General features: G+C 45.4%; 84 protein-coding genes and 1 pseudogene. 45 read left to right on the top strand and 40 right to left on the bottom strand.

Annotated elements, in window-relative coordinates; genetic code table 11:
- Nucleotides 1-175 precede the first annotated feature (175 nt).
- Together JGK22_RS07170 and JGK22_RS07165 are read left to right on the top strand one after the other, a co-directional pair.
- Nucleotides 176-382 carry a DNA-3-methyladenine glycosylase gene (locus JGK22_RS07170; protein WP_293193780.1) on the top strand — a complete coding sequence of 69 codons (207 nt, stop codon included), beginning with the start codon at nt 176-178 and terminating at the stop codon, nt 380-382.
- A gap of 50 nt (nt 383-432) precedes the next feature.
- Complete coding sequence (locus JGK22_RS07165) at nt 433-732, top strand: hypothetical protein (RefSeq protein ID WP_293148499.1); 300 nt, start codon at nt 433-435, stop codon at nt 730-732.
- 219 nt (nt 733-951) lie between these two features.
- On the opposite strand, the gene JGK22_RS07160 is transcribed toward JGK22_RS07165, so the two are convergent.
- On the bottom strand, nt 952-2,448 hold the full coding sequence (locus tag JGK22_RS07160) for a glycosyl hydrolase family 57 (protein WP_293312615.1): 1,497 nt from the start codon (nt 2,446-2,448) through the stop codon (nt 952-954).
- A gap of 306 nt (nt 2,449-2,754) precedes the next feature.
- Here JGK22_RS07160 and JGK22_RS07155 point away from each other — a divergent pair, with 306 nt between their 5' ends.
- From JGK22_RS07155 to JGK22_RS07140, 4 genes are all read left to right on the top strand, one after another.
- Nucleotides 2,755-3,570: a DUF928 domain-containing protein gene (locus JGK22_RS07155; RefSeq protein WP_293186938.1), complete on the top strand. Its 816-nt coding sequence runs from the start codon at nt 2,755-2,757 to the stop codon at nt 3,568-3,570.
- Nucleotides 3,571-3,872: 302 nt separating this feature from the next.
- Complete coding sequence (locus tag JGK22_RS07150) at nt 3,873-5,009, top strand: tetratricopeptide repeat protein (protein ID WP_293214228.1); 1,137 nt, start codon at nt 3,873-3,875, stop codon at nt 5,007-5,009.
- A 6-nt stretch (nt 5,010-5,015) separates the two neighbouring features.
- Entirely contained in the window at nt 5,016-7,067 is a 2,052-nt protein-coding gene (locus JGK22_RS07145) for a CHAT domain-containing tetratricopeptide repeat protein (protein WP_293312613.1), read from the top strand.
- Between the two features lie 574 nt (nt 7,068-7,641).
- Nucleotides 7,642-8,370: a response regulator transcription factor gene (locus JGK22_RS07140; protein ID WP_293186941.1), complete on the top strand. Its 729-nt coding sequence runs from the start codon at nt 7,642-7,644 to the stop codon at nt 8,368-8,370.
- 357 nt (nt 8,371-8,727) lie between these two features.
- On the opposite strand, the gene JGK22_RS07135 is transcribed toward JGK22_RS07140, so the two are convergent.
- The 3 genes from JGK22_RS07135 to JGK22_RS07125 all read right to left on the bottom strand — a co-directional run bounded on the left by JGK22_RS07135 (nt 8,728) and on the right by JGK22_RS07125 (nt 13,376).
- On the bottom strand, nt 8,728-11,184 hold the full coding sequence (locus tag JGK22_RS07135) for a CHASE2 domain-containing protein (protein WP_293312611.1): 2,457 nt from the start codon (nt 11,182-11,184) through the stop codon (nt 8,728-8,730).
- A gap of 108 nt (nt 11,185-11,292) precedes the next feature.
- Nucleotides 11,293-12,288 carry a DUF1822 family protein gene (locus JGK22_RS07130; RefSeq protein ID WP_293185682.1) on the bottom strand — a complete coding sequence of 332 codons (996 nt, stop codon included), beginning with the start codon at nt 12,286-12,288 and terminating at the stop codon, nt 11,293-11,295.
- Between the two features lie 401 nt (nt 12,289-12,689).
- Entirely contained in the window at nt 12,690-13,376 is a 687-nt protein-coding gene (locus JGK22_RS07125) for a sigma-70 family RNA polymerase sigma factor (protein WP_293185680.1), read from the bottom strand.
- Between the two features lie 405 nt (nt 13,377-13,781).
- On the opposite strand from JGK22_RS07125, the gene glgA reads away from it, so the two are divergent.
- From glgA to JGK22_RS07110, 3 genes are all read left to right on the top strand, one after another.
- Nucleotides 13,782-15,257: a glycogen synthase GlgA gene (glgA, locus tag JGK22_RS07120; RefSeq protein WP_293312609.1), complete on the top strand. Its 1,476-nt coding sequence runs from the start codon at nt 13,782-13,784 to the stop codon at nt 15,255-15,257.
- A gap of 238 nt (nt 15,258-15,495) precedes the next feature.
- Nucleotides 15,496-15,687 carry a hypothetical protein gene (locus tag JGK22_RS07115; protein ID WP_293219850.1) on the top strand — a complete coding sequence of 64 codons (192 nt, stop codon included), beginning with the start codon at nt 15,496-15,498 and terminating at the stop codon, nt 15,685-15,687.
- Nucleotides 15,688-15,731: 44 nt separating this feature from the next.
- A complete protein-coding gene (locus JGK22_RS07110; RefSeq protein ID WP_293185674.1) occupies nt 15,732-16,106 on the top strand; it encodes a DUF4342 domain-containing protein in 375 nt (124 codons plus the stop codon).
- 507 nt (nt 16,107-16,613) lie between these two features.
- Here the strand turns inward: JGK22_RS07110 and JGK22_RS07105 are convergent.
- Complete coding sequence (locus JGK22_RS07105; protein ID WP_293185672.1) at nt 16,614-16,964, bottom strand: hypothetical protein; 351 nt, start codon at nt 16,962-16,964, stop codon at nt 16,614-16,616.
- A gap of 32 nt (nt 16,965-16,996) precedes the next feature.
- The gene (locus JGK22_RS07100; protein WP_293185671.1) at nt 16,997-17,170 is read right to left on the bottom strand and encodes a hypothetical protein; all 174 of its coding nucleotides are present in this window, start codon (nt 17,168-17,170) and stop codon (nt 16,997-16,999) included.
- A 279-nt stretch (nt 17,171-17,449) separates the two neighbouring features.
- Between JGK22_RS07100 and JGK22_RS07095 the strand changes: the two genes are divergently transcribed.
- Nucleotides 17,450-19,318, top strand: a complete 1,869-nt coding sequence (locus tag JGK22_RS07095) for an AAA-like domain-containing protein (RefSeq protein ID WP_293193634.1) — start codon at nt 17,450-17,452, stop codon at nt 19,316-19,318.
- Nucleotides 19,319-19,982: 664 nt separating this feature from the next.
- A complete protein-coding gene (locus JGK22_RS07090) occupies nt 19,983-20,270 on the top strand; it encodes a S1 RNA-binding domain-containing protein (RefSeq protein WP_293312607.1) in 288 nt (95 codons plus the stop codon).
- Nucleotides 20,271-20,299: 29 nt separating this feature from the next.
- Here JGK22_RS07090 and JGK22_RS07085 read toward each other — a convergent pair whose 3' ends face one another.
- Nucleotides 20,300-21,067: a 5-formyltetrahydrofolate cyclo-ligase gene (locus JGK22_RS07085; RefSeq protein ID WP_293312605.1), complete on the bottom strand. Its 768-nt coding sequence runs from the start codon at nt 21,065-21,067 to the stop codon at nt 20,300-20,302.
- 108 nt (nt 21,068-21,175) lie between these two features.
- Here JGK22_RS07085 and JGK22_RS07080 point away from each other — a divergent pair, with 108 nt between their 5' ends.
- On the top strand, nt 21,176-23,863 hold the full coding sequence (locus tag JGK22_RS07080) for an AAA-like domain-containing protein (RefSeq protein WP_293274492.1): 2,688 nt from the start codon (nt 21,176-21,178) through the stop codon (nt 23,861-23,863).
- A 299-nt stretch (nt 23,864-24,162) separates the two neighbouring features.
- On the opposite strand, the gene JGK22_RS07075 is transcribed toward JGK22_RS07080, so the two are convergent.
- On the bottom strand, nt 24,163-24,627 hold the full coding sequence (locus tag JGK22_RS07075; RefSeq protein ID WP_293185661.1) for a COP23 domain-containing protein: 465 nt from the start codon (nt 24,625-24,627) through the stop codon (nt 24,163-24,165).
- Nucleotides 24,628-25,014: 387 nt separating this feature from the next.
- On the opposite strand from JGK22_RS07075, the gene JGK22_RS07070 reads away from it, so the two are divergent.
- The 11 genes from JGK22_RS07070 to JGK22_RS07020 all read left to right on the top strand — a co-directional run bounded on the left by JGK22_RS07070 (nt 25,015) and on the right by JGK22_RS07020 (nt 38,813).
- A complete protein-coding gene (locus tag JGK22_RS07070) occupies nt 25,015-25,512 on the top strand; it encodes an HNH endonuclease (RefSeq protein WP_293148535.1) in 498 nt (165 codons plus the stop codon).
- A gap of 236 nt (nt 25,513-25,748) precedes the next feature.
- Nucleotides 25,749-27,005: a bifunctional oligoribonuclease/PAP phosphatase NrnA gene (locus tag JGK22_RS07065; protein WP_293219844.1), complete on the top strand. Its 1,257-nt coding sequence runs from the start codon at nt 25,749-25,751 to the stop codon at nt 27,003-27,005.
- Between the two features lie 1,764 nt (nt 27,006-28,769).
- Entirely contained in the window at nt 28,770-29,156 is a 387-nt protein-coding gene (locus tag JGK22_RS07060; protein ID WP_293219841.1) for a DUF4347 domain-containing protein, read from the top strand.
- A gap of 28 nt (nt 29,157-29,184) precedes the next feature.
- Nucleotides 29,185-29,613, top strand: a complete 429-nt coding sequence (locus JGK22_RS07055; protein WP_293219838.1) for a DUF4347 domain-containing protein — start codon at nt 29,185-29,187, stop codon at nt 29,611-29,613.
- A complete protein-coding gene (locus JGK22_RS07050) occupies nt 29,516-30,502 on the top strand; it encodes a hypothetical protein (RefSeq protein WP_366025205.1) in 987 nt (328 codons plus the stop codon). The genes JGK22_RS07055 and JGK22_RS07050 overlap by 98 nt, the downstream gene beginning before the upstream one ends.
- Nucleotides 30,503-30,549: 47 nt before the next feature.
- Nucleotides 30,550-31,530 carry a calcium-binding protein gene (locus JGK22_RS07045; RefSeq protein ID WP_293219835.1) on the top strand — a complete coding sequence of 327 codons (981 nt, stop codon included), beginning with the start codon at nt 30,550-30,552 and terminating at the stop codon, nt 31,528-31,530.
- Nucleotides 31,531-31,810: 280 nt separating this feature from the next.
- Nucleotides 31,811-32,305, top strand: coding sequence for a phosphohistidine phosphatase SixA (sixA, locus tag JGK22_RS07040; protein WP_293186333.1), 495 nt, complete (start codon nt 31,811-31,813; stop codon nt 32,303-32,305).
- Nucleotides 32,306-32,529: 224 nt separating this feature from the next.
- Nucleotides 32,530-33,675: a citrate synthase gene (locus JGK22_RS07035; RefSeq protein WP_293190127.1), complete on the top strand. Its 1,146-nt coding sequence runs from the start codon at nt 32,530-32,532 to the stop codon at nt 33,673-33,675.
- Between the two features lie 51 nt (nt 33,676-33,726).
- Nucleotides 33,727-33,870, top strand: a complete 144-nt coding sequence (locus JGK22_RS07030) for a hypothetical protein (RefSeq protein ID WP_293241415.1) — start codon at nt 33,727-33,729, stop codon at nt 33,868-33,870.
- 271 nt (nt 33,871-34,141) lie between these two features.
- The gene (locus tag JGK22_RS07025; RefSeq protein WP_293312603.1) at nt 34,142-37,651 is read left to right on the top strand and encodes a hypothetical protein; all 3,510 of its coding nucleotides are present in this window, start codon (nt 34,142-34,144) and stop codon (nt 37,649-37,651) included.
- Entirely contained in the window at nt 37,641-38,813 is a 1,173-nt protein-coding gene (locus JGK22_RS07020; protein ID WP_293190124.1) for a hypothetical protein, read from the top strand. Before JGK22_RS07025 ends, JGK22_RS07020 begins: the two co-directional genes overlap by 11 nt.
- Before the next feature lie 157 nt (nt 38,814-38,970).
- Here JGK22_RS07020 and JGK22_RS07015 read toward each other — a convergent pair whose 3' ends face one another.
- The 3 genes from JGK22_RS07015 to JGK22_RS07005 all read right to left on the bottom strand — a co-directional run bounded on the left by JGK22_RS07015 (nt 38,971) and on the right by JGK22_RS07005 (nt 46,582).
- Nucleotides 38,971-41,085: a TIGR00300 family protein gene (locus JGK22_RS07015; protein WP_293213184.1), complete on the bottom strand. Its 2,115-nt coding sequence runs from the start codon at nt 41,083-41,085 to the stop codon at nt 38,971-38,973.
- 423 nt (nt 41,086-41,508) lie between these two features.
- Entirely contained in the window at nt 41,509-44,664 is a 3,156-nt protein-coding gene (locus JGK22_RS07010) for a PAS domain-containing protein (protein WP_293186322.1), read from the bottom strand.
- A gap of 979 nt (nt 44,665-45,643) precedes the next feature.
- Nucleotides 45,644-46,582, bottom strand: a complete 939-nt coding sequence (locus JGK22_RS07005; RefSeq protein ID WP_293276966.1) for a glycosyltransferase — start codon at nt 46,580-46,582, stop codon at nt 45,644-45,646.
- Between the two features lie 566 nt (nt 46,583-47,148).
- On the opposite strand from JGK22_RS07005, the gene JGK22_RS07000 reads away from it, so the two are divergent.
- Complete coding sequence (locus tag JGK22_RS07000) at nt 47,149-48,351, top strand: argininosuccinate synthase (RefSeq protein WP_293179989.1); 1,203 nt, start codon at nt 47,149-47,151, stop codon at nt 48,349-48,351.
- Between the two features lie 269 nt (nt 48,352-48,620).
- Nucleotides 48,621-49,247 (top strand): Uma2 family endonuclease, encoded by a 627-nt coding sequence (locus JGK22_RS06995; protein ID WP_293312601.1) that lies wholly within the window; start codon nt 48,621-48,623, stop codon nt 49,245-49,247.
- Between the two features lie 39 nt (nt 49,248-49,286).
- On the opposite strand, the gene JGK22_RS06990 is transcribed toward JGK22_RS06995, so the two are convergent.
- Nucleotides 49,287-50,066 carry a pentapeptide repeat-containing protein gene (locus JGK22_RS06990; RefSeq protein ID WP_293312599.1) on the bottom strand — a complete coding sequence of 260 codons (780 nt, stop codon included), beginning with the start codon at nt 50,064-50,066 and terminating at the stop codon, nt 49,287-49,289.
- A 262-nt stretch (nt 50,067-50,328) separates the two neighbouring features.
- On the opposite strand from JGK22_RS06990, the gene JGK22_RS06985 reads away from it, so the two are divergent.
- Nucleotides 50,329-50,886, top strand: coding sequence for a DUF6232 family protein (locus JGK22_RS06985; protein WP_293179998.1), 558 nt, complete (start codon nt 50,329-50,331; stop codon nt 50,884-50,886).
- A gap of 44 nt (nt 50,887-50,930) precedes the next feature.
- On the top strand, nt 50,931-51,344 hold the full coding sequence (locus JGK22_RS06980; protein WP_293180001.1) for a hypothetical protein: 414 nt from the start codon (nt 50,931-50,933) through the stop codon (nt 51,342-51,344).
- Nucleotides 51,345-51,398: 54 nt separating this feature from the next.
- Here the strand turns inward: JGK22_RS06980 and JGK22_RS06975 are convergent, their stop codons facing one another.
- From JGK22_RS06975 to JGK22_RS06955, 5 genes are all read right to left on the bottom strand, one after another.
- A complete protein-coding gene (locus tag JGK22_RS06975) occupies nt 51,399-51,827 on the bottom strand; it encodes a hypothetical protein (protein ID WP_293180004.1) in 429 nt (142 codons plus the stop codon).
- 80 nt (nt 51,828-51,907) lie between these two features.
- Nucleotides 51,908-52,480 (bottom strand): Uma2 family endonuclease, encoded by a 573-nt coding sequence (locus JGK22_RS06970; protein ID WP_293312597.1) that lies wholly within the window; start codon nt 52,478-52,480, stop codon nt 51,908-51,910.
- A 74-nt stretch (nt 52,481-52,554) separates the two neighbouring features.
- A complete protein-coding gene (locus JGK22_RS06965) occupies nt 52,555-53,175 on the bottom strand; it encodes a Uma2 family endonuclease (RefSeq protein ID WP_293180010.1) in 621 nt (206 codons plus the stop codon).
- Nucleotides 53,176-53,238: 63 nt separating this feature from the next.
- Complete coding sequence (locus JGK22_RS06960) at nt 53,239-53,973, bottom strand: hypothetical protein (protein WP_293190115.1); 735 nt, start codon at nt 53,971-53,973, stop codon at nt 53,239-53,241.
- A gap of 197 nt (nt 53,974-54,170) precedes the next feature.
- Complete coding sequence (locus JGK22_RS06955; protein ID WP_293151269.1) at nt 54,171-54,794, bottom strand: DedA family protein; 624 nt, start codon at nt 54,792-54,794, stop codon at nt 54,171-54,173.
- A gap of 345 nt (nt 54,795-55,139) precedes the next feature.
- Between JGK22_RS06955 and JGK22_RS06950 the strand changes: the two genes are divergently transcribed.
- On the top strand, nt 55,140-55,484 hold the full coding sequence (locus JGK22_RS06950) for an STAS domain-containing protein (protein ID WP_293197027.1): 345 nt from the start codon (nt 55,140-55,142) through the stop codon (nt 55,482-55,484).
- Between the two features lie 97 nt (nt 55,485-55,581).
- On the opposite strand, the gene JGK22_RS06945 is transcribed toward JGK22_RS06950, so the two are convergent.
- From JGK22_RS06945 to JGK22_RS06930, 4 genes are all read right to left on the bottom strand, one after another.
- Nucleotides 55,582-56,235 (bottom strand): hypothetical protein, encoded by a 654-nt coding sequence (locus JGK22_RS06945; protein WP_293197026.1) that lies wholly within the window; start codon nt 56,233-56,235, stop codon nt 55,582-55,584.
- Entirely contained in the window at nt 56,228-56,782 is a 555-nt protein-coding gene (locus tag JGK22_RS06940; protein WP_293151059.1) for an Npun_F5560 family protein, read from the bottom strand. The genes JGK22_RS06945 and JGK22_RS06940 overlap by 8 nt, the downstream gene beginning before the upstream one ends.
- Nucleotides 56,783-57,195: 413 nt before the next feature.
- Nucleotides 57,196-57,789, bottom strand: coding sequence for a class II aldolase/adducin family protein (locus JGK22_RS06935; protein WP_293190114.1), 594 nt, complete (start codon nt 57,787-57,789; stop codon nt 57,196-57,198).
- 996 nt (nt 57,790-58,785) lie between these two features.
- Complete coding sequence (locus JGK22_RS06930; RefSeq protein ID WP_293151072.1) at nt 58,786-59,709, bottom strand: hypothetical protein; 924 nt, start codon at nt 59,707-59,709, stop codon at nt 58,786-58,788.
- 247 nt (nt 59,710-59,956) lie between these two features.
- Between JGK22_RS06930 and JGK22_RS06925 the strand changes: the two genes are divergently transcribed.
- Nucleotides 59,957-60,214, top strand: coding sequence for a hypothetical protein (locus JGK22_RS06925; RefSeq protein ID WP_293180028.1), 258 nt, complete (start codon nt 59,957-59,959; stop codon nt 60,212-60,214).
- 423 nt (nt 60,215-60,637) lie between these two features.
- Here the strand turns inward: JGK22_RS06925 and JGK22_RS06920 are convergent, their stop codons facing one another.
- The 3 genes from JGK22_RS06920 to psbN all read right to left on the bottom strand — a co-directional run bounded on the left by JGK22_RS06920 (nt 60,638) and on the right by psbN (nt 63,037).
- A complete protein-coding gene (locus tag JGK22_RS06920; protein WP_293180031.1) occupies nt 60,638-61,549 on the bottom strand; it encodes an MBL fold metallo-hydrolase in 912 nt (303 codons plus the stop codon).
- Nucleotide 61,550: 1 nt separating this feature from the next.
- Nucleotides 61,551-62,651 carry a chorismate synthase gene (gene aroC / locus JGK22_RS06915; RefSeq protein ID WP_293151084.1) on the bottom strand — a complete coding sequence of 367 codons (1,101 nt, stop codon included), beginning with the start codon at nt 62,649-62,651 and terminating at the stop codon, nt 61,551-61,553.
- A 254-nt stretch (nt 62,652-62,905) separates the two neighbouring features.
- A complete protein-coding gene (psbN, locus tag JGK22_RS06910; RefSeq protein WP_193971847.1) occupies nt 62,906-63,037 on the bottom strand; it encodes a photosystem II reaction center protein PsbN in 132 nt (43 codons plus the stop codon).
- Nucleotides 63,038-63,253: 216 nt separating this feature from the next.
- Here psbN and psbH point away from each other — a divergent pair, with 216 nt between their 5' ends.
- The 6 genes from psbH to JGK22_RS06880 all read left to right on the top strand — a co-directional run bounded on the left by psbH (nt 63,254) and on the right by JGK22_RS06880 (nt 65,719).
- A complete protein-coding gene (gene psbH, locus JGK22_RS06905) occupies nt 63,254-63,457 on the top strand; it encodes a photosystem II reaction center protein PsbH (protein WP_293127124.1) in 204 nt (67 codons plus the stop codon).
- 150 nt (nt 63,458-63,607) lie between these two features.
- Nucleotides 63,608-63,859 carry a TatA/E family twin arginine-targeting protein translocase gene (locus tag JGK22_RS06900; RefSeq protein WP_293180036.1) on the top strand — a complete coding sequence of 84 codons (252 nt, stop codon included), beginning with the start codon at nt 63,608-63,610 and terminating at the stop codon, nt 63,857-63,859.
- A complete protein-coding gene (pth, locus tag JGK22_RS06895; protein ID WP_293190112.1) occupies nt 63,860-64,522 on the top strand; it encodes an aminoacyl-tRNA hydrolase in 663 nt (220 codons plus the stop codon). It abuts the gene before it with no gap.
- The gene (locus JGK22_RS06890; RefSeq protein ID WP_293190111.1) at nt 64,519-64,785 is read left to right on the top strand and encodes a DUF3146 family protein; all 267 of its coding nucleotides are present in this window, start codon (nt 64,519-64,521) and stop codon (nt 64,783-64,785) included. Before pth ends, JGK22_RS06890 begins: the two co-directional genes overlap by 4 nt.
- 130 nt (nt 64,786-64,915) lie before the next feature.
- Complete coding sequence (locus JGK22_RS06885) at nt 64,916-65,284, top strand: type II toxin-antitoxin system RelE/ParE family toxin (RefSeq protein ID WP_293190110.1); 369 nt, start codon at nt 64,916-64,918, stop codon at nt 65,282-65,284.
- Nucleotides 65,285-65,389: 105 nt separating this feature from the next.
- The gene (locus tag JGK22_RS06880; protein WP_293190109.1) at nt 65,390-65,719 is read left to right on the top strand and encodes a helix-turn-helix transcriptional regulator; all 330 of its coding nucleotides are present in this window, start codon (nt 65,390-65,392) and stop codon (nt 65,717-65,719) included.
- Here the strand turns inward: JGK22_RS06880 and JGK22_RS06875 are convergent.
- A complete protein-coding gene (locus JGK22_RS06875; RefSeq protein ID WP_293190108.1) occupies nt 65,681-66,001 on the bottom strand; it encodes an S-layer protein in 321 nt (106 codons plus the stop codon). The two genes, JGK22_RS06880 and JGK22_RS06875, sit on opposite strands and share 39 nt — an antisense overlap.
- 56 nt (nt 66,002-66,057) lie before the next feature.
- On the opposite strand from JGK22_RS06875, the gene JGK22_RS06870 reads away from it, so the two are divergent.
- The 3 genes from JGK22_RS06870 to JGK22_RS06860 all read left to right on the top strand — a co-directional run bounded on the left by JGK22_RS06870 (nt 66,058) and on the right by JGK22_RS06860 (nt 67,259).
- Entirely contained in the window at nt 66,058-66,288 is a 231-nt protein-coding gene (locus tag JGK22_RS06870; RefSeq protein WP_363319191.1) for a hypothetical protein, read from the top strand.
- A gap of 139 nt (nt 66,289-66,427) precedes the next feature.
- The gene (locus JGK22_RS06865) at nt 66,428-66,892 is read left to right on the top strand and encodes a hypothetical protein (RefSeq protein ID WP_293190107.1); all 465 of its coding nucleotides are present in this window, start codon (nt 66,428-66,430) and stop codon (nt 66,890-66,892) included.
- Complete coding sequence (locus JGK22_RS06860) at nt 66,882-67,259, top strand: HEPN domain-containing protein (protein ID WP_293190106.1); 378 nt, start codon at nt 66,882-66,884, stop codon at nt 67,257-67,259. Before JGK22_RS06865 ends, JGK22_RS06860 begins: the two co-directional genes overlap by 11 nt.
- Before the next feature lie 217 nt (nt 67,260-67,476).
- Here the strand turns inward: JGK22_RS06860 and JGK22_RS06855 are convergent, their stop codons facing one another.
- The 6 genes and pseudogenes from JGK22_RS06855 to JGK22_RS06830 all read right to left on the bottom strand — a co-directional run bounded on the left by JGK22_RS06855 (nt 67,477) and on the right by JGK22_RS06830 (nt 70,176).
- Entirely contained in the window at nt 67,477-67,986 is a 510-nt protein-coding gene (locus JGK22_RS06855) for a hypothetical protein (RefSeq protein WP_293207151.1), read from the bottom strand.
- Between the two features lie 72 nt (nt 67,987-68,058).
- Nucleotides 68,059-68,277, bottom strand: coding sequence for a DUF433 domain-containing protein (locus tag JGK22_RS06850; protein WP_293180057.1), 219 nt, complete (start codon nt 68,275-68,277; stop codon nt 68,059-68,061).
- 87 nt (nt 68,278-68,364) lie between these two features.
- Nucleotides 68,365-68,580, bottom strand: a pseudogene (locus JGK22_RS06845) (CPBP family intramembrane glutamate endopeptidase); the annotation flags it as partial.
- Nucleotides 68,573-69,004: a hypothetical protein gene (locus tag JGK22_RS06840; protein WP_293180059.1), complete on the bottom strand. Its 432-nt coding sequence runs from the start codon at nt 69,002-69,004 to the stop codon at nt 68,573-68,575. The gene JGK22_RS06840 and the pseudogene JGK22_RS06845, both read right to left, overlap by 8 nt.
- A complete protein-coding gene (locus JGK22_RS06835) occupies nt 68,997-69,215 on the bottom strand; it encodes a hypothetical protein (protein ID WP_293207149.1) in 219 nt (72 codons plus the stop codon). Before JGK22_RS06835 ends, JGK22_RS06840 begins: the two co-directional genes overlap by 8 nt.
- A gap of 130 nt (nt 69,216-69,345) precedes the next feature.
- Entirely contained in the window at nt 69,346-70,176 is an 831-nt protein-coding gene (locus JGK22_RS06830) for a type II CAAX endopeptidase family protein (RefSeq protein WP_293312595.1), read from the bottom strand.
- A gap of 212 nt (nt 70,177-70,388) precedes the next feature.
- Here JGK22_RS06830 and JGK22_RS06825 point away from each other — a divergent pair, with 212 nt between their 5' ends.
- From JGK22_RS06825 to JGK22_RS06805, 5 genes are all read left to right on the top strand, one after another.
- Nucleotides 70,389-71,837, top strand: a complete 1,449-nt coding sequence (locus tag JGK22_RS06825) for a GTP-binding protein (RefSeq protein WP_293180065.1) — start codon at nt 70,389-70,391, stop codon at nt 71,835-71,837.
- Nucleotides 71,838-71,969: 132 nt separating this feature from the next.
- A complete protein-coding gene (locus JGK22_RS06820; RefSeq protein ID WP_293312593.1) occupies nt 71,970-73,370 on the top strand; it encodes a 3' terminal RNA ribose 2'-O-methyltransferase Hen1 in 1,401 nt (466 codons plus the stop codon).
- A gap of 59 nt (nt 73,371-73,429) precedes the next feature.
- The gene (locus tag JGK22_RS06815; RefSeq protein ID WP_293180071.1) at nt 73,430-73,690 is read left to right on the top strand and encodes an AbrB/MazE/SpoVT family DNA-binding domain-containing protein; all 261 of its coding nucleotides are present in this window, start codon (nt 73,430-73,432) and stop codon (nt 73,688-73,690) included.
- A complete protein-coding gene (locus JGK22_RS06810; protein ID WP_293180074.1) occupies nt 73,684-74,007 on the top strand; it encodes a type II toxin-antitoxin system PemK/MazF family toxin in 324 nt (107 codons plus the stop codon). The genes JGK22_RS06815 and JGK22_RS06810 overlap by 7 nt, the downstream gene beginning before the upstream one ends.
- A gap of 12 nt (nt 74,008-74,019) precedes the next feature.
- Complete coding sequence (locus tag JGK22_RS06805) at nt 74,020-76,629, top strand: polynucleotide kinase-phosphatase (RefSeq protein WP_293180077.1); 2,610 nt, start codon at nt 74,020-74,022, stop codon at nt 76,627-76,629.
- 153 nt (nt 76,630-76,782) lie between these two features.
- Here JGK22_RS06805 and JGK22_RS06800 read toward each other — a convergent pair whose 3' ends face one another.
- Entirely contained in the window at nt 76,783-77,586 is an 804-nt protein-coding gene (locus JGK22_RS06800) for a Uma2 family endonuclease (protein WP_293190095.1), read from the bottom strand.
- A 113-nt stretch (nt 77,587-77,699) separates the two neighbouring features.
- The gene (locus tag JGK22_RS06795) at nt 77,700-79,379 is read right to left on the bottom strand and encodes a mechanosensitive ion channel (protein ID WP_293180083.1); all 1,680 of its coding nucleotides are present in this window, start codon (nt 79,377-79,379) and stop codon (nt 77,700-77,702) included.
- A gap of 77 nt (nt 79,380-79,456) precedes the next feature.
- On the opposite strand from JGK22_RS06795, the gene JGK22_RS06790 reads away from it, so the two are divergent.
- On the top strand, nt 79,457-79,921 hold the full coding sequence (locus JGK22_RS06790) for an SRPBCC family protein (protein ID WP_293180086.1): 465 nt from the start codon (nt 79,457-79,459) through the stop codon (nt 79,919-79,921).
- A 162-nt stretch (nt 79,922-80,083) separates the two neighbouring features.
- Here the strand turns inward: JGK22_RS06790 and JGK22_RS06785 are convergent, their stop codons facing one another.
- Both JGK22_RS06785 and JGK22_RS06780 read right to left on the bottom strand, forming a co-directional pair.
- On the bottom strand, nt 80,084-80,761 hold the full coding sequence (locus JGK22_RS06785; RefSeq protein WP_293180089.1) for an alpha/beta hydrolase: 678 nt from the start codon (nt 80,759-80,761) through the stop codon (nt 80,084-80,086).
- A gap of 318 nt (nt 80,762-81,079) precedes the next feature.
- Nucleotides 81,080-81,901, bottom strand: a complete 822-nt coding sequence (locus tag JGK22_RS06780; RefSeq protein WP_293212211.1) for a transglutaminase-like domain-containing protein — start codon at nt 81,899-81,901, stop codon at nt 81,080-81,082.
- Nucleotides 81,902-82,390: 489 nt separating this feature from the next.
- Between JGK22_RS06780 and JGK22_RS06775 the strand changes: the two genes are divergently transcribed.
- Nucleotides 82,391-83,611 carry a hypothetical protein gene (locus JGK22_RS06775; RefSeq protein WP_293190091.1) on the top strand — a complete coding sequence of 407 codons (1,221 nt, stop codon included), beginning with the start codon at nt 82,391-82,393 and terminating at the stop codon, nt 83,609-83,611.
- Nucleotides 83,612-83,834: 223 nt separating this feature from the next.
- Here the strand turns inward: JGK22_RS06775 and JGK22_RS06770 are convergent, their stop codons facing one another.
- The 5 genes from JGK22_RS06770 to JGK22_RS06750 form a co-directional block, all read right to left on the bottom strand.
- Nucleotides 83,835-85,325, bottom strand: coding sequence for a hypothetical protein (locus JGK22_RS06770; RefSeq protein WP_293207138.1), 1,491 nt, complete (start codon nt 85,323-85,325; stop codon nt 83,835-83,837).
- Nucleotides 85,326-85,468: 143 nt separating this feature from the next.
- A complete protein-coding gene (locus JGK22_RS06765; protein ID WP_293197019.1) occupies nt 85,469-86,170 on the bottom strand; it encodes an FHA domain-containing protein in 702 nt (233 codons plus the stop codon).
- 345 nt (nt 86,171-86,515) lie between these two features.
- A complete protein-coding gene (locus tag JGK22_RS06760) occupies nt 86,516-87,796 on the bottom strand; it encodes a VWA domain-containing protein (RefSeq protein ID WP_293312591.1) in 1,281 nt (426 codons plus the stop codon).
- A gap of 561 nt (nt 87,797-88,357) precedes the next feature.
- Nucleotides 88,358-89,332, bottom strand: a complete 975-nt coding sequence (locus JGK22_RS06755) for a protein phosphatase 2C domain-containing protein (RefSeq protein WP_293312589.1) — start codon at nt 89,330-89,332, stop codon at nt 88,358-88,360.
- 238 nt (nt 89,333-89,570) lie between these two features.
- On the bottom strand, nt 89,571-90,746 hold the full coding sequence (locus tag JGK22_RS06750) for a tetratricopeptide repeat protein (RefSeq protein WP_293225112.1): 1,176 nt from the start codon (nt 90,744-90,746) through the stop codon (nt 89,571-89,573).
- Nucleotides 90,747-90,802 lie beyond the last annotated feature (56 nt).

Here is a 90,802-nt window from a genome sequence, read left to right as displayed (position 1 = left end):
TTATTCCGAACGAATTGAGCAGTTCTGATTGCTTCGTCTATAGCGGAGGACTGATTTGGTTTGCCGATCGCCTTGAATTCTAGAACGAACATCTTACGTGGGAACTCCCTACGCTAAAATTCTAACACAAAGCCGTCCTAGAAGGACGGGGCTTTAAACCCAAGTTTTTGGTAAGGTGCTGGAGATCGATCGAACTTTTAGCGGTTTACCCTTGGACGCAGGCCAAGCGCTGCGGTTGGAACACCGGAGCGAAGACTTTCAGCAAGCCGTGGAGGAGGGTACAATAAATTTTGTGCAAACTACGCGGATCGGGATTACTAAAGGGATTGATTTGCCTTGGCGGTGGTATTTGGGGAACTGTGCGGCCGTGTCGCAACTCTAGTAATGTCAAAGGTGTCAGTGTAAATTTGGTAGCTTAAACTTAGTGAAATTATGGCTTACTCTTCTGAAAACCCGATCGTACAACTCAAAAAATGCCTGACTCTCGCTCAGGATGTTGGGAGTCACGCCGAAGCTAACCGAGCTTTCGAGCAATTGTGCGGGATTATAGATGCTGAAAATCCGATGGCCGCGCAACTTTTGGAGATGTTGTGGGAAGACGCAATTCTGGCCAGACGTTCTGCTGTATTTTGGCAGCAAATGAGCGAAGTTGAGAAAGATATGGCGAATAGAATGATGGAAAATATGACGCAGATGAGACAAAATTATTTGCGTTTGATGCAGGAAATGTAGGATTTGGTAATGGGGAATGGGGAATGGGGCATTGGTAATTGGTAATTGGCAATTGGTAATTGACCCGAATTTGCCAACAAGTATAAGGTGCGTCAGCCGAGATATTTGACACTGGTCAAATAGTTGGTTTCCGGGGCACTCTACCATAAATTTTGTTACTTCAACCCGCGGAGGCGGGTTTTGTCTGTGTAGACGCGGTTTCAACCGCCGTCTCATCTTCTATTTCATCAAAGCAGCGCCGCGGTTGTAAAGTTCGCGGGCGTAATCAGTCCAAGTTCCCTGTCCCCAATAGCGGAAACAGCTTGTTTGTACCAACAAGTTGTAAAGCAAAGCCTGCTGATATTCAAACTGCTTGGTAACAGCAGCATCTTTCTGTACCAGCGTGTCGTATTTTTTGTGAAAGGCTGCACTGAGTTGATTCATTGGTTCCAGGACATTTTCGTAGCCCTTCACCCAACTTAAATCGTTAGTCCAAGATGCACCATCCATGTGAAAATTGTGATCGGTTTGCTTGAGTTGCGCGATCGCACTTTCCACCTTTTCCGGCGTAGCACTATCGGGATCGACTTGCTGCCAAATCTTGTGCTGGTTAATCCCCTGACAAACAGGATAATCATCAGGATTAACACCCGCCGCCTCAATCATCTCCAAATATTCAGTCCCATTTAAACCGACAACACCGGATTTTCCGCCACCTTGTTCGCGGTTTTCGTGCCAAGCTTTGACAAAGGCGCTGGGGAATTCATTCATCATCACGCCACCATTTTCGCCGTCGGCAATTTGAGTAACTAAAGAAGGAATTGTGACATTGCTAATTTGCTGTTTGTTGCGGACTTTTGCTTCGTAATATGGCTGCATTTGACCGACCAATTTTGTATCGGAACCTTGGGTTTTAATCAAAGCCGTGATGCTGATGGTTTCGCCGCGAGAATTGCGGGATTGCAAACGATTGGGAATGTATTTTTGGTCTTGCGACAATCCCGAACCGTCGATATTTTCCACAGAATGTTCCTGCACCATTAGCCAGCGGTAGCCGCATTCTTTCAAAGCTTTGATGTATTCGTAAAGAGTATCGGGGTGATTGGGAAAGTGCATTTCTGGAGGCGAAAAACCTTTAACGCGCTTCAGGGCATCTATGCCAAAAATGGATGCAAAATGATGTTGCCATGCTTGAATTTGGAGTTTGATATCGGGAATTGGAGTTGAGGGAATAACGGCGTGACTCCACATTGTCCCCAGCCATTCTACGTGGGGTTGGTATTCAGGTTCGCAGGTAATTCGCTTGAGGTTGTTGAAGATATCGTCGCGTCCCATTTGGCGCAATCCCCACAATAAATTGCCCGAATAGTCGAGCATAATTCGCGGGTTGCAACCTTCAGCAATCAGTTGGGGAATGAATTCGCCCATGCGGGAATAGCACCAAGCAAAGACTCCGGCATTGTGGTTGTCTCCTTGGTTGGGATTTTCAAACATATTCTGGAGATTGCAGATTAGTTCGCCCTTTGCACCTGCTGGAATTGTAGGTTGGTGCATATGCAGGGCGCAAGCAAATCCGGCTTGAATGTTTTCGAGGCGCAGATTTGTCTTAGGTAAAAAGACTGGTTCGTTGCTGTTGGTGGCGGCAGTGATTTCTGCTTCGGAACCGCAAATGTTGGGCAATCCGGAGCGAAGTTCTTCTAAAACGGGTGGGTTGGGGGATGGTGCGATCGCAGACATAAGTTTTTCTCAAGAATTGTGGAGGAACGCGGTCTGCTATTTGGTAAGATAGCTATATGCTTTTAGGGTAGCAGAAAAGGTAGCAGATTTAAATAAGTATCGAAAAGTAGCGATCAAATGAGTTATGTTTTTCGGAATTTGTCATTTAGTTGCAGATATTTAGACTTTGGCTCACAACGATTGATTAGAAAAACCGCAGATTAAGGCAGATAAACACAGATAAACGCAGATAAAAGTCTGCCAAGATTATTTTCAGGTGCCGTGCGATCGCGCTGAGACTTTGTACCTCTACCTCGCAGATATTTTATGAATGACAAAAAACTGCTCCTACAGCAGGCGGCGATTAATTTGCTGGTGGCTGTAACCATTGTTCAACCTGGATTGGCTGCTACGATCGCCGATTCATCGGGGGAACCGCATTTGCAGCCGCAGATACTCGCATACGAGCCGCCTGCGCGGGGTGCACCGGGCGATCGCGGAGATGCAGGCAGCCGCGACGATCTTCACCACTTTTTAGCTTTAATTCCGGCTCTAAATTTAGGATTGACTGCGATCGCACATCCGACTTTTTGGCTGTACTTGCCGGCTCCATTTCCCGATGACATTTCCTTTGAGTTTGTGCTGCGGGACGAAGAAAATCAAGAAGTAGTTTTCCGAACATTTTTTCAGCTTGCAAAAACAGCGGGACTTGTGAGTTTTTGCTTGCCACCAAATGCACCTCCTCTGGAAATTGGCAAAAAATATCGCTGGGATTTTTTCTGCGGGAATATCTCCCGCTACGGGTGTGTTGAGCGAGTGAAATTGGCACCAGAAATCTTAGTTAAGCTAGAAACTGCATCGCTGAGGCATCGCGTTTTACTGTTGGCTAAATACGGTTTGTGGTACGAAACTATTACTGAATTAGTTGCGCTGCGGGACAAACTTTTGAGTCAATTACAGGTAGCTACTTTAGAGGAAAGGCTGCTGATTTATGCTGAAAATGATTTGCGGTATGAAGCGCTAGCCGAGCTGACTGGATTTGAAAAAATATCTTCTCTGGTAACTTTGGAGGCGGATTGGAATGCTTTATTGCAGCATCCGTTTGTGCGCTTGCACGAGATTGTTTTAGAACCGTTTGTTTGAGTCCGATCGTGCATAATACATGGGCCGGGGCGGGTTTTTGAGATTGTGGGTTTTTGGCTCAGATTGTTGGTGAACCCGCCCCTACAGGAATCAATGTCAATGGATCGAACACGAACGAGACAAATTGTAGGGATCGTACATTTTTATTTATGGTGAGCTTGCTGCAAAAAAAACATCCCAAAATCCTGTAGGGGCGGGTTCGCCAACCATCTACAAAATCCACAAAAAATCTCAAAAACCCGCCCCATCCCCGCCATTATTTACATTGACAATTCCCTAAAAAATAAGACATCAACCTATAGATGAAATATCCAATATTAAGCGCCTACAATACTTTCAATACAGCACCGATCGCCCTTTGGTCATTTGATGCAGCAGGAAACTTGGCGAGCGATCGCCCGGATCTCCCTCCAGCACTGCTAATTGACAGCGTTTGCCGTGCTGTTGAGCGATCGCAAAACGGGCCGCAAGAAAGCCTGCTGCTGACTGGAGGTTACGTTACTTTCCCAGTCACTCCTTTGCTGGATGTCGGCACGGAAGACTTTTCTGTGTGTGCGTGGATTCGCACGGGTGATTTGGGTATTGTCAAGATTATTGATAAACGGATTCAAAATTCTGGCCCTTTACGGGGCTGGGCTTTATTTCTTTATCAGGGCCAAATTAACCTGCAAATAGCCGATGGAAAAAGTTGGGTAAACTGTGGTAGCGAATATTATTATACAAAAATTGATACTTTCCCTGTTATTAGCGACAACCAATGGCATCACGTTGGGGTTGCTGTCGATCGCGATCGATTGGATGGAGGGCGCTGGTATGTCGATGGCAAGGAAGTAGATTGGCGGTTCAACCCAACAGGGCAACAGAGTTCTCTCAGGAATAGTATGCCCTTGACTGTTGGCAGGCGATCGGACGATTTTGGTGGCATTTATCGAGGTAATATTGGGGATATGAGACTCTACAAACAGGCGCTGTCGGCGGCAGATGTGTTGTCGATTTACCGCTCGATTCAGTCTCCTATTAATAATAAATTTTTTGTTAACATTCTGAAGAGACCAGAAATACCGCGCCCCGAGCAAGATTCGTTCTCGGAAAGTGATAGTATTTCCGTGGAAAGATACTCGCAGGCGATGGAATACTATCAGGAGTCGCTCAATATTCATAGAAACAATGGCAACGGCTACGGAGAAGCGAATTCTTTGAACAATCTAGGCAATATTTACAGCGCGCGGGGTGAATACTCCCAAGCAATTGACTATCACCAGCAAGCGCTAAATATTCAGCAAGATATTGGTAACAGCAGTGGAGAAGCTGAGTCTCTAAATGCTTTGGGCAGTATTTACGATGCCCTAGGGGAATACTTGCAAGCAATTGAGTGCCACCAGCAGTGCCTAAATATTTACCGAGAAATCGGTCACTTTGGGGGAATAGCTACTTCCTAGCGCGATTTGGGGAGTGCATATCATTCTCTCGGCGAATACCAGCAGGCGATCGAGTGCCAACTTCAGTCTTTAGATATGGCGCGAAAAATCAACTCTAAGCATAGAGAATTGAACTGCTTAAACGCTTTGGGCCGTACCTACGTTTCCCTGGGGGAAAATCAATTGGCGATCGAATACTGTGAGAAGTCGTTGAATCTTGCACCGAAAATTGACAACCGTTATGGGGAAGCTAATTCTTTGGTGATTCTGGGTAATGCTTACAGTAATTTGGGGCATTACTTGCGGGCGATCGCATTTTACAAACAATCCTTAGATATTCAGCAGGAAATTGGCGATCGCTCTGGGGAAGCAACTTCCTGCCGAAATTTGGGCAATGCTTACCGCTGTTTGGGGCAGTACCAGCGGGCGATCGAATACAGCCGCAAGAGTTTGGAGATCGCGCGGGCGATCGGCGAAACCGCATCAGAAGGGGCAACTCTCAACAATTTAGGACTTGCTTTATTTGACTTTGGCAAGTTTGCAGAAGCTGAAACAGTCCTGGGCGATGCAATTCAAACTTGGGAATCGCTGCGGGGAAAATTGAGCGATCGCGATAACTTTAAAGTATCTATTTTTGAAACCCAAGCCGCAACTTACCGCCACTTGGAAAAAACCCTGATCGTCCAGAAAAAAACCAAACAGGCGCTGGAAATTGCGGAGCGCGGTAGGGCGCGGGCGTTTGTAGAATTACTGGGTGCTCGGTTATCTGCCAATTCAGATGCGATACCCGATATTAAGCCGCCTAACATCGATCGCATTCAAGAAATTGCCAGAGCCCAAAATGCAACTTTTGTAGAATATTCGATTTCTTTTTTAGAAGAACTCTTTATTTGGGTAATTCAGCCCACGGGTGAAATAGCCTTCCGCCAAGTTGACATCAACTACGAACATACTTCGCTCAAAGAGCTAGTTGCCGACTCTCGCGAGGCGATCGGCATCAGGAATCGCGATTTCAATCCCACTCTAAAAATGTACCCAGGCGATTTAGTCAAACTCCACGATGATGCGCCGAATTGGGAACCTTGGCAAGTAATATCTGTTGATAAAACTCACAACATTCTCTCGCTCTGTCAATCCTCTTGGCCCGCAGGGTTGACTATTCCAAGGCCTGCAATTGATGTAGCAGCAAAAGTGGAATCGAGCCTCACCAATAACCCTCGCTTGCAAAAACTCCATCAACTGCTAATCGAACCGATTGCTGACTTGTTGCCGACAGATCCAGCAGCTAAAATTATTTTTATTCCTCAAGGCGAACTGTTTTTTGTTCCGTTTTCAGCGCTGCAAGATGCTGCTGGGAAATACTTAATTGAAAAACATACTATTTTGACTGCTCCTGCAATTCAAATTCTGGAATTAACCAGTCAAAAACGGCAAGAAATTTCTAATTTAGCTGGGGATATTTTAGTAGTAGGAAATCCGACGATGCCTGAAGTTGCTCTGGTACCGGGCCAACCTCCGCAGCAGTTATCTGCTTTGCCGCATTCAGAAACCGAAGCTAAGGCGATCGCCCAATTGTTCCAAACCAAAGCCCTCACCGGCAATTCGGCTACCAAATCTGCCGTGCTTCAGCGGTTGTCAGACGCCCGCATTGTCCATTTTGCCACCCACGGATTGCTCGATCGCACTCGCGGACTCGGCAGTGCGATCGCCTTTGCACCCGATCGCACCGATAGCGGTTTGCTGACGGCTGAGGAAATTTTGCACCTGCACCTCCAGGCGGATTTGGTGGTTTTGAGTGCTTGCAATACCGGCATGGGGCGGATTACCGGTGACGGGGTTATCGGCTTGTCTCGCGCTTTAATTTCGGCTGGTACATCCAGTGCGATCGTCTCTTTGTGGGCGGTGCCAGATGCTCCTACAGCCGATTTGATGGTGAAATTTTATCAAAATCTCGATCGAACGGGCAACAAAGCTCAAGCCCTGTGCAGCGCCATGCTGGAGACAATGCAGCAGCACCCAAACCCCAGAGATTGGGCAGCTTTCACCCTGATCGGCGAAGCTTCAACAGTTGACAGTTGACAGTTGACAGTTGACAGTTTGAGAGCGACCTCTACTTATAAGTCCGAGGATTGGAGTAATGAATAGTCTGATTTCAACCAATTCTTTCTGGTAATGGGGAGTTTCGGTTAAATTTTGTAAAGAATTGCCAAATCCCGCGAAAAAATTAGTTTTTTGGCTGAAATCTCCACAGAAAGGCGATCGCGCCTGGATAAGTCATGTGTCGATTTAATTTATTGACAAAAATACCTCGGCGATCGAAATCGGGGCCACCACAGGGGGATTGGTCTCAACTTAATCCTGGAACTGTTGATAAATCTTGCTTTCAGCCGAGGCCAGATCCCCCTAAATCCCCCTTAAGAAGGGGGACTTTGATCGGATTCTTGTCCCCCCCTTGTTAAGGGGGGCTAGGGGGGATCTGGCCTCAGAGAAAAACGAGATTTTTCAATGCTTCCAGGTTTAAGTTGGCACCAATGCCACAGGGGGATTGCCTACAAAAACTTTAGCCCGCCGGAGGCTGACTAAAGAATAAAGACTGTTTTTTAGACAGCTTCGCTTTCTTAACTTTGCACCATTAACAATTGAGTTAAAAATTATGAAAATCTCTGCCGCTCAAAACACCAAAATTCTAGTTGTAGAAGACGACGCCCCCGTCCGCAATCTAGTCTACCGCTTTCTAAAGCAGAGATATGAAGTACAATTTGCAGCCGACGGCCAAACAGCCTTAGAAATATTTGATGAATTCAACCCAGTTCTCGTGATTTTAGATTGGAATTTGCCCGATACTACAGGCTATAAACTTTGTCAAGAAATGCAAAAGCGGACGAATGTTTTAGTCACGATTCTGAGCAGCCGCACCGCCGAAGAAGATCGAATTAAAATCCTAAAAGCAGGTGCTGACGATTTTATGTGCAAACCGTTCAGTATTGAAGAATTAGCAGTTAGAGTAGAAGTCTTGTTGCGGCGAGGGAGAACCGTCAACCCGCGCAGCCTTGTCTGCGGTCAACTAGAAATTGATTTAATGAGTAGGGAAGTAAGATGGCAGGATAAAACTTTGACTCTAACCAAATTAGAATATGAGATATTGTGTTTTTTGGCAACTCATTCAGATGAAGCTTGGACTCGCCAACAGCTAATCGAAAAAATTTGGGGCTGGAAATGCAATTATGGATCAGAAGAGCGAGTGGTGGACGTACATATCGGCCAGATTCGCAAGAAAATGGCTAAAGTCGATCGGGCTGTGCCAAATTTTATTCAAACAATTCGCGGATACGGTTACACATTTGCTCCGAATGCTCGCAATCACAGGATATTTTCCAATTAGGATGGAATAGGAAAAGTCTTTGCAATCAAATAATTTGGACGCTGCTCAGAGGAACATCCAAATTATTTTGGCCATTCAAGTTTAAGGTATGTAGTTGCGCTTCAGCGCTCCGATCTTATATATATTAAAAGCGCTATTATTGTGGCAATACAAGTCTATTGAATAAATAATGTCACCTTCTAAAACAAAGGTATGTAGTTGCGCTTCAGCGCTCCGATCTTGTGGCAATACAAGTCTATTGAATAAATAATGTCACCTTCTAAAACAAAGGTATGTAGTTGCGCTTCAGCGCTCCGATCTTATATATATTAAGAGCGCTCAAGCGCAACAACGTACCTATTTAACCCTGAGATGGTACTAGATTCGCTTACAAACGATCGCAATACCACACGCCCCCAGCATTGCCACAACCGACGGTACCAAAGGCACCCACCAACCCTGGATTAGCAAAAACCAGCAAATTCCGACCAAAATCCCCGCAAAAGCGATCGCCCGCAACACCGCAAACAGCCTGCGCCGGCTGACAATCGCGATCGCGCTACCAACTGCTGCGCCGCCCAAAATCCACAGCATTTCCTGCCACACAGGCACAATTTGTAGCAGCGGGCGCCCATCCAAAGCAGCACTGATAATTTGACTCGACATTTGCGCTTGAAGTAACACCCCCGGCATTTTCTGGTAAGGTATTTCTCGCGCGCTGTAGGGTGTAAAAAAATCATCGGGATTGGAAATGGGCGCCGTCACACCTATAAAAATAATTCGGTCTTTAATCAAATTGGGACTAACTTTTCCTTCTAACAGTTCTGTCAGGCTAACTCGCTGAATAAAAGTTCGGGGCGATCGATAATTTAGCATAATTTGAAAGCCGCGATTGTCCAGGTTTTGATAAGCGCCTGTACTGCCGTGAATTGGTGCAAAAACTGCCTTTCCCAGCCCTATCTTATCTCCTGACAAAGTTTCTGGTGTGATGCCTTTTGCTGCTAGGTAATGGAGCGCAGCCCTCATGCTCAAAGAGTGTTCTGTAGCACAAAGATCGGTTGTCTGCGGCTGCATAAACAGCAAGTGGCGGCGGAGAATGCCGTCGGCATCAGCCACCACATCGCTGAACCCGAGGCGCTCTTTTGGCAGTGCAGGTGGCGGTTTGATGCCGCATTTGTTCGGTTTGCCGCTTTCTTTGACGCTGCACAAACCAATTAAACTTCGATCGCTCTGAAAGCTAGCAGCCAATGCCGCATAACCGACTCCTACAGGGCGAGGGCGAAAGATATCCAGGGCGATCGTTTGCGGCCGATACTGTGCTAAATTTGCCACTGCTTGGGCGATCGTCCCATCCGGCAGCGGAAAGCCGTATTTTTCGATATCCGTTTCCGTTGCTTCCACCAGCAACAAACGCGAATCCGAGCTTTCGGCGGGACGCAGGCGCATCAATTGGTCAAAAGCTTGCAATTCCCATATTTGCAGCCAGCCCAGCGATCGCATTCCCGTGACAGAAACAGCACTAATTGCGATCGCCAACAACCCGATTTGTAAGCGCCGCCTCCAAGGAAAAGGTGCTGGTTTATTTGCCAACTCTTGCCAAGTCGGCGGATTGGCAGCAGGATTTTGACAAATTACCGGCAGCCAATCCGCAGCGGGAATTTCTGACTCGCATTCTGCCAATCTTTGCCTCGCGAGGCGCACTGACACATACAAAGATTCCCCGCTGCAAAAAGAGGCGAGAAAATACTTTAAAAAATCTTGGGCAACTCGATCGCATACAGGTTCTCGCATTACGATCGTTTGCGGGATGCCCAAATCTTCAAACTGCCGCGCTATGCCCAATCCATCGCAAGAATTCAAAATAGCCAACTGCAAGCCACGGTTAACCGCTAGCTTGAAGCCTTGTTTCAGCTCTTCTACTGTTAAACTCTCGGTTTTATTGATATAAAATTTTCCCGATCGCCCGGATGCGTCGCTGTCACTGTGTCCGGCAAAAAATAAGATATCCCAGTTGTTTTCCCAAAGTTCTTGACAGATTTTTCTGCGATTTGGTTCGACCAAAAAAGTAACTTCTGCTGATGGCAATCCTTCCAGAAGTTTGCAGTCTTGTTCAATATTAATATTTTCACTGTTACCCAATATTGCTAAAATCTTTACGCGATTTGCAGGGTATTTTTCCAAATCCGCAGATCCCCCCCAGCCCCCCTTAAAAAGGGGGGAGAATTCACTCAAAGTCCCCCTTCTTAAGGGGGATTTAGGGGGATCTGAAATCGGAGATCCCCCCCAGCCCCCCTTAAAAAGGGGGGAGAATTCACTCAAAGTCCCCCTTCTTAAGGGGGATTTAGGGGGATCTGAAATCGGTATTTTTTTATAAGCTGTGGCGCTCAAAGCAATTTCGGCTTTCGGATAGCCATTGAAAATATCCCAACAGTACCACGGTAAACGCCGCAAAACGATATCGTCTGTTTTGATTAAAAATCGAACTGTATCCGACGGGTTTAATTGTACGAGTAATGTGTCTTTGAGTTTACGAAACGGTTCAGAGTCAAGCCAGCTATTAATTTGCAGGCTTAATTGTTCCGCCAACTCGCGACACTTGGACAACTGTGCTGTACGAGATTCGCTAATGGTAATTGCGATCGGCTTAATGCGGAAATCTCCCAAACTGCGGTAGACTGACTGCCAGCGATCGTAGTTGTCAGCTATTTCTAGTTTTGGAGGCAGGAAACCTTGGATTTCTACTGTGGCCCGTTCTCCTTCCGGGCCGATTTCCAGAGTAGCTCGCACGCCTTTTGTCAAGTTATCATCTAGCTTTAAGACAACTAATTTTTCCATGGTTGACACTCTCAGGTTTTTGATACACTGAGATTTTTGATTCCCCAAGCCAACTTCCTGGTAAAGGTTCAATTTTAATGCTGAACAGCTTATAACCAGCGGGCCGATTTAAGCGACAAAATTCTCTGCAATACAGACTTCTTTCAGTTTTACCACAACGCTGAAACATTCTCCGCGATCGGCAGCAAATTCCAGTGTCATGCAGCCGTTGTCTTTTTTGACGGCACAAGCTTCCATGACAGTCGTTCCTTCGCCGTCGATGAGTTTCAGAGTCAGGTTGAGCGGCAAGCTGTCTGCCCCGGCGATCGGATGCACTTGTACTTTAATATTAATATCAGTATCAGTCGTTGGTGCGATCGCCACCAGCAAAGCTACAGATTCGGCGGGTACTCCTACACCCCTATCTAAATTAGGTTTTCCCCGAAAATAGTTGAGGGTTGTTGATACTGGTTCCGAGATATCTGGTGTCAGATGGATCGTCTTAGCCCGCACGACTGCGCTACCGTAACGAAAAGCTAAACTAGGTTCTGGCGGCGCTAAAACTTCTGCTACAGACTGCCAACTGGCCTCGAAAATATTGTGCAGCCACTGACTGAGTTGTACAGCTTTTTTGCTGCGTTTCAGACTATCCAAATGTAGCAGCAATTTTTCAAAACTTTGTAATTTGTCGATCGCCAACTCGCCAGCACTTGCAGTTGCCATAAATCCCAGCAAAGTAGCTTCTTGCCGCTGTGTATCGATTTCAACTGCGACTAAACCAATGCGATCGTCCGGTATTTCCAGCGGAATGTCACAAAACTTGCCAGACTTCACAGGGCGGCATTCCAAATAGCCAAATTGAGTTAATTTCAAATCTGCTGCATCGGTGTAAAGGCGCATCGCAGGGTTCCAACTGTCGCTGGCTTTCAAATCTGTAGGAATATCCATCATTTCCATGTAATCTTTCACTGCACATACAGCTAAAGTGTTGAAATAAACTTGGTCTCTTTTTTCTGCTGTGCTCAATCCTTTAATATTTGAAAATTTCTCTGCCAGCCGCAGCGCTGCGGTGGTAATGGGCAGTGGAATAGATGATTGCCTGATATTGTTAAGGTTGCCATTCATCGGGATTCTCCTCTGTGAACTATAGTTTTAGGATGAAAATTCAAAAACATACTTTTCTCTAGCCTTCCTCAGGTAATTCAGTTACAGATATAGCCGAGTCTCAGAAAGATGAGGTACCCGACGTGCATAGGGCATAGGGCATGGGGCATAGGGCATGGGGCATAGGGCATGGTGCATACCTCACTTTTTTGAGAACCGCTATAGCAACTATTAGAAATTACCAATTACCCAATAGTAAGGGTTGTTACTCCCCGTATTTCTAGGCTTTTTGAAGAGCGACATTTTACTTTTAGTCTAACAAACATCGCTATTAACTATCAACTATCAACTGTCAACTGTCAACTATCAACTATCAACCGTCAACTGTCAACCGTCAACTGTCAACTGTCAACTGTCAACTGTTATTCCAGATATCCTTGCTTTTTGGCAAAATTTCGCAAGCGGGGCAAACATTCTCTTTTATAAAAGTTGGGCGCAGTTGACGGTGGCAAGTTAAATTCAAGACCAATCTTTTCCCAGCAAGTCTCCGGAGGAAGACGTTTCAAAATTAAGATTTGGCAAGTGACATCGGGACGTTTTTTGATGTGAACGCTTTTTAACTCTCCCTCGGGATCTGCCAGCACCCATTTTTTAGTCTCTTCTAGGATAACTAGCGGACTGTCAGAATGAGTCGGCGGATTTTCGACATTATAAATAATGTTAATTGCTTCTGAATCTTCGGAAATTGACGGCGAAATAACTCTATTTTGGTGTTCTATTTGTGAGATTGAGAAGTCTTTCAGCCGCATCTTGAGATATTTGTCTAGCCAAGTAATGACGCTGCCCAGATTCGGATCGTAAGGTTTGTTTGTGGTATTGTCTTTGCAAACACAAACATTGCGACAAAAATACACCCAAGTTTGCTGCAAAGCATCGTTATAATGAGGCGTCGCTTCTTGCCAAAGTTTGCCAGATTTCACAATCAGCCTCACTATCTCGCTGAGTTTTTGCCGCCGCATCAAGCTTTTGGGCGGATGCGAACAAGCTTCAGCAACTAGCTGTTGCAGTTGTTGGCTTAAATTGTTTTTTTCATCCTTGGTTTCGGACATCGGCGAGGGCCTCCTGAAGAGTCTCTGGATGAATGCTAGACACGGCATTTGCGGGTTGAGTTTCCACAATAGAATCGCTGAGTTGATGTTTGGTAGCCAAACAAGTGTTGTCTGATAATCAGTTATCAGCATCCTGCGAGAAATTTTCGCGAAAATTCCACAAAAATTTTTGAAATATTTAGTTGACAAATGCCATCGAATAAGGTAAGTGTCGATTTTTGAGGCTGTGCCGCGTATGCGTCCTTTGTCTTCTCTGCGTTTGTGGGCAACAGCCCCGAATTCTGCTAGTCGAAAGCGCGATCGCCCTTTTATGTCTAACGAGCGACTTGCTTATTTGCTGAGAAATCATATACTTTGTCAAGTTAAGAAAATATTTTTTGATTGATCCAGGAGTAAGCAAAAAAAATGTACATCGTACAAATTGCCTCAGAGTGCGCCCCCGTCATCAAAGCAGGGGGTTTGGGCGACGTAGTTTATGGGTTGAGTCGGGAGTTGCAGAATTCCGGTAACGCCGTCGAGATTATTCTGCCCAAGTATGACTGCATGAGGTACGACCACATTTGGGGGCTGCACGATGCCTATCGGGATTTGGCGGTGCCCTGGTACGGCGGCGAAATCCTTTGCGATGTGTACTGCGGCTGGGTGCACGGGGTGTTGTGTTTTTTCATCGAACCTCGATCGCAAGATAACTTTTTTAACCGCGGCTGTTATTACGGTTGCAACGATGACAATATGCGGTTTGCATTTTTTAGCAAAGCTGCTTTAGAATTTTTGCTCAGAAGCAACAAGCGCCCGGATGTGATTCACTGTCACGACTGGCAAACTGGCTTGATTCCAGTCATGCTGTTTGAAATTTACAAATACAATTGGATGGAAAATCAGCGAGTCTGCTATACCATTCACAATTTCAAACATCAAGGTATGGGCGGAAGCGAGGTGTTGCAAGCAACGGGTTTGAATCGAGATGATTATTATTTTCAGTACGATCGCCTGCAAGATAATTTTAACCCCTTTGCCATCAATTTTATGAAAGGTGGCATTGTGTACTCGAACTTTGTGACGACGGTTTCGCCGCACCACGCTTGGGAAGCTCATGTCGGCGAGTTCGGCTACGGTTTGGGCCACACTTTGCATTTATATCAAGACAAATTTCGCGGGGTGCTCAACGGCATCGATTATGACGTGTGGAATCCCGAGAGCGATCGCTATATTCCGCAACACTACACTGCGGATGATTTGGCAGGAAAAGCCGAAACTAAAACAGCTTTGCGCGATCGGCTGTTAATGCGCGATGCTGACAAGCCTCTGATTACCTTTATCGGTCGTTTGGACGACCAAAAAGGCGTTCACCTAGTCCACCATGCAATTTATTACTGTCTGAGCAAAGGCGCGCAATTCGTACTTTTGGGTTCGGCGACGGAAGCGGGAATTAACGCGCATTTTCAGCACGAAAAATGGGTTTTAAATGACAATCCTGACTGCCATTTAGAACTTGGTTTTAATGAGGAACTGTCGCACTTAATTTACGCGGGTGCGGATATGATTGTGGTGCCGAGCAATTACGAACCCTGCGGGCTGACTCAGATGATCGGGTTGCGGTACGGTACGGTGCCTGTGGTGCGGGGCGTGGGCGGTTTGGTGAATACGGTGTTCGATCGCGATTACGACACCAACCACTTACCGGAAGAGCGCAACGGCTACGTATTTCACCAAACGGACTACTGCGCTTTAGAGTCGGCGCTCGATCGGGCGATCGGATTGTGGTATGACTACCATGATGACTTTGAAAAACTCATGATTCAAGGGATGAATTGCGATAATTCGTGGAAATATCCAGCTAAAGACTATGTGGAAATTTACGAACTAATTCGACACAAATAAGTTAGTCAGTAGTCATTAGTCATTAGTCATTGGTCATTGGTAATTAGTCATTGGGAGAGCATCTCACTTTTGCAAAAAAGCAATTTCTTTACAGTGCGAGCGTCCCCGCTCGCGATCTATAATCGCTCGCGGGGACGCTCGCACTATAAAATCAAAACATCAAAACTGAGATGCTCCCGTCATTGGTCATTGGTCATTGGTCATTGGTCAGTAGTCAGTAGTCATTGGTCATGGGTAATTGGTAATTGGTCAACTGCCAACTGCCAACTGCCAACTGCCAACTGCCAACTGCCAACTGTCAACTGTCAACTGTCAACTGTCAACTGTCAACAGAGATAATGTTTTGGGTGAAAAGGCGGGGGCGGAAAGTACGAATGTAGCTTGTAGGGTTTTCTTGCCTGTCGGTGCGAAGTGCGATCGCACAAGATAGAAGTATAGAAATTAAACGGCTGGTGTTCGCCCGCCCTACACAAAATGAACTCACAACAACTAGAACAACAAGTAACAATCCTCCAAGACGAAACAGCCGCCTCCGGAAATTCAGCCAACCCAACAGTTGAAACTCCTTTATTCACCTCAGAGTTCGTAACAGAGGAAAAAGTTAGAGTGGAAGAATTTAAGATTAGCGCCGACAGTTTAATTGGTAAAGTCAAAGAATTAATTGAGCAAGGAAAACTCCGCCGCCTCGTGATCAAAAACTCAGAAGGGCGGATTTTAGCAGACATTCCGCTGATGGCGGGATTGGTAGGTGGCGTTGCAGGGAGTGTAGTCTTTCCAATTGCTGCTGTATTGGCAACAGTTGGGGCAGTTGTCGCTCATTTGACTGTGGTTATCGAGCGAAAAGAGTAATAGGTACGTAGTTGCGCTTCAGCGCTCTTAGGATCGGAAATTAAATAATTTACACAAATTTGTGGGATGGGCTCGGGTGGCCCATCCCACGAACCATCAAACTGTAAGTTATAGCGATTCTCAAAAAGATTTGCGGACGTTGTTGGGCTTGGGCCCTCTTAGTGGAACTGGTTATGTAACCTGTCAATCGTACCTCATCTTTTTGATAAAGGCTATATTTAATTCTCAGTCCTTACATATATAATAAGAAAGAGCGCTGAAGCGCAACTACATACCAGAGTTATAAAAGGTACGTAGTTGCGCTTTAAAAGAGCGCTGAAGCGCAACTACATACGAATGCACCCGTAATTTTTATTATTATTTTTGAGAATATTTGGTTTCCGGGAATTATCTTGCATCCGGTTATATTAAACCTGTTTATTCTCGTCTTGCGTAGATCGGAAAGTTCATTCAGTCGGGAATATAATTCCCAGAATTATTGTTGGCTCGGCACGAGTTGTATTTGTGTTAGAGTACAAATTCTAGTTGTGCGATCGCGCGATTTCTCGCATCTTCGATGCAGTCGATCGCACTTTTGGCAAAAACTTGGCTTTTGGCAACAAATCGGCGATCGTTCAAATGGTCGTAAGCTTCCCAATTACCGCTAACTTCGCGATCGTGCCACAGAAACCAGCCGCGGTAGATTTCCCCGCTATCAATATCATCGCACAGCACCAGCCAATCATCACCCGTGAGAGCGCTGTTATCTAAGGCTACCAATTCAACCCACGCTAATGCAGTGCAGGCATCGATCGCATCAGCATCAACGGAGTTAGATTCTGTAGTGGTAGATTGTGGCGAGCAAAGTGTAGACTTCATAAATTCTCCTGAATGAAATAAATGGATTTATGCTATTTATGCAACTGATGGGGGACAGGAATTGGAAAAATGGTATTCTGATGAATTTGCGGTTGGTCAAATTTACCAGCGGCCGATGCTTCTGTTAAATTATTAAGTGTATTAATTGTCACAATTGAAGCAGTTCCTAAGGCGGCCATTGCCAATCGGTGTAGAATTTTGTTCATGGTGATGCTCCTGGGTTTTCCTTGATGTATCTACTCTAAAAAAAATCAGTGGTTGCTCGCAGGGGAGATTGGGGAGTTAAGATTTTTTTTTCTTTTCAAATATATTCACAGGTTGAAGCCGTTATCAGGACAGAGTTTGAGAAAGTCGATCGCCTAAAAACCCTCTACAAGTAAAATTCCTTAAATTCCGGCGGGCTGACTATCTCCCTTAAAATCGCTTAAAATAGGAACTTAAGGCGTTAAAGTTCCTAGATTCCTTCCCATTTCAGTGCAACAGAAGTGCTCAAGTCAAAACGCGATCGCGGTCGAATTCTCACAGCCCCTGGCTTAAAGAAACTTAATGAGGCGCTCCAAGAATGGTCTGACCGATATAACATTAGAGGTACTCTGACGGAAATCGAGGCCGAGTCGGGCGTTGGCGCGGATACTGTCAGCAAAATTAAGCAGGGTAGAGAAGGTGCGGATCTCAGCAAACTGCGACAGTTGTTCGCGGCGTTTGAGTTGACTCTGACAAATGGCGACCATCGATCGGCTAAACTAGACGATGCCGAAGATGTCGCTGAGTCGGACAATTTGCCCGCGGCAAGGGAAACAGCCCGCAGCAACAGAAGTGTTAAAGTATTTGTGAGTTATCGCAGCGCCGAACCCGATCGCGAATTGGGAAAACAGTTAGAAACGGCCTTAAGTGCGATCGGTCATACAGTCTTCACAGCCGAAAATAACATTAGATTGGGAGATAATTGGTTCGATCGCATAAACTACTTCCTCAAAGAATGCGATTATTTGCTATTGCTATTGCCGCCAACAGTCAGCCAAAGCGAACTGCTAACATATCAAGTCCAGCAAGCCAAAGAACTGCAAGACTCTCGCCCTGACAAGAAACCAATAATTTTACCGATTCGCGTCGGTTTTCCCTTAAACGTGCCTCTAAACCACGATTTGCGGGGCTATCTGTACCGAATCGAACAGAGGGAATGGCAAAAGGACGGCGACACTCCAATTCTGATCGAAGAAGTGTTGAAATTGCTAGCAGAAACTCCCGCACCAGTCAAAGAACAACCGGAAGATTTAACACCAAACCAAGTATTAGAAATTAGCAGCGACGAAATACCTCTACCCAGCGCCGAACCGGAATTACCCGGAGGACAAGTCGATGTCGCTTCTCAATTTTATGTAGAACGCCCGCCCATCGAAGAACGTTGCTATCAAACTATTTTGCAGCCCAGCGCGTTAATTAGAATTAAAGCGCCGAGACAAATGGGCAAAACATCCTTGATGGCAAGAATTTTGCATCACGGAACCCGTCAAGGTTATTGTACAGTGCCACTAACTTTTCAGTTAGTAGATAAAAGTGTATTCGCCAACTTAGATAAATTCTTAAAATGGTTTTGCGCTTACGTCGGACGCGAATTGCACTTAGCCAATCAACTAGACGATTATTGGGACGATATTTTTGGCAGCAAAGTCAACTGCAAAGATTACTTTGAGAAATACATCTTACCCCAAATCGATAGTCCTCTAATTTTAGGATTAGACGAGATCGATCGCGTTTTCCAATATCCCGACATAGCCGAAGACTTTTTAGGACTGCTGCGGGCGTGGCACGAAGAATCGAAGCGGCGGGATATCTGGAAAAAACTGCGATTAATCGTAGTACATTCCACCGAAGTTTACATCCCGATGAACATCAATCAATCGCCCTTCAACGTCGGCTTACCCGTAGACTTGCCCGAATTCAACGCTGGGCAAATCCAAGACTTAGCAGCGCGGCACAATTTAAGTTGGTCAGATGCCGAAGTTGAGCAACTTACGGCAATAGTCGGCGGTCATCCGTATTTAGTACGAGTTGCACTATATCACATTTCGCGAGGTGATTTGACTATTGATGAATTAAAAGAAAGTGCGATCGCCGATGCGGGAATTTACAGCGATCACTTGCGCCGCCAACTGTGGAATTTAGAAGAATATCCAGAGTTAGCTGCGGGGATGAGAGAGATTGCGGCGGCGGATTCTGGGGTGCAATTAAAGGCGATTCAGGCGTTCAAGTTGGACAGTTTGGGGTTGGTAAAGTTGCAGGGAAACGAGTGCGTGCCGAGGTGCGAGTTGTACCGGCAATATTTCCGATCGCACTTGAGCGCGATCGGGTAAAATATTGAGCGATTAGGTATCATATAATTCCAGATATTGTAGGGGCGGGTTCACCAACAATAATTGCCTAAAACTAACAATCTCATAAACCCGCCCCCACCAAACGAAAAATCACAATATTGTAGGGGCGGGTTCACCAACAATAATTGCCTAAAACCGACAATCTCATAAACCCGCCCCCACCCAACGAAAAATCACAATATTGTAGGGGCGGGTTCACCAACAATAATTGCCTAAAACCGACAATCTCATAAACCCGCCCCCACCAAACGACAAATCAAAATCTACCTCTTTTTAGATTAAAACAGCCCATGAACGATATTTTTTTGATAACTTCCGATAATTGGCTAGATTGGATAACCGTGTTTGGTTATCTAGGCCTTACTGCTTTCATTATCTGGCGCATTTTGGCTACAAATTAGATATATTATGAAATAATATCAATTCCGTTTGTATCGGAATGATATCAACGGAGAAGACGGAGGAGACGGCAGTGCCGTGTCCCTACAATTCATCACGTAGGGACACGGCACTGCCGTCTCCTCTATATGATAAGGAGTTTTAACTTGTAGGGTGCGTCAGACAAAGTTTTAGGGCGATTTTTCAAAGTTTAGGATAGTAGAGCACCTTACTAATTAAATGATGCAAGTAGGAGGATTATAAAATGATTGACGAGCAATCGTGGGAAGAAATAAAAGAGTCTCTCAAAGTTGGAACTAAATTGAAAGGAGTAGTCACCAAGCATTGGCCTTTTGGGATATTTATTACCCTGCCAGGAATAAAATTTATGGGTCTTGTTGAACTCGATAATTTCAAAGATGAAGGCTTTATGACACGCGATGAATATCCAGCAGTTGGTTCATCAGTTGATGTAGTCGTGCGGGCATTCAAGGAAACGGGACAACAAATTTGGTTAGGGATGAAGCCCAGCCAGTTGAATAAGTCGAAATAATTGAGAGTTATAAATTGAAATAACTAAATCTATTCTTGCTCTCTCAACTTTCGCAAAATCGGAATTTGTTCCAACTGTTCCGATCGCAAACTATCCCAGTTTAACCCAGTTGGACGCGGATAACTCGTATTAGTCTCAATTACCTCCTGGGCAGTCACAATCCAATTCAGCGCCCAATCGTGAGGCTGCATCGGCAAACGCGAATCTTCTACAATTTGCAAAGGATGCACTGTAGTCACAATCGGCGTATCGATTTCTACTAACCCGAATTCTGTCAACATCGCCAATTCTAAATCAGCAAATCCTGCACCTTTGCCGGTTCTTCCCCCGTTGCGCGCCACCGCTACGCAGCCGACTATTGCTAAATCGATCGGCTCCATTTCTTCAAAGCTTACCAATTTTCCGCAACTGAGGGCTTTACGGGCGATCCTCTTCGAGGGCTTCGCTAACGCACTTTCGGCTAGTGGCATATTGTGCTTGTGCAAATCTTCTGCCGTTAACTCGACAAAACAGCGATCGTCTGTCAAGCGCGGTACTGCCATATACAAGCGTTTTCCGTCTTGCAAAGCCCGCATCCGCACCGGAATTTGTGGCGAATCTGGATTGCACTTAATCGTTTTTGCCTGTTGCCAAATTGGTAAACTCGCCAATTTTTCAGCCGCCAACTCGGCGCCGACAAAATTGGGAATATGACCAAACGGATCGCCAACAGATGCGGCTTGATCTTTCAGCAAAGACCAAATTTCAGTTCTTAACTTGTCTTTGTCGCGGTGATATCCAATCCAATCTGTTTTCATGCTATATTATGGTACAATATATCATCCAAAATTTTACTTGAATTCTTCAGTCTCGCGTTGCGCGGACTTTGTTTGTGTAGTAGCGGTTTTAACCGCCGAATGAATTATATGAATTTTACCGCAAAACCCAGTTACTATCAAGTCGGCGGCAGTCTCACCAATAACGCTCCGAATTATGTGAAGCGCCAAGCAGATGACGACTTTTATAACGGATTGAAGGCGGGGGAATTTTGCTATGTTTTGAATTCGCGCCAAATGGGCAAATCTAGCTTGCAGGTGCGGACAATTCAGCGGCTGAGAAATGAGGGAATTGCTTGTGCTGCGATCGACATTTCGGAAATTGGCAACCGCGGCGTGACTCCCGAACAGTGGTATGCTGGGTTGCTACGCATTCTCGAAAATAACTTTAATCTGTCGGATATTGTCAACGTGCGGACTTGGTGGCGCGATCGCAATTTTTTAACTCCGGTGCAAAGATTGAGCGAATTCATCGAAACCGTGCTGTTAGCCAATATTTCCACCAATATTGTCATTTTTATCGACGAAATCGACAGCATTCTCGCCCTGGATTTTCCCGCCGATGATTTCCTAGCCCTAATTCGATCGTGCTATAACAAGCGCGCCAATAACTCAGAGTTCGATCGCCTAACCTGGGCACTCTTGGGCGTAGCATCGCCGACGGATTTGTGCCGCGACAAGAATCTTGCCAGCAACACGCCTTTTAATATCGGTAGGGCGATCGAATTAACTGGTTTTGATGAAACAGAAGCTCAACCGCTAGCAGCCGGGTTGGCAGAGCTGACAGATCGCTCTGCTGAAGTGTTGAGAGAGGTTTTGTATTGGACGGGCGGGCAACCGTTTTTGAGTCAAAAGCTGTGCAAACTTTTATTTGAAAATTCTGCATTAATCCAAAATCCCAAAGAGTGGGTTGAGGAAGTGGTACGGTTGAAGATTGTGGAGAATTGGGAATCTCAGGATGTTCCCGAACATTTGTCCACAATTCGCGATCGGCTTTTTCGAGAAAACCAGCGGATTGTCAGAAGACTCGGATTGTATCAGCAAATTTTACAGCAAGTTGAAATCGTCCCCGATGGTAGTGCGGAACAAATGGAATTGCGATTAAGCGGATTAATCGTCAAGCGCCGGGAAAAATTAACTATTTCTAATCCTATTTATCAAGCTGTCTTTAACAAAGACTTAATCGCCAAAAACTTAGAAAAACTCTTACCTTACTCGGAAGCTATCAAAGTCTGGCTGAATTCTAACTCTCAAGATGACTCCCAACTGTTGCGCGGCGAAGATTTGCAATCAGCATTAGTTTGGGCGGCAGACAAAAGTTTGAGAAACGAAGACTTTCAATTTTTGACAGCCAGCCAAAAACTGATTTTGAGCGACCAAAATCAACTGCTGCTGGCAGCTAAACTAGAAACCCAAAAAGCGACGCGCGATGCCGAAACAGCTTTGAGTGAAGCTGGCGCAGCCAAGCAAAAAGCCCAACAGTGGATCGGCATCGGTTCAGCGGTACTGGCCGGATCGTTGATTGGGGCGATCGGCTTTTCAACTCTCGCTTACCAGCGGTTTAAACTAGCACAAGCAAGTATTGAAATCGAACAAAATGGCAGCGATGCTTTACTGTTGGCAGTATCTCAAAAAAACGAGAGCAGCGAAGCTTTATCGGAAGCTTTGCTAAGGGCGATCGCCTCTGGTAAAAAATTAAGAACCTTAGTTGAAAACAAACAACATCTCGAACAATATCCGGCAACTAGACCGCTGTTAGCCTTACAAGTTATTCTCGACGAAATTAGCAAAAAACAGCAGATTAAAGCACCATCACTTCCACCAAGAAAGATGAATTGGCAAGCTCATACAGGTGCTGTTACCAGCATCTGTTTCAGCCCTGACGGTAAAATTTTGGCAACCGCAGGAATAGACGATAGAGTAAGAATTTGGAACTTTTACGGGCAGAAAATTGCTGAATGGAAAGCTTTACAGCAGTCAGTGAATATGGTAAGCTTTAGCCCAGATGGTAAATTTTTAGCAACTGCCGGAAGCGATAGCACAGTTAAGTTCTGGAATTTGTCAGGAAAAAATATTTCTCAGTTGAAAGGAATTGAAGGCTCTGTTAACAGTATTAGTTTTAGTCCGAAAGAAAAGTTATTTGCGGCAGCAGGAATCGATAGCAGTTCGGCAATTTGGAACTTGTCAAAACCATCAAAATTAATCTCATCTAGCGTGAAGCTTCCCGGTCACAATGGTTTAGTGAGAAGCGTTAATTTTAGCCCCAGCGGCGATTTTTTGACGACTTTAGACGGCAAATCTACAGTGCGAGTTTGGGATTTGTCGGGACAACTGGAAAAAACGCTGCCGGTGCAGGCAATTGGGATTAGTTTCAGTCCAGATCGACAGCAGTATCGCTTTGCTACAGTAACATTAAATGGCAAAGTCGGACTGTGGAATCTGTCAGCCAAAGAATTAGTTAGTGAATTTGAAACCTTGCATTTAGATGCGAAATTAATTAGTTTTAGTCCCGACGGAGAAAGGCTGGCTACTGTGGGAATTGATAAGACTGTGCGGCTGTGGAATTTAGCGGGGCGCCCGGTTGCTCAATTTACGTTTGAGGAGAATGTTGTTAGTGTCGGTTGGAGTGGAGATGGGAAGCAAATTGCTGTAGCGGGAAGCAATGGTACTGTCTGGTTGAGGCAGGTTGAAGGGTTGGAAGAATTGCTGAAGCAAAGCTGCGATTTTCTCAGCAGCAAACCGGAGTATTTGAGAAGGGTTTCCACTATCTGCAAGTAGTAATAAAACATGGAAATACGCACGCGGTAATGTCGTTTCCCTATCCATGGACTTTTTTGACCTGGGTTTGTAGGGAGCATCTCATTTTTGCAAAAAGCATTTTTTCTTTCAGTGCGAGCGGGGACAGCACTACAAATGCAAAACTGAGATGCTCCTGGTTTGTAGGGTGTGTTTGGTGCGTCGCTATGAGATTGTCACTCTTTTTTGGGGATAAGCAATGGCGACGCACCCTACAAATACTGTCAACTGTCAACTGTCAACTGTCAACTGTCAACTGTCAACTGTCAACTGTCAACTGTTTAATTTACCTTAACAGGCGAAACACTTACATTAGGATTTTTAACTCTTCTTAAAAGTTCTTGTCTGGCTTGTTCGGGATTTTGCCCTTTTGGGACTTGATATAATAATCTACAGGAACCGTCTTGAGGATTAGCTGCACAAATAATTAGTTGACCGCTGGAAGATGCACCTGCTGTGACAATATTGTCCCAGCTTCCTTGGGGTTGCGAGTTGTTGAGAATTCCCGAGACTCGGGTGCAGCGAGTAATGGCGTCTTCTCCTGATTCATTGAAATAGTTATCAGCTACCCATAGAATAACGGGAATATTTTTGCCTTGTTGGACAGCAATTGTGGCCGGGCGGCCACCAGCAGCGCCACAGAAAAATGACGGAGTTTGGGCAAAAGCCTGACTGTTTGCTAAAATCGGAGCTGCAAGGGCAATAATTGACACACTAAAAGCTGACTTTAAAAGCCGAAATTTCATGGGCGGTAATAAGCTTTTTCATTTATGGTTACTAATACTCTAAAAAGTTAGACTTCTGCTTGCCGGGAAGATTAGGCATTTAGGGAAAAAAATAAAATTTATTCTGTAAAGTTTTGCCGTTAGCGAAGCCCGCCCCCTACGGGGGCTACGCCAACGGAGACGATCGCCCATACTGCCATTATTCAGACCAAAACCCACGGAAAATCCCTGGCTGACAAACGCTGTGGCACAAAATAGGTGCAGCCGCAGGGGATCAGGCGCGAAGGTATAGGGTAAAGGTAAGGTTTTTAGCCGTTTTTTGTTGAGCCTTGCCCTTCCTGAGTCCGCCCCCCCCTAAACTGAAACCTGTGTTAGCATCAATAAAAATCTTCTCTTTAATAATCAACAATGGGCAATGTTCTGGTGCTGAATGCCTCCTACGAACCGCTCAACATCACCAATTGGCGAAGAGCGGTAGTTTTGTTGCTGAAAGGAAAAGCAGAACAGGTAGAACATAACGGGAAATTTATTGCGCCAAACTTCCCGCTACCAACTGTGATTCGACTGCGGCATTACGTCCGAGTTCCCTATAAGGATATTCCGCTTACCCGCCGGAACATCTTGCACCGGGACGCCCACTCTTGTCAATACTGTGGCTATACCGGGGACGATTTGACCCTGGATCACGTGATTCCTCGATCGCGCGGGGGAGGCGAAAGTTGGGAAAACCTCGCTACGGCGTGCGTGCGCTGCAATGTCAATAAAGGCAGTCGCACCCCGAAAGAAGCGGGAATGCTGCTGCGCTATCCGCCCAGGAAACCTCACAGCGGTCTTTATTTTGAAGTGACTAGACACGTTAAGAGTGGTATGCACCAAGAATGGCAAAAATATGTAATCGGCCTTTGAAACCCCCTGTCGCAAGAAAGCGCGGGGGTTTTTTGCGGAAGTTTTGAGTTGTAGGCGTGGGGCCATGAGTGCGCCGGGCCAATAGTTTTGAGTTGAAAAGTTAAATAGTTAAAGACTCTTAACTCCGGTTTCTCTTCGGAAATATTCGGTTTGACAGCGCGGTATCTACAAAGAAACCGGGTTTAATTGCTTTTGGCGCGCAAATACTGAAAAAATTAGATTGTGTATTTTTAACAATGAAAGACCACCAGCCTACCAATTCAGATGAAGTATCTGACAACCACGAAGCTGAGGTTGTACCATCCGCGAGTGTACCTGGGAAACGGCGCAGCAAAGCCGAAGTTGCTTCGGAAGACGATCGCGCCAGTCTCCGCGGAGAATTACTCGATCGCAAAGTTGAGCAATTGCGCCAAATGTTCGATCGGCACAGAGGCGATCGCCAGTTAATATTATTGCAAGATTTTCCCGACCCTGACGCACTTTCGAGCGCTTGGGCTTACAAATTAATCGCCGAACAGTACGATATTCAATGCGAGATTATCTACGCCGGCGCCCTCAGCCACCAAGAAAATATTGCCTTAGTTAAATTGACCGGGTTACCGTTGCAGCGGTGGACGCTGGAAACGACAAAAACGAAGGATTTGTCGGCGTATCAGGGTTGCGTTTTCATCGACAACCAAGGCACGACTTGTAACTTAACCGAGTTTATTTTAGGGGCGGGAGTTGCGATCGCAGCAGTAATCGACCACCACAGTTTGCAGGGGGAAATGAACGCAGAATTTACCGATTTGCGTCCGGATATCCGCGCTACAGCCACGATTTTTACCGAGTATTTGCAGGCTGGAATGGTGGCTTTTGACGGTAGTGTCAGCCAGCACGTCAAGTGTGCTACGGCTTTGATGCACGGTTTGCGATCGGATACCAATGCCCTCAGACAAGCACAGGAGGAGGAATTCTTAGCTGCGGCTTATTTGAGCCGATTTTATGACCCGCAGTTGCTGAATGCGGTGTTACAGTCGTCTCGTTCTAAATGGGTGATGGATGCGATCGAGCGATCGCTCAAACACCGCATCGTCCAGAACAATTTCTCGATCGCGGGCATCGGCTACCTCCGCTATGACGATCGGGATTCCATTCCCCAAGCAGCGGACTTTTTAGTAACAGAAGAGAACGTACATACAGCCGTTGTCTACGCAATTGTGCACGACAAAGACGAAGAAATCGAAGTAGTAATCGGATCGCTGCGAACGAATAAACTGACTCTAGACCCCGACGAATTTATTAAAGAAGCCTTCGGTCAAGATGCTCAAGGACGCTTTTTTGGCGGTGGAAGAAGTCAAGCGGGCGGTTTTGAAATTCCGGTAGGATTTCTTTCGGGTGGAAATGAGAATAGCGATTATGCAAGGCACAAATGGGAAGTATTCGATTCTCAAATTAAGCAAAAATTAATGAGTTTAATTAGTCCTACCGATAATCCAGTTTACGATCGTTAAAGTTTGTATAGCCTTTCTCTCCAAGAGTAAGGTACGTTGTTGGGAAGAGAGCCCTCTTGTGGTGATGGTACACTCAACTTGCGGACGCACCAAAAACTCCAATAAAAGTCATACTTCGTCTTTTTGAGAAGGTACGTTGTTGGGAAGAGAGCCCTCTTTTGGTGATTGTATACTCAACTTGCCGACGCACCAAAAACTCCAATAAAAGTCATACTTCGTCTTTTGGAGAAGGTACGTTGTTGGGAAGAGAGCCCTCTTTTGGTGATTGTATACTCAGCTCGCCGATGCACCAAAAACTCCAATAAAAGTCATACTTCGTCTTTTTGAGAAGGTACGTTGTTGGGAAGAGAGCCCTCTTTTGGTGATGATATAGCCTTTCTCAAAAAGATGAGGTATAACTGACAACTTATATAACCACTAAACTCAGAGGGCTGAAGCCCAACAACATACCTCATCTTTGTGATAACCGCTATACACTCAACTTGCGGACGCACCAAAAACTCCAATAACAATCATACTTCGTCTTTTTGAGAAGGTACGTTGTTGGGAAGAGAGCCCTCTTGTGGTGATGGTACACTCAACTTGCGGACGCACCAAAAACTCCAATAACAATCATACTTCGTCTTTTTGAGAAAGATGAAGTATATCTAATCCTGGGTAATTGGTAATTGCTGTTGATAGTTCCTATAAACTTTCTGAGATTTGTGGAAGTAAAGACGATCTCCGGGCGTGTGTGCGATCGCAATCATATCGTCGTACCATAATTTGTGATACGCGATCTTTATGAGAACCGTTATAGGATAAGCCAGAAAAAAAGGGGGTTGCCATAGATTTTTGGCGGCCTCTCATATTTTGCCAGAGAAATTATCTCTTGGTTACTAAATTTAGCGTCAATATCGACTAAATGAATAAATAGTTATATACGATATATAGCCTTTCTCAAAAAGGTGGGGTATGACTGACAACTTATAGAACCGCTTAAACGTATAGGGCTCTCTTCCCAACAACGTCCGCGAATATGAGAGCTAGATCCGCTATAGGTTTTACTAACTTCCGCAGCCACGAAGGCAAAGACAGAATTTGGATCAAAAGTACGATCGCACAGGAGTCGATCGGCTTCTAGATGCAAATAAAGTGGAGTCATCACAGAAATACGTAGGGGAAAACACATAAGTATCCGTAGCAGAAGTAAGAAGAAACAGGCAAGAAGCAATAACCACTAACCAATAAAAACAAACGTTTCAGCAATTAATAAAGTTTTCAGCGTTTTGGCGATCGCTATAAGTATCGAACCATTATTGAAATTTGATGTAAGTAAATCTACTGCCGATAAATGGCTTACGAGTGAAAAAATAGATAAGCATAATGGCCAATGACTTAGCAAGGTAAATCTGACAAAATTGTATCAAAGACAACAATTTGATAATTAAATTAGTAAAAGTTTTAAATCCCATCAGGTTTTAGATAGCTTGCTAACTTAATTTCAAATAGTGCAAAAACCCAAAGGCTTGTAATAAACACATCCTGAAATTCTTGAGTCTTTTGTGGGTACTCTAAAAAATATCTTTGTGTTAAAGGGTAACTAACTTGCGGTAAAACCATTGCAGAATAATGGTTTTACGCAATAGTTGCTCTTTTTGTTTTTTAAATTGCATATATATTATCAATTGATGCAATTCAAAAGTATGTGGAATATACTGAAGGTTCTTACCAAAGAAAGGGGTAGGTTAAATATAAAAAACAATACATCCGCCATCAAAGACAATGAATATTCTTGAGACAAGCGATCAAAATAATGGTTCTAATCTTTCGGAAATTACTGTTGCTAGCTATGTAAATGCCATAAACTTAATTCCACAAGTAAAACCAAAAAAAGAACTACTATTTATAGATGGAAATGTAGATAATTATCAGAGTCTCGCCAGCGGAGCCAGACCGGGAACAGAAGTATTTATCTTAGATTCAGCGCGGGATGGAGTAGAACAAATTAGCGAAATTTTAGCCAGCCGGAGTGATATTAAAAGCGTTCATATTGTTTCTCACGGGGGTTCTGGAAACTTGCAATTGGGTGCAACAAGACTCAACTCTGAGACACTAAATACCTATAGCGAACAGTTGCAACAGTGGGGAAACTCACTTACTTACTACTAATGCCGATATTCTGATTTACGGCTGCGATGTGGCGGCTGGCGAATTAGGCGAAAACTTCGTAAACAAAATAGGTTCTTTAACTGGTGCTGATATTGCAGCTTCAACAGATTTAACTGGCAGCGCACTACTGGGCGGCAACTGGAATTTAGAGAAATTAACAGGAGCGATCGAATCTCCCTTAGCTTTTCAAGCAGATGCGATCGCGGATTATCAGTCCACGCTAGCGGTTGACTGCCAGCCAAACGTTATTTATGCGATCGCCAACGGTAACGTCTTAATTACCAGTGTCAACACCGGAGGCAGTATAACTCCTTCGGTACCCAATACACTGCCTTTCGCTCCCCAAGCAGTGGCCAGAGATCCGCTATCATCAGTCAACCTGCTTTATTACCTGGAACCTACCAATAACGGTCGGATCGGCACCTGGAACCCTACCGACACCAACTCCCGATGCTGACTTAGCAGTCACAAAAACTGACGGGCAGACTACTGCAACACCAGGCACTCTTCTGAGTTATACAGTTACTGTTACAAACAACAGTTCCTGCTACATAAAAGGTATATCCTTTACCGATAACCTTCCTGCTAGCTTGACGGGAGTCACTTGGACTGCTTCGCTTTCAGGTGTAGGTGCTTTCCCGACTGCTGCGGATCGATCGGGTTCGGGCAACAACATCAATACGAAACTGGATCTAGATGCTGGATCGACTGCTACCTATATTGTTACTGGTACTGTTGCTAATAGCGCGATCGACACTACGATTAGCAACACAGCTACGGCAACTCCGCCAGAAGGTATCGTCGATAAGATCGTTAGCAACAACAACAGTGCGACTGACTTAACTGCTGTTGCTGCGAACCAACCTCCTGTTACAGCTAGCCCCAGCACTACAGTCAATCCTGGTAGCACCGTCCCTGTAACCGGATTGGGTGCTACAGATGCTGACGGGACGATCGCATCTTACACCGTCAACACGCTACCGCCAGCAGCCCAAGGCGTCTTATTTCTAGGAGATCCGGCAACAGGTGGAGTGGCAGTCATAGCAGGTCAAACCCTGACTCCGGCTCAAATTAGTCAGTTATTCTTCAAATCGACAGGCACATTCAACGGCGCTAATTTTACTTACAGCGCTACCGATGACAAAGGTGCTACCAGCCCTGCAACCGCGACACTCGGTTTGACAAAAATAACGAAATATGTATTATGTAGGGCGAAGGATGAGGGTGACAGTAGATCGCGATCGCCAACCATTTTTTTGTCCTCATGCGAGAGCCCGGCCAAGGTCTACATCAACATACATACTATGTCGCTTGTGTCAACCTTTAATACTGAACCGACACCCTAGTTGGAGGGGAGGGAAACGACAAAGCTTTCGGAGGAAAAGGCAGCGATTTGGTATATGGCGAGCTCGGTTCCGACACCCTCTACGGTGGCGAAGATGGAGACACCATCGTCGGCGATTACGGCAACCCGATGGCTGATACTTCTAACGAAGGAGACTTAATATTTGGCGATCGAGGTGCGGATTTAATCGCTGGTGGCAATGGCAACGATACCGTATATGGCGGTAAAGGTAACGACAAAGCTTACGGTGGCAAAGACAACGACCTGATCTGGGGCGAAATAGGTTCCGATACTTTGATCGGCGATAGCGGTAACGATATCCTGTACGGCGGTACGACAGATTCGTTGGTGCGAGATACACAAGGACGCGACTTGCTATTTGGTGGTGGTGGCAACGACTTCCTCAACGGAGATGAAGCGAATGACACTATTAGTGGCGGCAAAGACGACGATACCCTACGCGGTGGCAAGGATGATGACATTATTCACGGTGATGCAGGCAATGACTTGATGTTCGGTGATAATGGTAATGATATGCTCTGTGGCAATGATGGCAACGATACGATTCTTGGAGATAACAAAGGTATCTCTGTTGCTGTCGGTGCGATCGGTCAGCAAGATTGTATTGATGGCGGTGCTGGCGATGATTGGATCAACGGTAATGAAGGACAAGATACGCTCGCTGGCGGTGAAGGTAACGATACTTTAATCGGTGGTAAAGATAACGATTTACTCACCGGTGGTATGGGTGATGATTGGTTGATTGGCGATATGGGTGACGATACTCTGATTGGAGGTATTGGCAGCGATCGCTTTGTGTTAAACCCCGGCAGTGGCGCGGATACGATTGTTAATTTTGAGGTTGGTTCGGATAAATTTGTCATCACAGGTGGTTTGAATTTGTCGCAGTTACAAATCAGCCAAAGTGCTAACACTACCTTCCTGAAATTTGCCAGCACTGGGGAAGTCTTGGCGACGGTAATTGGAGCAAATAACTTGATTTCTCAATCAGATTTCCTTCTGGTTTAGATTGCACTCGGGATTTAGGCACGCAGGCTGAATAAGCCGAGTTTTTCAACCGATATCTAAGGTACGTTGTTGCGCTTTAGCGCTCTATTAGTCTAGAATAGAGCGCTAAAGCGCAACTACGTACCTTTAACGTACTTTTGAAGTCAACCTGACGACAGCACAGGATTGTAAGGCAGTTGTACAATGGGGCGAAAATGCGATCGCACCCAATCTCAAAGGAAGTACGTAGGCGTAAGCCGGGGCGTAGCCATCGCACAACTATCAAAAAGGACAGCCAAGCGTGCATCTCTACCTAGTCCGTCACGGCATCGCAGCGGAACCCGAAGAATATGATACAGACGAGGAACGGCCCCTAACTAAAGAGGGCGATCGTAAAACCCGAAAAATCGCTCAGCGGCTGTACGAGCTCGAAATTCAGTTCGATCTGATTCTTTCCAGTCCCCTACTACGCGCCACACAAACCGCCCAAATCCTGCTGTCAGCGGGTCTGAGTTCCAAAATAGAAGAATCCCTCCCCCTCGCACCTTCAGGAGACATCGGGGACTGGCTGAGGTGGTACAAGCAGTGGCAGGAAACAGGGAACCGCAGCTTGGCCCTGGTGGGGCACCAACCAGATTTGGGCAATTGGGCTGAAACTTTGCTTTGGGGGCGATCGCACGACACCCTCATTCTCAAAAAAGCAGGTATCATCGGTTTAATTCTCCCCGAAACAGGTTCCCCAGTCGGCCGCAGCCAAATGTTCTGGCTGACTGGGCCCAAGTTTTTGCTCTGCTAGAAACGGCGAATCGCCCTCTTAAACCCAGATTTTCGGGCGCAGAAAGCGGGTGGGAGGGGCGAAAATATCTAGCGGCGCGATTGATAACTTCGTTGAAAAATCCCGTTTCTGAGCGCCGGAGTGCCTGAGTCGCGATCGAATTATTATTGGTCAAGACGGTGACACGATCTTGCTTTCTGCTAATGTAATTTGATTAGATTCAACTCACACAACACGGTATCGCAATGGTCGTCGGCGAATTCAAACCAGGTTTAGAAGGTGTTCCCGCCACCTTGTCCAGTATTAGTTACGTAGATGGACAAAAAGGGGTGCTGGAATATCGCGGGATTAGCATCGAGGAACTAGCACTCAAAAGTTCCTTTGTCGAAACGTCATATTTATTAATCTGGGGTGTACTTCCAACAAAGGAAGAACTAGAAGCTTTCGAGCATGAAATTCGCTATCACCGCCGGATCAAATATCGCATCCGCGACATGATGAAATGCTTTCCCGAAAGAGGACATCCCATGGATGCCCTGCAAGCTTCAGCAGCGGCTTTAGGTTTATTTTACTCGCGCCGAGCTCTGGCTAACCCAGCATATATTCGAGAAGCTGTAGTGCGGCTGCTAGCTAAGATTCCCACAATGGTAGCAGCGTTCCAGCAAATGCGGCGAGGTAATGACCCCGTGCGGCCGAGGGATGACTTGAACTACTCGGCTAACTTTCTTTATATGCTAAACGAGCGAGAACCAGATCCGCTGTTAGCTAATATTTTTGACGTTTGTCTGACTCTGCACGCCGAACATACTATCAATGCCTCTACATTTTCGGCAATGGTAACAGCTTCGACGCTAACAGATCCTTACGGGGTGATTGCTTCAGCAGTTGGCACTTTGGCGGGGCCGCTGCACGGGGGAGCGAATGAAGAAGTGATTGAGATGTTGGAGCAAATTGGTTCTGTAGCAAACGTGCGGCCTTTTGTCGAGAAGTGCGTTGAAAATAAGGACAAAATCATGGGCTTCGGACACCGAGTTTATAAGGTGAAAGATCCGAGAGCAACTATTCTCCAAGGGTTAGCGGAACAGTTATTTGACAACTTTGGTCGCGATGATTATTACGACATTGCTGTCAAGTTGGAAGAAGTCGTTGAAGAGAAATTGGCTCACAAAGGAATTTATGCTAATGTAGATTTCTATTCTGGTCTGGTTTACCGGAAAATGGGAATTCCGACGGACTTGTTTACACCAGTTTTTGCGATCGCCCGAGTTGCCGGTTGGCTGGCCCACTGGAAGGAACAGCTAGAGACAAACCGCATTTACCGTCCGACTCAAATCTATACGGGTACTCACGGTGAGCCTTATATTGCGATCGAGGACAGGCTCCCATCTTAAAGCATAATTATCAAGTGCGATCGATAAAATGGCGAGAGGACTTGTGAATGTATGCCTAATGTTATGTCCTGTCGGTTGCGATCGCAAAAACAGTTCGTAGTGCGGACTTCAGTCCGCATAATGCTGCGGACTGAAGTCCGCACTACGAACCTTACTTATTGCGGTCAATCGATCGGACATGATATGAAGTATTGAATCAAAAACCGCTTTCGCGTTGCGAGTCAGGAAGAAATCTCAGTCTGCCAACAACTGCCGTGCTGGGTTTCACCCCTCTTGTATTTTATGCTGTTCGTTGACGATAATAGTAAGAAATGACGATTTTCAGGAACTCCGGTCCTCAGGCTTGCGGGTCTGAGGTTTTTTATGGGAATATTACGAATAGCTTTCGGTAGGGTACTCAGTGGGAATCCTGCTTGTATTTACGCTTTGCTTGTATAGTATTTGGTAGAAAGCGAACATAACATCTATGGCTTATAGCAACAGCGAAACTGAGGGCAAATCTTTCTACCAATCCGAACCCTTAATCGCCCGGTTAAGAGGGATTATCCGAGATTATCCCGAAGGCGTTGGCATTATCAAAGAGTTGATCCAAAATGCTGACGATGCTAAAGCAACGCGGGTAGAAATTACTCTGGATTGGCGGCAGCATCAGCCTAAACAATTGCCTGACGATCGCATGATACAGCTCATGGGGCCGGCGATGCTAGTCTACAACGATCGCGTTTTTACAGACAAAGACTTTGACAGCATCCGCAGCCTGGGACAAAGTGAAAAAGCGCGAGACTTGCAGAAAACGGGTAGATTTGGCGTCGGGTTTAATGCCATATATCACGTTACAGATTATCCCAGCTTCGTTTCGCGCGATCGCATTATTTTTTTTGACCCCCACGGCGCAGCTATCCCCGGCACTTCCAGACAAGAACCCGGGCGCGAGTGGAATTTAGCAAACACTAAATGGTACGAAAAATATCCCGATTTTATGCAAGTCTACGCAGCGGGAGGATTGCCATTAGGAGAGACAAATTTTCAAGGCACTTTGTTTCGCTTGCCTTTAAGAACCGCAGAACACGCGAAAAATAGCGAAATTCGCAAACAAGCTTTCACCGAATCCAACATCAAAGAACTGCTAGACGAACTGATTAATTCAGGTGAAGAGTTACTGCTATTTTTGAAATCTGTTCAGGAAATTAGAGTTTACGAAATTCCCGCCAACAGTCAAGAAACTAGGCAAGAAATTCTCGCGATTGTTACCCAAAACCAGCAAGAAGTACGAGAAGCACGCCAACTCCTCCTCGATGCAATTCCCGATACACCAGACAAATTGCTGGAATTGTGCCACCATAATCCAGCAGGTTTAGTATCAGTTTCATACCGCCACGACATAGAAACAATTAGCCGGAATCGAAATACCAAATCAACTTGGAGAACAGTCAGTTTAATTCGGACAGACGAAGGCGGGGAGTTGGCAAAAGTCATACAAGCAATGTACGAAAGCCAAGAAAAAGTATTGCCTTGGGCGGGCGCTGCTGCAAGAATTAATGCTGTGAGTACCGAGGGAAATCCTCAACCTGTCAACGGAAAAGTTTACTGTTTTTTGCCGCTTCCCCTCGAAACCGGGCTACCTATTCACATTAATGGTTTTTTCAACTTAAATAGTTCGCGCGACAACCTCAGCAGCGACAGCGGACAAACTGGAAAAGATAGACCGAGATCTATTTGGAACCATCTACTCGCACAGCACGTTTTGTCCCACGCTTATGCTAATTTAATTGTTGATTTAGTGCAAGATATCGGCAGGTATCAGCCAGAGGGATTTTACAAGTTTTGGCCTGTTGGCAAAATTACTGTCAGCAAAGCTCTCGAAGAACTGCACCGCTGTGTCATACAGTTATTGTATCAGAGATTAGTTGTGCGATCGGCTGTAGAACACACTGTAACTGAACGTCAATTCAGCGGGGTAGCGATGTCACAAACAAAATGGGTGACACCTCCGACAGTTAAAAATTTACCCTCGAAAAAGTGGTGGGACGAATTATTAGCAGCAATGCGCGCCGACAATATCGACATTCCCGAACCGCCATTACCAGATTCAATTTTAGCAGCTTTTAAAGATGCAGGTTTGCCATTACAAACATTCACTCCGGCTAATCTGCGCCAGCACTTAACTGAAAACAAACAGCTAGGTGTGCCGTTGCAAGATGCACCGAAACCCAGCCTGCAAAATAGACAGTGGATTGCGAATATGCTGCGCTATTGCATCAGCGACAATCATCGAGATTTGCGCGGTTTGCCGCTAGCTATTCTCGCGAATAATACTTTACAAGTATTTGGTTACAACCCGATAGGCACTATTTACTTTTCCGAGGATACATCAAGGCAGATATTTGCCAATCATCTAGAATGGTTTTTGCACCGAGATTTAACTAATGTAGTGCCTCGACATAACATGATTGGTGTGTCAGAAATGAATGCTACAGAAGTAGCTAAAAAATTGATTCATGTCATTAGTTCAACGCAGTCAGAATGCGATTGGCAAGCTGATGCACTACATCCACCAAATACAGACTGGTTGACTCTCGTATACAATTATTTTTCTAATATCTCGCCTAGATATCTGTCGTCAGAAACAGTCGAGGAATTAAAGAAGGTTCCGCTGGTTCCGGGAAATGATGGTAAGCTCCACAAAGGAGGAACTGCGGGAACTCCTTTGTTGTGCGGTGATAATATTGCAGCGGAAATCATCGAGGCTGTACAGTATTTTGGGGTGACGCTTGTCCGAGCACCGGCAAAACTTGAAAGTGCGATCGCCCAATTTGCCCAAAGACACAAAAATCTGTTAGTCTATTTTCTGACAGGCCCAGATGTCCTAGACACGGTATCTTCGCGGTGCGATCGAGGTTTGCCGCCCTACCACCAACAGCATTATACATCTCTCCTCAACTTCCTAGCAGCTTCAGAACCAACAAATTACGACAAAGATAGCCTCAACAAGCTGCGTCAACTTCCAATTTACCCCACAACTTCCCACGAAATCGTTTCCCTCAACGATGAAAATGTCTACCTTCCGGGCGGCGGATACGAACCGCCGGAAATTGCAGGTACGTTGAGGCTTTTACGGACAGAAAAAAACCAAGAATGGCTGCGACTGTTCCAACTTTTGCAAGTTCCGGTACTCAATCGTGCTAGACTGATTCGCGAGTGTTTGTTACCTGAGTATGCCTCATTAGCGCCGGAAGAACAATTAATCGCGCTGGCGTGGATTCGAGAGCATCTCACTGAAGCTTATAAAGAACTAGAAAAGGCAGGAGAGGATGCTTTTTCATTCAAAGAAGAGCTGAAAAAGGCGCGTTTGGTACGCTGTAGCGATCGCAGATTGCGCTCTGTCGAACTAATTTACAATCCCGAAAGTCAAGTAATCCGCAACATTCTCGGAAATTTAGCAGCTATTCCAGATATGGAATTTTACTCGCAGGATTATCCACTGTGGCTCGAATTCTTTGAGAATTTGGGAATGCGAAAAACCTTGAGTGCAGATGACATTGTAGTTTGTGTTGACAATCTAATTCAAACTGCGAATCGTTCAGGTGCAGGCGCAGTAACCGATGCTTCGATTGCGGTTTTTAACTATATCATTGATAATTGGGATGCACTAAAATATACCTCAATTGGAAACACCAACAAAACACTGGCTGAAACACTCGCAGATAAACCTTGGCTTCCTGTTGAGCAAAATCCTCAAAAGTTAAGCCAATATCCCGCCGCTGCTATACCTGAACCGAGGCTGTATCGCGCTAAAGATGTCTGTTTCATTCAAGATGTTCGGTTAGTTGCAAGCCAAAGATTCGTATTTGCACGCCCTCAGCGGGATTTGCTGAAACCCGAAATCAAAACAGCACTTGGTTTTATGCCTGTAGATACAAGTACAGTTATTGACCACTTTGATACATTAATAAAAACTTGGGAAAATGACAGTTGAAATCACAATATCCGACGATTTAAACGCACAAATACAATCAGTCAAGGCAATTTACAAATATCTTGATGAGACTTTCATCAAAGGCAGTATTTCCAGCGAACAACGCCAGCAAATTCAACAGCGATTTGCTGGGCGTCAATGTCTGTGGGATGATTCTAGGGGCAAGTTTTGGCGGCCGAAACACGCTTTTTTGGATGACGTGCCTTTTTTCGGGAACCGCCGCACAACGATAGATGTTTCTCATCCATTTTCCGAAGTCTATCAGCTTTTAGGACAAGGGCGATCGCCCGTTGTGCAAGATTACCTAGATTTTCTCGAAGAATTAGCAGCCGAATACAGCAATACGCCGTTAAACGCAGCAGACAAAAACTATGCAATCGAGGTAATCAGTCGCCTAGAATCTCAACAGTCATTAGAAGGCCGTCCAGTTAAAAATCCACCGATTCTTACTGCAAACAACACACTTGCTCCCGCCTGTCAAGTTCTCATCCCGGACGCACCTTGGCGCAAAGATTATATTGACTCCAATCAGATACTGCACCAGCAAATCTCCCCAAAGTTTGCCAAATTAGCCGGAAGTCTTTCTTTATTAAAAGATGTGATTGAACGTCCGGCGGCAGTCAAAAATGCCTTAAATGCTCAAAGTAATGATTGGTGTCGGGAATGGCAAAAAACTCTCAATTCTCCGGAATTAATCTCTGGTTTAAAGCGGCTGATTTTTCACGAGTATGACTCTGAACCAATCCTCGATATCGTCTGGATTGCTAAAGCTCAAGTTTTGCCAGCCAGTCAAATAGATGTAGATTTATTCTGGAAGGGTGAAACAAAAATCGCTTCAGCTATACCGGGAACTCAATACTTTGACGAGTTCAAGAAAATATTTCATATTATCAGCAGCGGTAGCAGATACATTATGCTATGCTATTTAGCAGAAAGTATTAACGCTCAACTCGGCGAATATGCAGTGCAAAATCTGCTCCCGTTAGCAAGTATTCTGGATGCTGAGCCGCATCATATTAATGGTTTGCTCAACGAGTTGCGAATTCGGTCTTTACCGGGCGATTTGTCTCCCGTCACCGCAGCTAATTCGGAAATTAAATCCCCTCCAAGTTCCAGCGGCGATAAAAAGGGCGATAGTTCAATTTATTGGGGCGCTTTTTGAGCGAAAATAATCAGCATTATCGGCTAAGGAAGGTGCTTGTGGCGCACCCTACCAGCCTCTATTATTCAGTCCCTCTGAGCTCGGACATTGTTTGTGTAGACGCGGTTTCAACCGCCGAGTCTACACGGTTTAAATCGCCGATTCTAAATCGATTCAGTTACACCGATTGAGTTACATGATGGCGGCTAGTCAACTTATCCAATTGATTCACCAACAAACTCAGGAACAATCCCACATCGGTGACAACTCCAGTAGATTCGATCGACCCCCGATCGCTCAATTTCGTCACCACAGCCGGATTAATGTCCACACAGACCATCTTTACACCCGCCGGCGTCATATTTCCCACACCGATCGAATGCAGCATAGACGACAGCATTAACACCATATCCGCGCCCCGTAACAGCTCAGTATACTCTTCTTGAGCCTTCACCAAATCCATTTGCGTGTCGGGAAGCGGCCCGTCATCGCGGATCGAACCAGCCAGCGAAAACGGTATATTATGCTTCACGCACTCGTACATTACACCGCTAGTAATCACGCCTGCTTCCACGGTTTTAGCAATACTGCCATAACGGCGCACAGTGTTAATCATTTTCAAGTGGTGGCGGTGTCCGCCGCGCACAGCTACGCCGCGTTTCATGTCAACTCCCAAAGAAGTTCCCATGCTAGATTGTTCCATGTCGTGAACTGCGATCGCATTTCCACCTAACAATGCTTGTACGTAACCTTCGCGGATCAAATGCGCTAAATGTTCGCCGCCGCCGGTGTGAATCACCACAGGCCCCGCCGTCACCACAACTTTACCGCCCCGATCGCGAATTTGGCGCAATTCCCACGCTACTTGTTCCACTACCAATTCTACCCGGCGCTCGCTAGAAACGCTACCGGACATAAAGCTAAATTCTTGAGAATTGCGCTGTTCCCGCGATTCTGTTTTGCGGATAGTACGGATACCAACCACATCAACAACGACTTTTTCACCTATTTTTAAATCGCGCAACAATTTGCACGTAGCCACCGGGCCTTCTGCGGTTTCAGTAATTGCAACTGCACCATCCATCCGCTGATTTCGCGCTTTCACCCACTGACCGTTTACCCGCACTTCTGTAGGATAAATGGTACTAACGTAAAAGTCGTCTGGGCCGACACCATCTTGCACGACATCTTCTAAAATAGCGTCGCAAATCTCTTGCGGCGGTGGCACTGCACCCAAGTCAATCAGCAATCCCATGATTTCTTCCATCACATCGTGGGAAGGTGCCGAAACTTTCACATCCGCGGATGATGTGCTTTGGCGCTGTTCTCCTAAATTGAAATTGAGCACTTGGAAACTGCCACCGTTTTCGATAATTAAGTCTAAAGCGCGGCTGATTAAACCGGCATCAAGCAGGTGACCTTCCATGCGAATGGCACGGCTTTCTACCATCACGTTTGCCGATCGATCTTCTTGCACAGGTTCATTCACCCGCAGCGTCAAACACTTACAGGCGCCGCCCGCTTTCAAAAATTCGCTCATCGGCGTTTCAATGACTTTGAAGCCCGCTTGAGTGATGCGCGTTTTCAAGCCTTCGCTCACCTTGTTCATTACCACAACTTTGTCAATATTGACAGCATTGCAAGCAAAATTAGCGGCATCTGCTTCTTCGATCGCAATCCGTTTTTCCGGCGCTACTCGCATTTCAATTAAGCGGTTTGAGTAAGAGTCAAATGCTGCTGGATAGTAGAGCAAATATCCGCCTGTGAGCGGACAAAAACAGGTGTCTAGGTGATAGAAACGTTCGTCTACTAAACGCAGCGACAGCACTTCAATGTTCAGCCAGTTTGCTAGCAACGGATGCGAGTCGAGTTCGGAACGGAAGCCGTATCCTGCCCACAACCAGCGTCCTTCGCGATCGAGCAAAGCGTCACCAGCACCCTCAAACGGCAAGTCTTTCGGGAGTTCGTGCACGGTGAAACCTTGGTTTTCAAACCATGCTTTGAAATAGGGTTCTTCGCCTTGGCGTTCCTTGTGATAGAAGCGGCTGAGGACAAAAGTATTGCCTAAAAGTAAGCCAGCGTTGGCGGTGAACACCATATCCGGCCAGCCTTTTTCGGGCGGTACCAGGTCTACAACGGCGTTGTCTTTCAACACGTGGTAAAGTTTCTCCCACTGTTCGACGGCGCGATCGCGCGATGATTTGTGTACGTTACCCTCCATCCAAGGGTTAATCACGTAATCTACATCGTAGTGGTCGGGAGCGCACATCAGGAAGCGAATTGAGTCGGTCATAATTCAGTTAAAATGTGGTAGATGCTACAGACTTAAGTTGAGATAGTATGTATGAAATCAACTGTAAAATTCACTCCCAAGAGAAAGAGTGCAACGTCTAGCAGCGAAAAAAGTAGCTCTCAATTATATCACAGTTAGGTTAAAATCAAACTCAGCCACAGACGGTTTGCATGAAATATCGGATAAAATTTCAGGTTTTGACATTATTTTCGGTAAATTACTCTTCATAAAAGGTTCGTAGTGAGGACTTTAGTCCTTCTTTCTGAGGGGATCATCTCATTTTTGCAAAAAGCATTTTTTCTTTCATTTCTTTCAGTGCGAGCGTCCCGCTCGCGTGCTTTATAAAGCACGCGAGCGGGGACAGCACTACAAATGCAAAACTGAGATGCTCCCGAAAGAAGGACTTTAGTCCTCACTACAAACCTATTTTACTTTCAACTTTTTTTGCGAAATCGGCAGTTCGATCGCAAATTCTGTACCTCGGTCAACTTCTGAATGACACCACAAATTACCGCCATGGCGGTCTTTCACAATTTGGTAACTAATCGACAATCCCAAACCAGTGCCACTGCCGATCGGCTTTGTACTAAAAAATGGGTCAAACATCCTTGACTGAACCTCAGGACAGATACCGGGCCCGCTGTCAGCAATCCGCACGCACACTTGATTTTCGCTGCTGACTTCCGTAATAATGCGAATCTGATTAACTTTGTCATTACAGGCTGCTGATGACTCTTCCACAGCATCGATCGCATTTGACAGCAAATTCATAAATACCTGATTTAATTGCGCCGGATAACACTCAACATTGGGCAGTTCGCCGTAATTTTTAACAACTTGAATTTCCCGACGTTTTGGCTGTGACAGCAATCGATGCTGCAAAATCACCAAAGTGCTCTCTATCCCTTCATGAATATCGATTACTTTGCGCTCTTTTTCATCGAGTCTCGAAAAGTTTCGCAAGGACAACACGATCTGCTTAATTCTGTTAGCACCTGCTTGCATTGAAGCCAGCACTCTGGGGAAATCCTCAGCGATAAAATCCACTTCTATTTCTGCCAATCTTTCGGCAATTTCTGGCACTGGTTCGGGATAATTTTGCTGGTAAAGCTGGATCAATTTTACCAAATCGTTAGCGTACTGTGCGGCGGGAATAATATTGCCGTAGATGAAGCTGACGGGGTTATTAATTTCATGGGCAACTCCCGCCACCATTTGCCCAATACTTGACATCTTTGCGGCTTGAATCAGTTGTGATTGAGCATTTTTTAAGTATTCCAGAGTTTGTTCTAACTGTTGGGCTTTTTCTCGTTCTCGCTGTTCGCTATTTCGCAAACTTGCTTCGGCTTGTTTGCGATCGCTAATATCGATATGCGTGCCCGTCATCCGCAAAGGATTTCCCGAATCATCACGTTCCATCACCTTAGCTTGAGCCAAAATCCACTTCCATTCACCGATTTTTTTCAGCATCCGAAATTCTGCTTCGTAGGTCGGTTTTTTGCCTACCAGATGAGCATTTATCGCTGCTGTAGCCAGAGGCAAATCATCTGGATGTACAAGTCTTTCCCAGGCTGCATAACTATTTTCTATTTCCTCTACTTCATATCCCAGCATCGTCTTCCACCGTGAATTCAAATAGACTTCTCCCGTGGCAAGATTCCAATCCCACAATCCCGTCGCACTGGCTTCAAATGCCAGGTAAAAACGTTCTTCGCTAATTTGCAGCGCTGCTTCCGCTTCTTTGCGATCGGTGATATCCATTACTGTTCCAAACAGTTTAATTACTTCTAGGGATTTGTTAAAAATAGCTTCTCCCCTTGTTTCGAGGTATCTAATTTGACCGCTGGGATGCAAAATTCGCAACTCTTTTTTGTAGGAAGTTCCCTGTGAGATACCAAGGCTGACAGTTTGTTGAAACAACTCTCTGTCCTCTGGATGATACATCTGTAAAAGTTCGATATATGTCGGTTCAGGTGCGGCTGAGTCCAGACCAAAAATGCGGAATACTTCTTCCGACCAAATATTTTTATTGGTGACGAGATCGAATTCCCAATTGCCGATATGGGCAATTTTCTGGGCTGCTGCTAGACTAGCTTCGCTTTGTTGCAATTTAAGTCGCTGCTCTTTATCTTGTTCCAGAAGATTGGCTTGAGCGATCGCAATTCCCATTTGTGCAGCGACAGCTTTCAATAATCTGATCTCATTTTGCGTCCAGTGGCGGGGCTCATCGTACTGGTGCAAGCACATCATTCCGTTGGGTTTTCCCTGGTAGGAAGTGCGGATGGCTATCATCGACTTCAAACCTATTTGACGGCACAAATCAGTAACATTTTCCAGCAGCGGTTCAGCAAAAACATCGTCAGAAACTACAGGTTTATCTTGAGACAACACCAACTGAGCGTGAGGATTTCCCAGGACGGGAATTTCTACTACATCGCACAGCGTTGCTGATTCAGATTTCCTGTACTGAGTCATACAATAGATGCGGGGCAGTGGGTGTTCTTTGTAGGTGTGAATCAAGCAAGAATCGGCATTAAAAACTCGACCTATTTGAGCAGCCGCTGTTTGATAAACTTGGTCTTGCTTTAAGCTGTAGCGAATTTCGAGAGTAATTGTTTCTAGCAGAAATCTTTGCTTGATTTGCCGCTCCAAAGCAGACAAAGCTGTTTTAAGATCGAATTCTGCTTGTTTGCGATCGCTAATTTCAGTAGCAGTTCCCAGAATTTTCCAAGGTTTGCCCTCCACCGTCCTTGAAAACACCGTATCCCGGCTAAAAAACCAGCGAAATTCACCATTTTTGTGTTCTATTCGGTATTCAAACTCAAAGCTTTCACCATCTTTTGATGTCTGAATCCTCCTCATATGTTCTGAGAATGCTGGCAAATCGTCAGGGTGTATTAAGTTAGGAAGAAATGCTGCTGGCATTTGCTGTATTTCTTCCAGCGAGTAGCCAAGATCGATATATAGTTCGCGATTGAGATACAGAATTCGCTGTTCTATCACATCGTAAACGTACAAAACATTAGGATTCATTTTAATTACTGCCGACAGCCATTGCTGACTTTCTCGCAGTTGTGCTTCGACCCGCTTGCGTTCTTCTATTTCTGCTTCCAGCCGCGCATTTTGTGCTACTACTTGCCGAGAAAGCCTGCTCAGATGCATTTGACTTTCGACGCGAGCGACCAATTCTTCTATTTGAAATGGTTTAGTAATGTAGTCTATAGCTCCCAGCGAAAAAGCTTTAACTTTATCAAAAGTTTCATTTAAAGAGCTGATAAAAATTACAGGAATATCTTTGGTTTCAGGAGCAGCTTTTAGCTGTTTGCAGACTTGATAGCCATCTATACCGGGCATCATAATGTCCAGCAAAATTAAATCCGGTGGAGTCGATCGCGCAAACTTAAGGGCTAATTTTCCATCTAGTGTTGGCCGCACTTGATATCCCCGCTCGGACAACAACTTGGATAAAAGACGCAAGCTTTCTGGGTGGTCGTCAACAATTAAAATGTTTTGTTTTAAGCCAGATATTTCAGATTTTTTTGTTGTTATTTTGGCGTATTTTTGGTCAATTTTATTCACGATAACCCCTCAGAGTCTTAGGAATATCTACGCAGCTTTTCTATCTATAGCGTTTACTATTTTGTTTTCATATGATAATTTTGCTGCGTAATATAGTGTGTATTAATCAAATTGTAAGAATCATTAAAGCGCAAGTGCTTATAGGTAGAACTATGAGCTTGCGGCAACAATAAAATTGGGTAGATGTTGATTTATGGCGCGAATTTGAGCAGTATAAGTTTCTATCAGCTCCGCATCCTGTTTATCAATCGCTGGTCATTCTATTTTAGATTGGAGATTTCGGGATCAGACGTTCGATCAGGGAAATCGTCCAACGATTTTAGATTTACAAGGGTAGATGAATCTGGGAGATTGAACTTTTATCTAAAATTTTGGAATGCTCGTGACAGAAGAATGTGAGACGGTATCCGTTTTTGGACAGGAGTCAATGAGTGGCTGTATGCGATGCTTTTATTAGCTATGGCAGCATAAATCAGACACACAGCTTCCCTTTTGTGCTATGCCAGTGGCACTGTCCGATCGCCTGCCAACATAGCGCACCCCTTAATTTGTATTCAGTCTATCAAAAATGTCTGCATCTTTAATTCTTTGTTTCAGCAAATTATTGCAGGCGATCGAGAAAACAGCCGATATTCCTCAAATCAGGCATAAATCCGGCAAATTTCATTAAATATAAAATTCAAACAGTGATTAGAACGCGGTTTCGCTACTATTGGGCTAGTTGCTCAATGTTTGTTTTTAAGTATATCTACTGGCTCTGCACGGCAAGCAAATCGAGCCTGACAACCTGCTACCGTATCTTAAGTTTTGTTGAGGCGTTGGCGCGATCGCCTGTACAGCATCTAGATTGTCTGCGATCTTAAAGGAGGAGAGGATTTGACGAGTAGGGAATAGGGCCTTGAAATCTACAATTTAAATGCCGTACAGCTTACTCATCAGTCAATATCAATCTAAAATCTAAAATCTAAAATGGCACGATCTATGGCATCTTTGTAGGAGCGTGCAATTCATCGCAAGCAGCATACACGGCTTTGACATTATACCAATTCAGAAAAATTCGAGCAATTTCTAAAGCTAACTGCGACTTACCTCGGTCAATCAACCACTGCAAAAAAGGTTTCATAGTGCGCTCGTTCAGCATCCCGCCCAAAGATAAAACTCCCCACAGTATTTGGTGCAAAACAGTCATTTGAATCATCAGCCGCACTTCCCAAGTCGGGTGTTTTTGATAAAACAAAACTCCCATTCTTCCGCGCTGAATTTCTCGGTCAATCATCCCAGGAATTTGCTCTAAACTAAAAGGTGGATGCCAGTGATAGCCAACAGCAGTCGGACATTTAATCAATTTTAAACCTAATTTTTTCAACCTGACACCCAATTCTAAATCTTCCCATCCGTAAAGTTGAAAGCGAGTGTCAAATAGTCCAGCTTCCAGTAGCCAGTGACGGGCGATGCTGACATTTCCCGTAGCAAAATAAGCAGCCGAAAAATCAGTTATTTTGTAAGGTTCGGCAGTGGGATTGTCGAAATTGCAAGTATTAATCACGCTGCCGTAAGTAAAAACCGCATCAGTATCTTTGTAAGCCTGTAGCAAAGCATCTGCGTGTGCTTGCAAAAAATCCTTTGTAACGACTAAATCGCTATCAATAAAAATAATTGTCTCGCCTTTAGCATCTTCAACGCCCAAATTCCTGGCGGCGGCGGGGCCTTGATGAGATTGACAGATCGATCGCACGTGCGGCAAAAACTCAGCATCTGCGGCCAACCAGTCGATCGTCCCGTCCGTCGAACCGTCATCGACTACAATCACTTCATAATCTGTGACAATGTTATCAAACTGCTGATTTTCTAGAGCCAGTAGACATTTTGCCAAAATCGGTTTACGATTGTACGTCGGAATCACAACACTAAAAAACACGGCTTTACCCCATCGCCACAGTTACCGTATCCCACGGTAGCAGATTTTTCGCAGCAACTGGGCCGGGAAATAGCAAAGTTTAGCAAAAAAAGAATATATAAATCTGTACTATTTATGACAAGAATGGATCTCAATTAGGTGCATAATACAAAGTTGGTTAAATATCACATCTAAATTCAGGATGTAAATAGCAGTCAGTAACCCAGGTCTAAAAGATACTGGGCTTGTAAGAGCAATTCCTGCAAGCCGTACTGACCAGCCTAAGTCTTAACTGACTACGTTTGTTGAGTCACGACACCCGGAAATGCGTAGCTAGTTTCCTGCTCTGTCATTTGCAATTAAACAGTTCTAAGGTCACTGGAACAGTGTTGCAAGTCTAAAAAGCTCTTTAAACATTGGCGAAGCTCACTTTACTGGAATGGCAAGGCGCTCCCGGCAATACAGGGATTAGACAAGTACCATTCCTCTACTTGTCTAGCCCCGAAAGGGGTAGGCGGTTAAAACCGCTCGTATCGTTTCCCTCTCAGGGCTAAAGCCGCTGAGTTTCCCACTTACCGAGTATTTTCATGAGTCGCGCTAAAAAAGTTGTCCTAGCATATTCCGGCGGAGTCGATACTTCTGTCTGCATTCCTTACCTGATGAAGGAGTGGGGAGTCGAAGAGGTAATTACTCTGGCGGCGGATTTGGGACAAGGAGATGAATTAGAACCCATCCGCAAGAAAGCTTTAGCATCTGGTGCTTCGGAATCTTTGGTGATTGATGCTACGGAAGAATTTGTCAAAGATTATGCCTTCCCAGCAATTCAAGCTAACGCGCTTTACGAAAATCGGTATCCGCTATCTACGGCGCTAGCGCGCCCGCTGATTGCTAAATTGTTGGTAGAAGCTGCCGAAAAATACGGTGCGGATGCGATCGCCCACGGTTGTACTGGTAAGGGAAATGACCAAGTACGGTTCGATGTGTCGATCGGCGCACTGAATCCCAAGATTAAGATTTTAGCACCAGCGCGGGAATGGAAAATGAGCCGCGAGGAAACCATCGCCTACGGTGAAAGATGCGGTATTCCGTCGCCGGTGAAGAAGTCTTCACCTTATAGTATCGATCGCAATTTGTTAGGAATGGCGATCGAAGCCGGCATTCTCGAAGATCCTTGGGCGGAACCGCCGGAAGAGGTGTTTTTGATGACAAAGGCGATCGAACAAACTCCCGACACACCCGAATACATCGAAATCGGTTTCGACTGCGGAAAACCAGTCAGTTTAAACGGCAAAGAATTAGCACCAGTCGCCCTAATTACCCAACTCAACGAAATAGCTGGAAATCACGGAGTCGGGCGCATCGACATGATTGAAAACCGTGTAGTCGGGATTAAATCGCGGGAAATTTACGAAACACCAGCGATTTTAGTTTTGATGCACGCGCACCGAGACTTAGAAAGTTTGACTTTGACAGCAGATGTCACGCGATACAAGCGCGGCATCGAAGAAACCTACAGCCAAATGATTTACAACGGCCTTTGGTACAACCCTTTAAAAACAGCTTTAGACGCATTTATTCTAGACACGCAAAAGCGAGTAACTGGAACCGTGCGCCTAAAAATGTTCAAAGGAAACGCCACAATTGTCGGCCGCAAATCAGAGAATTCGCTGTACAGTTTCGACTTAGCAACCTACGGCGCCGAGGATGAATTCGATCACAAAGCAGCCGAAGGATTTGTCTACGTTTGGGGATTGCCAACCCGCATTTGGTCGGAGAAGAATCGGGGTTAGAATGTGTTAACAGGACTTGTGCAAAGAAACCGGGTTTCTATCAAAAATCTTTGCTTTCTAAACTAGAGATTTAGGAAGAAACCCGGTTTCTGGCCTCGGCATCCAGCAAGACTGACAAACAAAGTCCCAGCAGAGTGGGACTAAGAGTAAGGTGGGCAATGCCCACCTTATTTGTTAAAATATGGATCAAATAATTTAAAAATCCTAGTGGGTTTGGTACAATAGAAGTGGTCTGAATCTAGTATCATAAAAAACTCAATATAAAGCCAATGGTTGCAAATCAAAGCCAAAATTACATCTCGCCGGAAGAGTATCTGAAATTAGAAGAAATCAGCCAGGTTAAACATGAGTATATTCAGGGCGAAACCTACGCAATGGCTGGTGCAAGTGATGCTCATGTAACTATCAGTGTCAACTTAGTCACGTTGTTGAGAAATCATGTTCGGGGTAGTGGCTGTCGTGCTTATATGTCAGACATGAAAGCTAGGATTGAATCTAGGAATATTTACTACTATCCCGACGTGATGGTAAGTTGCGATGAACGGGACAAAGCATTTCAATCTTTTAAAAGACATCCTTGTTTAATTATCGAGGTTTTGTCAACTGGTACAGAAGGATTCGATCGCGGAGATAAGTTTGCTGATTACCAAGAGTTAGAAACGCTTCAAGAGTATGTGTTAATTAGTCAAAAGCGGCAGCGGGTTGAGTGTTTTCGCCGCAATGCTGAGGGGTTGTGGGTTTTGTATTCTTACACCCAAGGAAGCGAAATTCACTTGGCTAGTGTTGACTTTCGCACTAGCATGGATTCTATCTATGAGGATGTAATCTTTACCAACGAAAGTCAGTCGGCGATTGAAATCGCGACTACACAAACGAAGTCCGCCTGCGCGGACTGAAGAGTAGAATGGATATTATGGCAGGATTTGGTATCATAGCTATGCCTGACTCAATATTTCCAAAAACTCCTGCACAACTAGAGCCGGTTGTTCGCTGCATCGGGTAGCATCGTAATGTTTGACAAGACTGATGCCAGAATCTATCGAAAGTCCGCACATTTCATCTTCTGCTGTGTTTTGATGCGATGATTCGCGGTCAATTTTCAGCATTCCTAACTTGTTTTGGTGGAATATAAGAAAGTCAGCTTCTTGGTTTTGTCTCCCTTCCGGTGTTGTGAGTCGGAGTTGGGAGTTGGGGATGAAGAGAGTGGAAGTGCGATCGAGGGTTTCGGCAATTTTCACTTGTGCGTCGGAGTGAAAGCAAAAATCGTTCCAGTTAATTTTGTTTTCCGAGTCAGATAATTCTGTTTCACTGTCAGCGTTTATAGTTTTATCTAAATCAGCTTGACCATAATCAGCTTCATTTAAGTTTGCGAATAATCTAGCACCGCTTAAGTTTGCTCCACTGAGATTTGCACCAGTGAGATTAACTTCGATGGTCAGATTTCGCTGTAGATTCACTTTACCTCGTCTTAAATATCGTTTCAATACTGACTTGAGATTATCTTTTTTGACTTTTTCTTCTAGTGCTTTTGAAAGTAGTTTCCATAGTTTAGCACCAGCATCTTTGATATAATCATATTCATATTCAGCACTGGCTGCAATTTCTTTATAAGACCGCCCTTCCCAGGATTGACGAAACACTAGCTCTTGAACTTTGTTGAGGCGATCGTAGTTGAGGGCTGTTTCTGCGATCGCTATGGCTTCGTCAACGGTCATATGTTAAAGTCCCTTACTAGCGGAGCGTTAAGGTAGGCTGAGTATAGATTGTACCGCAACAGGGAACAAATCTTACTTTTTTATTACTTTTTTATTACTTTTTCTCACTGTTGAAGCTCATATTAAGTCGCTATTATACTTCTAACTACACAGGGATGTCAATATCAATAGCACTCATCAGCAGTCCCAAGGACTTCATTTATGTAGGGATAGAATTAATTCTTATTACCTGGTGGGTTCACAGTTTTAAAAAAAGGGGGGAATGATGGCTGCAAATAACATATCATCACAAGATAATGACCGACCTATCTGGGATGACACCAAGATATATATTACCAAAAATACAGTTAAATTTGGTTCTGATGTCTATCAATTTCGCAACATTACAGGTTTTGGTATATCACCAGTTAAGACCCCAAAAATTCCATTTCAATGGATTTTGGGATTGTTTGTCATTGGACTTGTTGTAGCTACTTATTTTAATAATGCTGAGATGAGAGCGGCAGGAATAATTATGGCGATAGTAGCAATTATCTGGTTAATTGTAAATACTTTTTCGCCCGAAAAATACGGTCTTAAGTTATATCTGAATTCCGGTTCTCCTATGCCAATATTTGTGACAACCGATATGAAAGGATTAAAAAAAGTAGTTGATTTCTTATACAACTTCATGGAAAGTAATGCAGAAGGTAGTTATGTAGTCTATTCGACCGATCGATCTATCCGAATAGAAGGAAGTGTGGGAGGTTCTGTCACAGCAGGTGATATAGGAGGCAGTTCATCAAGTAATGTTGGAGGAAATGTTTCGCGAAATGACTAAAAATAACAGTATTATCCAAATATCAATCAACTTAGGAGGGAATAATGGAAGATAAACAAGGTATTCAAATCGGAGGAAGTGTTGGAGGTGCTGTTACAGGAGGTAATATTCAAGGCACTTCATCAAGTCACGTTGGAGGAGATGTTTCATTCGCTATAAACGAGTTACCTTCATCCTCTGAACCTGATAAACCCGGAATCAAAGAGTTACTGATTGAACTCGAAGCAGCAATTTCAGCCGATCCAAATTTAAGTGAAGATGACAAAGAAGATGCTTTAAAACAAGTAAAGGAATTAGCTGAAGCTGCTACAAATCCTAATGATGCAGAAATGAAGACTAAAGCCAAACAGGCAAATAGGATGCTAGAACGAATTATGAAAAGTGTACCAAAAGCGACAGAACTACTAGAATTCTGCAATAATCTACTGCCATTGATTACTAAAGCGTTTGGGTTTTAGTAAGTGTTTGCAACTCTTAGAATCACGTCTGAGAGTTGCGAACACTTACTATCTTTACCACATAAACAGTTCTTTGTCAACATAAACATATTTGCCCAAAACCGTCAGTGGCATCATCTCCCCGCTGCCAAGCAAATCAATTGAAACCCCATCTCGAATCAGTATTTTAAACAATTCCTCGTCATCTTTGATCAAACTAGCATCTAATTCAATAACTTGACCTTCTTCCCTCATTACCTCCAACAAATCAGAAGTAGATACCTGAAATATTTCCTGATTATTGCACCGCGCAGTCAAGCAATTGCCATAACTGCCCGTAGCTTCAATATCAAATATTTCCCATTGCTTTAAGAGATAATTTTTGTCTAAATATTCAAGGATTTTTGCAACTCTCAATTCCAGTTTTTCCTCTGCTTCGCAGCAAAGTGTCACAGCCCATTTTTGACCGATATTGTAGGTAATAGCCGACTTTTCAGATTTCATAATGCTTCCGGGATTCTACTATATCACTTCACTCTTCAGACTCAAAATCCACGCGATCGAACATTTCACCCAACGACATCTTAACTCAATCCAGGAACATCCTCATACAAAGCAGAGATTGGACACTGAAAATTGATACTAGCCAACTCCAGACATTCCCCCTCACCGCAGGAAGAAAAAACCCAACGCCCTTCCACATCGCGACGGTAGCAATCTACATTCATCCGTTGTTGACCGATTAATACATATTCTTGTATAGTTGAGAGCGATCGATAATCCGCAAATTTATCTCCTCTGTCAAACGCCTCAGTTGTTGGAGATAGGACTTCCACAATTAGCGAAGGATAGCAGATAAAATCGGCAACAGAAGTAGTATCTCGTTCATCGCAAGATACAGCTACATCTGGATAATAAAAAGTATTAATTGTCTCAAATCTTACTTTTGTATCGGCCATAAAAACCAGGCAACCAGTCCCGCGCAGATGATTTCTCAGCAGAGTTGCTAAATTTAGACAAATCAAAACATGGGGATTACTTGCGCCGGCCATTGCATAGATTTGTCCGTTCCTGTATTCATGCTTGATGGGACTTACCAGTTCACCTTCTAAATATTCTTTAACTGAAACGTCAGGATGATTTTTGCTGGCAATCATTACGTTTTCCTCGATTTTTATGATTAAATTTACTCGCTTAATTCGATCTTACTTAATCATGTTTTTTATGGCTACTAATCAGACTCCGACTCAAAATCCACGCGATCGTACATTTCGCCCAAAGACATCTCAAACTGCACCGAGCTCAACACCAGAACCGCTTCAGCACCATCATACTCAGACAAAACCCACTTATTGTCATCCGTCTTAGAAAACTGTTCGACGTGCATCTCGTACTGATCGATCAAAATATACTCCCTCAAAGTGGGAATCGATCGCAAAAGTTTAAATTTTTCACCTCGATCGTAATTTGCTGTCGATTTCGATAAAACCTCAGCCACCATCACCACATTAGTAATCGCATCTTTCCTCCCCTCCGCAAACTCCAGCTTACCCGCAACCACCATCACATCAGGATAAGTACAAAATTGCTTTTGTGGTATCCACAAACGCAAGCCCAAAGCAAATAAATGATAATGTTTCTGTCCTTTAAAAGCAAAATTCAAAGGAGTAATAATATCACCTACTATCATATTGTGGTTGGCGGAATTCGCAGGCATTGGTAATATTTGACCGCGACAATATTCACTTTTGTCCTCTGCTGCTTCTTCTAAAGCAAAATACTCGGCTGGAGTGTAATAAGGTTGTGGCTTACTCTCAATTACTTCTTCGCGAATTTCTGTTGATGCCGTCATACTACATCCTCCTGCGATCGTACTCACAATTATAACCGGATTATCCGCAATCAAAACAACCGCTCAAAGCTCACTATCTGTCATTTTAATTACCTTCCCCTCAAACTCAAAACCCCTCTCCCAACCATCCAAATACTTATCCATATTAGGCTTGAACCACAGCGCCGCTTCCCCGTGTCCCAACTCCACCGCCCGATCGACTAATTCATACCAATGTGTCAGAGGCTTCCCCGTCGCTTCCACCGCTTGCAAATAATCCCAAACCACCTTTGGCACTGATACCGGCGACACCGCATACCTCAACAATTCCTGTGCACCCTCCGGCGAAACAATCACATTATTCTCAACCCAAATCATACCCACATCCGCCGCCTCTTCCCCTTGCCAATTCACCTCGCCTCTCAAAACATAACCCCAAGGTTTGATAAAATTGTCAATCAGATACTGCAACCATTCCACATAATCATAAAATTTTTCCATGCCATTCCACTGAATCCCCCCGCCGTCAGCAGTCGGAATCCACTGACACCACAAACCGGGCTGAGTCTTTGGCGGGCGGTTGTAATTTACGATCGACAATTCCGACTCTTCATCCCACTTTTCATTGACAAAATAGCAGCCTTCTTCGCCCACAGGCAAACCCACGGCTGTTCTCGCCGCATCGGGAACATCTTGCAAAATTTCAGGATTTCGCTTCATTCGCCTCGTCCGAGAAAACTCTAATAAATAAAGAGTTTCGCTATCCAATAACCGCTGATTTAAATGAAATGTGCCTTCAAAGATTGTAGTGTATCCCATGATTTCTATCTATTATAAATGTAGAGATATCGAAGTCTACCTCAGAATAAGTTTTATTGTTTGTGGAACGGGCTTCTAGCCTGTTCCTGACATTGGTGTAAAATATAAGTTTAACCTCAGATGTTACACTATTTTAAGAACGGGCAAGATGCCCGTTCCACAAGAAGATTGAGTCTTTTTGAGAAGAGTCTCCAACCCTACTTAGTCTTGTCCAAATTCCGCGACTCCAACCAAATAGGAATTGCAATCCAAGCAACTGTTAATAGCAAAGCAACTACCGCAAATTGAGCAGCCCAACCTACTAACTTCTCTAAAGACACAACCTGTCCTAAGAAGTATGACAAACTTACCATTACGGATGCCCAGCTTGCGGCACCCAAAATATTGAAGAATGAAAATTGCAAAAAGGGCATTTCTGCAATTCCCGCTAGGGGGCTGGCAAAAATTCGCAGCAGTGCGATGAAACGGCCCAAAAATACGGCTTTAGCTGCATTTTCGCTAAACTTTTCTTTTAAGTCAAACAGTTGTTCTTCCCGAAAGCGGAAGATTTTTCCCAGCTTCAGCAGCAGGGGCCAGCCGCCGTATCTGCCGATCGCATAACCGAAATTTCCCCCCACAGTCGCACCGGCGATCGCACTTCCGAGCACGTACCAGTAATTCAGTTCCCCGCTGCCAGCCAAAAATCCGCCAGCAATCGTAATTGTCTCGCCTGGAAGAGGGACTCCCAGATTTTCTAGCAAAATCCCGAAAAATACAGCCCAGTAGCCGTAATCTCGCGCCAATTGCTGAATAGTCTCTAACGATAAAAACTCAAAAGACATTTCGATATTGCCTTCGTAAACTTTTGCAAAGCTCAATACTTTTATATATTGGCTCGATTCGGCCAATAGTGCAATCTTTCGCTGTGATGAAAAACACACTACACTTGCGATCGCCCGCTCAAGCAAAAACTAACCTTTCAGAGATAATCAATTAATCAGGAATTGTTGCGCTTGCATTCCGATCGAAAGCCAGTCATCTTACTTAATCTACCACAAGTGCGATCGCCTCCGATTATTTAGTCAGCCCGATCGCCTCTTGAAACTTTAGCTGAAATTATTCTGTCTTTTGACAGAAGCAGCAAATCAATTTACTTAGTCGCATTTTACAATCTTAGGGTAACAGTTATGCAATTTCCCAACTTCCACCAACACATCGTGCTTCAGCCTCAAAACTGCCTCGACTCCCAAGCCGGTAGTCTCCTGCAACAACAGCTAGCAGAAATTTTGCCCGATCGCCACAATCTGTGGGTAATTGACATGACTAGCGTCGATTTCATCGACAGTTCGGGGCTGTGCGCTTTAGTCGGCGGGCTCAACGCCGCCCGCCACCGGGGATGTCGCCTCGTCATCTGCAACCTCTCAGCCACAGTCAGGCTAATTTTTGAAATTACTCAACTCGACCAACTCTTTGAAATTTTTGACACTTTCGAGCAAATTATCTCAACAGCAACTCCCGCTTTAGTTGCTTAATAAAAATTCTACTATCTCCCGTTAATTACCCATAATTAGGTTCGTAGTAAGGACGAAGAGTCCTAATTGATTCATCAAGAAAGGACTAAAGTCCTCACTACGAACATAAAGAAGTAATTTGCATATCGTAAATAGGCTTATTTGTCAAGCAATACCAATAACAGACAAATAAATCCGGTACTTGAACGCCGACAGAAGCGATCGCAGGTGCAGCCGGAAAAGGCAAAAGTCGATCGAAACAAATCCTGTCCCCAACGAACCCGAACTGCATCAAATAAGTCGCCGGTGGCGCATTTAAAAGATCCACGAGCAAGCGGAAAGCCAACTCGTACAACTGCTGCCGCCAAACATCAGACAAATGCAGCGGTTGAGAGTAACTCAACTCGCTCGACAACTTGTCAGATTCCCCAGCGATCGCCTCAGCATACAGCGGCCCCTTTGCCGTCAACACCACCGGCAGCCAAAAATTGCCATCGCCGACGGACACTTGTAGTTCCCGAGCCACTCGATCGCGCGCCGCCGCAACATTAGCGCCAAATCGAAACACATATTGACCCGGAAAAACCAGATTGGACGGAACATCCAGCGTCAAAGGGCAAACGATCGCCCCCGAAAGAGCGATCGCGCCAGAATTGAGTTCAGAAACCGCACATATCTCGACTTCAGTTAAAGGATCGGATTGAGCGATCGCAGCCTTGAGGCGATCGGCCGAGCCTTGTTCGTAGCCTGTTACAATCACAACTTTAGGCATTGCCAAAGCTCGGCATTTGAATACCGCGATCGTCCTCAGGATCGACGCTGGGCAGATCCAGGCCCTTAGCCTTGCGGTTGCGTACCGCCAGACGGTAAGTCACGCTCTGTAACTCAGTGTGCAACTGGTTGTTTTCCTTTTGCAGTTGCTGCAACTTTTCCTTAATCGGCTCGATCCGCTCGGCAAACTTCTGGCGGTAAACTCCCGGCAATTCCTGAACCACCTGTTCGAGCATTCTAGAGCGATCGGTCAATTCTTGCACCGACTGTCGCAGTTGGTAAACCTCAGCATCGCGCTCGGCGATTTGTTCTTGATAAAAACCAACTTGCTCTTCCACGGCTTGCAATTGTTCTCGCATCGCCTGCATTTGAGCTTGGTGGCGATCGGAAACTTCCGGCGCCGGGACAAAACTCGAATTTCCCTTGACCAGTCTGAAAAGTTCTTGAGATAACTGCTGCACCAATTGGTCGCGCATTTGCAGCTCTTCGGTGAGACGAGATACCTCTGATTGCAGTTCTTTTGAGCTTACAAGTTTCGTCTGATTCACAATGGCCCTCAGTTTTTACATTATATATTTCTTTAAAATATCTTTACCTTACCTCAGAGGCAAGAGGCACTTGAAAAGTTTTGAACCCGCAGTCGCTAGAGCGATCGGTGACAAATCAACGACCAAGCCCAGTTTAACCCCGATCGGCACCAACATCAGCCGATTTTAGATTTTAGATTTTAGATTTTATAAGGGATTGAAGCGCACACCTACAGTTGCATGATTGCGGTTTGAGTCAAATATTTGGTTAAAAAAACCGCTTTTGAGAGACAAGTTCATCTGTGTGGCCTCGCTTACCTCAGAAACCAGGTTTCTGCGTAGATTTCTTATCCCTGTCGCAAAATTGGTAGAAACCTGGTTTCTAACTACATATCACGATGAGCTTTTTCTGGCAAGAGTGCGAGATCTCCAGTTTACCCGATCGCCGCCGAGAGCACTTTGCCAGCTTCATCCAAGGTGCCGCCAAAACAGATAATTCCGTCCTCGTGACCGGCCATGGCCAGAATTTTGCGATCGGCCAAATTCTCCTCGTCAAAAAGTCTAAACATTTCTAGCGCCATTTGAGGAGTGCCATAGGGTATCTCTTTTCTAGTAGTAGGAATTTTAAACAGCAGTTGCTGCCATAGTTGAGGATTGTGAACGTGAATTATCGCACGCACATCATCTCTGCGAAGGTACAGTGCAGCGTGAGTTAGAGACTCCGACGAAGCTGGTACGGGGCCGCGACAGCCGAGGAAATTTTGTTCTAAGTTAAATTCGGTAACAGTACAATAAAATTCAGGCCCCAGATTTGGCAAGTGTGCCGTCTGGGTGCCTGAAATAATGAACTGACAAGAATTGCCAATTCTGATACTGATGTTACCAAAACCAATACTATTTTCGTAGACGCCTATTAGTCCCCAAGAGTGGAGTCGATCGCGCCAGTCCATCAAATCTGCTATGTTCTCGGCAGCTAAAGGATCTGCCTCTTGCCATTCGCAGCGGTACTTAACGACTCCTTCATCCATCTATTTTTATTCCTAGCAAATCCACGACACACAAGTCAGCTTCTGAGACTTCACCGAAGTTGTCAAACTGTTTTTTTGTCTGCTGCCTTCTGTCGAGAGTGCCTGAGTGCCTTCAATAATTTACATTCCTGTGTCACCGTAATTGGCGATCGACATTAGCAAAAAGTATACTACGCAAGAAGAACAAATTATTCCAAACATCATAAGTCTAGCCTCAACAGGTCATTGCAAAAGTGGAAGGTAAAAACACACGCTTTCAGGCTGGGAGTTTGATTCTTGGCTCTTGCTAGATCGAGTCTCTTATGTGAAACTATCTAACTTCCCTCAACAAGTTATTGCTTGAGATTACAGTATTTCTACTGAGCTTGTTAACCCTCTCAACAATATTTAACGATCGAGTAGTCCTTTATCCGGAAACTTAGGTAAAATCAACCGTACATTTACTTATTTTTTATTATATAGATATTTAAGTGAGCTGAACACAAAATCAAAAAAGTTTACCAAATCAACACAAATGCCAGCCGATCTGGAGTTGTTAATTACTGAAACCCTTGCTATTATTGCTTTTCCGTTTTCTCATACAACTCAATCAGGTTCAGCTAAGACCGTCCGATCGCCAAAACAAGCTGAAACCCTTGCTGTGATTGATTTTTCCTTTTCTCGTATCGCTCAATCAGGTTCAATTAAGACCCTCCGATCGCCAAAACGATGTGAAAAATAGACACGGAGATTGCTGTCACGCGCGATCGCAATTAAGTACGTCGGCGCTCTAAAAGGCAACTATGTTAAGGATCGTAAAGTATCCAAATGGGAAGAAACCAGAACTCGTCAGTCTATTTACATACTGTTACATGGTTCTGTTTAATCTCGCCGACCTAACCAAAAAAACCTTAACTGCAACATCTGCTCGCCGTTGTTTACCCCAAAAAAGCAAGCCGATCGAGCAGTGGCTCGATCGGCTAAACTCTTCTGTGGAGGGCTCGCGCCCGCAGCCCTTTAAATGTGGAAATGATACAAAATGCTGCCGTCGTCTTTAATTTCACAGTTGGCATTAAAGACTTCAGCTTGTTGGTTCAAAAAACGCTGGGCGACATCCGGCGACAGCCGCGTCTCCATCGCAAACCGTACCAGAGTGATTTCGCCGCTGCCTTCCTTGATCAGTCGGTACAAAGCACTTTGGAGCCTTTCGCTCTCTTCTCGCTGAAAAGCTGCTTTGTTCCTCCAATCCGCCACTGAAGGAATCAAACCGCGACTTACCAAAATCGCTAACAGCAGGCCAACTCCCACAATCAGAGGCACAGTTGGATCGCTCGTGGGCGTCGCCACAATTTGTGGCGCTGTAGCGGCGGCCAAACTGCTCACCATTTCTTTTTCCGAGGCTTGCGTATCCGCCATCGCAAGCTGAGTTTTGTTGTAAACGTCTTGCTGAAGCTTCATTTGCTGCAACAGGCGAGCGCGCTCTCTTTCGTATTGGTCGAGTTTTTGCTGAGCTTGTTTCAGGTCTTGAGTGACTTGTGCCAAGCGTTGGTTGAGCGTCTGATTGACTGATTGCCAGCGATATCTGTTAATCAGCCGGCTTTTTTCAACCATGCCCTTCATCAACATATCCGCTGTTTTGATTGCTTGCTGCTGATCGAGCGAGCGATACCCAACAGCAATCTCTAGCGGTTGTTCCGGCTTAGAAATCTGGACGCTAGCATTTTGTCGAACTTGCTGTGGCGACAGTTTAACTGCATCTGCCACTGCTTTGACAACATTATCTGCCAGTAGAACATCCGGAGTCAGTTGCTCTCCCTGCTTGAGAATTGTCGTGCCCGTGCTCGAAAATTTGACTGGCGGATTGTTAGAAGTGAGAGTGCCTTGGGCCATGAATCCGGGTGGCGGAGCTAGGCGGTAGGCAAGGGCCCCTGAAATACCCATAATTACAGCGAAACTGCCTAAGGCAATCCATCTGTACTGATTTGCTGAAGATCTAAAACGTAAATTTCCCATTTTGATAGTCAAGTCATAACTTTCACTTTGCTTGCAGCTAGTCCCAAACCAAAGAGCGATAGTCTCTTTCTTTTGAGTGAAATTGACTGCTGAAAAATTCCTCAGATTGTAACGAAAAGCTCTCAAATCGGCTTTTCAGAGTTGCCAATATTCATGTTCGGAAAAAAGCATCGCAATGCTGTATTTTTTCGTAAATCTAACCTCAGCTTTTATCTTTAGGAATTCTCAGAAAATTACTGGGCGATCGGGATTTGGGAAGTTTGCTGCCACCAGCCGCTCATCGCGAGAGTCTGCTCTCACGAGCTTTGCCGTGTTTGTTGGCACTCAAAACGTTGACCTTTTCGCCTCTGGCAATCCTCCAGTTATTTTACTTCTTGCTGTGCATTTTGCGGAAGCGATCGGGCCAGATGCGTCGTTACTCGATCGCAAATAATAGCACGTCGCAATAAATTTTTGCTTTGGTTTAGGGGCGACGTTAGTTCTGTCGTGGCATTTGGCGAAAGTCTGAGACCTTGCTTGCACTAGATATTTTTTCCGGTCGGCATATTTCTACCCATCACAGTCACAGAAAGTCCAGTAATCGGGTCTACAGACTTGAGCAGCTAAACTCCCGCTTTGAATAACAAACTGCCAATTTTGTTCGATTTTCTCAAATAAGAGCCTGTCAAACAATGAAAAAAACCTTAAATATTCTTCCTAAAAAGTTACCAAGTCAGAATTATACCACGTACCAAGACTCTTTGCTACACATAAAAAAGTTGTGGAGCAGGCCGCGAGACCTACTCCACATCATCATCATCATCATCATCATCATGATGATTTGACAAAGGATACGATCGACCGTACCGACGAAAGTTCAGAAGCCGATCGGCAAAATAAGACCCTCGCGGGCCATAACAGCCTTGGGAAAAGCGATTTGCACGTCTTCGGCGATGCGATCGAGAAAATCGTCAGTATGAGCCGGATCGTGGTGAAAAATCACCACCCGTTTCACCCGGGCCTCCTTAGCCATTCTCACCGCTTCCTGCCAAGTCGAGTGTCCCCAACCCACCTTCGGAGACTTGGGGTTGTGATATTCCTCGTCGGTGTACATCGCATCGTAGATCAGCACGTCAGCGTCGAGGGCTAAATTGTACACATTTTCATCTATTCGATCGGGAAAATGTTCCGTATCCGAACAGTAAACAACTGAACGTCCCTGCCAAGTCACCCGATATCCCATAGCAGTATTCGGGTGATTCAGAGAACCAGTTCTAATCTCAATATCGTCCAGCATCATCGTCTGGTTGTGATCGATCTCGTGAAAAGTCAGATCTGCCGGCAAACCCATCAGCGGTACCGGCGAATTGGAGTGCAAAACCCGTTCGACGAAGTGCCGTTTCAGGCAATCTCCATCGGGGGGAATTGCCCCATAAATATCAAAGCTATTGCCGCGAATGAAAGCTGGGGCGAACATTGGGAACCCTTGAATGTGATCCCAGTGATAGTGAGTAAAAAACATATAAGCTTGCACGGGCATTTCTTGCAGCAACTGGTCTCCCAGCATCCGCAAGCCAGTTCCGCCGTCAAAAATCAAGCGTTTTCCACCGACTCGCATTTCCAAACAAGAAGTATTGCCACCGTAGCGAACAGTTTCCGATCCGGGTGTCGGAACACTGCCCCGCACGCCCCAGAACTGTACTACAAAATCATCTATACCTTTTATTGCTTCGGAGGGTTGAGGGCAATCAACGGGATTTGCCACTACAGAGGACAAGCTGATTTCCATTTTAAAATTCAGACTTTAAGGTTCCACATTGTCCGTGATGGCGCAGCAGATGGTCGCACAACACTAAAGCTACCATTGCTTCGACCATTGGCACAGCTCTTGGTAAAACGCAAGGGTCGTGCCTTCCTTTTGCCGCCAGCAGCGTTGCTTCCCCCTCTCGGGTGACTGTGCGCTGTTGCTGGCGAATTGTTGCAGTTGGCTTGAAAGCCGCGCGCAGAATGATATTTTCACCGTTAGCAATGCCACCCTGAATTCCACCGGAGCGATTCGTGACTGTACGAATTTCTCCTTGTTCATCAGTATAGTATTCATCATTATGTTCGCTGCCCAAAAGCAGAGTCCCCGCAAAGCCCGAACCAATTTCAAAGCCTTTGCTGGCGGGTAATGACATAATCGCTTTGGCCAAATCGGCTTCGAGTTTGTCGAATACCGGCATTCCCAGACCTTTGGGTACGTTGCGGGCGACGCATTCGACTACGCCGCCGATCGAATCTCCACTGTCGCGAACTTTTTCGATCAGTTCAATCATTTTAATGGCGCATTCGGCATCGGGACAGCGAACGATGTTGCTTTCTACTTGTTCTAAGGTAACAGTGTCCGGGTCGGCGACGCATTCTAAGTCTTTGATGCGTTTGACGTAGCCGACTATTTCTACGCCTGCTGCTTGTTGGAGAATTTTTTTGGCGATCGCCCCTGCTGCTACTCTACCAATTGTTTCTCTCGCCGACGATCGACCTCCGCCTTGCCAGTTGCGAATTCCGTACTTAGCATCGTAGGTAGCATCAGCATGGGAAGGACGGTAAGTTGTGGCCATTTCGCCATAATCTTGGGGACGAGTGTCTTGATTGCGGACTAAAATGGCGATCGGCGTTCCCAGAGTTTTGCCTTCAAACACCCCCGACAGAATTTCGCAGGTATCAGCTTCTTTGCGGGGCGTGGTAATTTTGCTTTGTCCGGGGCGGCGGCGATCGAGTTCCGCTTGAATTTCCGATGGGTCGATCGACACCAGAGGCGGGCAACCGTCAATTACCACTCCCACACCCCCGCCGTGAGATTCCCCAAATGTCGATATCCGAAATAGATGCCCAAAGCTATTGCCCATAATGCTTTTCCCTGAAACTTAATAATTTTTACTTTAACTGGAAGATAGATTTCTCAAATATAGATTTAGCGTATTTTAAAGAATATAGCATTGAGCAGCAGGAGACGGTGATTCGCGCAACGCAGAAGTTCGATCGCAGCGGGGAGGGGGAAAATTGGGAAAGGGGGAGAGGGGGAGATGGGGAGAGAGGGGGGAGGGGGAGATGGGGAGAGAGGGAAAATCTTCCTTCTTCCCTCTTCCTTCTTCCTTCATTTCTAATCTTCGTGTTCTTCAAAAGGATCTCTCAATTCCTTAGCAGGAGGGCCGAAAGCCGTGTAGATCGAGAAACCGGTGATTGCCACCAGACACATACCGAGAGAAATGCCGAGAACTGCTGCTGGTTCCATATTGAGGAGCGATTATGAGTGATCCCCTCTATAATATTACAAAAAATAACAATTCGTCTAAAAGTCTAGTAATTTGAGGCGCGGTACGGTATGGCAGCCTCTGAGTGGGACAGGGAGAGGGGGAGAGTGTCCGAGTGGGGGATCTGAGAAATTGCGATCGCAATTAGCGGTGGAAATATGTCAAACTTTTCTGTAGAGATTCATTGCAGGTGACTTATGGCACAACGGACTTGGTTGGGAGACAGACTCAAACCCCTTAACTCAGAATACGGCAAGGTAGCCCCCGGTTGGGGAACCACCCTATTGATGAGCGTTTTCATTGGACTGTTTTTCGTGTTCTTGTTGATTATTTTGCAAATCTACAACTCTTCTCTGATTCTAGAGAATGTGGACGTTGATTGGTCGAGTCTCGGCCGCTAAACTTTGAGCAGCGAAATTTAAGACTAACAGTAAAAGCTGAGGGTAGAGGAGAAAGGGTAAAAGCTAAGTTTTCCCATTTCCCCTTGCCCTTTCCCGTTAGTGCGTCGGAATTAAATTCTAACTAATTAAACAAATTGCAGGAGAAACAAAATGAATATTTTTGGCATTGGCTTGCCGGAAATGGCAGTAATTTTCACCATCGCGCTGTTGGTATTCGGCCCGAAAAAGTTGCCAGAAATTGGTCGTAGTTTCGGGAAAGCACTGCGGAGTTTTCAGGATGCTTCGCGGGATTTTGAGTCGGAGTTTACGCGGGAAACGAAGCAGTTAGAAGAAGCAGTCGCAATCAAAAAGCCGGAACCGGAAAAACTCGCGGCTGTTAAGGAAGATAGCACAGACATTTAAATGAACAACACTCAGAAGTCGGAAACTCCAGCAGAGTTGGTGATTCCCCAGCTAATTGTAGGTTTGGGGAATCCAGAACCAAAGTACGATCGCACGCGACACAATATCGGCTTTAATGCAGTAGATGCTTTGGCTCAAGCTTGGCAGATTTCGCTGTTGGAAAATCGCAAATTTCAAGGCATATTCGGCGAGGGAAATCGGCCGCGCGGACAGAAAATTCGGTTGCTGAAACCGCTGACGTACATGAATCTGTCGGGCCAATCGATTCGGGCGGCTGCGGATTGGTACAAAATACCTGCGCCTGCTGTGTTAGTAGTGTACGACGATATGGATTTGCCGATCGGGAAAATGAGAATGCGCCTAGCCGGTTCAGCGGGCGGGCACAACGGCATGAAATCCACAATTTCTCATTTGGGGACAGACAAATTTCCCCGATTGCGGATTGGCATCGGCAAACCTCAAAGCGATCCTGCTAAAAATGATAAAGATACGATTTCCTTCGTATTAGGAAAATTTTCCTCAGAGGAAAGTCAGTTAGTAGAGAAGATGCTGAAATTGGTTGTAGAGGCGATCGAGCTAAGTCTGCAACAAGGAATAGAAAAAAGCATGAGTCTCTACAACAATCGTACCATTATAGAAACAAACGCGGAAACAAAAAGGTGAGTTCGAGACGTTTGCCTGAAACTACAGCCCATGTCCGAGTTACGGGTCAATCTTGGCTAAAAGGCACGATTGAAGGTGAAGTAAGTGCCGGCAGTTTTGAGTGGCACTTTCAATGGCGTTTTCGGGAAGAAAAAACACTAATTCTGGAACCTTCTCAGGGTAGGGCATTGATTCAGGAACCGCTGCACCGTTTTCTAGAAAAATGGGATTATCAGCTTGAACCAGGTGGCGATTATTCGTTTACGGTTCGGGCTCAGTTTTAAAATTGATATTTATTTTGGAATAATTCTTGACACTTTATGCTAAATCTAGCATAATAGAATTGTAGGCACAAACAAAAACAACAGGAATCGATAGCCATGAGAAAAAACTTCTTGAGACAATATTGTAAATATGACAAAAATATCATTCAAAACTATTGTATGGATTGGAAGTTCTCTGAACGATCTTAGAGAATTTCCAGAAGATGTACATGACATCATGGGCTATGCTCTGTATCTAGCACAAACAGGAGATAAATACGAATCTGCTAAACCTCTCAAAGGATTTGGAAGTGCCAAAGTTTTGGAAATTACCGATGACCATGATGGGGATACTTATAGAGCCGTTTACACCGTAAAATTTGCAGATACAGTATATGTTTTGCACGCTTTTCAGAAAAAATCAAAAAAAGGAATTGCTACACCACAACAGGATATTACCTTAATCCAAGAAAGACTAAAACGAGCTCAAGAGCATTACGAAGAGTTCAAGAATAAGTAGCGGTGAAAATAAGTAGTAATAGCAGTTACTTATATTTCTAAATAAGCTGGAAATTAACCGCTACTGTTGTAGAGATAACCAAGACAATATAAAAAGGAGATAATCGTGAGTAAAGAGATCGATATTCAAGTTAGTAGTGGTAATATATTTGCGGATTTGGGTATGCCTAATGCTGATGAAATGCTGATGAAGGCTGAACTGGTGCGCCAGATCAATGAGATAATTACTCAAAGGAAACTGAATCAACTTCAAGCAGCAGAAGTATTAGGAATTGACCAGCCAAAAGTTTCAGCCTTGATGAGAGGGAAACTGACAGGTTTTTCTACAGAAAGGTTGTTTCGGTTTTTAAATGCTTTAGGGTGCGATGTACAAATTGTAGTGAAGCCAAAGCTAAAATCACCTGAGATTCCTGGAATTAGTGTTGTCACTATCTGATGTCGGAAAAGCAGGCGCAGTTGCTTCTCGGTAAGCGCCACAATAATACATCGTCAAAACTGCCTTGTAAGCCCAGTGATTTGGCGGCACATCGGTAAAAGGATTTGGCAGAGTTTCCGCGCGATTCTGTACGCAAGCATTCAGGATTTGTTCGCGGGTTGGCTGGACTTGAACTAAAGAATTACTGGGCTTTATTGGTGCAAGCTTTTGTGCTTTTGCGGGAGATGAACAACAGGCACTAACTAGCAGTACAAATGCGGCAACGATTCTGATTTTAAGCATCTCATTACTTTTTGTGCGACAATATATCCTAACTTCCACTGCATTCCCTGCAAACTATGCCGAGTCCTATTCTCCGCAATCGTTATCAAACGATCAAAGACTTGGGACAAGGCGGTTTTGGCGACACATACTTAGCCAAAGATTTAGACTTACCCGGACATCCCCACTGCGTTGTCAAACATCTTCAGCCGAAACACCCCAATCCTGCTATTTTACCAGCTAAACGCTTACTCGACAACGACAGCAACGGTTTTCGAGTTGTGTGTGTGACTCCGTGGACTTCTTAGCCCTTTTCCCCTTTACTCTTCTTTCTTTTTCCCTCTCGCACGTAGCGCTAAAAATATGTTTTTTCAGATTCACCGCCGAACAGATTATAATTAGAAATATTGATTTTTATCACGAATAGTCCCATAGGAGATTTATAAAATGAATAACCTATTAGCAGAAACTTTTGCCACTGTCTCTCAACTACCCGAAGCAGAACAAAATGCCATAGCATCCTTAATTTTAGACAAGATATCAGCACCAAGAGTCGCGCCTTTCCTCATTTCCCAATCAGACATCGAAACCCTAGAAAAATCATACATTTTCCGAGACAAGACAGAAGTTATTAAATTTATTAACAAATATCCGTTTTTACTTCCCGTTGTGCTAGAAGCACCGGTTCAGATTAGCCATTATTTTCCCGAACAAAAACTATTACTTCAAGTCATCAATGACCCCGAAATTCCTAACTATATTCATCTGGTTCTCTCAATCATCTTAACAGACCTCGCTCCCGATGAAGCAATGGATAAAGAAGATGAATTGCGTAAAAATTGGTCTCGGGGATTATCCCATGAAATTCGGGAGAACTTTTATACGATTTTGGAATATACTGATGAGTTTTGATTGGTTGCAATATCTAAATTTAGCAAAAGAACTTGCTGGTCAAGCAACTATTCCTGCTGAACAGGAGGCGCGATTGAGGGATGCTATCAGTCGTTCCTATTATGCTGCTTTTATCTTAGCGCGGAACTATTTGCGAGATAAACAAGGTCATTCCCTGCCAAAAACCAGCGATATTCACCGCTATGTTTGGCAAGAATTTGATATTAATCCTGACTCAAGATGTCAATTAATCGCCGATAATTTAGCAGTGCTGCGCCGATATCGAAATCAAGCAGACTATGACGATAATTTTCCCTTATTATCTGCGATTGCTACTATTGCGATCAAGCGTTCTCAAGAAATAATTTCTAACCTAAGTAGTCTCTAAATATCAATTTAATCTGATTTTTTTTTTGCTGGAGTCGGGTTTGTTGCTTCATCAGCCGGTGGAGTCATGGAGCAAAATTTGGTGATAAATCGGCTCAAACTCCAACGCGAAAAGCTGAAATAGTCTGGTTTATTTACGGAGGAGTTGGTGCTGATTTAGGATGGCTTCCCGCGTAATAAACAAGTTTCTGAATCGTCTGGAGTGGGTGGAGTGTTCGTCATACCTGAGTCGATTCAGTAGTGCTTTCTATTTGAGGTGGTGTCAGGAAAACTTCGTCAATTTCATCGCTGAAAGCTGCTGCGAGTTCCGGGCTAGAAATTGCTTTAGCGCTTTCATGCCATTCATGAATTACAATCTCAATCTGATTCCATGCGCCAGATTCCGACTCAGCAAGTCGGTAAGCTTTTTCTAATTCAGCAATCAATTCGCACAGTTCATCTGAGTCAAATACTGTCAGCCAGTGATAGGGATTTGCTGAACTAATCGCTTCTCCCAATCGCAGCCGGTAAGCAGCGGCACTTACTTCAAATACAGTCAAAGAAAGCGTCGCAGCTTTTACCCACAGCGTCATCTCTTCCCGGCGCAGTAAAGCAAAATGCTGGTCGTTGCGAGTGATAGTGACAGGGTGTTCCATCGCCAAATCTAGAACTCGATTCAGTTGCTGGTTCAATTCTGTTGCGGTAATTAATTCATCGCCGTAAATAAGGCGCGAAGATTTACTTAGCATGGTTTTTGCGTTTTTATGAATTCAGTATAACATAATTATCAATTAACTACGTTAGCTAAGATCGGCTTAATTCTACGCCACCATCGCAATCAATTGTTTTCTAAGAACTTCCAAGAGAGCAATTACTTGCTCCCTAGTTACAGTGGGAAATCCATCTAAAAAATCATCAATTGACTCTCCGGCTTCTAAATAGTCAAAAAGTGTTTGGACAGGAACCCTAGTGCCAATAAAAACAGGTGTTCCGCCCATGATTTCACCAGAAATGCTAATTATCTGAAAATTCTGAGACATAAGCCTAAGTAGTTGTAGGGTGTGTCGCCTGCGATAAATTCCTAACTCAATACCAACAATCTGATAGATCCGCACCTGATGGATATATTACAAACCTTTGGACTGTTCCGATATCTGCCGCATTGCCACAGCCAACACGCTCAAAAACAATAGCCCGATCGCACCAGCCAACGGATTGCCGTTAATTCCTGTCACCCAATCCGGGACAGAGCCAGAATATCGCACTAACTCTCCGACGTTAATTATATAGTATCCCCAGACTAAACCTGCATGAATCCCGATCGACAAACCCAGCCTATCTTTGCTCTCCTCTCCTTTTAGGACTAATTTCAAATAATAATTCAGCCCGGTATAAGCAGACATCAAACTCCAGAAAGAAATTCATGTGTCCTAGAATTAATGGAGCATTCCTGTCTTTTGTCCAAGCAAAAGCTAAATCCACTGGAGGAAAGCGCTCAATGTTCGCCCTCAATACCAAAGCCCGCGCCTCAAACCTAGCCAAATTGCCTCCTAATGGAACAGAAAGTGTTTGACGTTCCCAAATTGCTCCTAATCTTAATCCCATTTCGTAGGGCAATACGTTAACACTAGAACCTGTATCTAGCAAGCCTGATGCACTTAAAGAGCAATTCTGATAAGTTAAAGTTAGTGGCAAGTAAGGCAATGTACTTAATGCACCCAGTTGCGGATCGATTTCGGTAAACGCAAATCTGACTTTATCAACCATGTTTTACTGCTTTTTCTTCTGATAATGCCTTTGCTAATACAGCAGCGGCTTCAAAAGAGTTGTAGGAATTAGTGCTAGATACTTTGCCTTGCTCTTCTAGCGGAACTATACCTGATTCTTGGAGTAATTCTGATACGATAAAATGCAGTAGTAAAAGTTTGTCAGTGTGAGGCAAATTTTTCACGAGTGGTAGAAGTTCAGCAAGCTGCATAAAAAGTTCCCCAGGTTGGTTGTAGAGTAGAATAATTGGCGGTTTAAACCGCGTCTATACAAACGATGTCCCTCTCTAAGAGACTATAGAATCAAGGGTGAAAATTTGGGAAGAAGGACTAAAGTCCTGACTACAAACCTTTGGACTGTTGGGACATCTGCCGCATTCCCACAGCCAACACGCTCAAAAACAATAGCCCGATCGCACCAGCCAACGGATTGCCATTAATTCCAGTCACCCAATCCGGCACAGAGCCAGAATATCGCACTAACTCTCCGACGTTAATTATATAGTATCCCCAGACTAAACCTGCATGAAGCCCGATCGACAAACCCAATCGATTTTGACAACTTCGCTTTGCCCAAATCAATATCAAACCCAGCAACAACAAGCCCGGAAACTGAGGCCAAGTCCGCAGCATTGCCTCCACGGGTTTGATAAAATGAGATAGGGCAAACACCAGACTGTTCGCCCGCACAGACATCGGATAACTGTAATCCCGCTGCAACTCGTCGAACAACCAACCCCGGAATACCAACTCCTCTGCAAAACCCACTCCCAGGGCGCTTAATAGCCCTTCTGCGATGATTCTCGGCAAATTATGAGAATTTTGCCATGCGACAAAACCGAGCAGTCCTTGCACAAAAAATAGGGTGAATGCGATCGAAATGCCGATCGCCAATCCCGTCAAAAGCTCAAAACCGTTTTGTCGCGTATTCACTAAACCGTAACTTTTGAGCAATTGCGTTTGTCTGTAAACCTGTTTTCCCCAGCGCGGAAGTAGCAACAAAAACTCGGTAAACAGCAATCCCATTGTCAGAATGGTTGCTAGGTTACTATCTTTAACTAAGAGATAAATTGGTACGGCTAGCGGTAGCCAGATTGCTGCTAAGATTAAGAGGAAAATTATTACACGTAATGGAAATGGATAACTGGCTATTATTTGGAGGCGGTTAATCATTGTTGTAAATTAAACAAGTTTTACATGATATCTGTAGGGACACAGCATTGCTGTGTCCTTACCAGGATGAGGACACAGCATTGCTGTGTCCATACCCGGATTATAAACACGCCATTGCCCTACCCCTAATGTACAAAGCCCACAGAAAAAGCTAGAATAGCATCATATCGGTAGAAACTTTAAGTAAAGCAAAGCTATAACATCAGGTAACAATGACTGAAGTATCGGATTTTTCAAATGTCGATCGCGAATTAGACGACACAATATTAAGCTTCGCAGACATTCAAGCAGAACTAAACCTGCGCCGCGCCAAAGATGCTCTGCGAGATATAGTAGAAAATCTCGATTTGACAGCACAAGAGCGAACTGGACTGGAGCCGGAAATTGGCGGCTTGGAAACCATGCTCGACAAGCTAGAGCGCGCTTGCGTGCAAATCGCTGTGTTTGGGATGGTAGGAAGGGGAAAATCTTCGGTTTTGAACGCGCTTTTGGGTCAAAATGTGTTTGAAACGGGCCCGACTCACGGGGTGACTCGCACCACAACTATTGGCCAGTGGGATGTCGGAGATGGTGTTGATGATGATTTACCCGATAGACTTTCGCCGGTTATTTACCGTTTGTCGCAAGTAGAATTAATCGATACTCCGGGAATTGATGAAGTTGACGGCGAAACTCGCGAACTTTTAGCCCGTCGCGTCGCGCAACAAGCCGATTTGATTTTGTTTGTGGTGGCTGGCGATATTACAAAAGTAGAATACGCAGCACTTTCGCAGTTGCGGGAAGCCGGAAAACCGATGTTATTAGTGTTTAATAAAATTGACCAGTATCCCGATGCAGACAGGCTGGCAATTTATCATAAAATCCGGGACGATCGCGTGAGAGAATTGCTATCTCCCGATGAAATTGTGATGTCGGCGGCTTCACCTTTGACAGCGCAGGCGGTGCGCCGTCCCGACGGAAGTATGGGAGTAAAAATGACGCGCAGTTTACCACAAGTACAAGATTTAAAATTAAAAATTTTGGAGATTTTAGACAGAGAAGGTAAATCTTTGGTGGCGCTGAATACGATGCTCTGTGCGGGGGATATTAACGAGCAGTTGGTGCAGCGAAAAATGGAGATTCGCGATGATGCTGCTAACCGGATTATCTGGAATGGGGTAATGACTAAAGCTGTGGCGATCGCCCTGAATCCAATTACAATAGTTGATATTCTCAGCGGGGCGGTAATTGATGTGGTGATGATATTAACTCTATCTAAAGTTTACGGCATTCCGATGACCGAAGCGGGGGCGGTGGAATTGCTGCAAAAGATTGCGATTAGTATGGGGGGAATTACTGCGGGGGAATTGTTAGCGAATTTTGGCTTAAGTTCTTTGAAAGGATTGCTGGGTTTGGCGACGCCGGCGACGGGTGGTTTGGCTTTGGGGCCTTATGTTTCTGTGGCTGTGACTCAAGCTGCAATTGCTGGGGTTTCTTGCTACGGAATTGGTCAAGTTACTAAGGCTTATTTGGCTAATGGTGCTTCTTGGGGTGATGATGGGCCGAAGGCTGTGGTGAGTAAGATTTTGGCTTCTTTGGATGAGGATTCTATTTTAAATCGGATTAAGGATGAATTGCGCGCTAAGTTGAATTTGGGAAGTGTGGAAAAACAGCAATCTTAGTAGTCAGTAGTCATTAGTCAGTAGTCAGTAGTCATTAGTCATTAGTAAAAAGAAGTAATTATGAAATAACAAACACCAATTCCCAATGCCCGATGCCCGATGCCCGATGCCCGATGCCCAATTCCCAATATTATGTTATTAACTATCTCCACAACTCGCGTCCCTGCTACGGATTTAGGCTATTTGCTGCACAAACATCCCGATCGCCTTCAATGCTTCCCGATGACTTTCGGACAAGCCAGCGTGTTTTATCCTGAAGCAAATGCAGACAAGTGCACGGCAGCTTTGCTGTTAGATGTCGATCCGGTTGGTTTGGTGCGCGGTAAGACCAAATCGGGCGATCGCCCTTTAGAACAATACGTCAACGATCGCCCCTACGTAGCCTCATCCTTTCTCAGTGTCGCCCTCGCCCAGGTCTTCCGTACCGCCCTATCCGGGCGCTGCAAAGACCGTCCAGAACTCGCAGAAACTGCCATTCCGCTGACAGTTAAGCTGTCGGTTTTGCCCTGTCGCGGGGGCGAGAAGTTCCTGCGCCAAATGTTTGAGCCGCTGGGCTATCAAGTCGCAGCAAAACCGCTGATTCTTGACGAACAATTTCCCGAGTGGGGCGCGAGTCCTTACTTTGCTGTGGAACTGCAAAATACACTGCGGTTAGCGGATTTGTTGAGCCATCTTTATGTACTAATTCCTGTCTTAGATGACGATAAACATTATTGGGTGGGCGATGATGAAATCGAGAAGTTATTGCGTCACGGCGAAGGTTGGTTGAACTCGCATCCCGCCCGGGAACAAATTGCCGATCGCTATTTGAAACGCCAGCGCCGTTTGACTCGCCTTGCTGTGGCACAATTAGCAGAAGAAGATAATCTCGATCCGGAGAAACTCGAAGTTTCTCACCAGCAAGAAGAGGAAGTTTTAGAACAGCGAATTAGCCTCAACGAACAGCGTTTAGAAGCTGTGATGACTGTTTTAAAAGCCCGCGGTGCTCAGCGAGTGGTAGATTTGGGCTGCGGTGAGGGAAAACTGCTGCGATTGCTTTTAGCCGAAAGTGCGATCGCCCAAATTACCGGAGTCGATGTGTCTTTTCGGGCGTTGGAAATCGCCAAGGAACGATTGCAGGTCGATCGCTTTTCTCCGGCACAGCAATCTCGCTTACAATTGATCCAAAGTTCCCTGATTTATCGGGACAGCCGCTTGACGAATTTTGACGCAGCAGCGGTGATTGAGGTAATCGAACATCTCGATTTAGAACGGTTGGCTGCTTTTGAACGGGTTTTGTTTGAGTTTGTGCGGCCGAAATTTGCGATCGTCACAACTCCCAACGTTGAGTACAATGTTCGGTTTGAAAACTTGCCGGCGGGTAAATTTCGCCACCGCGATCACCGCTTTGAGTGGACGCGCGCAGAGTTTCAGACTTGGGCGAATGGGGTGGCTGAACGGTTTGGTTTTAGGGTGGAGTTTCGATCCGTTGGATCGGAGGATTTAGCACTTGGTTCGCCTACACAAATGGCAATATTTGCTTTGATAGAATAACTGCTACAGTTTTTTGTGCTTACAATGTAGTTAAACTTGGAAAAAGGCAGGCTTCAGCTATGAGCAAATCTATCCAAACCCAGATAATTAAAGTCGATCGGTCTCAAGGAATTCGCATTCCTAAATCTTTATTAGAGCAAATTGGTATTAGTGAAGCAGTAGAAATCGAAGTTCAGGGCGATCGAATCGTCATTCGTGCAGCTATAAAACCGCGTGCTGGTTGGGAAGAAGCGTTCGCAAAAATGGCCGAACAACATGATGATGTCCTGCTTGATGATGTCATAACTACTGAGTGGGAGGAGAATGAGTGGCAATGGTAGTCAAACGTTTTGATGTTTTTTTAGTTAATCTCGACCCCACTGTTGGCAGTGAAATTAAGAAAACAAGACCTTGTTTAGTGATTTCACCCGATGATATGAACAAGCGCATTTCCACTGTCATCATTGCTCCAATGACAACGAAGGGGCAAGCATATCCCAGCCGGATAGCTTGTAATTTTCAAGGCAAAGATGGACAAATTATCCTGGATCAAATTCGGACTGTTGACAAAAATCGATTAGTTCAATATCTCGGTAAAATCAGCGCTGACGAACAAAAAGCTGTTTTAGATATTCTGGCGCAGATGTTTGCTGAATAATATTATTAAACTATGAAAATTACCATTCCCGAACTATCTTTAGTCCTGCTCATCGGTGCATCCGGTTCCGGCAAATCCACCTTTGCGCGCCAGCATTTCCAACCGACAGAAATCATTTCATCCGATTACTGCCGCGGCCTGGTTTCCGACGACGAAAACAATCAAGCGGCTACCGCTGATGCTTTTGAAGTGCTGCATTTAATCGCTGCTAAACGTCTGGCTGCGGGTAAATTAACTGTGATTGATGCTACGAATGTGCAGCCAGAAAGTCGCAAACCGCTGTTAGAATTAGCCCGAAAATATCATTGCTTTTTAGTAGCAATTGTGCTGGATTTACCCGAAAAATTGTGTGCCGATCGCAATCAACAGCGTCCAAACCGCAATTTTGGCAGTCATGTCATTCGCCGCCACGTTCAAAATTTAAGACGATCGCTCCGAAATCTCGATCGCGAAGGCTTCCGCTACGTTCACATCCTCCGTTCCCCAGAAGACATCGCAGCAGCCCAAATCGAGAGACAACCGCTGTGGAACAACCGCAAACAGGACACAGGCCCCTTTGACATCATCGGTGACGTTCACGGATGCTGCGGCGAATTGTCACAATTGCTGCAACAGTTGGGCTATCAAATTGTCGAACCATCCAGCGCATCTGGCTTTTGGGATTATCCCACCTACGCCCATCCAGAAGGTCGTAAAGCCGTGTTTTTGGGAGATTTGGTCGATCGAGGCCCCCGCATTCTCGACACTCTCAAACTCGTCCGCAACATGGTAGCAGCATCAACCGCTTTGTGCGTCCCCGGAAATCACGACATCAAATTATTGCGAAAACTCAGCGGCAAAAATGTCAAAATCAACCACGGACTCGAACAAACCTTAGCAGAAATTGCAGATTTACCGGATGAATTGCGCGAATCAGCAGTTAGCGAAATTAGCCAATTTCTAGATAGTTTAATCGGGCATTACGTCCTCGACGGTGGCAAATTAGTCGTCGCCCACGCCGGAATGAAAGCAGAACTTCAGGGACGCGCATCGGCCCGCGTTCGAGATTTCGCATTGTACGGAGAAACCACAGGCGAAATCGATGAATTCGGCTTACCAGTCCGCTACAATTGGGCCGCAGAATATCGAGGTCAAGCTGCTGTTGTTTACGGACATACCCCGATTCCCGAAACAGAATGGTTGAACAATACTGTTGATATTGACACAGGCTGCGTTTTCGGCGGCAAGCTAACAGCTTTGCGGTATCCTGAAAGAGAATTTGTCAGCGTTCCTGCTGCGATGATTTACTGCGAACCAGCCAAACCGATCGCATTTCCATCCATTGCAACTCCAGATAACAGTTTTCCCGCCACAAATCTCACCGCCCAACAGCAGTTTGATGACGTGCTGGATATTGCCGACGTGCTCGGAAAACGCATGATTTCAACCAGGCTGCAACGTAACATAACAATTCGCGCAGAAAATGCGATCGCAGCCCTAGAAGTAATGAGCAGATTTGCCGCCAATCCCAAATGGCTGATTTACTTACCGCCCACCATGTCTCCCGCTGCTACCTCCCAAGAACCCGGACTTTTAGAACATCCAGCCGAAGCCTTTAACTACTACCAACAGCAGGGCGTATCAACAGTTGTCTGCGAAGAAAAGCACATGGGTTCCCGTGCAGTTGTCATTGTTTGCCGCGATGAATCGGCGGCCAAACGGCGCTTTGGGATTCTCAACAACAGCATTGGCATTTGTTACACCCGTACAGGTCGCCATTTCTTCGATAATTCTACCTTAGAAACCGAGTTTTTAACGCGGGTAAATCGCGCTCTTTCTGCCAGCAATTTTTGGGATAAATTTAAAACCGATTGGGTGTGTTTGGACTGCGAATTAATGCCTTGGTCTGCCAAAGCTCAAGGTTTATTGCAAGAACAATATGCTGCCGTGGGAACCGCATCCCGTCACGGGTTTGCAGAGGCGATTCAGCAGCTAGAACAGGCGAAACAGCGGGGAGTTGAGGTTGATTCTGTGTTGGCTAGCTACCGGGAACGAGCCGATTTAGCCGATCGCTATGTCAATGCCTACCAGCGCTACTGCTGGCCCGTGAAATCCATCTCCGACCTCAAGTTAGCGCCTTTCCACATCTTGGCAACCGAGGGAAATGTTCACACCGATCAGAATCACTGCTGGCACATGGAACAGATAGCAGAAATCTGTAATTTTGACCTAGAATTGCTGTTAGCTACTCAATACAAAGTAGTTAGAATTGCCGATCTTGACAGTCAATTCGCAGGGATTCAATGGTGGGAAAAAATGACTGAGACTGGGGGCGAAGGGATGGTGGTTAAACCGATGGAATTTATTGTGAACAATAGCAAAGGACTCGTACAGCCTGCGATCAAATGTCGCGGTAAAGAGTATTTGCGAATTATTTACGGTCTGGAATATTCTTTGCCGGAGCATTTAGAAAAATTGCGATCGCGCGGGCTTTCTGGCAAGCGTTCTTTAGCTTTGCGAGAGTTTGCTCTCGGTGTAGAATCGTTGGAGAGATTTGTGGCTGGTGCTCCGTTGAGGCAAGTTCATGAGTGCGTTTTCGGAGTTTTAGCGATGGAGAGCGAACCTGTCGATCCGAGGCTGTAATCTGAAGGTTGGATGCGCTTAGGAATGAGAATGAAATAACTTATAATCTTTATTGTTCTTGTGGGATGGGCGTCCCGCCCGTCCAGAAAAGACGGGCGGGACGCCCATCCCACTTTTAAGAGTGTAAATTATTTAATTTGCGATCCTTATTGCTCATTCATTTCTCCCTACTAATCGCTCAACTTCCGATGTCGATAAATTCATCATTTGTGCAACTTGCTCTAAATTCATTTCCGATTTTAACAGTTGAGAAACGAGCGATCGCAAAGCTGATTCTGCCGCCAGTCGTGCTTGTTGTTCGGCCAGCCGTGCTTGTTGTTCGGCCAGCCGTGCAGAATGTTCTGCCCGCCGTTCTTGTTCTGATTGCTGATAAGTCTTCAGAAACTCTCCTGTTTGAGGATTTCTAAACCTTAATTCTCCAGAAACTAAGTGCAATTCCAGTCCCAATACTTCGCTGTACAGCCACAGCGTATCGAAGGCGATATTATTGACAGGAATCGGATCGTACTGGTTGTTTACTAAACGCACTCCTTGCAATATCGGATTCAAATAATCCCCAGACGGATCGTACTGGAAGTATTCCCTGACTCCCAAACTTCGATATATTTCTGGTTTGGTTTCTTGGTCTACATCTTGAGTTGTTTCTGAGGTTATTTCTAAGACAAACTGCGGTGCTATCCCTGCTTCTTTCCAGATTTTATAGTTATCTCTCTGGCGTTTTCTGACTCCAAATACTACATAAATGTCGGGAGCAACTACTGCTGATTTGTTTCCTTCTTCGTAATACACGAAAGAATTTGCTGACACATAGACATCCGATCGCCCTTGAAAGTGCTGCTTCAGAGCTTCCACGCCGTAAGTCATGTAATCGCGCGTGATGTCACTTTCCGCCATCGGTTCTCCGTCGCTGCTGGGATATTCTATTTCTTCTTCGATTTGTTGAGTTAAAACTGTCACGGTTTAAGTCTCCTCAATTCTCGCTGATCTTATTTTAGCAGGTTCGATAAATTTAAGCATAAAAAAACGGCGTTTGTTAAGGACAAACGCCATTTTTTACCGATCAATTAGACTTACGAACGTGGCGTCTTATCTTGTTTAAATGACGCTAGCCATCCGCGAAGTTCGTCGGCCGCAATCTCGCGCCCGCCCAAACCAAAAGCTAGAGCAATCCCAACGGCGATCGCCCCGAGCAACAGCCCGAAAGCCAAATTCACAATATCGCTGCCAATGCCCATCTGTTGCAGCGCCAAGGCTCCAACAAAAGCAATCACCGCGATTCGAGCCGTTTGGCCCAACAGCCGCGCTTGGCGAGTTCCAGAGCTAGCAATCAAACTAAACGCCAGATTCGCCAAATACAAGCCGATCGCAAATACCACCAAACCAGACAGCACCCTACCTGCAACCAGCACAATACCGCTAACAATCGCAGTCAGCGCTGGAATCTTCAGCACGTCGGTAGCCGCCACCACAGCAAACAGCATGATGCCTACCTGCACCACAATGCCGACAAATTGCGAAGGCGTGCGTGCCGCAACATCCGGTTCCTGAAGTACGGTTGCGTCGGGATCCGTCGAACTCGACGACGGTAGTCGCAGCGGCTGTTTCGGCTGCATTCCCAACCAAGAAAAGACATTGTTAAAGCCAATTCCCGTCAAGATATTCGTCACCAAATCGCCGATCCAGCGCCCCAAAAAGTAAGCAACCGCGAGAATTATCGCTGCTGTAAAAATGTTGGGAAGCGCGCCCAGAATCGTATTGAGCATCGCGATCGCCGGCAAGGAAATCGCTTGGATGTCCAAAGCATTCAAAGCTGCGATCGCCGTAGGAATCAAAATCAACACATAGACAATTGTGCCGATAATCCACGACAGCGATTGTCCGCCCGAACTCCGGGAAATGCCAAACCGAGCGCCCAAACTGTCCGCGCCAGCAGCAGCCAGCAGATTCGTAACAATCCGCTGCACAACTTGAGCCAGCAGCCAGCCCACAAACCCAATCAGCACAGCTTCCAGAATCTTCGGAATTGCCGCCAAAATTTGGTTCAGCAAATTATTCACTGGCAGCAGAGCCTGCTGTAAATCCAGCGATTCGAGAACCAACGGCAAAAACAGCAGAAAAATGAACCAGTACAGCGCATTTGCCAGAGTATCGCTCAGCAGCAAAGGAGTCTCGGTGGGTGCAGTACCCACCTGCTGGTTCAAGCGCTCGTCTACGCCAAAAGTCCGCATCGCCCGCGACAAGGCTAATTTGGCAACTGTCGCCACCACCCAAGCAATCCCCAAGAAAATTAGGGCTTTAGCCAACTTCGGCAAAGCACCAGCAATTTGGTTGAGAAAAGTATTCAGCGGTTGCGAGACAGCCGTGAGATTCAGCCTGTTGAAAAAGGCAACTAGGAAAAAGATAAAAATGATCCAGAATACCGCACCGGAAATCCATTTTTCCACTTGCGGCGATCCTTCTCCTTCCGGGCGCCCGGTAATCCAAGCAGCCAGTCGGTTGTCGATCGTCGTTTTCTTGAGCAATCCGCCGACTAAAGATGAGACGAGGGCTGATACGATCAAGCCAATTAGCAGGATGCCGATCGCCCAGACGAGATTTTCAATGTCTTTGCCCGCAAATAGATTGTTTAATCCCCGCTCCGCTTCTGAGAGCGGATTCGGGGCTACCTGGGCCTGTGCCAAGATTCGATCGGACACAACCGCCATTGGGCCCGATATCGGTTGAGTTATTTCTTGCCAAGTTTCATTCATTGTTTTTTCAGGTTAAGGTCAGATTTGACAAGGAAAATAAGAAACTGTAAGAATACGCTTCTAGCTTGCAGGTTCTCATGTCAATTCGTCAAGTTTTCGAGCAATCCATTGAAATTCGCGCTGCTGCTACGTTGGTGGAGCGCTGTATAGTCGATCGCACTTTAATGCACAAATGGCTCAATCCGCTGCTGCGTTGCGATCCAGAGGGCGAATGGGATACTGCTGTAGGAAGTCGCAGTTTATTTATCATAAAAATTCCCGTTTTGCAACCCACTTTAGAGAGTGTTGTGTTGGAGCGACAACCCGGTTTAATTGTATGGGGGTTCGACGGATATTTCAAAGGATGCGATCGCTGGGAATGCCAGCCCCAAATCCAAGGGACTCTCTTGATTAACCGCTTTGAATTTCAAATTCCCAATCCTTTAATTAGATTTGGATTCAATCGCTTTGCAGCCCCTTGGACGCAAAAAGATATGAAAAGCCAACTGCGCCGGCTCAAACGGGTAGCCGAGCAATTATCTCAAGAAATTGGCAAGGTGTAATGGGGAATTGGTAATTGGGTAATGGGTCATCGGTAATGGCTGAAAAGTAAGAGATAATAGGAAAAGAAAGCACCAATTCCCTATGCCCTATGCCCTATGCCCTATGCCCTATGCCCCATTCCCCATTCCCCATTCCCCATTCCCAATCCAGAGCAAAATGATTTACTTCCCAGCCCCCGATGATGAGTTGGGCTGACAAATCATTTGTCTTGCTTGACCAGCCGTACTTTGCAAACCCGGGGAATTCTGATACATAGCTTGCAAATCTTGGATATCTTTAATCACTCGCTGGTAGATAGCCATAGCTTGATTGCCATCAACTTCTAAAGCCGGAGGAGTGTAATTTTGCATCACTTCCATCAGGGATAGTTTGCCATCTTTGGAAGCTGCAACCAAAGCATCGCGCAGTGCCGGCGCGCTTTGTGCCTTTGTAGCCGGGGTATAAGCAACCTCACCCAATTGCTTGAAAACAATTTCCCCAAAATAAGTATTTGCCAGCCGCGAAACCATTTGGGGATCTAAAGCCACTTCTCGCGTTAATATTTCGCGCACCGATTCGGGAGTTTGTTTCGCAAGACTCAAAACACTTTGCAGTTGAGATGATGGTTTGCCGGTTTGTGCAAAGCTTTGCAAATCGCTCATTGGTAAAGTTACGTCAACAGCACCGTATTTTACGGTAACTTTGTCTAATGCAAAGGCTTTGCTACTGCTCAGCAATACTGTACTTGTTCCCACCAAAAGCGCCAAACCTAATGATAAAGACTTTGAGATTCTTTTGGCTAAATGGGCTGACTGCGGTTGCATTCCGTTAAGATAACCTTGTTGAAACTTAAAGTTCATGAGTTTATGCCTCTTTACGTCAAAATACTTTTTCGTTCGATCGAATGCCCAGGTATCAGTCGGGAAAGTGGATTCAGAAGTTCCGTAAATGACCTAGGTATTATACAGTCATGTCAAGCCAATTGAACCTATCAAAAGATAGGTGTTAATTCATAATTTATATGTTATACTCCGATTTTTGACAATTTTATATACCTTTGCAAAACTTATAAAAGCGAGATTTGGCGATCGCCCTGTAACTATATAGATTGTCGGTTTCACCTGTGATGTTGTGCGAGCCAATAGCTGCAACCTTGACTAGCGATCGCAAATTTAAGTTTAGTTTTGGTCGAGCCTTTCGAGCAATAGGCGAATTCTAGCAGCATCCTCAGCATTCGGAGCATTGGTAATGTATAGTTCCAAATCGTGCCGCGCCTCGGCCAAGCGCCCCAGTTGATAATAGAGAATTCCGCGATCGCGCCTTTCCAAGAGTGCATCAGGAAACAGCAGCAAAAGCCGATCGATCGCCGCCAGAAACCTCATAGCATCACCCTGTTGGAAGTAAATCGCCTTCAGATTTCCCAGCATTCGCCCCAATAACTGCCGCGGACTTACCGGCGCGAGAAAAGCCGGCTGCAACTCCATAGGTTGACCGTAAATTTGAGAAAGCCTCCCTTGACAATCTTCAGGAAATAGTATCTCGCCACCATTAAACGCATCCACAAAAATCCCAGCATCCTCAAAATCCGGCCTAATCAAAAAATGTCCCGGCATCCCAATCCCCACCATCGGAAAATCAATCCGCTTAGCAACCTCCAAATAAACCAAAGATAAAGAGATGGGAATACCAGTGCGGCGATCGATCACTTGATTCAAAAAGCTATTGCGGGGGTCGTAATAATCAGCATTATTGCCGGAGAATTCCAAATCGTCATACAAATAGCGGTTAATAGTTTGAATGATCCGCAGCGGATAATTCTGTGGCGGGAGGCGCAAACGCACTCGATCGGCGATCGTGTCAAGTGCGTTGAGATAATCGAGAGGCTCAAAATTCGGGTATTCTTCCAAAGCCATGTACAGCGCAGCTTTCGCCAGATCGATCGCAGCGTCTGGCTGATTAATTTCTTGATAAAAGAGTTGTCGGGCGATCGTCAAATCCATATTTATAATTGATTAATTTTTTAATAAACATCGTGCGAGATTGCCTCTGGCGTATTTAAATTGTATATCCTGATTGAGAGGTAGAGAGTCCGATGGGGATCGGGGGATAGAATTCTCCATCGTCATCGAAATATACAATTTAAATGCTGCAACAGCTTAGACATCCTGTAAATAACCTATGAATGGCAGAGTGCGAGTTCGATCTGGAGCATCTCAGTTTTACATTATTATTATTATAGTGCTGTCCCCGCTCGCATATTGTACAATACGTGAGCGGGGACAGCACTCAAAGAAAAAATGCTTTTTACAAAACCCAGATGCACCCAAATGCGAGTTCGAGCGAAGATGGCAGAGACTCCTATTTTACCCTGAAATTCAGCTTCGGGAATACACCCGGACTCATCTAGATAGAGACAATACTTTAATTTAGATTTTAAATTGATAAAATGGTAATCTACTGCACAAATATAGATAATCGAAATTGCAACCGTGAATGTAGAACAAATCGATCGCCTGCTAGCTCAGTGGAAACAGAATCTCGATCGCATCAGTCAAAATCTGATTGATTTGCATGGATTGCCAACCTATCAACAACTCACTGCTATGCCGTCTGACGTTGAGTTAACTGGCAAAACAAAAGCAAAGGTTGTTCCCGCACTCAGTGCGATGAATGACCTCTTTCAGAATTTTGATTTGTTAGTTAAAACGATCGATCGGGCTGTGATGCTCCGCAAGCAAGTTCCTAAGTTTTTGATTTCCAGTGCAGAATCTCAACTGCGTGAAATTGAATATCTTTTAACGGGAAATTCGATTCAACTTGGCGAACAACAAATTCCTCTAGCACAGCGAGACTTACTAAGTGCAGCCCAAACCCAAAATGCAATTGCACCTGCGAAATTACTGGAGGTGATGACTGCTGCTTTTCAAGTCGCGAAAGATGTGGTTGTCGCAGTGGAGACGGCACGATCGCATTTAGCAGCACAACTGACGCGAGCCCAAACTGAAATGCGATCGCTCCAAACTTTAGCTGACTCTCTCGGTATTCGGAGGAGTAATGAACTAGCAGTTGCTCAGCAAAATTTGCTCGATTTTGGCGATCGCATTATCTGCGATCCGTTAGGTGTCAGCGATGAGTTCGAGCGAGAAATTGAACCAATTATCATTCGATCGAGACAGTATTTAGAGGAAATAGCTCGGCAAAAAGCATCGGTTAAACAAGAATTATCTCAAGCGCATCAACTTCTGCAAAACTTAATTCATTTAAATCAGCAACATCAAACTATTTTTGCAGAGTATCAGGAAAAAATAACAGAAGCTGCAACGCGATCGCAGCCTTTAGCGGACGAACAAATTGAAGCTTTAAATCAGTGGCTCGCTCGACTAGAAATTAAGTTCAAAGAAGGCATATTTCAACCAGTTAAGATTGGTTTACAGAATTGGCGAGTCAGAACGCAAGAGTATTTATCCGCTCAACAACAAGCCTATACAGACAATCAAACTGCGCTAGAAATGCGTCAAGAATTGCGAGGACGACTCCAAGCACTGCAAGCTAAAGCATTAGCCAAAGGGATGGCAGAAAACGAACAATTGAGTCAAATTGCCCAACAAGCCAAGCAATTGTTATATACTCGACCTACTCCGTTAGGGCAAGCAATCCAGCTTGTCAGTGAGTATGAAAAGTTATTGAATCGTTCTTTTAAGTCGATATAAATGACATCTTGCAGCATTATCAATAATCCTGTAGGGGCTGGTTCGCCAACAGCCTAAAAGGTAGCAGACAGGTTAAATAAACCAGCCCCCACCCCACTGACATCTTGCAGCATTATCAATAATCCTGTAGGGGCTGGTTCGCCAACAGCCTAAAAGGTAGCAGACAGGTTAAATAAACCAGCCCCCACCCCACGAAAAAGCCCCAATTGACTTCTTTGGAAGATCACGAATATTCCTTCAAACGCAAATTGAGTCCAAAAAAGGTTAAAATAGCGATCGCACTAATTAACGCAAGACTCCACATCTCAAATTGGTAGGTATTTTTAAACGATCGATCGAGCAGAGACAACTGCAAAATATCATCACTTGATTGCTTAGATTTATCGGGCACATAACCTACACTTTTAAATCCCCGATCGAGATTCTCTGTAAACGCGGTTAAATTAATGTCTGTTACATCATTGTGTTTTTTAAGGAATTGAGTGAACGCCCAATTAGATTGCCCTTGTTTATTTCCCGTACATAGTGCGATCGCTTCAGCTCTTTTGTCGCTATTTACCAGCGAGCGAATTTGTTTGTCAATGTTAACATAAACCCCAAATGCCGATAACATTTCCACCGCCGCGTCTCGCTCTCCACCAAAAGTAATATTGGCAAATTCTTGGGCGAATAATCCAGTAAAACCCGCGACACCCTGGACGTTGGATGGCTTGAATTCCTTAGCGACAGACTCAAAATCCAGCAGATTGGCGGGGATGACGGCAATTTTCGCCATTTTCTCAACAAATTTGCGTTCGTGTTGAGCCGCAAATTCTCGATCGAGCAAATAGCGGCTTTCATCGGCATTAGCACTGTAGGCAAGAGCGCGAGCCTGTCGCAACGGCAAAAGCGAGTTAAAGGCATCCTCCTTAGCGACTTTCAGATGATAGGAAGCCGCATTTAGTGCATTGGTGATATAAAAGAATAAGACGATCGCACATAGGGTAGCTCCCAACAAATAGGGATTGAGATTGCGGCGCATTCGGTGGTAGAGAAACAGTTGTAATAGTCCCAACATGACAAGTGGCAAGAGGTTGCCAATAACTGCGAGGAACAAGAGGTTAGCCGATCGCGCTTTTTGTGAGATATAAGCTCGATCCAGACTCTCTAAGTTAACATTTTGCAATTGTTCGGCAGCAGGTAGTAAAATTGAGTCCAAAATGTTTGCTGCTTTGCGATACGCCTCCAAAAGCGATCGCGAATCCCCCCGTTCGTTCGCCAATCGCGCCCGTTCGATTTGCGTCATGTAGTCCCCCAACGATAGGATCAGCGTGCGAATCTGTTGGCGTTCTGCATCCCCCTCCGTAATGTTCTCCGCCGCTAATGCCAGGAGTTTAGACAGTTTTTCTTGCCGTCCCCGATAATCTTTAGCGGCTTGAGGATTCTCGCCCGGTTTGACGAGCAATTCGTTAGCAGCATTGGCATCCAAATCGGCGAGGCTATCTTTAATTCGCTGGGCAGTTAAGACGCTGGGTGCGGTATTTTTGCCGATGGTTTCGATCGCATCGCGCTGCATTTTCACTGCTTCATTGGCAGTCCCCAAGGCTAAAAGGCTGACTCCCCACACCAGGTACAATCCCCATCGCAGAATCTGAGGGGTGGTGAATTTGGTTTGCCAATTTGCGATCGAACTGGGCTTTTTTCTTGAAGCAGAATTGGTGGTAACTTGGCTCATAAATTTGGTAATGGGTAATTGGTTAAAAGATGCGGACTTAAGTCCGCACTACGAACTGTTTTTGTTATTGTGGTAATCTATCGGACATGATATAATTTGTCATTGGTGGGGGAGTTTTTATCAATTACCGATTTGCCTGCTAGTTAAGACTGGGTAATATTAACAATCATCTTTGTCCAATGTCCCAACGTAATTTCATCCCCATCTTTCAGACTAATATCTGTCATCGGCACAAGTTCAACCCCATTGAGAAACGTACCGTTGGTGGAACCGATATCGCGCAGGATTAATGCCCCATCTGGTTGGCGGTGAATGACGGCGTGGCGGTGGGAAATGGCATCGTCCAAATCGAGGGCGAGATCTGGATAAATGGCGCGGACATCGCTAGTGCGTCCGATGAGGGTACTGGGTTTTTCCATAGGGAAAGTCATGGGGGTAAACGCGGGCGGTTCCGGGCTACCTTCACAGCGCAAAGTGCGATCGACTGTGATGAGAAGTTCGGGAGTTCCTGTCGTTGTGGGTGAGGTAGATGTCGGGGAAATATGGGTTGCGCCCGCATCTATAGTACCCGCATCCAAAACAGAAGATGCGATTCCTGATGCCTTGGGAATTGGAATTTCTCCACTCGCACCGGTGACGAAGTTATAGCCACAAATTTCGCAGAAGTTGCCGCTATCTTCCTCGTGTGGAGTCGCGCAATCGGGACAGTTAATGGTAGCTGTGGCAACTCGAACGGGCGGACTTTTGGCTTCGACAGCCGCACCTCCATTAATCTTCGCGCCGCATTCCGAACAATAATCGGATTCGATCGATTCGTGACCTTTTGGACACTGATAGACTGACATAATTATCTATACGATTTTGGATTTTGGATTTTGGATTGCCGATTGTGGATTCTAGATTTGGGATTGTATAGCAACCGCCACATAGGTTAGGACATAAATCAATACGATTGCGATCGGAGATTGTCACAGGGAAAACTCATGAAACATAGACACTGCGTTGGCGAAGCCTGCCCGAAGGGCTTATGCTTCGTTCCTCTCTTCGGACAATCTTAACTGAACCGTATCGGGACATAAATAATGTCATAAATAGATCCTAATACCCTTGAGCAGAAACGGTTAGATGCTCGTACTATGTAACTGTCAACTGTCAACTGTCAACTGTCAACTGCTATAGATTTGGGATGGCTAATTTCTCGAAATTCGTGCCGTTTTAGTCGATCGAGTTTCCAATGCCATTTCATCTTCCTTCGCCACATTCCGCTTCAAACGAACTGTTCCCGTGGGTGCATCTTCCACCTCCACCACCTGGCGCAGCAGTTTCGCCGTTGCCTCATTTCCGGAGTCATGGGCGAGTTTGACAGCCCTTCCCAGCTTAGCCGTCGCCACTTCTACATCACCTTTATCGCGGGCTTCAAGTCCTTCCTGAATGGTTTGCGCGAGTTCTGCTTGTCCGGTGTAGTGCGCCACTCGCCGATCGATTTTCGTAGATTTCTGTTCGTCATCCGTCCACACCGCTAGAATCCGGGCCTCGGTAATTTTTGTTTCCACCCCATCAGCGGTGTAAATTAAACTCGCCCTTCCCGCCAGCATCTCATCTCCCACATTACCGGGATTCACCTCAATGCAGAAGTGGTAATCGCGCGATTCTGCCGTTCCCCAAGCCCCTGTCGGATAGTCGCAAACTTGCGGTTTAATAGATTGGGCGCGATCGGTCAAATCGACAATTTCGGGACTAACTTGCTTGCAGAATCGCACCTTTGCCCCTTGGGGAGTCCACAAACGCAAGGCGACATCACTCACCGTTTTAGTCATTGCTTGGGCGAGAATGGTTTGGAAATCCGCTTCTATTTGCACCGCGTTGGCGATGATATCGGTGGTTCCGAGTAGCCTGTTGGCAATGAACTGAAGCTGTTTGACGCGCCAGTCGGTTCCCACGCCCCGACAATCGCACTGAAATACACCTTCGCACGCTTGCAGCACCTTTTCCATGCGTTTTTGGTCGGAATCATCGTTCTGCCCGTCGGTAAGCAATAGGGCTTGTCTGACGGCATTGGGCATCTCTTTGAACTGCGTTAGTGAAGCTTCCAGCCATTGAGACATTAATGTACCGCCACTGGCTTGGACTTCTTTAATTTGGGAAATGGCTTGGGATTTGTTTTCTACTGTGGCTAGGGCAGTGGGAAAAATTACCTGGGCGCGAGTGGAACCTACCACGATAAAAAAGGAGGTATCCGCCGGAATTAACTGCACGAGTTTAATCATCGCATTTTTGGCGGCGTGGATTTTTGCGCCCTGCATCGAACCGGAAATATCGCAGATAATCCCGAAGAGTTTGCCTCCTGTTTGAGGTGCGATGCCAATATTTTCGTCCCCACGGACGGTGACGGTCATAATGGCATTGACTTCTCTGGAACCTTGATGAAGGTAGGGATTTTGGAAGACTTCGGCTTGGAATTGGGTAGACATTGTTTTTGAGTTTTTTGAATGAATTTTGAGTAAATGCGATCGATGCTTTTTTCAGTAAAAATGATGCTAATTTACAGATTGAGAAAAGAGATTAGAGTGTAGGTTGAGTAGAACTGAGATCTTGCAGTATTATCAATTATCCTGTAAGGGCCCGTGAGCCCACTATCTATAATGAACATCGACAATTTACAAAAACTCGCCCTCACCTAACGACAGAAATTCGTGAAGCGCAGCTATCCCGTAGGGAATCGCACAATCTCAGAAACCGGGTTTCTTTTTATATGCTTCGTACTCAGCAGACCTTATTCGCAGAAACCCGGTTTCTCGCCAGCCAGCGATAGAATTGCGATCGCACATTCCCCAATTATATCAAAGAGCGCGATCGTGAATCTCTCGTTGGGTGGGGGCAGGTTTATTAAGATTGTTGGTACTCATTAGATATGGTTGGCGAACCTGCCCCTACAGGTTAATGGAGAACGTTGCAATATCTTATTTACATCCGTTACATTCCGTACACAGCTTCATTGCCAAACTTCCTTCTTCCTTCTTATAATATTATCCTCAAACGACTAACAGAGTGACAGTAATGTTATCTCGACCGCCACAAGAGCGAGCAAATTCTACGAGATGGCGCCCCATCCCGATCGCATCTTCTGAAGCATTGCCCTTGACAAGATCGGCGAGTTGTGGGGCGTCGGGTGCATAATTCCACAATCCATCCGTACAAAGTAACAAATATCCAGAACCGGGAATCGGAAACTGCACGATCGAAGGAACCGCATCCTCTTTGGCATCCACACCCAGCCAGCGCGTAATGGCATGAGCTTTATCGGACTTGCTAGCTTCGGCTGCGCTCATTTGTCCCGATGTAACTATTTCGTTCAACCAAGAATCATCTCGCGTCAGCAGTTGGGAGTTTTCCCGATCGATCCAGTAGGCGCGACTATCTCCCAACCAAGCAATTGTCGCGATCGAATTTTGTACTACCGCCGCAACAATCGTCGTCGAAGGTGCATCTTGATTCAAACTCCTATGAGGAATAACACAGACTTCATTGAGTGCGGCAGCGATTCCGTGTTGGAGAGCTGTTTCTGGGGAAAGATGTTTTTCTAGAGCAGTGACAATGGCATCTCTGGCACCTTCTGCCGCTGCTTTTGATGCCAATTCGGGAAACTGAGAACTCGACACCCCATCGCAGGCGATCGCAATATAAGTGTTACTGCTTTCTATTACCGCACAAGCGAAGTAATCTTCATTGCGTTCGTGTCTCAATCCCCGATCGCTCACTCCCGCGAAATTAGGCTGAAGATTTACTTCCATGCGATCGGTTTCTCGGACTTGCCGATATTCATTTTTGAACCCGCAAACCGAACAGTATCCATCGGCATCGATCGCCTCGGGTGCCGCGCCGCATTTATTGCATAGTTTTGTAGAAGTTTCAGTAACATTGACGGGTGAATTGACCAGTGGCGTACCGCATTCTTCGCAAAAGCGATCGTCTGTTTGAACTAAAGCTTCACAGTTAGGACATTGCATAGTTTGGGTCTTAAAAAAGCATGAGTAATATCGCTTCCTGCTGGATCGGAATGATTTAACCGCAGAGGGCGCAGAGAACACAGAGAGAGACAAGAGAGATGAATAATTCTGATGTTACCGGATTTGATATAACAAGAAAATATGGCGGTTCAAAACGCGGCTACAGGAGTAAAATCGGCCTGTGCAGGTTGAAAATTCCTGAGTCCGCGTAGGCGTGAATTCCATTCGCTTTCCTCTCCTACAACCATGTTCTCGGACGCACGCGATTCGCCTCATCAACCAAACGAATCTTTTCCGCTCCCGTGGATAAATGTGCCATGGCGCGCAAGGCTTTTTCTAACCCTTTTCTGAGCTCAACTTCTTGCAGTTGATGCCCCAAAAGGACGATCGCCGATGGCTGAATCGCTTTTGAAGCGATCGATCCTAGGGCCGTTTCTAAAAGCTGTTTCGTCAAGCGATGCCGCTCCATGCCTTCGAGCGTTAAGGCTTCGAGCGTCGTGGCTGCTAGGCTCAACTCCTTGGCTCCTGGTGCGGTATGTTTTCGATCGATCAGCATCCGCGCCGTTTCCACCCGCGATCGCACCGACAAATTCGAGGTTGGCGGCACTCGTCGCAACGCCTCCACCGCCGCCTGACGATCGCCTGTAGCACTCAAACACCTGGCCAAACCAAACGTCGCGCTGACGTAACTGGGGTCAGTCCGACACACGCGATCGTAGAGCTTAATTGCCTGCTTGCGATCGCCTGCCAACTCCGCCGCCAGCGCCAAAGCCAGTTGAGGAGCCAGTTCCCCCGGCAGTTCCGAGTAAACGCGATCGAACTGTTCCTGTGCCGGTTTTGCCTGATTCCGCGCCAGCAGCAACCTACCGCGATACCAACGCACGCGCCAATCCCAAGCATCGAGTTGTTCGGCTTGCGTTAGTGCCGTTTCAGCGGCTGGATAGCGACGAATCTCGATCGAACTGTCAGCCAGTCGGAGTAAGGCTTCGCGAGAGTTGGGATACTGCTGCACCACCTGCTCCAAATTCACCTGACGTTGTATGGGATCGGCGATCGCTTGGGCATTCAATACCGCGTTAAAAGCTGGATCGTTGCTATCGATCGTCGGTACGGGCAACTGTCGGAAGTCCGCGCCAATTGGTTCCAAGTCTGAAGATGCCGTCAGCGCGAGCATATCCGAGCCGAACAGGGTACTGGCAGCCGGATGCGGCGTATTTGTTTCCAGTGCTACCACTTCCCGCAACACTCCCAACAATCGATCGGCCATTTCCTCAGCCGACTGGAAGCGATCGTCAGCGTTGTACGCCGTGGCTTTGAGCAAGAAGCGATAGAGGGATTCTTGGTGGGCAAATAGGGGTTCTTCTTGCGGACTGGGTTTGAAACTGTAACTTAATTTATGGACAAAGCTACCCATCCTTGACTATTTGGGTAGCTTTGTCCGCAACTCGGGCGATCGCACGAGACTATTTG

Source organism: Microcoleus sp. PH2017_08_TRC_O_A (genome assembly GCF_020738665.1).
Lineage (GTDB): Bacteria > Cyanobacteriota > Cyanobacteriia > Cyanobacteriales > Microcoleaceae > Microcoleus.
This window is presented reverse-complemented; position numbering and strand designations above follow the sequence as displayed.

Excerpts from the sequence above, each read along its gene's own strand:
- JGK22_RS07165 (WP_293148499.1), top strand. The coding sequence starts at position 433 with ATGGCTTACTCTTCTGAAAACCCGATCGTACAACTCAAAAAATGCCTG.
- JGK22_RS07160 (WP_293312615.1), bottom strand. The coding sequence starts at position 2,448 with ATGTCTGCGATCGCACCATCCCCCAACCCACCCGTTTTAGAAGAACTT.
- JGK22_RS07155 (WP_293186938.1), top strand. The coding sequence starts at position 2,755 with ATGAATGACAAAAAACTGCTCCTACAGCAGGCGGCGATTAATTTGCTG.
- JGK22_RS07150 (WP_293214228.1), top strand. The coding sequence starts at position 3,873 with ATGAAATATCCAATATTAAGCGCCTACAATACTTTCAATACAGCACCG.
- JGK22_RS07140 (WP_293186941.1), top strand. The coding sequence starts at position 7,642 with ATGAAAATCTCTGCCGCTCAAAACACCAAAATTCTAGTTGTAGAAGAC.
- JGK22_RS07135 (WP_293312611.1), bottom strand. The coding sequence starts at position 11,184 with ATGGAAAAATTAGTTGTCTTAAAGCTAGATGATAACTTGACAAAAGGC.
- JGK22_RS07130 (WP_293185682.1), bottom strand. The coding sequence starts at position 12,288 with ATGAATGGCAACCTTAACAATATCAGGCAATCATCTATTCCACTGCCC.
- JGK22_RS07125 (WP_293185680.1), bottom strand. The coding sequence starts at position 13,376 with ATGTCCGAAACCAAGGATGAAAAAAACAATTTAAGCCAACAACTGCAA.
- glgA (WP_293312609.1), top strand. The coding sequence starts at position 13,782 with ATGTACATCGTACAAATTGCCTCAGAGTGCGCCCCCGTCATCAAAGCA.
- JGK22_RS07110 (WP_293185674.1), top strand. The coding sequence starts at position 15,732 with ATGAACTCACAACAACTAGAACAACAAGTAACAATCCTCCAAGACGAA.
- JGK22_RS07105 (WP_293185672.1), bottom strand. The coding sequence starts at position 16,964 with ATGAAGTCTACACTTTGCTCGCCACAATCTACCACTACAGAATCTAAC.
- JGK22_RS07100 (WP_293185671.1), bottom strand. The coding sequence starts at position 17,170 with ATGAACAAAATTCTACACCGATTGGCAATGGCCGCCTTAGGAACTGCT.
- JGK22_RS07090 (WP_293312607.1), top strand. The coding sequence starts at position 19,983 with ATGATTGACGAGCAATCGTGGGAAGAAATAAAAGAGTCTCTCAAAGTT.
- JGK22_RS07085 (WP_293312605.1), bottom strand. The coding sequence starts at position 21,067 with ATGAAAACAGATTGGATTGGATATCACCGCGACAAAGACAAGTTAAGA.
- JGK22_RS07080 (WP_293274492.1), top strand. The coding sequence starts at position 21,176 with ATGAATTTTACCGCAAAACCCAGTTACTATCAAGTCGGCGGCAGTCTC.
- JGK22_RS07075 (WP_293185661.1), bottom strand. The coding sequence starts at position 24,627 with ATGAAATTTCGGCTTTTAAAGTCAGCTTTTAGTGTGTCAATTATTGCC.
- JGK22_RS07070 (WP_293148535.1), top strand. The coding sequence starts at position 25,015 with ATGGGCAATGTTCTGGTGCTGAATGCCTCCTACGAACCGCTCAACATC.
- JGK22_RS07065 (WP_293219844.1), top strand. The coding sequence starts at position 25,749 with ATGAAAGACCACCAGCCTACCAATTCAGATGAAGTATCTGACAACCAC.
- JGK22_RS07060 (WP_293219841.1), top strand. The coding sequence starts at position 28,770 with ATGAATATTCTTGAGACAAGCGATCAAAATAATGGTTCTAATCTTTCG.
- JGK22_RS07035 (WP_293190127.1), top strand. The coding sequence starts at position 32,530 with ATGGTCGTCGGCGAATTCAAACCAGGTTTAGAAGGTGTTCCCGCCACC.
- JGK22_RS07030 (WP_293241415.1), top strand. The coding sequence starts at position 33,727 with ATGCCTAATGTTATGTCCTGTCGGTTGCGATCGCAAAAACAGTTCGTA.
- JGK22_RS07025 (WP_293312603.1), top strand. The coding sequence starts at position 34,142 with ATGGCTTATAGCAACAGCGAAACTGAGGGCAAATCTTTCTACCAATCC.
- JGK22_RS07020 (WP_293190124.1), top strand. The coding sequence starts at position 37,641 with ATGACAGTTGAAATCACAATATCCGACGATTTAAACGCACAAATACAA.
- JGK22_RS07015 (WP_293213184.1), bottom strand. The coding sequence starts at position 41,085 with ATGACCGACTCAATTCGCTTCCTGATGTGCGCTCCCGACCACTACGAT.
- JGK22_RS07000 (WP_293179989.1), top strand. The coding sequence starts at position 47,149 with ATGAGTCGCGCTAAAAAAGTTGTCCTAGCATATTCCGGCGGAGTCGAT.
- JGK22_RS06995 (WP_293312601.1), top strand. The coding sequence starts at position 48,621 with ATGGTTGCAAATCAAAGCCAAAATTACATCTCGCCGGAAGAGTATCTG.
- JGK22_RS06990 (WP_293312599.1), bottom strand. The coding sequence starts at position 50,066 with ATGACCGTTGACGAAGCCATAGCGATCGCAGAAACAGCCCTCAACTAC.
- JGK22_RS06985 (WP_293179998.1), top strand. The coding sequence starts at position 50,329 with ATGATGGCTGCAAATAACATATCATCACAAGATAATGACCGACCTATC.
- JGK22_RS06980 (WP_293180001.1), top strand. The coding sequence starts at position 50,931 with ATGGAAGATAAACAAGGTATTCAAATCGGAGGAAGTGTTGGAGGTGCT.
- JGK22_RS06975 (WP_293180004.1), bottom strand. The coding sequence starts at position 51,827 with ATGAAATCTGAAAAGTCGGCTATTACCTACAATATCGGTCAAAAATGG.
- JGK22_RS06970 (WP_293312597.1), bottom strand. The coding sequence starts at position 52,480 with ATGATTGCCAGCAAAAATCATCCTGACGTTTCAGTTAAAGAATATTTA.
- JGK22_RS06965 (WP_293180010.1), bottom strand. The coding sequence starts at position 53,175 with ATGACGGCATCAACAGAAATTCGCGAAGAAGTAATTGAGAGTAAGCCA.
- JGK22_RS06960 (WP_293190115.1), bottom strand. The coding sequence starts at position 53,973 with ATGGGATACACTACAATCTTTGAAGGCACATTTCATTTAAATCAGCGG.
- JGK22_RS06955 (WP_293151269.1), bottom strand. The coding sequence starts at position 54,794 with ATGTCTTTTGAGTTTTTATCGTTAGAGACTATTCAGCAATTGGCGCGA.
- JGK22_RS06950 (WP_293197027.1), top strand. The coding sequence starts at position 55,140 with ATGCAATTTCCCAACTTCCACCAACACATCGTGCTTCAGCCTCAAAAC.
- JGK22_RS06945 (WP_293197026.1), bottom strand. The coding sequence starts at position 56,235 with ATGCCTAAAGTTGTGATTGTAACAGGCTACGAACAAGGCTCGGCCGAT.
- JGK22_RS06935 (WP_293190114.1), bottom strand. The coding sequence starts at position 57,789 with ATGGATGAAGGAGTCGTTAAGTACCGCTGCGAATGGCAAGAGGCAGAT.
- JGK22_RS06930 (WP_293151072.1), bottom strand. The coding sequence starts at position 59,709 with ATGGGTATTTCAGGGGCCCTTGCCTACCGCCTAGCTCCGCCACCCGGA.
- JGK22_RS06925 (WP_293180028.1), top strand. The coding sequence starts at position 59,957 with ATGCTGTATTTTTTCGTAAATCTAACCTCAGCTTTTATCTTTAGGAAT.
- JGK22_RS06920 (WP_293180031.1), bottom strand. The coding sequence starts at position 61,549 with ATGGAAATCAGCTTGTCCTCTGTAGTGGCAAATCCCGTTGATTGCCCT.
- aroC (WP_293151084.1), bottom strand. The coding sequence starts at position 62,651 with ATGGGCAATAGCTTTGGGCATCTATTTCGGATATCGACATTTGGGGAA.
- psbN (WP_193971847.1), bottom strand. The coding sequence starts at position 63,037 with ATGGAACCAGCAGCAGTTCTCGGCATTTCTCTCGGTATGTGTCTGGTG.
- psbH (WP_293127124.1), top strand. The coding sequence starts at position 63,254 with ATGGCACAACGGACTTGGTTGGGAGACAGACTCAAACCCCTTAACTCA.
- JGK22_RS06900 (WP_293180036.1), top strand. The coding sequence starts at position 63,608 with ATGAATATTTTTGGCATTGGCTTGCCGGAAATGGCAGTAATTTTCACC.
- pth (WP_293190112.1), top strand. The coding sequence starts at position 63,860 with ATGAACAACACTCAGAAGTCGGAAACTCCAGCAGAGTTGGTGATTCCC.
- JGK22_RS06885 (WP_293190110.1), top strand. The coding sequence starts at position 64,916 with ATGACAAAAATATCATTCAAAACTATTGTATGGATTGGAAGTTCTCTG.
- JGK22_RS06875 (WP_293190108.1), bottom strand. The coding sequence starts at position 66,001 with ATGCTTAAAATCAGAATCGTTGCCGCATTTGTACTGCTAGTTAGTGCC.
- JGK22_RS06870 (WP_363319191.1), top strand. The coding sequence starts at position 66,058 with ATGCCGAGTCCTATTCTCCGCAATCGTTATCAAACGATCAAAGACTTG.
- JGK22_RS06865 (WP_293190107.1), top strand. The coding sequence starts at position 66,428 with ATGAATAACCTATTAGCAGAAACTTTTGCCACTGTCTCTCAACTACCC.
- JGK22_RS06860 (WP_293190106.1), top strand. The coding sequence starts at position 66,882 with ATGAGTTTTGATTGGTTGCAATATCTAAATTTAGCAAAAGAACTTGCT.
- JGK22_RS06855 (WP_293207151.1), bottom strand. The coding sequence starts at position 67,986 with ATGCTAAGTAAATCTTCGCGCCTTATTTACGGCGATGAATTAATTACC.
- JGK22_RS06850 (WP_293180057.1), bottom strand. The coding sequence starts at position 68,277 with ATGTCTCAGAATTTTCAGATAATTAGCATTTCTGGTGAAATCATGGGC.
- JGK22_RS06840 (WP_293180059.1), bottom strand. The coding sequence starts at position 69,004 with ATGGTTGATAAAGTCAGATTTGCGTTTACCGAAATCGATCCGCAACTG.
- JGK22_RS06835 (WP_293207149.1), bottom strand. The coding sequence starts at position 69,215 with ATGCAGCTTGCTGAACTTCTACCACTCGTGAAAAATTTGCCTCACACT.
- JGK22_RS06830 (WP_293312595.1), bottom strand. The coding sequence starts at position 70,176 with ATGATTAACCGCCTCCAAATAATAGCCAGTTATCCATTTCCATTACGT.
- JGK22_RS06825 (WP_293180065.1), top strand. The coding sequence starts at position 70,389 with ATGACTGAAGTATCGGATTTTTCAAATGTCGATCGCGAATTAGACGAC.
- JGK22_RS06820 (WP_293312593.1), top strand. The coding sequence starts at position 71,970 with ATGTTATTAACTATCTCCACAACTCGCGTCCCTGCTACGGATTTAGGC.
- JGK22_RS06815 (WP_293180071.1), top strand. The coding sequence starts at position 73,430 with ATGAGCAAATCTATCCAAACCCAGATAATTAAAGTCGATCGGTCTCAA.
- JGK22_RS06810 (WP_293180074.1), top strand. The coding sequence starts at position 73,684 with ATGGTAGTCAAACGTTTTGATGTTTTTTTAGTTAATCTCGACCCCACT.
- JGK22_RS06805 (WP_293180077.1), top strand. The coding sequence starts at position 74,020 with ATGAAAATTACCATTCCCGAACTATCTTTAGTCCTGCTCATCGGTGCA.
- JGK22_RS06795 (WP_293180083.1), bottom strand. The coding sequence starts at position 79,379 with ATGAATGAAACTTGGCAAGAAATAACTCAACCGATATCGGGCCCAATG.
- JGK22_RS06790 (WP_293180086.1), top strand. The coding sequence starts at position 79,457 with ATGTCAATTCGTCAAGTTTTCGAGCAATCCATTGAAATTCGCGCTGCT.
- JGK22_RS06785 (WP_293180089.1), bottom strand. The coding sequence starts at position 80,761 with ATGAACTTTAAGTTTCAACAAGGTTATCTTAACGGAATGCAACCGCAG.
- JGK22_RS06780 (WP_293212211.1), bottom strand. The coding sequence starts at position 81,901 with ATGGATTTGACGATCGCCCGACAACTCTTTTATCAAGAAATTAATCAG.
- JGK22_RS06770 (WP_293207138.1), bottom strand. The coding sequence starts at position 85,325 with ATGAGCCAAGTTACCACCAATTCTGCTTCAAGAAAAAAGCCCAGTTCG.
- JGK22_RS06765 (WP_293197019.1), bottom strand. The coding sequence starts at position 86,170 with ATGTCAGTCTATCAGTGTCCAAAAGGTCACGAATCGATCGAATCCGAT.
- JGK22_RS06760 (WP_293312591.1), bottom strand. The coding sequence starts at position 87,796 with ATGTCTACCCAATTCCAAGCCGAAGTCTTCCAAAATCCCTACCTTCAT.
- JGK22_RS06755 (WP_293312589.1), bottom strand. The coding sequence starts at position 89,332 with ATGCAATGTCCTAACTGTGAAGCTTTAGTTCAAACAGACGATCGCTTT.
- JGK22_RS06750 (WP_293225112.1), bottom strand. The coding sequence starts at position 90,746 with ATGGGTAGCTTTGTCCATAAATTAAGTTACAGTTTCAAACCCAGTCCG.